This is a genomic window from Sphingobium sp. 3R8 (assembly GCF_020166615.1).
Lineage (GTDB): Bacteria > Pseudomonadota > Alphaproteobacteria > Sphingomonadales > Sphingomonadaceae > Sphingobium > Sphingobium bisphenolicum.
Genome location: NZ_JAIQXR010000002.1, coordinates 221,700 through 316,682, shown reverse-complemented (window position 1 = coordinate 316,682; position 94,983 = coordinate 221,700). Strand labels below are relative to the sequence as shown.

90 protein-coding genes (1 of these 90 cut by a window edge) are annotated in these 94,983 nt (G+C 65.8%); 50 read left to right on the top strand and 40 right to left on the bottom strand.

Annotation, left to right across the window (positions count from 1 at the left end; genetic code table 11):
• Positions 1-101: 101 nt before the first annotated feature.
• Positions 102-1,589, top strand: coding sequence for a lipopolysaccharide biosynthesis protein (locus K9B33_RS03520; protein ID WP_224546695.1), 1,488 nt, complete (start codon positions 102-104; stop codon positions 1,587-1,589).
• Positions 1,590-1,608: 19 nt separating this feature from the next.
• Here the strand turns inward: K9B33_RS03520 and K9B33_RS03515 are convergent, their stop codons facing one another.
• Complete coding sequence (locus K9B33_RS03515) at positions 1,609-2,034, bottom strand: CBS domain-containing protein (protein WP_224546694.1); 426 nt, start codon at positions 2,032-2,034, stop codon at positions 1,609-1,611.
• Between the two features lie 73 nt (positions 2,035-2,107).
• Between K9B33_RS03515 and K9B33_RS03510 the strand changes: the two genes are divergently transcribed.
• Both K9B33_RS03510 and K9B33_RS03505 read left to right on the top strand, forming a co-directional pair.
• Positions 2,108-2,407, top strand: a complete 300-nt coding sequence (locus K9B33_RS03510; RefSeq protein ID WP_224546693.1) for a hypothetical protein — start codon at positions 2,108-2,110, stop codon at positions 2,405-2,407.
• Complete coding sequence (locus K9B33_RS03505; RefSeq protein WP_224546691.1) at positions 2,397-2,792, top strand: acyl-CoA thioesterase; 396 nt, start codon at positions 2,397-2,399, stop codon at positions 2,790-2,792. The genes K9B33_RS03510 and K9B33_RS03505 overlap by 11 nt, the downstream gene beginning before the upstream one ends.
• Positions 2,793-2,809: 17 nt before the next feature.
• On the opposite strand, the gene K9B33_RS03500 is transcribed toward K9B33_RS03505, so the two are convergent.
• The 6 genes from K9B33_RS03500 to hisS form a co-directional block, all read right to left on the bottom strand.
• Entirely contained in the window at positions 2,810-4,372 is a 1,563-nt protein-coding gene (locus tag K9B33_RS03500; RefSeq protein WP_224546689.1) for a DUF4139 domain-containing protein, read from the bottom strand.
• 13 nt (positions 4,373-4,385) lie between these two features.
• A complete protein-coding gene (locus K9B33_RS03495; protein WP_224546737.1) occupies positions 4,386-5,789 on the bottom strand; it encodes a DUF4139 domain-containing protein in 1,404 nt (467 codons plus the stop codon).
• 286 nt (positions 5,790-6,075) lie between these two features.
• Positions 6,076-7,056 (bottom strand): DUF4167 domain-containing protein, encoded by a 981-nt coding sequence (locus K9B33_RS03490; protein WP_224546687.1) that lies wholly within the window; start codon positions 7,054-7,056, stop codon positions 6,076-6,078.
• Positions 7,057-7,366: 310 nt separating this feature from the next.
• Positions 7,367-8,197 carry a peptide chain release factor N(5)-glutamine methyltransferase gene (gene prmC / locus K9B33_RS03485; RefSeq protein ID WP_224546734.1) on the bottom strand — a complete coding sequence of 277 codons (831 nt, stop codon included), beginning with the start codon at positions 8,195-8,197 and terminating at the stop codon, positions 7,367-7,369.
• A gap of 13 nt (positions 8,198-8,210) precedes the next feature.
• The gene (gene prfA / locus K9B33_RS03480) at positions 8,211-9,305 is read right to left on the bottom strand and encodes a peptide chain release factor 1 (protein WP_390902368.1); all 1,095 of its coding nucleotides are present in this window, start codon (positions 9,303-9,305) and stop codon (positions 8,211-8,213) included.
• Positions 9,305-10,567, bottom strand: coding sequence for a histidine--tRNA ligase (gene hisS / locus K9B33_RS03475; protein WP_224546685.1), 1,263 nt, complete (start codon positions 10,565-10,567; stop codon positions 9,305-9,307). Before hisS ends, prfA begins: the two co-directional genes overlap by 1 nt.
• A 142-nt stretch (positions 10,568-10,709) precedes the next feature.
• Between hisS and K9B33_RS03470 the strand changes: the two genes are divergently transcribed.
• Positions 10,710-12,629: a M61 family metallopeptidase gene (locus K9B33_RS03470; RefSeq protein WP_224546684.1), complete on the top strand. Its 1,920-nt coding sequence runs from the start codon at positions 10,710-10,712 to the stop codon at positions 12,627-12,629.
• 37 nt (positions 12,630-12,666) lie between these two features.
• Positions 12,667-13,209, top strand: a complete 543-nt coding sequence (gene ppa, locus K9B33_RS03465; RefSeq protein WP_224546682.1) for an inorganic diphosphatase — start codon at positions 12,667-12,669, stop codon at positions 13,207-13,209.
• A 122-nt stretch (positions 13,210-13,331) separates the two neighbouring features.
• Here ppa and K9B33_RS03460 read toward each other — a convergent pair whose 3' ends face one another.
• On the bottom strand, positions 13,332-14,795 hold the full coding sequence (locus K9B33_RS03460) for a PLP-dependent aminotransferase family protein (protein ID WP_224546680.1): 1,464 nt from the start codon (positions 14,793-14,795) through the stop codon (positions 13,332-13,334).
• A gap of 90 nt (positions 14,796-14,885) precedes the next feature.
• Here K9B33_RS03460 and K9B33_RS03455 point away from each other — a divergent pair, with 90 nt between their 5' ends.
• Positions 14,886-15,497: a YczE/YyaS/YitT family protein gene (locus K9B33_RS03455; protein WP_224546678.1), complete on the top strand. Its 612-nt coding sequence runs from the start codon at positions 14,886-14,888 to the stop codon at positions 15,495-15,497.
• Between the two features lie 119 nt (positions 15,498-15,616).
• The gene (locus K9B33_RS03450; protein ID WP_224546677.1) at positions 15,617-16,123 is read left to right on the top strand and encodes a DUF1993 family protein; all 507 of its coding nucleotides are present in this window, start codon (positions 15,617-15,619) and stop codon (positions 16,121-16,123) included.
• On the opposite strand, the gene K9B33_RS03445 is transcribed toward K9B33_RS03450, so the two are convergent.
• Complete coding sequence (locus K9B33_RS03445) at positions 16,120-16,614, bottom strand: hypothetical protein (RefSeq protein WP_224546675.1); 495 nt, start codon at positions 16,612-16,614, stop codon at positions 16,120-16,122. The genes K9B33_RS03450 and K9B33_RS03445 overlap by 4 nt on opposite strands.
• 86 nt (positions 16,615-16,700) lie before the next feature.
• Here K9B33_RS03445 and gyrB point away from each other — a divergent pair, with 86 nt between their 5' ends.
• The 3 genes from gyrB to K9B33_RS03430 all read left to right on the top strand — a co-directional run bounded on the left by gyrB (position 16,701) and on the right by K9B33_RS03430 (position 20,400).
• Positions 16,701-19,217 carry a DNA topoisomerase (ATP-hydrolyzing) subunit B gene (gene gyrB, locus K9B33_RS03440; protein ID WP_224546673.1) on the top strand — a complete coding sequence of 839 codons (2,517 nt, stop codon included), beginning with the start codon at positions 16,701-16,703 and terminating at the stop codon, positions 19,215-19,217.
• A 95-nt stretch (positions 19,218-19,312) separates the two neighbouring features.
• Positions 19,313-19,873 (top strand): DNA-3-methyladenine glycosylase I, encoded by a 561-nt coding sequence (locus tag K9B33_RS03435; protein ID WP_224546671.1) that lies wholly within the window; start codon positions 19,313-19,315, stop codon positions 19,871-19,873.
• On the top strand, positions 19,870-20,400 hold the full coding sequence (locus tag K9B33_RS03430; protein WP_224546669.1) for a COG3650 family protein: 531 nt from the start codon (positions 19,870-19,872) through the stop codon (positions 20,398-20,400). The genes K9B33_RS03435 and K9B33_RS03430 overlap by 4 nt, the downstream gene beginning before the upstream one ends.
• On the opposite strand, the gene K9B33_RS03425 is transcribed toward K9B33_RS03430, so the two are convergent.
• A complete protein-coding gene (locus K9B33_RS03425; protein ID WP_224546730.1) occupies positions 20,397-22,820 on the bottom strand; it encodes a ligase-associated DNA damage response DEXH box helicase in 2,424 nt (807 codons plus the stop codon). The genes K9B33_RS03430 and K9B33_RS03425 overlap by 4 nt on opposite strands.
• A 157-nt stretch (positions 22,821-22,977) precedes the next feature.
• On the opposite strand from K9B33_RS03425, the gene K9B33_RS03420 reads away from it, so the two are divergent.
• The 3 genes from K9B33_RS03420 to K9B33_RS03410 all read left to right on the top strand — a co-directional run bounded on the left by K9B33_RS03420 (position 22,978) and on the right by K9B33_RS03410 (position 25,577).
• Positions 22,978-23,175, top strand: coding sequence for a hypothetical protein (locus tag K9B33_RS03420; RefSeq protein ID WP_224546668.1), 198 nt, complete (start codon positions 22,978-22,980; stop codon positions 23,173-23,175).
• A 137-nt stretch (positions 23,176-23,312) separates the two neighbouring features.
• Positions 23,313-24,638 (top strand): cystathionine gamma-synthase family protein, encoded by a 1,326-nt coding sequence (locus K9B33_RS03415; protein ID WP_224546666.1) that lies wholly within the window; start codon positions 23,313-23,315, stop codon positions 24,636-24,638.
• 3 nt (positions 24,639-24,641) lie between these two features.
• Positions 24,642-25,577: a 2-hydroxyacid dehydrogenase gene (locus K9B33_RS03410; protein WP_224546665.1), complete on the top strand. Its 936-nt coding sequence runs from the start codon at positions 24,642-24,644 to the stop codon at positions 25,575-25,577.
• A gap of 106 nt (positions 25,578-25,683) precedes the next feature.
• On the opposite strand, the gene K9B33_RS03405 is transcribed toward K9B33_RS03410, so the two are convergent.
• Entirely contained in the window at positions 25,684-26,412 is a 729-nt protein-coding gene (locus K9B33_RS03405; RefSeq protein ID WP_224546664.1) for a hypothetical protein, read from the bottom strand.
• A 256-nt stretch (positions 26,413-26,668) separates the two neighbouring features.
• On the opposite strand from K9B33_RS03405, the gene K9B33_RS03400 reads away from it, so the two are divergent.
• The 6 genes from K9B33_RS03400 to K9B33_RS03375 all read left to right on the top strand — a co-directional run bounded on the left by K9B33_RS03400 (position 26,669) and on the right by K9B33_RS03375 (position 34,125).
• Positions 26,669-27,115 (top strand): DUF3576 domain-containing protein, encoded by a 447-nt coding sequence (locus tag K9B33_RS03400; RefSeq protein WP_224546662.1) that lies wholly within the window; start codon positions 26,669-26,671, stop codon positions 27,113-27,115.
• Between the two features lie 100 nt (positions 27,116-27,215).
• Positions 27,216-29,744 carry a leucine--tRNA ligase gene (leuS, locus tag K9B33_RS03395; protein ID WP_224546660.1) on the top strand — a complete coding sequence of 843 codons (2,529 nt, stop codon included), beginning with the start codon at positions 27,216-27,218 and terminating at the stop codon, positions 29,742-29,744.
• A gap of 63 nt (positions 29,745-29,807) precedes the next feature.
• Positions 29,808-30,308 (top strand): LPS assembly lipoprotein LptE, encoded by a 501-nt coding sequence (gene lptE, locus K9B33_RS03390; protein WP_224546658.1) that lies wholly within the window; start codon positions 29,808-29,810, stop codon positions 30,306-30,308.
• A complete protein-coding gene (holA, locus tag K9B33_RS03385; RefSeq protein WP_224546656.1) occupies positions 30,305-31,333 on the top strand; it encodes a DNA polymerase III subunit delta in 1,029 nt (342 codons plus the stop codon). The genes lptE and holA overlap by 4 nt, the downstream gene beginning before the upstream one ends.
• Positions 31,334-31,378: 45 nt before the next feature.
• Entirely contained in the window at positions 31,379-31,783 is a 405-nt protein-coding gene (msrB, locus tag K9B33_RS03380; protein ID WP_224546654.1) for a peptide-methionine (R)-S-oxide reductase MsrB, read from the top strand.
• Between the two features lie 212 nt (positions 31,784-31,995).
• Positions 31,996-34,125, top strand: a complete 2,130-nt coding sequence (locus K9B33_RS03375) for a transglycosylase domain-containing protein (protein WP_224546652.1) — start codon at positions 31,996-31,998, stop codon at positions 34,123-34,125.
• A 3-nt stretch (positions 34,126-34,128) separates the two neighbouring features.
• Here K9B33_RS03375 and K9B33_RS03370 read toward each other — a convergent pair whose 3' ends face one another.
• The gene (locus tag K9B33_RS03370; protein ID WP_224546650.1) at positions 34,129-35,133 is read right to left on the bottom strand and encodes a retroviral-like aspartic protease family protein; all 1,005 of its coding nucleotides are present in this window, start codon (positions 35,131-35,133) and stop codon (positions 34,129-34,131) included.
• A 267-nt stretch (positions 35,134-35,400) separates the two neighbouring features.
• On the opposite strand from K9B33_RS03370, the gene rho reads away from it, so the two are divergent.
• Both rho and K9B33_RS03360 read left to right on the top strand, forming a co-directional pair.
• The gene (rho, locus tag K9B33_RS03365; protein ID WP_224546648.1) at positions 35,401-36,657 is read left to right on the top strand and encodes a transcription termination factor Rho; all 1,257 of its coding nucleotides are present in this window, start codon (positions 35,401-35,403) and stop codon (positions 36,655-36,657) included.
• A gap of 119 nt (positions 36,658-36,776) precedes the next feature.
• On the top strand, positions 36,777-37,499 hold the full coding sequence (locus tag K9B33_RS03360) for a YjbE family putative metal transport protein (protein ID WP_224546646.1): 723 nt from the start codon (positions 36,777-36,779) through the stop codon (positions 37,497-37,499).
• Positions 37,500-37,571: 72 nt separating this feature from the next.
• Here the strand turns inward: K9B33_RS03360 and K9B33_RS03355 are convergent, their stop codons facing one another.
• Positions 37,572-38,540: a quinone oxidoreductase family protein gene (locus K9B33_RS03355; protein ID WP_224546644.1), complete on the bottom strand. Its 969-nt coding sequence runs from the start codon at positions 38,538-38,540 to the stop codon at positions 37,572-37,574.
• On the bottom strand, positions 38,537-39,238 hold the full coding sequence (locus K9B33_RS03350) for a dienelactone hydrolase family protein (RefSeq protein WP_224546642.1): 702 nt from the start codon (positions 39,236-39,238) through the stop codon (positions 38,537-38,539). Before K9B33_RS03350 ends, K9B33_RS03355 begins: the two co-directional genes overlap by 4 nt.
• A 152-nt stretch (positions 39,239-39,390) precedes the next feature.
• Here K9B33_RS03350 and K9B33_RS03345 point away from each other — a divergent pair, with 152 nt between their 5' ends.
• The 7 genes from K9B33_RS03345 to pepN all read left to right on the top strand — a co-directional run bounded on the left by K9B33_RS03345 (position 39,391) and on the right by pepN (position 47,902).
• Complete coding sequence (locus tag K9B33_RS03345) at positions 39,391-39,639, top strand: DUF6489 family protein (RefSeq protein WP_066607277.1); 249 nt, start codon at positions 39,391-39,393, stop codon at positions 39,637-39,639.
• Between the two features lie 4 nt (positions 39,640-39,643).
• A complete protein-coding gene (gene mnmE / locus K9B33_RS03340) occupies positions 39,644-40,936 on the top strand; it encodes a tRNA uridine-5-carboxymethylaminomethyl(34) synthesis GTPase MnmE (protein WP_224546640.1) in 1,293 nt (430 codons plus the stop codon).
• A 60-nt stretch (positions 40,937-40,996) separates the two neighbouring features.
• On the top strand, positions 40,997-42,847 hold the full coding sequence (gene mnmG / locus K9B33_RS03335) for a tRNA uridine-5-carboxymethylaminomethyl(34) synthesis enzyme MnmG (RefSeq protein WP_224546639.1): 1,851 nt from the start codon (positions 40,997-40,999) through the stop codon (positions 42,845-42,847).
• The gene (gene rsmG / locus K9B33_RS03330; RefSeq protein ID WP_224546638.1) at positions 42,844-43,479 is read left to right on the top strand and encodes a 16S rRNA (guanine(527)-N(7))-methyltransferase RsmG; all 636 of its coding nucleotides are present in this window, start codon (positions 42,844-42,846) and stop codon (positions 43,477-43,479) included. Before mnmG ends, rsmG begins: the two co-directional genes overlap by 4 nt.
• Before the next feature lie 2 nt (positions 43,480-43,481).
• Positions 43,482-44,264 carry a ParA family protein gene (locus tag K9B33_RS03325; protein ID WP_224546637.1) on the top strand — a complete coding sequence of 261 codons (783 nt, stop codon included), beginning with the start codon at positions 43,482-43,484 and terminating at the stop codon, positions 44,262-44,264.
• Positions 44,261-45,187 carry a ParB/RepB/Spo0J family partition protein gene (locus K9B33_RS03320; protein ID WP_224546636.1) on the top strand — a complete coding sequence of 309 codons (927 nt, stop codon included), beginning with the start codon at positions 44,261-44,263 and terminating at the stop codon, positions 45,185-45,187. The genes K9B33_RS03325 and K9B33_RS03320 overlap by 4 nt, the downstream gene beginning before the upstream one ends.
• Before the next feature lie 114 nt (positions 45,188-45,301).
• Entirely contained in the window at positions 45,302-47,902 is a 2,601-nt protein-coding gene (gene pepN, locus K9B33_RS03315) for an aminopeptidase N (protein ID WP_224546635.1), read from the top strand.
• 54 nt (positions 47,903-47,956) lie between these two features.
• Here the strand turns inward: pepN and K9B33_RS03310 are convergent, their stop codons facing one another.
• Genes K9B33_RS03310 through K9B33_RS03295 form a run of 4 tightly spaced genes read right to left on the bottom strand, consistent with a single transcriptional unit; the run spans position 47,957 to position 51,575 of the window.
• A complete protein-coding gene (locus K9B33_RS03310) occupies positions 47,957-48,583 on the bottom strand; it encodes an ABC-type transport auxiliary lipoprotein family protein (protein WP_224546728.1) in 627 nt (208 codons plus the stop codon).
• Between the two features lie 32 nt (positions 48,584-48,615).
• A complete protein-coding gene (locus tag K9B33_RS03305; protein ID WP_224546634.1) occupies positions 48,616-49,578 on the bottom strand; it encodes an MlaD family protein in 963 nt (320 codons plus the stop codon).
• 3 nt (positions 49,579-49,581) lie between these two features.
• Complete coding sequence (locus K9B33_RS03300; RefSeq protein WP_224546633.1) at positions 49,582-50,466, bottom strand: ABC transporter ATP-binding protein; 885 nt, start codon at positions 50,464-50,466, stop codon at positions 49,582-49,584.
• Entirely contained in the window at positions 50,466-51,575 is a 1,110-nt protein-coding gene (locus K9B33_RS03295; RefSeq protein WP_224546632.1) for an MlaE family lipid ABC transporter permease subunit, read from the bottom strand. Before K9B33_RS03295 ends, K9B33_RS03300 begins: the two co-directional genes overlap by 1 nt.
• Positions 51,576-51,673: 98 nt before the next feature.
• On the opposite strand from K9B33_RS03295, the gene K9B33_RS03290 reads away from it, so the two are divergent.
• Positions 51,674-52,351 carry an HAD family hydrolase gene (locus K9B33_RS03290; protein ID WP_263499448.1) on the top strand — a complete coding sequence of 226 codons (678 nt, stop codon included), beginning with the start codon at positions 51,674-51,676 and terminating at the stop codon, positions 52,349-52,351.
• 9 nt (positions 52,352-52,360) lie between these two features.
• On the opposite strand, the gene K9B33_RS03285 is transcribed toward K9B33_RS03290, so the two are convergent.
• On the bottom strand, positions 52,361-52,915 hold the full coding sequence (locus K9B33_RS03285) for a thiamine phosphate synthase (protein ID WP_224546630.1): 555 nt from the start codon (positions 52,913-52,915) through the stop codon (positions 52,361-52,363).
• Between the two features lie 23 nt (positions 52,916-52,938).
• Here K9B33_RS03285 and K9B33_RS03280 point away from each other — a divergent pair, with 23 nt between their 5' ends.
• A complete protein-coding gene (locus K9B33_RS03280; RefSeq protein WP_224546628.1) occupies positions 52,939-53,673 on the top strand; it encodes a YggS family pyridoxal phosphate-dependent enzyme in 735 nt (244 codons plus the stop codon).
• On the opposite strand, the gene K9B33_RS03275 is transcribed toward K9B33_RS03280, so the two are convergent.
• Positions 53,670-56,480, bottom strand: a complete 2,811-nt coding sequence (locus K9B33_RS03275; RefSeq protein ID WP_224546626.1) for a TonB-dependent receptor — start codon at positions 56,478-56,480, stop codon at positions 53,670-53,672. The two genes, K9B33_RS03280 and K9B33_RS03275, sit on opposite strands and share 4 nt — an antisense overlap.
• A gap of 189 nt (positions 56,481-56,669) precedes the next feature.
• Entirely contained in the window at positions 56,670-57,329 is a 660-nt protein-coding gene (gene pdeM / locus K9B33_RS03270; RefSeq protein WP_224546625.1) for a ligase-associated DNA damage response endonuclease PdeM, read from the bottom strand.
• 66 nt (positions 57,330-57,395) lie between these two features.
• Between pdeM and K9B33_RS03265 the strand changes: the two genes are divergently transcribed.
• On the top strand, positions 57,396-58,235 hold the full coding sequence (locus K9B33_RS03265; RefSeq protein WP_224546624.1) for a rhodanese-related sulfurtransferase: 840 nt from the start codon (positions 57,396-57,398) through the stop codon (positions 58,233-58,235).
• Here the strand turns inward: K9B33_RS03265 and K9B33_RS03260 are convergent.
• From K9B33_RS03260 to K9B33_RS03245, 4 genes are read right to left on the bottom strand one after another with little or no spacing between them, the layout of a single operon-like run.
• The gene (locus K9B33_RS03260) at positions 58,232-58,492 is read right to left on the bottom strand and encodes a hypothetical protein (RefSeq protein ID WP_224546623.1); all 261 of its coding nucleotides are present in this window, start codon (positions 58,490-58,492) and stop codon (positions 58,232-58,234) included. The two genes, K9B33_RS03265 and K9B33_RS03260, sit on opposite strands and share 4 nt — an antisense overlap.
• Before the next feature lie 3 nt (positions 58,493-58,495).
• Entirely contained in the window at positions 58,496-59,236 is a 741-nt protein-coding gene (locus tag K9B33_RS03255; RefSeq protein ID WP_411973981.1) for a M48 family metallopeptidase, read from the bottom strand.
• Positions 59,193-59,630: a YcgN family cysteine cluster protein gene (locus tag K9B33_RS03250; RefSeq protein ID WP_224546621.1), complete on the bottom strand. Its 438-nt coding sequence runs from the start codon at positions 59,628-59,630 to the stop codon at positions 59,193-59,195. The genes K9B33_RS03255 and K9B33_RS03250 overlap by 44 nt, the downstream gene beginning before the upstream one ends.
• Entirely contained in the window at positions 59,618-60,298 is a 681-nt protein-coding gene (locus K9B33_RS03245; protein WP_224546620.1) for an SCO family protein, read from the bottom strand. The genes K9B33_RS03250 and K9B33_RS03245 overlap by 13 nt, the downstream gene beginning before the upstream one ends.
• Before the next feature lie 38 nt (positions 60,299-60,336).
• On the opposite strand from K9B33_RS03245, the gene K9B33_RS03240 reads away from it, so the two are divergent.
• Complete coding sequence (locus K9B33_RS03240; RefSeq protein ID WP_390902371.1) at positions 60,337-60,951, top strand: ankyrin repeat domain-containing protein; 615 nt, start codon at positions 60,337-60,339, stop codon at positions 60,949-60,951.
• Between the two features lie 123 nt (positions 60,952-61,074).
• Here the strand turns inward: K9B33_RS03240 and K9B33_RS03235 are convergent, their stop codons facing one another.
• From K9B33_RS03235 to K9B33_RS03185, 11 genes are all read right to left on the bottom strand, one after another.
• Complete coding sequence (locus K9B33_RS03235) at positions 61,075-61,575, bottom strand: MmcB family DNA repair protein (RefSeq protein WP_224546619.1); 501 nt, start codon at positions 61,573-61,575, stop codon at positions 61,075-61,077.
• 108 nt (positions 61,576-61,683) lie between these two features.
• Positions 61,684-62,349 carry a cell wall hydrolase gene (locus tag K9B33_RS03230; protein ID WP_224546618.1) on the bottom strand — a complete coding sequence of 222 codons (666 nt, stop codon included), beginning with the start codon at positions 62,347-62,349 and terminating at the stop codon, positions 61,684-61,686.
• 175 nt (positions 62,350-62,524) lie between these two features.
• Positions 62,525-62,836, bottom strand: coding sequence for a DUF1491 family protein (locus tag K9B33_RS03225; protein WP_411973980.1), 312 nt, complete (start codon positions 62,834-62,836; stop codon positions 62,525-62,527).
• Positions 62,837-62,855: 19 nt separating this feature from the next.
• Positions 62,856-63,359 (bottom strand): PaaI family thioesterase, encoded by a 504-nt coding sequence (locus K9B33_RS03220; protein ID WP_224546615.1) that lies wholly within the window; start codon positions 63,357-63,359, stop codon positions 62,856-62,858.
• Entirely contained in the window at positions 63,319-63,786 is a 468-nt protein-coding gene (locus K9B33_RS03215) for a PTS sugar transporter subunit IIA (RefSeq protein ID WP_224546613.1), read from the bottom strand. Before K9B33_RS03215 ends, K9B33_RS03220 begins: the two co-directional genes overlap by 41 nt.
• Positions 63,787-63,946: 160 nt before the next feature.
• On the bottom strand, positions 63,947-64,543 hold the full coding sequence (gene hpf, locus K9B33_RS03210) for a ribosome hibernation-promoting factor, HPF/YfiA family (RefSeq protein ID WP_224546612.1): 597 nt from the start codon (positions 64,541-64,543) through the stop codon (positions 63,947-63,949).
• An 86-nt stretch (positions 64,544-64,629) separates the two neighbouring features.
• The gene (gene dnaQ / locus K9B33_RS03205) at positions 64,630-65,322 is read right to left on the bottom strand and encodes a DNA polymerase III subunit epsilon (protein ID WP_224546611.1); all 693 of its coding nucleotides are present in this window, start codon (positions 65,320-65,322) and stop codon (positions 64,630-64,632) included.
• Positions 65,323-65,354: 32 nt separating this feature from the next.
• Positions 65,355-65,948 (bottom strand): dephospho-CoA kinase, encoded by a 594-nt coding sequence (gene coaE / locus K9B33_RS03200; protein WP_224546610.1) that lies wholly within the window; start codon positions 65,946-65,948, stop codon positions 65,355-65,357.
• Positions 65,948-66,772, bottom strand: a complete 825-nt coding sequence (gene aroE / locus K9B33_RS03195) for a shikimate dehydrogenase (protein ID WP_224546609.1) — start codon at positions 66,770-66,772, stop codon at positions 65,948-65,950. The genes coaE and aroE overlap by 1 nt, the downstream gene beginning before the upstream one ends.
• Positions 66,769-67,374 (bottom strand): Maf family protein, encoded by a 606-nt coding sequence (locus K9B33_RS03190; protein ID WP_224546608.1) that lies wholly within the window; start codon positions 67,372-67,374, stop codon positions 66,769-66,771. Before K9B33_RS03190 ends, aroE begins: the two co-directional genes overlap by 4 nt.
• Positions 67,371-68,198: a pyruvate, water dikinase regulatory protein gene (locus K9B33_RS03185; protein ID WP_224546607.1), complete on the bottom strand. Its 828-nt coding sequence runs from the start codon at positions 68,196-68,198 to the stop codon at positions 67,371-67,373. Before K9B33_RS03185 ends, K9B33_RS03190 begins: the two co-directional genes overlap by 4 nt.
• A gap of 292 nt (positions 68,199-68,490) precedes the next feature.
• Here K9B33_RS03185 and hemE point away from each other — a divergent pair, with 292 nt between their 5' ends.
• Together hemE and K9B33_RS03175 are read left to right on the top strand one after the other, a co-directional pair.
• Positions 68,491-69,537 carry a uroporphyrinogen decarboxylase gene (gene hemE / locus K9B33_RS03180; protein ID WP_224546606.1) on the top strand — a complete coding sequence of 349 codons (1,047 nt, stop codon included), beginning with the start codon at positions 68,491-68,493 and terminating at the stop codon, positions 69,535-69,537.
• Between the two features lie 54 nt (positions 69,538-69,591).
• Entirely contained in the window at positions 69,592-70,032 is a 441-nt protein-coding gene (locus tag K9B33_RS03175) for a CopD family protein (RefSeq protein WP_224546605.1), read from the top strand.
• Between the two features lie 66 nt (positions 70,033-70,098).
• Here K9B33_RS03175 and panC read toward each other — a convergent pair whose 3' ends face one another.
• Positions 70,099-70,944 (bottom strand): pantoate--beta-alanine ligase, encoded by an 846-nt coding sequence (panC, locus tag K9B33_RS03170; RefSeq protein WP_224546604.1) that lies wholly within the window; start codon positions 70,942-70,944, stop codon positions 70,099-70,101.
• Between the two features lie 108 nt (positions 70,945-71,052).
• Between panC and K9B33_RS03165 the strand changes: the two genes are divergently transcribed.
• The 12 genes from K9B33_RS03165 to K9B33_RS03110 all read left to right on the top strand — a co-directional run bounded on the left by K9B33_RS03165 (position 71,053) and on the right by K9B33_RS03110 (position 84,145).
• Positions 71,053-71,859, top strand: a complete 807-nt coding sequence (locus tag K9B33_RS03165) for a division plane positioning ATPase MipZ (RefSeq protein ID WP_224546602.1) — start codon at positions 71,053-71,055, stop codon at positions 71,857-71,859.
• Entirely contained in the window at positions 71,859-72,302 is a 444-nt protein-coding gene (locus tag K9B33_RS03160; RefSeq protein WP_224546601.1) for a J domain-containing protein, read from the top strand. The genes K9B33_RS03165 and K9B33_RS03160 overlap by 1 nt, the downstream gene beginning before the upstream one ends.
• Entirely contained in the window at positions 72,299-73,675 is a 1,377-nt protein-coding gene (gene pgmG / locus K9B33_RS03155; RefSeq protein WP_224546600.1) for a phosphoglucomutase/phosphomannomutase PgmG, read from the top strand. Before K9B33_RS03160 ends, pgmG begins: the two co-directional genes overlap by 4 nt.
• A 423-nt stretch (positions 73,676-74,098) precedes the next feature.
• Positions 74,099-75,403 carry an OmpP1/FadL family transporter gene (locus K9B33_RS03150; RefSeq protein WP_224546599.1) on the top strand — a complete coding sequence of 435 codons (1,305 nt, stop codon included), beginning with the start codon at positions 74,099-74,101 and terminating at the stop codon, positions 75,401-75,403.
• Between the two features lie 80 nt (positions 75,404-75,483).
• On the top strand, positions 75,484-76,644 hold the full coding sequence (gene ispG, locus K9B33_RS03145) for a flavodoxin-dependent (E)-4-hydroxy-3-methylbut-2-enyl-diphosphate synthase (RefSeq protein WP_224546598.1): 1,161 nt from the start codon (positions 75,484-75,486) through the stop codon (positions 76,642-76,644).
• Positions 76,645-76,696: 52 nt separating this feature from the next.
• On the top strand, positions 76,697-77,560 hold the full coding sequence (locus K9B33_RS03140) for a DMT family transporter (protein ID WP_224546724.1): 864 nt from the start codon (positions 76,697-76,699) through the stop codon (positions 77,558-77,560).
• On the top strand, positions 77,557-78,039 hold the full coding sequence (locus K9B33_RS03135) for a GNAT family N-acetyltransferase (protein WP_224546597.1): 483 nt from the start codon (positions 77,557-77,559) through the stop codon (positions 78,037-78,039). Before K9B33_RS03140 ends, K9B33_RS03135 begins: the two co-directional genes overlap by 4 nt.
• A gap of 98 nt (positions 78,040-78,137) precedes the next feature.
• Positions 78,138-80,462: an FtsK/SpoIIIE family DNA translocase gene (locus tag K9B33_RS03130; RefSeq protein ID WP_224546596.1), complete on the top strand. Its 2,325-nt coding sequence runs from the start codon at positions 78,138-78,140 to the stop codon at positions 80,460-80,462.
• Positions 80,463-80,869: 407 nt separating this feature from the next.
• A complete protein-coding gene (locus K9B33_RS03125; protein ID WP_224546595.1) occupies positions 80,870-81,520 on the top strand; it encodes a LolA family protein in 651 nt (216 codons plus the stop codon).
• A gap of 257 nt (positions 81,521-81,777) precedes the next feature.
• Positions 81,778-82,575 carry an exodeoxyribonuclease III gene (locus K9B33_RS03120; protein ID WP_066607182.1) on the top strand — a complete coding sequence of 266 codons (798 nt, stop codon included), beginning with the start codon at positions 81,778-81,780 and terminating at the stop codon, positions 82,573-82,575.
• Positions 82,575-83,648, top strand: coding sequence for a GTP cyclohydrolase II (gene ribA, locus K9B33_RS03115; RefSeq protein WP_224546594.1), 1,074 nt, complete (start codon positions 82,575-82,577; stop codon positions 83,646-83,648). Before K9B33_RS03120 ends, ribA begins: the two co-directional genes overlap by 1 nt.
• On the top strand, positions 83,645-84,145 hold the full coding sequence (locus tag K9B33_RS03110; RefSeq protein ID WP_224546593.1) for a L,D-transpeptidase: 501 nt from the start codon (positions 83,645-83,647) through the stop codon (positions 84,143-84,145). The genes ribA and K9B33_RS03110 overlap by 4 nt, the downstream gene beginning before the upstream one ends.
• A 38-nt stretch (positions 84,146-84,183) precedes the next feature.
• On the opposite strand, the gene K9B33_RS03105 is transcribed toward K9B33_RS03110, so the two are convergent.
• Positions 84,184-86,946: a [protein-PII] uridylyltransferase gene (locus K9B33_RS03105; protein WP_224546591.1), complete on the bottom strand. Its 2,763-nt coding sequence runs from the start codon at positions 86,944-86,946 to the stop codon at positions 84,184-84,186.
• 9 nt (positions 86,947-86,955) lie between these two features.
• Positions 86,956-89,601: a DNA mismatch repair protein MutS gene (gene mutS / locus K9B33_RS03100; RefSeq protein WP_224546590.1), complete on the bottom strand. Its 2,646-nt coding sequence runs from the start codon at positions 89,599-89,601 to the stop codon at positions 86,956-86,958.
• Positions 89,602-89,739: 138 nt separating this feature from the next.
• Here mutS and K9B33_RS03095 point away from each other — a divergent pair, with 138 nt between their 5' ends.
• The 4 genes from K9B33_RS03095 (at position 89,740) to K9B33_RS03080 (ending at position 94,912) form a co-directional block, all read left to right on the top strand.
• Entirely contained in the window at positions 89,740-92,001 is a 2,262-nt protein-coding gene (locus K9B33_RS03095) for an NADP-dependent malic enzyme (RefSeq protein WP_224546589.1), read from the top strand.
• A gap of 54 nt (positions 92,002-92,055) precedes the next feature.
• Entirely contained in the window at positions 92,056-92,550 is a 495-nt protein-coding gene (locus K9B33_RS03090) for a flavin reductase family protein (RefSeq protein WP_224546588.1), read from the top strand.
• Between the two features lie 170 nt (positions 92,551-92,720).
• The gene (locus K9B33_RS03085; RefSeq protein WP_224546587.1) at positions 92,721-93,701 is read left to right on the top strand and encodes a polysaccharide deacetylase family protein; all 981 of its coding nucleotides are present in this window, start codon (positions 92,721-92,723) and stop codon (positions 93,699-93,701) included.
• Entirely contained in the window at positions 93,698-94,912 is a 1,215-nt protein-coding gene (locus K9B33_RS03080; protein WP_224546586.1) for a carboxylate--amine ligase, read from the top strand. Before K9B33_RS03085 ends, K9B33_RS03080 begins: the two co-directional genes overlap by 4 nt.
• On the opposite strand, the gene K9B33_RS03075 is transcribed toward K9B33_RS03080, so the two are convergent.
• Positions 94,881-94,983 carry the 3' portion of a phosphotyrosine protein phosphatase gene (locus K9B33_RS03075; RefSeq protein ID WP_224546585.1) on the bottom strand. It continues 449 nt past the right edge of the window, so the window shows 103 of its 552 coding nt (coding positions 450-552); the start codon falls outside the window, past its right edge — the gene reads right to left on this strand; the stop codon is at positions 94,881-94,883. The two genes, K9B33_RS03080 and K9B33_RS03075, sit on opposite strands and share 32 nt — an antisense overlap.

Below are 94,983 nucleotides of genomic sequence, written 5' to 3'. Positions count from 1 at the left end.
CTGACCCGTCAAATGCTTTTTGCAATTTTATTTCAGAAATTTTTGGGGGTTGGCCGCTACAGCCGATGCATGATCGATCGGATTTCAGGAAAGACGGGCGCATGACATTGCAGGATGCCGACGCGAATGACGCGGGTTTCGGCGCACGGATACGCAGCGCCATATTCTGGCGATCGGGCAGCCAGATCCTCTCGCAGATGATGAGCTGGGTGGTGACGCTGGCGGTCATCCGCCTGCTCGATCCCGCCGATTACGGCCTGTTCGCCATGACCCAGGTGATCCTGAACTTCGCGACCTTCCTCAACGGCTATGGGCTGGTGAGCGCCCTGGTGCAGTCTGACACGGTGGAAACCCATCGGCTGCGCCAGGCCTTCACCATCATGCTGTTGCTGAACGGCGCGCTGGCGCTGCTGCAACTGGCGATCGCGCCGCTGGCGGCCGACTATTATGACCAGCCGATGGTCGCCGACCTGCTGCGGGTGCAGGCTTTGCTCTATCTTTCCACCCCCTTCCTCTCCGTGCCCGAAGCGATCATGGGACGCGCGCTCGATTTCAAGCGGCCCGCCCTCGTCAACCTGATCGCCGCGATCGCTTCGGCCGCGGTGGCGCTGATCGGCGCCCTGTCTGGATGGGGGGTGTGGACATTGGTGTTCGCGCCGATCGCCGGTTTCTGGGTCAAGGCGGCAGGCTATGTCATCGCCACCGGATTCAGGCCGATTCCCACTTTCGATTTTCGTGGCACCGGCGCGATGGTCGCCTATGGCGCATCGCTGCTGGGCGGCCAGATGTTCTGGATCATCCAGAGCCAGGCCGATATCTTCATCGGCGGCCGCATGCTGGAGCCGCATCAACTGGGCCTCTATGCCGAGGCGCTGTTCCTGACCCAGATTTTCGTCAGCAAATTCGTGCCGCCGCTCAACGACGTCGCCTTTCCCGCCTATGCGCGGATGCAGAAGGACGTGTCGCGGGTGGCCTGGTCCTTCTGCAAGGCGGTGAAGCTGCTGCTGCTGCTGACCTGTCCCATCTATCTGGGCATGGCGGTGACGGCCGAGCCGCTGGTCGAGACATTGTTCGGGCAGAAATGGCTGGAAATGGCGCCCTTCGTCGCGATCCTGGCGCTGGCGATGCCGTTCATGACGCTGCAGGTGATGTTCGCGCCGGTCAGCAATGCGCTGGGCCGCCCCGGCACGACCGCGCGAGTCGCCGCGGTCGGCGCGGTGCTGATGCCGGTCGCCTTTCTGATCGGCATCCAGTCCGGCGCGATCGGCCTGGCCTGGGCCTGGCTGATCGCCTTCCCGATTCTCACCGCTGTCACCGCCCGATTGGCGGGCGGCCCGATGGGATTGCGCTTCGTCGACCTGATCCGCGCCGCCGCACCGGGGCTGGGCTGTTCGATCCTGATGGCGGGGGTGGTGATGGCGATCGACCGGCTGCTGCCGCCGCTGGCAGCGCCGTTGCGGCTGTGCGTGCTGGTCCCGGCGGGAGGGCTGGCCTTCCTCGCCGCGCTGATGCTGTGCGCGCGCGGCACGTTGATGGAACTGGTCGCGCTGGTGGTGCGGCGCGCGCCGCCGGTCCAGGCCCCGGCCTGAACCGACGGCTGGGGCCGGATCAGGCGGTCTGGATATAGTCGCGCAGCGCCGCGGCTTCCGATTCGATGGTATCGATCCGGAATTTGACCAGATCGCCGATCGAGATCATGCCCACCAGCGCGCCGTCGACCACGACCGGCAGATGGCGGATGCGCCGCTTCGTCATCAGCGACAGGCCGTGAATTACCGGCGTTTGATGGTCGATGGTGATGGCGGGCGCGGTCATGACTTCGCCGACATCATGGTCGAGTGCGGCTGCGCCTTCGGTGGCGACCCGATAGACCACATCGCGTTCGGAAAAAATGCCGACGACCTGCCCATCCTCAACCACCGGCACGCAACCGATCCGCCGTTCCGCCAGCAATTGCACGACGGAGAGCACGCTGTCGGTGGGCCGTACGCTGACAACGTCGCCCTTGCCCTGCAAAATCGTTGCGATGCTCATGACCACTCTCCTTTTCCGAGACATTTCCCGATAGGCGCTTGATGATCCCACTTTCGCGGCCCAATGAAAAGAGATGACGCGCAAGCAAGCCCTGGATGATCCACAGATCGCCGCAACCGCCTGGGCGCGGTTTCGCCGCATCATGGCGTGGATGGCGCTGGGCGGCGCGGTCTGTGTCGGACTGGCGCTGTTGTTCCTCCATTGGTGGGCGGGCCAGTTGCCGATTCACATGGCGATCGCCACCATATTGGGCGTATGGCTGACCTTCATGCTGGGGACCGGCCTGATGGCGCTGACATTCCTGTCGAGCGGCACCGGGCATGACGAACAGGTGATGGACAGGCTGAAGGACGAGGTGCCGCTTGACGACTGACACGGCGAAAACCGGAAAGCGGGGTGAGGTGGTGCTGCGGCTGGTGCCGCATCTGACCGACATCAACGCCAACGGCCACATCTTCGGCGGCTGGGTGCTGAGCCAGATGGATATCGCCGGCGGCATCGTCGCGGCGCGAATCGCGCGCGGCGCGGTGGCCACGGTGGCGATCGAGAGCATGACCTTCATCACGCCGATCCTGCTGGGCGATGTCGTGTCGGTCTATGCGGTCGAGGAACGGCGCGGCCGCACGTCGGTCGCGATCCGGATCGACGTGGTGGCGATCCGCGGCGTCGGCATGGACGAAGTGCTGCTGACCAGCGGCGTCTATACGTTCGTGGCGCTGGACGCCAATCACCGGCCGCGGCCCCTCCCCGACTTTTGACGTCCGACGCCTGACGGTCAGCGCGCCAGCCGCTCCGCATAGGACCATGTCACCGTGTCGTTGGCCGGGATCGTGACCCGCCAGATCCATCCGTTGCCACGCCGCTCCATGGCGGTGGGACGGGGCGCGATGTCGTGCGGAATGGTGACTTCCGCCGTCACCGCGAAGGGCCGGGCGTTGCTCAGCGTGATCGCCCAGTTGCGGGACTTGCGAGACTGTCCCGTCGCCCGCGCGGCGATGCGGACGTCGGCGCTGGCCGCGATGTCATAATCGACCCGTTCGCCTTCCGCCTTGTCGCCGATATCGGCTTCGCCCGCGAGCAGGCGCAGGCCGCCGACATCCTCGAAGATCGCGACCCGGCCCGACGGCATGGGCAGGCCGAGGCCGTCATCCTTGCGATTCTGCAATCGCAGCCGCAGCGTCATCGGCCGCGAGTCGCTCGCGCCGTCGCCATAGCCGATGGTGGCCGCATAGAGCCGCTCCACTTTGACGCCCGGCTGGCGCAGCAGCGCGACCTGCTTCTGGGCATTGGCGGCGACATCGACGGTCACCGGCACGCGATAGAGTTTGAGGTCGCCGACATCTTCGGGCGGCGGCGGTGGCGATGGCGGTGGAGGGGGCGGCGCCGCGGGCGCTGCCATGGCGACGCGTTCGGTGCGGCGCATCGAGGTGACGACGATGTCCTGCGCGCCCTCCATCATCATCGCGGCTTCGGGCGCCTGCACCGGGAACAGATCCCAGCGCGGATGGGTGCTGGTGACGTCCATCGGCCAGCAGGTCAGGCGCAGCGGACCGCCGGTCGGGCGCGGTTGCACCCCGCGCGCCTGCTTGGTGGGCTGGCCCGCGATGACGCTCAACTGCGCATCGGGAAAGCCGGTGACCCCGCCATTGGCGACCGTCAGCCAGGCCATGAGGTCGAGCGTGCGGCCATCGTCGCCCATGTCCGCGACATAGTTGGCGGCCCAGTCGAACCCTTCGGCCAGATAGGTGAGTTGCAGCGTCGCGCGGGTCGGCCGGTCGCTTGTGGCGATCACCGACAGGGTCGGGCGGGGCGACAGATCGGCGGGTCTTTGCGGATAGAGCATCCGCTCTGGCAGGCCGCTGCACCCCAGCGCCTCATAGCCCTGCGCCGTCTTGAGAATCACGCCCCCGGTCGGCCCGGCGCTGATGATCGCGTCCTGCTCGGTTACCTTGCCGGTCTTGCGGTCGGTGCGGCGCAGGGTGACGCTGCGCTTGAGATAGGCGTCGACGAGGCCGGCGGGGGACAGCAGCCGGGCGTCCCGGTTCTTTTCCCGCACGCCGCGCGGCATGCCGGAGAGGATCGCGGTTTCGGGCATCAGTCCTTCGGCCACCCCTTCGAACCGCACGACCGAGTCGCCCTGGGGCAGATCGACGGTGCGGCTTTCGGTGACGAGCGCATAGCCGCCCGGCCAGTCGCGGTCGATCGGCCCCTTGGCCCGGAAGGGCGCGCGGTAGACGGTGACGGAGACGGAATCGGCGCGGGGCGAAACGATCGTTTCCGCCTGCGCCGGGACGGCCAGCGCCCAGAGCGCCAACAACAGGACAAGGATGCGCGGCACGGGCGCTCTCCCGTCAGTAGCGCGAATCGAAGGTGACGCTGAGGTCGATCGTGCCGTTGGCCGGCACCGGCACGCTCCATTCCATCCGGTCGGCAGAGACGCGCTTGCCTTCCAGACTTTGCGCCGTCACGCGCGTGTCGCCCCATAATCCCTGCTGCGCCAGATCGATCGTCACGGATTCGGGCCGGGCGTTGGTGAGCGTGTAGCGCATCCTGGTTTCCCAGCGCGCGCTGCCCTTGCGCGTGCGCTGTTCGACGGTGGGGCGCACCTTCACGTCGAACGCCTCGCCGGTGCGGAGCGCCATGGAAGACCCCATGGGCGTATGGTCGATGCTGTTTTCGCCGATGAATTGCGGGTTGCCGCGCGCGTCGCGCATATAGACGCGGATCGTGCCGGCAGGCAGTTGATCGCCCAGGCCGCCTTCCTTCGAGGTGGAGAATTTCAGCACGCTCGATGCGCTCATCGGTTCGGCCGAACTGCCAAGCCAGCCATTGACATATTCATAGGTGGCGCGGGCCGGCGCGCCCTTCACGTCGAGGAAACTGACCTGTTTCTGCTGCGCATTGGCGATCGTGGTGCGGGCGGCCAGCGGATAGAGATAATAGTCGCCCAGCCGTTCGCGTGGACCGCTTTCGGTCCCGGCCTGATCGATCGCGCCGCTGCCTGTTTGCCACCAATTATTGCGGCCGCCGCCATTGGCCGGGTTGCCCGCGACCAATATCGTCTTCGCGTCGGTGAAGGTCGTGCCGGTATTGTTGGTGAGCGTGACCCATCCCTGCATGTCCATGGCCCCTTTGGCCGCGTCGAACAGCGCGACATAGTCGGCCGTCCAGCCCAGATTGGGGGTGAGGTAGGAAAGGCGCGCGGGCACCGTGCCGCCACGATCCGCCTGCACCGTGACCGACAGGGTGGGACGGGCGCGCAGATTGGGGGGCACCCGGTCGAAGATGACGCGGACCGGCAGGCCATCGTCGCGCAGCACCTCGATCCGGCTGCCAATCTGGAGGACAATGCCGCCATTGGCGGCGAGAATCTTGGCGCGTTCGCGCGTTTCCGCGCCGGTGGCCGGGTTGGTGCGCAGCAGCGTCACTTCCTGCCCCACCGCCTTGTCCATCAACTTGTCGGGGGAAAGGAGGTCATAATCGAAATTCTGTTCGACGATGGCGAGGCCGGGGCCCGACAGGTTCACCGTTTCCGGGCGGATGCGGGCCGACACGTCGGGAAATTCAATGCGGTTGCGGCCTGCCGTCACCGGCAATTGCCGATCGTCCTGCACCAGCGACTGGCCATTATTGTAGATGGTGACGGCGACATCGCCCTGCGCGGTGGCGCCGGTGGGATCGGCCGCGCTTTGCGCCATCGCCGAAGGGGACAGGGCCGACAGGGAAAGGGCCGACAGGGGCAGGGCAGTGAACATCAGGGGCAGCAGGTGCGCGGCTCTCATCGGCCTCTCTCCAGATATGTGCCAGATATATAGAGCGATTTCTAATCAGATGAAATCATCTGATGACTCGGAAATCGCGTAAAACCAATAATCTAGAGCGGTTGATCCGATACAATCGGATCAACCGCTCTAGCGCCTTGTGCCGGATCGCGCCGGGGTTGCAAAGCCGGCTTGTCGGTAGCGGCAAGAAAAGACAGGGACATGAAAAAGGGGACGGCGCGTTGCGGCGCCGTCCCCTGATTTTTTCGCTATCGAGCGCTTATTCGGCGGCTTCGGTCGCCGGGCGGGCGCGACGGGTGCGCTTCTTGGGCGCTTCCTCGGCCACTTCGGCGTCATTGTCGGCGCGGGCGATCGAGGGCGGCAGCACCGCCAGGTCCAGCCCTTCGCTCGCTTCCGCTTCAGCCACGACCTTGCGCGGGCGACCGCGACGGGGGCGCGGGGCCTCGGCTTCGGGCGCGGCCGCTTCGGGTGCGGTCTGGACGACCGGCTGCTGGCGCGGGGCTTCCGTAGCGGGATTGCCCGCCGGGCCTTCTACGCCCATTTCCTGCTGCACCGGGGCATCGCCGTCGGCATTGAAGCGATCGCGGCGGGGACGGTCGCGACGGACATTGCCGGCGCGCGCCTCGCGGGGTTCGCGCGGCTCGCGATTGTCGCGGGGTTCCCGATAGTCGCGATTGTCGCGCGGCTCGCGGGCTTCGCGATCGTCCTGACGCTCAGACCGGCGATCCTGCTGGTCACGCGGGGCCTGCTGGTCGCGCTGACCCTGTTCACGCTGGCCCTGTTCACGCTGGCCCTGTTCACGCTGGCTCTGGTCCCGCCCATTTTGTTCACGGGGGGCCTGCTCCCGCGGGGTACGATCATAGGCGTGCTGCTGGTCGCTGCGGAAATCGTCGACGCCATCGTAGCCGCCGTCGAAATCGTCGCCATCCTGGTCGAAATTCTCGTCGCGGGTGCGCTGCCGGGGGTTCTGCTCCTCCTGGCGGGCGCGGTTGTCGGCGAGCACGCGGAAATAATGATCGGCGAACTGGAGATAATATTCGGCATTCACCCGGTCGCCCGCCATCTGGGCGTCGCGGGCCATATTCTTGTATTTCTCAAGAAGCTGGGTCGCATTGCCGCGGGCGCGGTTGTCGATGCGATTACCGTTGTCGCCACCGCCCCGATTATTGCCGTTGGGACGTCCGTTGTTATTATTGTTCCGGCCGCGATTGCGGCGGCCGGCCTGCCGGTTGTTGATCAAGACATGATCCTTGCGTTCGCTATGATATCATTCACTGAAAACACTGTTCAGTCGCCATCCCCAAGCACGGCCTGTCCTTCAGGCCGGATACGGCTCCGCCACGGCATGATCCTTCCCGGATCATTACCCCGACTGCCAGCGGCGCTGCGCAGCATGCGCCGTCATGACTTTAAGGAGCGGGAAAACGGCCTTTTCTATCAACGATCTAAGCGACCATGTCACAAGATAGAGCCGTCCCTGACGCTGATGTAGTGGCTTTCGCGCGATAAACCAAGCAATTTTCGCTTGCCCGATGGTAAATCGACCATTTCTAACCTGGGTTTGTCACGATCAGGCAGCGGTCGTGCCCGGCGAGGTCGCGCCGCAAGGCGACGGCCAGCCCCCTTTCCTTCAGCAGCGCGGTGACGCTGGCCGCCTGGTCATGGCCGATCTCGATCGCGGCCATGCCGCCCGGCGCGATCAGCCGCAGCAAATCGGGCGCGATGCGGCGATAATCGTCCAGGCCATCGGCGCCCGCGAACAGCGCGCTGGCCGGTTCGCGCAGCACGTCGCCGGAAAGCGGCAGGTCGGCGACGATATAGGGCGGGTTGATGAGCAGCAGGTCGAACGGGCTTTCCACATCCTGCGCCCAGTCGCCCAAGCGGAAAACGGCGCGGTCGGCCATGCCCAGTCGCATCGCATTGCCCTGCGCCACCGCGAGCGCGGGTGGGGAAGCGTCTATGCCGAGCCCCTGCGCGCCGGGCCATTGCGCCAGCGCCGCCAGCAGCAGCGCGCCGGAGCCGGTGCCCAGGTCGAGGATCGTGGCGGGCGATTGGGTTGCGAAATGATCGACCGCCGCCTCGATCAGCGTTTCGCTGTCGTGTCGGGGGATCAGCGTGTCGGGCGTGACGGACAGGCTGATCGTCCAGAAATCGCGGGTGCCGGTGATATGGGCGATCGGTTCGCCCGACAGGCGTCGGTCCAGCAGCGCGGGGAAGGTGTCGGGGATGCCGAGGTCGCGCTGGCGCAGCAGCATGTCACCCCGCGACAGGCCCAGCGCATGGGCCATCAGCAGTTCGGCGTCGAGCCGGGCCGTGTCGCTGGCGACGGCGAGTTGGACAGTGGCTGCACGGAGCGCGTCTGCCACGCCCTCGATCGTCATGCGGGCAAAGGGATCAAGACACCCCGTCCAGTTGCGCCAGCCTTGCCGCTTCATCTTCCGCGACCAGCGCGTCGATGACGTCGGCGAGGCCCGGGCCTTCGAGAATCTCGGGCAGGCGGTGCAGGGTCAGGTTGATGCGGTGGTCGGTGACGCGGCCCTGCGGGAAATTATAGGTGCGGATGCGTTCGGAGCGGTCGCCCGATCCCACCATCGCCTTGCGTGCGCCGGCCTGTTCGCTCTGGGTGCGCTCGCGCTCGGCTTCGTAGAGGCGGGCGCGCAGCACCTGCATCGCCTTCGCCTTATTTTTGTGCTGCGAGCGTTCGTCCTGCTGGATGACGACGGTGCCGGTCGGCAGATGGGTGATGCGCACGGCCGAATCGGTGGTGTTGACGTGCTGACCGCCCGCGCCCGATGCGCGGTAGATGTCGATCTTGAGGTCGCCATCGGCGATCTGCACATCGACTTCCTCGGGTTCCGGCAGGATGGCGACGGTCGCCGCGCTGGTGTGGATGCGCCCGCCGCTTTCGGTCGCAGGGACGCGCTGGACGCGGTGGACGCCGCTTTCGAACTTCAGCTTGGCGAAGACGCCGACGCCATTGATGCTGGCCACCACTTCCTTGAAGCCGCCGACTTCGGACGCATTGGCCGACATCAGCTCCATCTTCCAGCCCTGGGTGTCGGCATAGCGCTGATACATGCGGAACAGGTCGCCGGCGAACAGCGCCGCTTCGTCGCCGCCGGTGCCGGCGCGGATTTCCAGCATGGCGGGGCGGGCGTCGGCGGCGTCGCGGGGGAGCAATTGCAGCGCCAGCGCGCGTTCGGCTTGCGGAAGCTGGCTTTTGAGGATCTGCATTTCCTCCTGCGCCATTTCGCGCATGAGGGGGTCGGCGTCGGGATCGCCGCCGCCGCCCGCCATGACATCGAGCGCGGCCAGTTCCTGCCGCAGGCGGCGCACCTCATGCGCGGCGCGGGCGACCGGTTCGATCTCCGCATATTCCTTCGACAGTTTGACGAACGCTTCGGGCGCGAGGTCGGCGCGCGTCATCGACGCCTGCACCTCGTCCCGGCGCGCCTCGATCTGCGCGATGCGTTCGGGGGAGATGTGCATCAGAGCGCCGTCACCGTCCCGATCAGGGCGTCCAGCGCGACGGCCTGCTGCTGGCCCGTGCCTAGATTCCGCACCGACGCTTCGCCGCGGGCCAGTTCATCGTCGCCCAATATGATCGCCCATGACGCACCAGACGCATTAGCGCGCTGCATCCGCTTCTTCATATTGCCGCGATAGCCCATGTCGCAGGCGACGCCAGCGCGACGCAGATCGGCGACGATGCCGATCGCCTTCGTTTCGGCCGCTTCGCCCATAGGAATCAGCACCACGCTGGGCTTCTCGATGTCCGGCATATCCATCAGCATCGCCAGCCGCTCGATCCCTGCCGCCCAGCCGACCGCAGGGGTCGCGGGGCCGCCCAGATTTTCGATCAGGCCATCATAGCGCCCTCCGCCCAGCACGGTGCCCTGTGCGCCCAGACGGTCGGTGATGAATTCGAACGCGGTGTGGCGATAATAGTCGAGGCCGCGGACCAGCCGGGCATTGCGTTCCCACGCCACGCCTGCGGCATCCAGCCCCGCCGTCACCTTCTCGAAGAAGCTGCGCGCTTCGTCGGTCAGATAGGCGTCGATGTCGGGCGCGCTGTCGGCGACCGGGCGGTCGCGCGGGTCTTTGCTGTCGAGGATGCGCAGCGGGTTCTTCGCCAGCCGCTCGACGCTGTCTTCCGACAACTGGTCGCGATGCGCCTCGAAATGGGCGATCAGCGCGGCGCGCCAGGCATCACGGCTCGGCCCGTCGCCCAGCGTGTTGAGATTGAGCGTCACGCCGTCTGCGACGCCCAGTTCCTTGAGCAACTGGTCGGCCAGCACCAGCAGTTCCACGTCCGCGCCCGGTTCGCCCGCGCCGATGATTTCGGCGTCGAGCTGATGGAACTGGCGGAAGCGGCCCTTTTGCGGGCGTTCGTAGCGAAACAAAGGCCCGTGGGTCGCCACTTTGAGCGGCGCATATTGCTGCCAGCCTTCGGTGATATAGGCGCGGCTGATCCCGGCGGTAAATTCGGGGCGCAGGGTGATGCTGTCGCCGCCGCGATCCTCGAACGTGTACATCTCCTTCGAGACGACGTCGGTGCTTTCACCCAGCGACCGGGCGAAGACGGCGGTGGATTCGAACACCGGCACTTCGACCCGCTGGAAGCCATAAAGCTTGCGCACCCGGTCGAAGGTCGCGACCACATGCGCGAAGCGTTCCGCAAACGCCTCCGTGGTGCCGCCCAGCATGTCCTGCGTTCCGCGCACCGGGCGCGGCGTTTCTATCTTCGCCATGGGGCCGGGCCTTTAACGGCAAATCACCCCCAAGGAAACGCGCTTTTTACCGGCCGCCATCAGGGGGTGGACGACGCGCCGCGCCCTCGCCATGCTAGGGGCAATCGGGCCGTTCGGCCCATCTGCATTTTCGGAGACCTCCATGATCCGCAGCATTGCTGCCGCCCTTTGCCTTTCGACGGCCATCGCCAGCCCGCTCTTCGCCCAGGACGCGATCCGGTCCAAGCCGACCGCCCTGCCCGTCGACAGCGCCGCACCTGCACCAAAGGACATCCCCTATCCGGGCGGCACCATCAAGCTGGAGGTCGATGCGACCGACACGGTCCAGCGCATCTTCCGCGTCAAGGAGACGATCCCCGTCGCCGCCGCCGGGCCGATGACGCTGATGATGCCGGCCTGGCTGCCGGGCAATCACGCCCCGCGCGGGCAGATCGAGAAGCTGACGGGCCTGACCTTCACCGCCAATGGCCAGACGCTGGCATGGAAGCGCGATCCGCTGAACGTCTATGCCTTCAATCTCGACGTGCCGCAGGGTGTGACCGAAGTCGTGGCGCAGTTCCAGTTCCTGTCCGCCACCCAGCCCGCCCAGGGCCGCGTCGTCGTGACGCCCAAGATGCTGAACATCCAGTGGGAGAGCGTGTCGCTCTATCCGGCCGGCTATTATACGCGCCAGATTCCGATCCAGCCGACCGTGACCTATCCCGCCGGCTGGCAGGCCGCGACCGCGCTGCGCGGGACGAAGAGCGGCAATGTCGTCGCCTATGAGACGATCGACTATGAGGCGTTGCAGGATTCGCCGGTATTCGCCGGCACCCATTTCAAGGCGGTGGACTTGGGGCAAAACGTCACGCTGAACCTGGTCGCCGACGATGCCGACGAACTGGATTACAAGCCCGAACAGATCGCCAAGCACAAGAAGCTGGTAGCGGAGGCCGGCGCCTTGTTCGGCGCCTATCATTTCAACCATTATGACTTCCTGCTCGCCATCACCGACGAGATGGGCGGGATCGGCCTGGAGCATCATCGCTCGTCCGAGAACCAGGTCGAACCGGGCTATTTCAAGAGCTGGGACAAGGGCGAGGCGCTGCTGGACCGCAATCTGTTGCCGCATGAATTCACCCATAGCTGGGACGGCAAGTTCCGCCGCCCGGACCTGCTCTGGACGCCCGACTTCAACGTGCCGATGCAGGACAATCTTCTGTGGGTCTATGAAGGGCAGACGCAATTCTGGGGCTATGTGCTGGGCGCGCGGTCGGGGATGTTCAGCAAGCAGGAGACGCTGGACGCCTATGCCCAGATCGCGGCCAAGCTGGACACGGCGGTCGGCCGCCAGTGGCGCCCGATGGAGGACACTACCCATGATCCCATCATCTCCGCCCGCCGGCCCAAGGGCTGGGCAAGCTGGCAGCGGTCCGAGGACTATTATAATGAAGGGCTGATGATCTGGCTGGAGGCCGACGCGATCATCGCCAAGGCGACCCGCGGCAGGAAGGGGCTGGACGATTTCGCCAAGGCCTTCTTCGGCATCAATCCGGGCGACTGGGGTCAGGTCGTCTATAATCGCGGCGACGTCATCAAGACGCTGAACGCTATCGCGCCCTATGACTGGGCGGGCTTCTTCCAGAAATATGTGGATGCGCCCACCAGGGAAACGCCCAAGGGCGGCTTCATCCTGGGCGGCTACTCCCTCGTCTATGGCGACGAACCGGGCGCCATCACCAAGGCGGCCGAGGGTGCCAACAAGATGGTCGACCAGAGTTTCGGCATCGGCGCGATCGTCAAGAATGACGGCGAAGTCAGCGGCGTCATCTGGGACAGCGCGGCGTTCAAGGCGGGCCTTGTGACCGGCGCGAAGATCGTTGCGGTCAATGGCGACGAATATTCGGGCGACGCATGGAAAGCGGCGATCAAGGCCAAGACGCCGATCCAGATCATCCTAAAGCAGGATAAATACTATCGTGTTTTGACACTCGATTATTCGGGCGGGCTGCGCTATCCGCGCCTCGAAAAGACAGGAGAGGGTGAAGGCAGTCTCGATAAGCTGCTCAAAGCCAGAACGTGACTCACCCGCAACGCAACATGAAGCAGAAGGCGTTTCCATGAACATCGAACTGATCCCGGTCGGCGACGATCCGCCCAACAGCCTGAACGTCATCATCGAAGTGCCGGTCGGCGGCGAACCGGTGAAATATGAATTCGACAAGGCCAGCGGCGCGCTGTTCGTGGATCGCATCCTGCACACGCCGATGCGCTATCCGGCCAATTACGGATTCGTGCCGCACACGCTATCGCCCGACGGCGATCCGCTGGACGCGCTGGTCATCGCCCGCTCGCCCTTCGTTCCCGGCTCCGTCGTGCGCGCGCGCCCGATCGCGGTGCTGAACCTGGAAGACGAAGCCGGCGGCGACGAAAAGCTGGTCTGCGTCCCCGACAACAAGACCTTCCCCTATTATGCCGACATCAGCGAAAAGGACGACCTGCCCGGCATCGTGATGGAGCAGATCGAGCATTTCTTCACCCACTATAAGGATCTGGAAAAGACCAAGTGGGTGCGCATCGGCACCTGGGGCGGGGCGGAGGACGCCAAGCAGATCACCCTGGAAGCGATCGCGCGCTATCAGGCAGCGAAGAAGGCGGACTGAGGTCTGTTCTTCGAATGACATAAAAGGCCGCGCGGATCACTCCGCGCGGCCTTTCTGTTATACATATATATGCCGTGTTCCCGCCTTCGCGGGAACACGCAGCATTCAATGCAAGCGCCCGCTCAAATCAGCCGGTCCGCGTCCAGCGCCATGGCCAGCGAATCGCGGCCCTTGGGCAGGCGCGCATGGAGCCGGGCGTCGGCCTCGACCAGCCGCTCGACGCCGATGTCGAGTTGCTCTTCGGGCAGGGTGAAGGGCAGGCGCAGGAAGCGTTCGAACGCCCCGCTGACGCCGAAGCGCGGGCCGGCGGCGATGCGGACGCCCAGACTTTCGGCCAATGCCGCCAGCGCGGTCGCCTCCGCACGGGGCAGTTCGGCCCAGAGCGACAGGCCGCCCGCGGGCGATTCCACCCGCCAATGGGGCAGGCGCCGCGCGATGAGGCCCAGCAGATGGTCGCGCCGCCCGCGCAGCAGGCCGGCCCGTTCGCCCAAGCCCACATCGGCGTCGATCAGTTGCGCGACCGCGATCTGTTCGACCACCGGGCTGGCCATGTCCATCGTTGTGCGCAAACGGCCGAGCGCCGCGACCGTCTGAACATCGGCGCGAATCCAGCCCACCCTGAGCCCGCCCCAGAAAATCTTGCTCGCCGACCCCAGGGTGATGACCTGCCGCCCCGACGGATCGTGCATCGCGACCGGCGGCGGCGGCGCGAAGTCCAGCCCCATCGCCACCATCGTTTCGTCGACGATCAGCGGCGTGTGGGTACGCATCGCCGCCGCGACCAGCGCGCGGCGGGTGGCGGGATCCATGCTGCGCCCGGTGGGATTGTGGAAATCGGCGATGACATAGGCGAAGCGGGGGCTGGTCTGGCGGAAGGCGGCCTCCATCGCGTCGACGTCCCAGCCCTGCATGGGCAGGCCGACCGGCACCGGCACGACATGGGCGCGCTGCAACGCCTGGATGGCGTTATGATAGGTCGGATGGTCGATCACCACCCGGTCGCCCGGCCCGGCCAGCCATTTGAGCAGCAGCGAAAAGCCCTGTTGCGCACCGTTGGTGACCATGATCTGGTCCGGGGAGGTGGGGCAGCCGCGCCGCTCATAATGGGCGGCGATCGCGCGGCGCAGCACCATGATGCCCAGCGGATCATAGCCCAGGTCGCCCAGATAGGCCGGCAGCGCCTCCACCGCATGGGCATAGGCGCGCGCGACGCCGGGCGCGGCGGGCAGGGCGGCATGGGTCCAGTTGAGCAGGTTGCCGCCGGTCGTCGCGTCGATCTCCCCCGGCGTCGTTTCGGCCCGGCCCGGCGGGATACGGGTGACGCTGCCCGACCCCTGCCGGCTTTCCAGATAGCCTTCGTCGCGCAGCCGGTCGAAGGCCGCGGCGACGGTGGTGCGCGAGAGGCCCAGCGCCGCGGCCAGTTCGCGTTCGCCCGGCAGGCGGACATTAAGGCCGACCCGGCCGTCCAGCACCAGCATCCGCAGCGCCTGCGCCAACTGGCGATAGGCCGGTTCGGCGCTGTCCTGTGCGCGCCAGGCGCCGAGCAGGCGGAGCAGGGACGGGGGGCGGAGAAGCGAAGTGGACATGGGGCGCATTCCAATCTGGCCATGGATCAAGGCCATTTACCCGCAATTGGCTGTTTTGGAAAAGGCCAGTTGCGCGAAATAAGCCTCCCCATGACGTACAACCGCTACGCCCTCCGTTTTTGGCAACTCTTCTGGGGCCTTGGCCTCTACGGCTTTTCCATGGCGCTGATGCTGCGCGCCAATCTGGGGCTGGATCCGTGGGACGTGCTGCATCAGGGACTCGCGCCCCGGATGGGCCTGAGCTTCGGCATGACCGTCAACCTGATCGGCGCGCTCGTGCTGTTGCTATGGTGGCCGCTGAAGCAGCGACCGGGGGTCGGCACGATCGCTAACATCCTGGTGATCGGGACCGCGGTGGACCTGTCGCTGATGCTGCTGCCGACACCCGAAGGCCTGTGGGTGCGCACGGCGTGGCTGGGCGCGGGGATCATCCTCAACGGCATTGCCGGGGGCGCCTATATCGGCGCGGGGATGGGGCCGGGGCCGCGCGACGGATTGATGACGGGCCTGTGCCGCCGCACCGGCTGGCCGGTCAAATGGGTGCGCACCGCGATCGAGATCGGCGTGCTGGCGATCGGCTGGCTGCTGGGCGGCACGGTGGGCGTGGGCACCATCCTCTATGCCGCGACGATCGGCTGGATCGTCCACCATGCGTTGCCCTTTTTCCGCATCGCCGCGCCGGAGCGTCCGGCGCGCGCGTGACGGTGGCGGCGCTTCGGGTCGATGCCGTTTGAACTCCACGGCATTGATACCGGCAGCGGCCGCCATATCTATGCGATCAGGGCCGATACCGGCATCCAATGAGAAGAGGGACGCGCGCCATGGCGACCGCATTATATGACCTGACCGTGCCGCTGTTCGTCCGCGGGCTGACCGCGCTGTCGGGACTGCTCGACAAGGGCGCCGCCTTTGCCGCCGTAAGGGGCATCGACCCGGCGACTTTGACCGGCGCGCAACTGATCGCGGACATGAAGCCGCTGACCGCGCAGGTGCAGTTCGCCTGCGACACCGCCAAGGGCACGGTCACGCGGCTGGGCGAGCTGGAGCCGGTGGCGATGGCGGATACCGAGCAGACATTCGCGGAATTGCAGGCGCGCATCGCCAGAACGATCGCTCTGCTGGAAGCGGTGCCGCGCGAGAAGATCGACGGGCGGGAGGACGCCGCCGTGGTGCTCAAGGTGCCGGGTGGCGAGATTCCCTTCACCGGGCGCAGCCATGTGCTGACCTTTGCCCTGCCCAATTTCTATTTCCACCTGACGACGGCCTATGCGCTGCTGCGCCAGGCGGGCGTGCCGGTCGGCAAGATCGATTTTCTGGGCGGGATTTAACCCGCGATCAGCCGCACATAGGCGCTGGCGACCCAGCCGCTGGCGCAGGGGCCGGCATAGGGCTGCTTGCGTTCCACGGGAGACGCCACGCCGCAGTCGGCCGCCGGCGGCGCTTGGCCAGCCGCCGGTGCGGGCAGGACGACGACGCCCAGCCATTTCTGGTCGAGGCTGCGGGTGCAGACGTAGGCCCGCTGGCCCTCCGCCAGTCGGCCCAGTTTCTTCGCGTCGCCGAAGGGCGCGGCATGGAGGCCCAGGCCGTTGGGGCCGGCACGGCTGACCTGTCCCAGCGTGCCGCAGGCGTCGAGCCGCGGTCCGTCCTCGCCGATCGTCACCGGCCGCGCGACCGGCGCATCCATGCGGGTTTCGGGCACGTCCGCGCGCGGCGCGCCGGCGAGCGAGCTGTTGGGCAATTCCTCATAGACGTCGTTGCTTTTCGAGCAGGCGCCAATCGGCAGCAGCAAGGGCAAAAGGAGGAGAGGGGCGACGCGCATGAACGCCGTGATAGACCGCGCCCGACCCAAGCGGAAGCCGCCATGTTTCGCTTTAGTTTTGGGGCCGCTTTCCCTATATGCTCGGCATGAGCGAAGAACCCGTCAATACCCCCAACAGCAATGAATATGGCGCCGACAGCATCAAGGTGCTCAAAGGCCTGGACGCGGTGCGCAAGCGCCCCGGCATGTATATCGGCGACACCGACGATGGATCGGGCCTGCATCACATGGTGTTCGAGGTTTCGGACAATGCGATCGACGAAGCGCTGGCGGGGCATTGCGACCGCATCACCATCACGCTGAATCCCGACGGATCGGTGAGCGTCGAGGATAATGGGCGCGGCATTCCGACCGGCATCCACACGGAAGAGGGCGTGTCGGCGGCTGAGGTCATCATGACCCAGTTGCACGCGGGCGGGAAGTTCGAGAATACCAGCGACGACAATGCCTATAAGGTGTCGGGCGGCCTGCATGGCGTGGGCGTGTCGGTGGTCAACGCGCTGTCCGAATGGCTGGACCTCAATATCTGGCGGGACGGCAAGGAACATTATATGCGCTTCGCCTTTGGCGATGCGACCGCGCCGCTGGCGGTGATCGGCGATGCGCCCGCCAAAGAAGACGGGACGCTCAAGAAGGGCACGCGCGTCACCTTCCTGGCCAGTATGGAGAAGGCGCCGGGCGACGGCGCGACGTTCAAGAACCATACCGAATATGATTTCGAGAAGCTGGAGCATCGCTATCGCGAACTGGCTTTCCTCAACAGCGGCGTGCGCCTGTTCCTGGTCGATGCGCGTCATGAGGAGACGAAGGAGATCGAGCTATATTATGAGGGCGGCATCGCGGCCTTCGTCAAATATCTCGACCGCAACAAATCGGCGATGATGCCGGAGCCGATCGCGATTTCGGGCACCCGCGACGACGTGACGATCGACGTCGCGCTGGAGTGGAACGACTCTTATTATGAAAACGTCCTCTGCTTCACCAACAACATCCCGCAGCGCGACGGCGGCACCCATCTGGCGGCGTTCCGCGCGGCGCTGACCCGCACGCTCAACAATTATGCGGAAAAGTCGGGCGCGCTGAAGAAGGAGAAGGTGTCGCTGACCGGCGAGGATATGCGCGAGGGCCTGACCGCGATCGTATCGGTGAAGCTGCCCGATCCCAAATTCAGCTCGCAGACCAAGGACAAGCTGGTCAGTTCCGAAGTGCGCCAGCCGCTCGAAAGCCTGATGGCCGACAAGATGGCCGAATGGCTGGAGGAAAATCCCGCGCACGGCAAGATGATCGTGCAGAAGGTGATCGACGCCGCCGCCGCGCGCGAGGCCGCCAAGAAGGCGCGCGAGCTGACCCGGCGCAAGGGCGTGCTGGATATCGCAAGCCTGCCAGGCAAGCTGGCCGATTGCCAGGAGCGCGACCCCGCCAAGTCCGAACTCTTCCTGGTCGAAGGCGATTCGGCCGGCGGTTCGGCCAAGCAGGGCCGCAACCGGCATAATCAGGCGATCCTGCCGCTGAAGGGCAAGATCCTGAACGTCGAGCGCGCGCGGTTCGACAAGATGCTGTCGTCCAAGGAAGTCGGCACGCTGATCCAGGCGATGGGCACGGGCATTCGCGACGATTTCAACCTGGAAAAGCTGCGCTACCACAAGATCGTCATCATGACCGACGCGGACGTCGACGGCGCGCATATCCGCACGCTGCTGCTGACCTTCTTCTATCGGCAGATGCCGCAGATCATCGAGGGCGGGCATCTCTATATCGCCCAGCCGCCGCTCTACAAGGCGACGCGCGGCCGGTCCGAAGTCTATCTGAAGAATGAAGCCGCGCTGGAGCAATATCTGGTCGACAATGGCGTCGAGTCGATGGCGCTGGAAACCGGCAAGGGACCGCGCACCGGCGAGGATCTGCGCAGCCTGATCGAACATGCCCGCCGGATGCGCGCGGTGATGCGCTATGTGCCGCGCCGCTACAATCCCGCGATCATCGAGGCGCTGAGCCTCAATGGCGCGCTCGATCCCGAGCTGGATCAGGGCACCCAGGCCGAGCGTCTGGCCGCGACCGTCGCCTGGATGGGCGCGCAGGATGCCGAGGGCCGCTGGACCGGCAGCGTCGCGGAAGAGGGCGGCTTCCACTTCCAGCGCCTGTGGCGCGGCGTCACCGACCATCATGTGATCGAGGGCGGCTTCGTCGGATCGGCCGAAGCGCGCAAGCTGCACAGCATCGCCGCCGAAGATGCCGGCAGCTATCTGACACCCAGCCGCCTGATCACGGTCAAGGCGCTGGCCGCCGAGGCGAATGACGATGACCTGCCCGCCGCACCGACCAAGGGCGCGATGGTGACGCGACCGAGCGAGCTGCTCGACGCGATCCTGACCGCGGGCCGCAAGGGACTGGCGATCCAGCGCTACAAGGGGCTGGGCGAGATGAACGCGGAACAACTGTGGGAAACCACGCTGGACCCGGACAATCGCTCGATGTTGCGCGTGGAGGTCGAGCAGGCCGACGTCGCCGACGAAATCTTCACCCGGCTGATGGGCGACGTGGTCGAGCCGCGGCGCGAATTCATCCAGGACAATGCGCTGAACGTCGCCAATCTGGACGTTTGATTTGATCGCGGCGCCAGCCCACGCCTCCACCCGGCCTCCCTGCCTGGGTGGGCTGGTGCGGCGACATGCGCGTTGCAGCGCATGAAGAATCTGTGATGGAGCGGGTCCGCTGCGGCTGGGCCGGGACCGACCCGCTTTATTGCGCCTATCATGACGATGAATGGGGCGTGCCGGAACGCGATTCGCGGATGCTCTGGGAAATGCTGATGCTGGCGGGATTCCAGGCTGGCCTGTCCTGGATCACCATCCTGCGCAAGCGCGAGACATTCCGCGCCGCCTTTGCCGGCTTCGACCCGGACAAGGTCGCGGCCTTCACCGATGCGGATGTCGAACGGCTGATGGGCGACCCCGGCATCGTCCGGGCGCGGGCCAAGATCGTCGCGACGATCGCGGGCGCGCGCATCTTCTGCGCGATGCGGGACGCGGGCGAGGATTTTTCCGCCTATGCCTGGTCCTTCGTCGATGGGGTGCCGTTGCAGGGGGACGGGGTGACCGTCCTGGCGCAGACCTCGCTATCGGTTGCTATCTCGAAGGATTTGAAAGCGCGCGGTTTCAAATTCGTCGGCCCGACCATCGCTTATGCGTGGATGCAGGCGACCGGCCTGGTCAACGACCATGCCGTCTCCTGCTTCCGCCGCGACGCGCTGCGGCCATGAAGGCGGCGCGCCTGCTGCTGCCCGTCGCCCTGCTCGGCGGGTGCGGGGACGGGGAGCCGGTCGCGAATCAGACGCAGCCGGTGCCGGCCAAGGCGATCGCGGTGCCGATCGACAAGGGCGGCGTCGTGCATGAGGCGATGACGGCGGCCCCGCCTCCGCCGACCGCCGCACTGCCCAAGCCTTTGGTTTCACGTGGAACATCATCGCCACGCCCCGTCGCACCCGCTTATCGCGCGATCGGCACCGAGCCTTTCTGGGCGGTCACTGTCCGCGGATCGGCCGCTACGCTGGAACGGCCGGACCATGCGCCGCAGCGCTTTTCCGTGCGGGTGGAGACGGACGACAAGGCTATCCGCTATCAGGGCGACGGCTTTGCCATGACGCTGACGCAAGGACCGTGCAGCGACGGCATGAGCGATGCGGTCTGGTCCGACCGGGTGCAGGTGGCGTTCGGCGAGGGGACGCTGAAAGGCTGCGGCGGCGAACGGGATGGGGGCGAACGGGACGGGGGCGACGACGCGCCTTAATCCGCGCGCATCGCTTCGGCCACCAGCGCTTCCGCCTCCATCAGCAGCGCATCCTCGGCCGCCGATTGCGCCACATGTTCGCGTCCGATCAGGATCAGCACCGGCACGGCGAGCGGACTGACCCGTTCCAGCGTGACATGGAGCATCGTCGTCGCCGCCCGGTCGATCAGGTCGCCCAGCCGCCCGACATCGGTCATCCGCGCGCGCGCATCGGCCCAGGCGGCCTTCAGGAGCAGATGGTCGGGCTGATATTTGCGCAGCACGTCATAGATAAGGTCGGTCGAGAAGGTCACCTGCCGCCCGGTCTTGCGCTTGCCCGGATGCTGGCGCTCGATCAGGCCCGAAATCACCGCCACATCGCGAAAGGCGCGCTTCAGGAGGCTCGACTGCTCGACCCAGTCGATAAATTCATGGTCGAGGATATCGGCGGAAAACAGGCTCTTCGGATCCGTCACGGGCTTCAGTCCATAGACCGCCAGCGCATAGTCGTTGGAGACGAAACCCAGGGGCATCAGCCCCTGGCTCTCCATCCGCCGGGTCAGCAACATGCCGAGCGACTGGTGCGCATTCCAGCCCTCGAAACTGTAGCAGACGAGATAATGGCGCCCTTCATGCGGGAAGGTTTCGATCAGGAGCTGGCCGGGCTGGGGCAGGGCGGAGCGCAGCTTCTGCATCTCCAGCCATTCGCGTACATCGGATGGAAAGCGATGCCATTCCTGCGGCGCCGCCAGGAAATGCCGCACCCGGTCGGCGAGGCGGGTGGACATCGCCATGCGGGTGCCGCCCCAACTGGGAATGCGCGCCTGCTTCGATGTCGCCCGGACCGTGAGGTCGGACGTGTCCATCCGCACCACCTCCAGCGCCATGCCGGAGAAGAAGAAACTGTCGCCGGGGCGTAGCTGCGCCGCGAAGCCTTCCTCGACCGTGCCCAGCTTGCGCCCGTTGGCGAAGCGAACGGCGAGCGCCGGCTGGTCGACGATGATGCCGGCATTGAGCCGATGCTGCTGGATGAAGCGCGGGTGGGACACGCGCCAAAGCACATTGCCCTGGCCATCATCGTCCTGCGTCAGCCGCTTGAACCGGTCATAGGCGCGCAGCGCATAGCCGCCGCCCTCGATGAAATGCAGGACATGGTCGAAGGCTTCGGCGGTCAGCCCGCTATAGGGCGTGGCGGATCGCAGCTCGTCCAGCAGATCCTCCGCCCGGAACGGCCCGGCGCAGGCCAGGCCCATCACATGCTGGGCCAGCACATCCAGGCTGCCGGCGCGGAAATCGTCGGCGTCGCGCTCGCCCGCCTCGACGGCATCGAGGGCGGCGCGCGCCTCCAGATATTCGAAGCGGTTCCCCGGAATCAGGATCGCCTCGCTCGCCTGATCCAGCCGGTGATTGGCGCGGCCGATCCGCTGGAGCAGGCGTGACGATCCCTTGGGCGCGCCCATCTGGATCACGCAATCGACATTGCCCCAGTCGACGCCAAGATCGAGCGAGGCCGTCGCCACCAACGCGCGCAGCTTCCCCGCCGCCATCGCCGATTCGACCTTGCGCCGCGCCTCGATCGACAGGCTGCCATGGTGGATGGCGATCGGCAGGTTGGCGTCATTGGCGGACCAGAGTTCCTGGAAGATGAGTTCGGCGAGGCCGCGCGTATTGCAGAAGACCAGCGTCGTCTGCCGCGCCTCTATCTCCGCCATCACCTGTTTCGCGGCATATTTGCCCGAATGGCCCGACCAGGGGACGCGGCCTTCGGGGATCAGGATGGCGACGTTCGGCTCCGCGCCCGCTTCGCCCATCACCGGCGTCACCCTGTCGATATCGCCATCGGGTGCGAGCCAGGCGCGATAGGCGTCGACATCGGCGACCGTGGCGGACAGGGCGACGCGGCGCAGCGCCGGGTTGATCGCCTGCAACCGCGCCATCGACAGGCTGAGCAGGTCGCCTCGCTTCTGCGTGGCGAAGGCATGGACTTCATCGACGATCACGGTCCGCAGGTCGGAAAAGAGCAAGGCCGCGTCGGGATAGCTGAGCAGCAGCGACAGCGATTCGGGCGTGGTCAGCAATATCTGCGGCGGACGGACGCGCTGCCGCGCCTTGCGATCGGACGGCGTGTCGCCGGTGCGCGTCGCCACGCTGATGGGAAGCCCCATCTCCTCGATCGGGGTCAGGAGGTTGCGCCGCACATCGACCGCGAGCGCCTTCAGGGGCGAGACATAGAGAGTATGCAACCGGTCGGTCGGATGGGCGATCAGATCGGCGAGGCTGGGCAGGAATCCGGCCAGCGTCTTGCCCGCGCCGGTCGGCGCGACCAGCAAAGCATGGTCGCCCCGCTGCGCCGCCCCCAGCATGTCCATCTGGTGCCGCCGCGGTCGCCAGCCGCGCGACGCGAACCAGCGTCCAATGATGGCGGGGAGGGCGAGCGGCATCAGGGGGATGTAGGGAGCCATGGTCCCGCTGTCACGCTCCGCGCTTTGCCACGAGGTTTCGGCCATGGTAGATTGCGCCTCTTCCTTCAGGACCGCGCAACGCCCTACAGGATCAAGCGTATAGTCTGTTGCGCAGCATAGCGCATGGAGAGTGGCCATGACCAAGACTATCCACACAGAGCCGATGCCGGACGTCTTTTTCGACATCTGGTTCATGCCTGCCGCCTTCTGGACCCAATGGTGGGGCTTTTATGCCGAGACGTTGAATGTCGGTCGTCTCTGCACGCCGCATCATCCGGTCGTACAGGATGAGTCGCCGGTCGATATCGAGGTCGAAGAGGGGCTGGTCGCCTGAATCGCCGCGGGGCACACGGAATAATCATATAACGGCAAGAAATAATCTTACGCGCCCCTCTGGCCCTCCGCCGCCGCCCTGCGTTACACTCCCGCCACGACAGCGGCGCATCAGACGCCGCCAGCAGGAGATATGATATGACCGGCGAAACCGAAGCCGACCTGACCGGCGTGGAAGCCCCGCGCAACCGCCGCCGCCCCAAGGCCCCGATCATGGAGATCGACGGCCGCAAGCTGAAGCCTGCCACGCTGATGATGGGCCATGGCTATGATCCGACCCTGTCGGAGGGGTCGCTCAAGCCGCCCATCTTCCTGACCTCCACCTTCGCCTTCGAAAGCGCCGCGGCCGGCAAGCGCCATTTCGAGGGCGTGACCGGCATTCGTCCCGGCGGGTCGGAAGGGCTGGTCTATTCCCGCTTCAACGGCCCCAATCAGGAGATTTGCGAGGATCGCCTGTCGGTGTGGGAAGAGGCGGAAGATGCGCTGCTCTTTTCCAGCGGCATGTCGGCCATCGCCACCACATTGCTGGCGCTGGTGCAGCCCGGCGACGTGATCGTCCATTCGGCGCCGCTCTATGCCGCGACCGAATCGCTGATCGGCCGCATATTGGGCAAATTCGGGGTGCAGTGGCTCGATTTTCCGGCCGGCGCGACCGAAGAAGAAATCGGCGCGGTGATCGAGAAGGCCAGGGGTCTGGGCCGCGTCGCCCTGCTCTATCTGGAAAGCCCGGCCAACCCGACCAACGTGCTTGTCGACGTGGAAGCGGTGGTCGCGCGGCGCGACTCGCTGTTCGCCGGGGAAGCGCATGTCCCGCCGATCGCGATCGACAATACGTTCCTGGGGCCGCTGTGGCACAAGCCGCTCGCCCATGGCGCTGACCTCGTCATCTACAGCCTGACCAAATATGCCGGCGGGCATAGCGACCTCGTCGCGGGCGGGGTGCTGGGCTCCAACGCGCTGATCACCACCATCCGGTTGATGCGCAACACGATCGGCACGATCCTCGATCCCCATAGCGCCTGGATGCTGCTGCGATCGCTGGAGACGCTGGAATTGCGCATGAGCCGGGCGGGCGAGAATGCGGAGAAAGTCTGCGCCTGGCTCAAGGACCAGCCGCAGGTGGAGAAGGTGGTCTATCTGGGCTTTCCCGAAACCGAGCGGCAGGCGGACATCTATCGCCGCCATTGCACCGGCGCGGGATCGACCTTCTCGCTCTACCTCAAGGGCGGCGAGGCGGAGGCCTTCGCCTTTCTCGACGCGCTCAAGATCGCCAAGCTGGCGGTCAGCCTGGGCGGGACCGAGACGCTCGCCAGTCATCCCGCCGCCATGACCCATCTGTCCGTGCCGGCCGAGCGCAAGAAGGCGCTGGCGATCGGCGACAATATGGTCCGCATCTCGATCGGCTGCGAGGATGCCGACGACCTGATCGCCGATTTCGCCCAGGCGTTGCGGCAGGTCGGCTGAGCCATGACCCGCCCCTTGCTGTTGCTGGGCCAGCCGCATCTGGCGCCGCTGCTGCCGCTGCTGGAGGCGGATCATGACGTCATCGCCTTGTGGGATGCGCCCGCGCCGGATCGGCTGTCCGCAGTGGATGCGCTGGTCTGGGCGGGCGAATTTCCACTCGGCCGCGACTTGATCGACGCGATGCCGCGGCTGCGCCTCATCGCCTGCTTCACCGTGGGCTATGATGGTGTCGATCTGGGGCTGGCGCGGCAGCGGGGCATCGCCGTCGCCCATGCCGGCAATGTCAATGCGGAGGATGTCGCCGACCATGCGATCGCCCTGATGCTGGCGCATCGCCGGCGGATCGTGGACGGCGACCGCCAGGTGCGTGGCGGCGGCTGGACCGCCGCGGCCAAGATGATCACCCGGTCGATGCGCGGCGCACGGCTGGGGATCGTCGGCATGGGCGCGATCGGCCAGGCGGCGGCCGAACGGGCTGCGGCGATGAAGATGCGCATCGGCTGGTGGGGGCCACGGCCCAAGCCCGACCTGCCCTGGCCCCGCGCCGACACGCTGGAGACTCTGGCCCGAGACAGCGACATCCTGCTGGTCGCCGCACGCGCCGATGCGGATAATCGCGGCATGATCGATGCCCGGATCATGGACGCGCTGGGCCCGGACGGATTGCTGGTCAATGTCGGACGCGGACAATTGGTGGATGAGGCGGCGCTGGTCGTCGCGTTGCGGAAGGGGCGGCTGGGCGGCGCAGCGCTCGACGTGTTCGACCCTGAACCGACCGATCCGTCACGCTGGGCCAATATGCCCCATCTGGTGCTGACCCCGCATAGCGGCGGCGCGACGCATGAGGCAGTGGGCCGGATGGCGCAGGCGCTGATGGCCAATCTGGCCGCCCATTTCGCCGGCGAACCGCTGCCATCGCCCGTGACCGGGCACGGGTGACGCCGAATCGATCGAAACGACAAGGCGAAAGGCGCAGCACGGCCGAATCAACGAACTCGCAAAGCAATCAGATGAACGGGAAGACGATCGACGGACCGTCAGCGCATCAGAATTTGAAGATGGTGCCCAGGTAAACGGCCTGGCTGTCCTGCCGCTCATCGGTCATCGGGGTCAGGCGACCCGCCACGCTATTATTGTAGCGCACGCCGGCGGTGACGTTCAGGTTGCGCGTCAGCGAATAGGAGCTGGCGAGATCGAGCGAATAATCCTTGTCCGCCGACGGATTGCGTACGGTCGCGCCGGGTTCGCGGCGGCTTTCGAGCAGCACCTTGGTGCTGAACCGATCCTTCTTGCCGTCATCCAGCGAGAAATTCTTCGCATCGACCATGGTTTCGACCGGCACCGGGTCCAGCGCCTTGCGGCCCACCGCGTCGGGCAGGGCGAACTTGCGCCAGTTATGCGCGCCGTTCAGGCTGAACGCCACCGGCTTGATGTCGATCGCATCGATCGCGCGGTTCACCGCCACCCGGTCGTCACCGGCCGCGCGCACCATGACGGTGATCGAACGCTGGCCGCTCTGCGAGCCGCTGGTCGGGGTGAAACGAAAACCCTGCCGACCCGCCGACGCCGCGATCTTCGCATAGGCCGCGGCAAGACGCGGGTCCTTGATGGTGGGGGTGAAGGAGGAGATGCTGCCCAGATCGCCCAGCGACACGGGCGCTTCCGCACGCAGCCGCATCAGATCGGTCGCCGCGCCGAAAGCGGGAGACAGCATGAAGCCAGCGACGGCCAGTGCCGCGCCCGTTCCTGCCAAATATCCCCTGTTCACACGCATGACCCGATTCTTTTCCCCGCCGATATGTCTTGCGTAACGCTCTACACCCGCAAAGCCTCCACTGACTAGGGGCAGAACGCCTTTTTGTCCGAGCTGTTGCATGGAACACACAGGCGTCGGCCTCCGAACGGGAGCGTTACCAGCGCGCGCGATCACGCATCCCGTCGCGTGCGCGGTCGCGCCCCCTTGCCCCGCGCCGCACGACCACTATAGAAGCGGTCAGTTTTTGTCGTCTTTTCATGCTAGGACATGCCTGATGGTCCGCCGCCTTCCCGCTTCTGCAACCGCCGGCCTGCTGCTGGCCGCGCTCCTTCCGCTGGCCGCTTGCGGTGGCGGCGCCAAGGACCGGCCCAAGGCCGACCTCGCCGCATCGAAGGTCACGACGATCGGCGTCAACGCCTATCTATGGCGCGCCTCGCTCGACACCCTGTCCTTCATGCCGATGGTGCAGACCGATTCGAACGGCGGCGTGATCGTCACCGACTGGTACGCCAATCCCAACAGCCCCAATGAACGGATGAAGCTGACCGTGTCGATCCTGGACCAGGATCTGCGCGCCGACGCGCTGCGCGTCGCGGCCAGCCGCCAGGTCAACCAGGGCGGCCAGTGGGTCGACGCCCCGGTCGCCGCGGCCACCGTGCAGAAGCTGGAGGAAGTGATCCTGACCAAGGCGCGCGACCTGCGCCGCATGGCGATCGGCTGACCCACCGATTCGGGCGGCGCAGGCGCGGCGCCCCATTTTTCTGATCTGTCGGGGCTGGGCTTGGAAAGGTCCAGCCCGATCGCATTTGTAAGGACATGACATGCAAAGGCGCTTCAACCCGCTTGAGGCCGACGCCCGCTGGCAGGCGACCTGGGACGAGCAGCAGAGCTTCAAGGCCGACGATGCGTCGCCCAAGCCGCGCAGCTATGTGCTGGAGATGTTCCCCTATCCGTCGGGGCGCATCCATATCGGCCATGTCCGCAACTATTCGATGGGCGACGTGCTGGCGCGATTCCGCCGGATGACGGGGCATGAAGTGCTGCATCCGATGGGCTGGGACGCCTTTGGCATGCCGGCCGAAAATGCGGCGATGGAAAAGAAGGTCCATCCGGGCGAATGGACGCGGTCCAACATCGCCAAGATGCGCGCGCAGTTGAAGAAGCTGGGCTTCGCGATCGACTGGAGCCGCGAACTCGCCACCTGCGAGCCGGACTATTATGGCCATGAACAGGCGCTGTTCCTGGACATGCTGGAAGCGGGCCTGGTCTATCGCAAGGAATCGGCGGTCAATTGGGACCCGGTCGACATGACCGTGCTGGCCAACGAGCAGGTGATCGACGGGCGCGGCTGGCGATCGGGCGCGCTGGTCGAGAAGCGCAAGCTGAGCCAATGGTTCCTGAAGATCACCCAGTTCGCCGACGATCTGGTGGCGGGCCTCGCCACGCTGGACCAGTGGCCTGACAAGGTGAAGCTGATGCAGGAAAACTGGATCGGCAAATCGGTCGGTTTGCAATTCCATTTCGAACCGGTCGCGCCGTTCGACAGCCGGATCGAGGTCTATTCGACCCGGCCCGACACGATTTTCGGGGCCAGCTTCGTCGCGATCGCCGCCGACCACCCGATCGCGCAGGCCGTCGCCGCGAACAACCCGCAAGCGGTCGCCTTCATCGATCAATGCAAGGCGGGCGGCACCACCGCGGCCGAACTGGAAACGGCGGAGAAGCTGGGTTTCGACACCGGCCTGACCGTCGCGCATCCGTTCGATCCCGACTGGCACCTGCCGGTCTTCATCGCCAATTTCGTGCTGATGGACTATGGCACCGGCGCGGTCATGGGCGTGCCCGCGCACGACCAGCGCGACCTCGACTTTGCGCGCAAATATATGCTCCCCGTCGAGCGCGTGGTCGCGGCCGAGGGCGACGAGCAGGCCCCGATCCATAACGAAGCCTATAGTGCGCCGGGCCGCCTGGTGAACTCCCGCTTCCTCGACGGCATGACCGTGGACGAGGCGAAGGCCGAGGTCATTCGCCGCGCCGAATCGGAAGGCTGGGGCGCGGGCAAGACCGTGTTCCGCCTGCGCGACTGGGGCGTATCGCGCCAGCGTTACTGGGGCACGCCGATCCCGGTCATCCATTGCGAGGCCTGCGGCCCGGTGGGCGTGCCCAAGGACCAGTTGCCGGTCGTGCTGCCCGACGATGTCACGTTCGACATTCCCGGCAATCCGCTCGATCGCCATCCGACCTGGAAGCATGTCGATTGCCCGTCCTGCGGCCAACCGGCGGTGCGCGAAACCGATACGCTCGACACCTTCGCCGATTCAAGCTGGTATTTCATCCGCTTCGCCAGCCAGCCATCCGACAAGCCGTTCGATCGGGAGACGGTCGAGAAATGGCTGCCGGTCGGCCAATATATCGGCGGCGTGGAACATGCGATCCTGCACTTGCTCTACGCCCGCTTCTGGACCCGCGCGCTCCAGCATATGGGGCAATTGGGTTTCGCCGAGCCGTTCACCGGCCTGTTCACGCAGGGCATGGTGACGCACGAGACCTATAGCCGCGAGCAGGGCGAGGGGCTGCCCCCCGTCTATTTCGCACCCGGCGAGATCGACAGGACGTCCGAGGGCGCGACGCTGATCGCCGACGCTGCGCCGGTCGAGGTCGGCCGGGTCATCAAAATGTCCAAGTCCAAGAAGAATGTCGTCGATCCCGACAACATCATCGCCCAATATGGCGCGGACGCGGTGCGCTGGTTCATGCTGTCCGACAGCCCGCCCGAGCGCGACCTGCCCTGGACCGAGGCAGGAATCGAGGGATCGTGGCGCTTCGTCAACCGCGTGTGGCGGCTGTTCGGCGAATATGACGCGTCGGCGGAAGGCGCCGACAAGGCGCTGGATCGCAAGCTGCACCAGACCGTCGATGGCGTCGCCCGGGATATCGAGGCGCTGGGCTTCAACAAGGCCGTCGCCAAAATCTACGAACTGGTCAACGCGATCGAGAAGGCCAAGCCGTCCGCGTCGCGCACCGCCGCGATCCGTGGCCTTGCGCTGCTGGTCGCGCCGATGACCCCGCATCTGGCCGAAGAGGGCTGGGCAGAGATGCACGGAAACGGCCTGATCGCCGACGCCGCCTGGCCGCCGGTCGATCCGGCGCTGCTGGTGGACGACGAAGTCACCATCGCCTGCCAGGTGATGGGCAAGCTGCGCGACACCATCACCGTGCCCAAGGGGACGCCGAAGGACGAACTGGAACGGCTGGCGCTGGCCGCGCCCAACGTCATCCGCACGCTGGACGGGGCCACGCCCAAGAAGATCATCGTCGTGCCCGACCGGCTGGTGAATATCGTCTTCTAAAACGGCCTTGAAGGCAGGAAGGGGCTTCGACAAGCTCAGCCCGAACGGTTAAAGGTCTCACCCATGAAGCGCATCCTGCCCCTGCTCGCCATCCCGTTGTTCCTCTCCGCCTGCGGGCTGCGCCCCGTCTATGGCGGGGGCGGACAGGGTGCGGTGGCGCAGGCGCTGGGCAATGTCACGGTCGAACCGATCGAGGGCAAGGGCGGATGGCTGGTGCGCAATGCGCTCAACGACCGGCTGTCGGCGATGAACAGCGGCAGCGGCCCACGCTACAAGCTGGTGGTGAAGCTGGACGACGATATCAGCGGCTTCGGCCTGCGCGCCGACGCCGCCATCACCCGCGAGCGCCGCACGTTGCGCGCGCGCTATCAACTCGTTGATGAAGCCACCGGCGCGCAATTGCTGGACGATACCGCCGGGTCCGACGCGGGCATCGACGTCACGTCGAGCGAATATGCCACGATCGCGGCCGAAGACACGGCGCTGGAACGGCTGTCGCAGACGGTGGCGGACCAGATCGTCACCCGGCTGGCGCTCTATTCGCGCAAGGCGGCCAATCCTTGAAGGCCAATCGCGGCCAGATCGAACGGGCGCTCGACGCGCCGCCACAGGATATCCGCTTCTTCCTGCTCTACGGACCTGACGAAGCAGGCAGCCAATCGCTGGCCAAGCGGCTGGAGCGCGCCATGGGGCCGCAGGCGGAACGGATCGACCTGGACGGCGCGACGCTGAAGGACGATCCCGCCCGGCTGTCCGACGAAGCCGCATCCTTTTCCATGTTCGGCGACAAACGCTGGATTCGCATCAACGGCATGGGCGAGGAATCGGTACCGGCGCTGACGGCGCTGCTGGAGGGGGAAGCCGCCGGCAACCCGGTGATCGCGGTCGCCGGCGCGCTGAAAGCCACGTCGAAGCTGGTCAAGCTGGCGCTGGATCACAAGGCGGTGATGGCCTGCATCTCCTACCAGCCCGACGCGCGCGAATCGGAACAGATCGCGGTCGGCATCGCCCGCGACGGCGGGCTGCGCCTGCCATCCGACCTCGCCCGCCGCATCGTCGATCTCGCCAATGGCGACCGCGCGCTGATGACCGGCGAGATCGAAAAGCTGATCCTCTATCTCGACGCCGCGCCCGACCGTCCGCGCGAAGCGACGGCGGAGGCGCTCGACGCCTTGTCCGCCGACAATCCCGATACGGAGGTCGGCCCGCTGGTCAACGCCGTGCTGGGCGGCGACCTCAAGGCCATGCACCGCGAACTCACCAGCCTCAGCGAAACCGGCACGGCGATGGCCTCGGTCATCCGCCCGCTGCTGAACCGCGCGATGCTGATCGCCCATATCCGCACCGATTTCGACGCCGGCGGCCGGCTGGAAGGCGCGGTCGAGGCGGCGGGCAAGGCGGTATTCTGGAAGGAAAAGGGGCTGGTGTCGCGGCAGGTGCGGCAATGGGATGCGCCCGGCATCGCCCGCGTGCTGCAACGGCTGCTGGATGCGGAGCGCGCCACGCGGTCGGGCCGAGGGCTGGGCGACCTGATGGTACGCCACGAATTGCTGACGATCGCGCGGCAGGCAGCGCGCGAGCGGGTCTGAATCCGAAGGCTTGAACAGCCTGTCCGGCAGGGCCATATTGCGGCCATGGACAAGCTGAACCTGAGCGAAGCCGAATGGCGCGCGCGCCTTTCCCCCGAACAATATCATGTGCTGCGCGAAGCCGGCACGGAACGGGCCTTCACCGGCCCCTATAATGGCAACAAGGCCGACGGCGTCTATTATTGCGCCGGATGCGGCGCGGAACTGTTCGACGCGGAAGAAAAATATGACAGCGGATCGGGCTGGCCCAGCTTCACCGCGCCGGTGGATATCGACGCGGTCGAGGAGATTCGCGACGCCAGCCACGGCATGGTCCGCACCGAAGTGCGCTGCGCCACCTGCGAGGGCCATCTGGGCCATGTCTTCCCTGACGGGCCGGGTGTCAGCGGCCTGCGCTATTGCATGAACAGCGCCAGCCTGGACTTCAAGCCGCGCGACGAAGAGGCGTAACCCCCACTATCCGCTCGTTTCGAGCATGTGGAGAAACGCGTGCGCCATGCTGGCCGCTTCTCGACTAAGCTCGAAGCGAACGGATTTGTTGGCGTCGGTTCATCCCCGGTAAAGCGCCACTCTCCATGGAAGGCGCGACGGTCTTTTTCCGCGCCGGACGCATGATTTGCGCTGGCAGGGGCCGGGATTAGCGCGTATCCGGGGCGGCACAAATGGCAGGATCAGGCAAGAGCAAGGGCGCGCCGCGTGGCCGCGCGAAGACATGGATGCTGCGCGGGCTGAAGATCGGCCTCGCGGCGGCGGTGGCCGGGCTGCTGGCCGTGGTTATCGCGGTGGTGATCGCGATGCAGTCGCTGCCCGACTATGACAGCCTGAAATCCTCCCCCAATGGCCAGATGATCCGCGTCCATGCCGCCGACGGCAGCGTGATCGTGTCCCTGGGGCCGAGCTTTGGCCGCTGGATGGATTATGACCAGATCCCCCAGGTCATGGTCGACGCGATGGTGTCGACCGAGGACAAGCGTTTCTACCTCCATCCCGGCGTCGATCCGATCGGCATGGCGCGCGCCGCCTGGGTCGCGGTGGAACGGCGCGGGTCGGGCCGCCGCTGGCAGGGTGCATCGACCATCACCCAGCAGGTGACGCGCAACATCTTTCTCAACAACAGCTATAGTTTCGGCCGCAAGCTCCGCGAAATGGTGCTGGCGCTGGCGCTGGAGCGCAAATTCTCCAAGCGGCAGATCCTCGAACTCTATCTGAACAAGGTCTATTTCGGCGGCGGCGCCTATGGCATCGACGCCGCGAGCCGCAAATTTTTCGGCCATCCCGCCAACAGCCTCAGCCTGCCCGAAGCCGCGATCGTCGCCGGGCTGGTCAAGGCGCCGTCCAGCTATTCCCCCACCGCCGACGCGGAAGCCGCGATCGGCCGCGCCGGCGTGGTGCTGGACCTGATGCAGGAAAATGGCGCGATCTCCGCGTCGCAGCGGGCCGCGGCCGACATCCAGGACGTCAAGCTGGCGCCCGAAGCGCCGCAGAACAGCGTGCGCTATTTCACCGACTGGGCGCTGCCCCAACTCGACCTGCTGATCGACGAGCCGAACGAGCCGCTGGAGGTCTATACCACCATCGACCTGGGGATGCAGAAGGCCGCGACCGCAGCGATCCAGGCCAATGTCCCGTCCGGCACCCAGGGTGCGCTGGTCAGCCTGGACCGCGACGGCGCTGTGCGGGCAATGGTCGGCGGCCTAGATTATGTGACGTCCAACTATAATCGCGCCACCACCGCGACGCGCCAGCCGGGCTCGGCCTGGAAGATTTTCGTCTATATGGCGGCGCTGGAGGCGGGCTACACCCCCGATACCGGCGTGACCGACGAGCCGGTGACGATCAATGGCTGGTCGCCGCGCAACAGTTCGGGCCGCTTTTCCGGCGACATCGATATCCGCACCGCCTTCGCCTATTCGATCAACACGGTCGCCGCGAAGCTGGGCGTCGAGGTCGGCTTCCCGACCGTCGCCGACATGGCCCGCCGCTTCGGCGTCACGACCCCGGTCAATACCCATCCCTCGATGGTGCTGGGCACGTCCGACGTCCGCCTGATCGACATGACCCGCGCCGCCGCCTCGATCGCGCGCAAGGGCATCGCGGTGACGCCCTATGGCATCACCAAGGTGACCACCGCCGACGGCCGGCTGCTCTACAGCCACCAGGACGACACCAGCCGCGTGCTGGTCGCCCCCTGGGTCGCCGCCGGCATGACCGACCTGATGCAGACGGCGGTCAGCACCGGCACCGGCAAGGCCGCGCAGATCGGCCGGCCGGTCGCGGGCAAGACCGGCACCACGACCAGCAACAAGGACGGCTATTTCCTGGGCTTTTCCAGCGGCATCACGACCGGCGTCTGGATGGGGCGCGACGACGCCAAGTCCGTGGGCGGACTACAGGGCGGCCGCGCGCCCGCCCGCGCCTTCGCCGATTATATGAAGGCGGCCGTCGCCAAACGCCCCGTGGAACAGTTCGAAACTCAGGTGACCTTGCCCGAATGGCAGCTGGAGCCGGACGAGGAGGCCTATTATGGCAGTCCGGACAACGGGATGGACGGCGGCGCGGACGGGCCCGGCGGCATGATGGTCGACGAGAATGGCCTGCCGATCCAGCGCCCCCGCGCACGGTCTCCGGACGGGGATAGCGACGATCCGCAGATGGAGATCGACCCCGAAGACCGGCCCCAGCAGGACCGGCCGCAGCCGCCGCGTATCGACCAGCAATGGATCGACAATGTGCTGGGCCGCGACCGCCAGCGGCAGCAGCAGCCACCGCCGCGGCCGACACCCAATCCCTAGGCCCTAACCCTTCACCCCGTCATTGGCGGCGAAGCGCGTCTTGCTCAGCGCGCTCGCGTCGGGCAGCAGGAAATCCACCTTCCCCCGGCCGAAATCGATCGCCACCCGGTCGAAAATCTTGAGCGCGCTGATGCCCAGCAGCAGCGCCGGCTTGTCCTGCATTCCCAGTTCGGCAAAGGGGCTGGCGTCGGCGAACAGCACCGGCACCTCGGTCAGGTTGACGCGCCCCATGCGCACCGACTTGATCCGCCCGACCTGCCCCGTCAACAGGCCGCCGGTCACGCTGGTCAGCGTCGCTTCCAGCATGGCGGGTGCGCGCTTCTTCGCCAGCAGCCGGTCGCGCAGCGCCAGATTGCCGATACTGAAATTGGTGCCGGTATCGAGCATGATGTTGACCCGCATCCCGTTGACGTCGGAATCCAGCAGGATCAACTGGCCGCGCTTGCGCCGCGCCTCCACCACGATCGTATCGGGATCGGTCGACCGGGCGCGCGTGGCGCCGCTGTTGGCGATCTCCATGCGCCCGGTGCGGAAATTGAGGGTCACCCGTTTCGCGTGCAGGCTGTCCAGCCCCAGCAGGCCCGGCGCGCCCAGATCCACGCCCTCCAGCACCGGCGCTTCGATGTCGTCGATCGTGCCGCCGCCAAAGCCCAGCCGCGGCACTGCGACCGTCCCGGCCTCCGACCGGCCGGTCATGCTGATGATCGTAACATTGGCGCGAGGCGACAGCGCCAGCTTTTGCGCCAGGTCGCGTGCGATCACCGTCCTTTGCGATCCGGTGTCGATGACGAAGTTCCATGGTCCCTTGCCGTCTATCGAAATCGGGATGGTCACCCGATCATCCAGCGCCGGTCCGGTGTGGACGACCGCCGGCGGCACGTCGGGATCGAGGATCGCGGGGGCGGGCAGGGGAGCGTCCTGGGCGGCAAGCGCCGGACCGCCGATCGCCAGCGCGAAACCCAGCAGAGGCCGCAGCGAGATCCTTGGCGAGACAGGGCGCCGTCCCATATCCTCATCCTTCCATTTTATCGCCCATTCATACCATGGAAGGCCGTCGTCGCGCCAGCGGCACCGTCCGGCCCGGATGGGGCGCAAAAAGGCGATTTCCGGCGGCTTTCCCTGTTCGACACATCTTGACTTGACCATGGTCGGATCGTTAAACGGCGAACGATCCATCCCGTCCGTCCGGAACGGGACTCGACCGGCATCCTGCCCGGTTCTAAATCCTTCCTTATTTCCGGCGCATTCCTCCTCTCGCCATCGGACCGATTCGCAATGCATCTCAAGGACCTCAAGAAAACAGCGCCCGCAGACCTCGTCACCATGGCCGAAGAGCTGGGTGTCGAAAGCGCATCGACGCTGCGCAAGCAGGATCTGATGTTCGCGATCCTCAAGGCGGAGGCGGAAAATGGCGAGCAGATCATGGGCGAGGGCACGATCGAGGTGTTGCCCGACGGCTTCGGCTTCCTGCGCAGCCCCGAAGCGAACTTCCTGGCCGGCCCCGACGACATCTATGTCTCGCCCAACCAGGTGCGCCGTTTCGGTCTGCGCACCGGCGACACGGTAGACGGCGAGATCCGCGCGCCCAAGGACGGCGAGCGGTATTTCGCCCTGACCAAGCTGGTGTCGGTCAATTTCGACGACCCCGATGTGGTCCGCCATCGCGTCAATTTCGACAATCTGACGCCGCTCTATCCCGAACAGAAGCTGACGCTCGATCCGGGCGACCCGACCCAGAAGGACAAGTCGGCCCGCGTCATCGACATCGTCTCGCCCCAGGGCAAGGGCCAGCGTACGCTGATCGTCGCGCCGCCCCGCGTCGGCAAGACGGTGATGCTCCAGAATATCGCCAAGGCGATCACCGACAATCATCCCGAAGTGTTCCTGATCGTCCTGCTGATCGACGAGCGGCCGGAAGAAGTGACCGACATGCAGCGCAGCGTGAAGGGTGAGGTCGTCTCCTCCACCTTCGACGAGCCCGCCACCCGCCACGTCCAGGTCGCCGAAATGGTGATCGAAAAGGCCAAGCGCCTGGTCGAGCATAAGAAGGATGTCGTCATCCTGCTCGATTCGATCACCCGCCTCGGCCGCGCCTACAACACCGTCGTGCCCTCGTCGGGCAAGGTGCTGACCGGCGGTGTCGACGCCAATGCGCTCCAGCGCCCCAAGCGCTTCTTCGGCGCCGCGCGTAATATCGAGGAAGGCGGCTCGCTCTCCATCATCGCCACCGCGCTGATCGACACCGGCAGCCGCATGGACGAAGTCATTTTCGAAGAGTTCAAGGGCACCGGCAATTCGGAAATCGTGCTGGACCGCAAGGTCGCGGACAAGCGCATCTTCCCGGCGCTGGACGTCGGCAAGTCCGGCACCCGCAAGGAAGAGCTGCTGGTCGACAAGCCCAAACTCAGCAAGATGTGGGTGCTGCGCCGCATCCTGATGCAGATGGGCACGATCGACGCGATGGAATTCCTGCTCGACAAGATGAAGGACAGCAAGACCAACGAAGATTTCTTCGATTCGATGAATCAGTAAGCGGCGCCCGCGATCCTTGCGGTCGCGCGCCGGTCCATCATAAATTTTGCCGCGACAGCCGGGCCATGTATATGGTCCGGCTTTCTTCTTCCTACAGACAGGGACGTTAGCAGGCCGCCATGATCGACCTCATCGCCACCGCCGCGTCGGCGGCCCAGGGCCTCGGCTCTCCCGCCGATATCTGGCAGCATATCGTCAATGATTTCAGCAATATAACCTCACCCAGCGCACTGGCCGCCTTCGGGCAGGTGCTGATGATCGACATTCTCCTGGCCGGCGACAATGCGATCGTCGTCGGCGCGCTGGCGGCGGGGCTTCCGGCCGCCCAGCGCAAGAAGGTGATCCTGATCGGCATCATCGCCGCGCTGGTGCTGCGCATCGCCTTCGCGCTGGTGGTCAGCCAGTTGATGCAGATCGTCGGGCTGATCCTGGCCGGTGGGCTGCTGTTGCTGTGGGTCAGCTTCAAGATGTGGCGCGAACTCCATCCCAAGCGGGGCGGGGACACGCCGGGCGACAGCAGCGATGACGATGTGTCGGGCCTGCGCCCGGCCAAGAGCTTCGCTGCGGCTGCCTGGGCCGTGGCGGTCGCCGACGTCAGCATGAGCCTGGACAATGTGCTTGCGGTTGCCGGCGCCGCGAAGGACCATCCCGGCATCCTCATCATCGGGCTGATCCTGTCCGTGGCATTGATGGGCATCGCCGCCAACATCATCGCCAAATATATCGAACGCTTCCGCTGGATCGCCTATCTCGGCCTCGCCGTCATCATCTATGTCGCGGTCAAGATGATCTATGAAGGCTTTGTCGACCATCAGGTCGGGATATTGACGCTGTTCGGCTGAATGGCCGGACGCGCAAAAATGGGGGCGGAACCATATCGGTTCCGCCCCCATTTTTTGTGCTTCAGCAGAGCTTCAGGGAATAAGGATCGTCGCCCCCGTCGTCTGCCGCGCCTCCAGCGCGCGGTGCGCCTCGGCCGCATCCGCCAGGGCGAAACGCTGGCCGATCACCGCCTTCACCACGCCGCGTCGCATCCGGTCGAACAACCGGTCTGCGCTATGCGCCAGTTCCTCGGCCGTCGCGATATAGTCGAACAGGGTCGGCCGGGTGACATAGAGCGATCCGCCGCGGCTCAGGTCCAGCAGGCTGACCGGCGGCACTGCCCCCGACGCATTGCCATAGCTGACCATCAGCCCACGCCGCCTGAGGCTGGCGAGCGAGGCGGCCCAGCTATCCTTGCCCACGCCGTCATAGACCACGTCCACGCCCTGGCCCCCGGTCAGGTCGCGCACACGCGCAGCCAGATCATCGAAACGTCCGTGCAGGCTATGGTCGGCATCGACGCTGGCCGCCTTTTCTGCCGATCCGCAATGGGCAATGACGATCACGCCCTTGTCGCGCAGCCAGGGGACGAGGACGGAGCCGACGCCGCCGGCCGCCGCATGAACCAGCGCGACCTGCCCGGCCCGGAGCGCGATCGTGTCTTCGGCCAGATAGCAGGCGGTCATGCCCTTGAGCATCATCGCCGCCGCATCCTGCGTCGATACGCCATCGGGAATGCGCACCACCCGATCCGCCGCGACGATCCGATGGGTAGCGTAGGCGCCCAGCCCGGTGGTGCAGCCAACGACATCGCCGACCGCAAAACCGGTCACGCCCGGTCCGATCGCGGCGATCCGTCCCGTCCCCTCCGACCCCAGGGGGGTGGGCAAGGGGGCCGGGTAGAGGCCGGTGCGATAATAGGTATCGATGAAGTTGAGGCCGACCGCATCCTGCGCGATCAATATCTCGCCTTCACCCGGCGCGCCGGGATCGAAATCCTCGCGCGCGATCACCTCCGGCCCGCCATGAGCGCGGGCGACCATGCGCCATGCGCCGCTCATCCGGCGAGATGCTCGGCGAAGAAATCAGCGGTGCGGCCATCCGCCAGTTCGGCGCCCTCTTCGTCGCGACGCTGGCCCATCTCCGCTGCGAAGCCATGATCCAGCCCTGCATAGTCATGCAGCGTGACATGGCGATTGTCGGCCAGCCCCTCATGCATCGCCTTTTGCGCGTCGGGCAGGACGAAATGGTCGGCGGTCGGCACATGCAGCAGCACCGGCTTGCCGATCGCATGTTGTTCGCCCAGCAAGCCGTCGATGCCGACGCCATAATAGGCGACGAACGCATCGCCATCGGTGCGACAGGCGCTCATGAAGGCCAGCCGCCCGCCCAGGCAATAGCCGACCAGTCCTACCTTGCCGCCGCCAGCGGCGGGGCGCGCCGCCTTGATCGTCGCCTCGATATCGCGAATGGCCTGGTCCTGGTTGAGCTTCTGCATCAGGCCGAGTGCAGTCTGAAACTCTTCGGGCACATCGGCATCCAGTTCGACATGCGGCTGCTGCCGCCAGAACAGGTCGGGCGCATAGGCGACATAGCCGGCCTTTGCCCAGCTATCGCATTTGCGGCGAATGCCTTCATTCACCCCGAAAATTTCCTGGATGACGATGATCGCCGCGCTCGCCTCGCCTTCGGGCTTCGCCACATAGGCGTCGAATTGTGCGTCACCGTCCAGGGTCGTGATAGAAGTGAACTCGCCCATGCCGATATCCTTTCCGCTATGAGAATGGAGCGCATATTGGCCGATCCGGGCGGAGGCGCAACCGCCTGTCGCGTTTAAAAATTTGCCTTGATGCCGGCAATTGCGGCATGACAGCGCGCAGTGGATGCAAAGGCCAAGGGAAGGGCAGCGACATGAAGGTTACCGTCGACGTGGACTGCACTCCGGCCGAAGCCCGCTCTTTCCTGGGCCTGCCCGATGTCACCCCCATCCACGATAAATATATCAAGACGATGCTCGACGGCTTCGACGGCGTCGCCAATGTCGAGCAGATGGAAACATTGTTCAAAAGCTTCTCGCCCATGGGTGATGCGGGGATGCGCCTGTTCCAGCAGATGATGAATATGGGCCTGGCGGGCATGTCCGGCGGCGACAAGAAATAGGCCTGTGTCCGGTTCCGACGGCGACACGATCTTCGCCCTGTCGAGCGGTGCCCCGCCGGCGGGGATTGCGGTCATAAGGATCAGCGGCGTCCGGGCCGGGGCAGCGCTTGCTGCTTTGGCCCGCCGCTTGCCATCCCCCCGCACCGCCAGCCTGGCGCTGCTGAAAGACCCGCGCGACGATGCGCCGCTCGACCGGGCGCTGCTGCTCTGGCTGCCCGGTCCCGCCACCGTCACCGGTGAGGATATGGCCGAACTCCATTGTCATGGCGGCCGCGCCGTGGTGGCCGCGGTCGAAGCGGCGCTGGCCGCCATGCCGGGATTGCGCCGCGCCGAAGCCGGAGAGTTCACCCGGCGCGCCTTCACCCATGGCCGTATGGACCTCAACGCGGTGGAGGGCCTGTCCGACCTGCTCGCCGCCGAAACCCAGGGCCAGCGCCGCGCCGCCCTGTTGATGGCGGAGGGGCATTTTTCCCGCCGCATCGACGGTTGGCGTCGCACCTTGCTCGACCTGTCCGCCATGGCCGAAGCCGCGCTCGATTTTTCCGACGAGGATGACGTGCCCGACGCCGCGATCGAAACGCGGATCGGGGAGGGGATCGCCGCGCTGGCGCAGGACGTCGCCGTCATCCTCGCCGCCCCATCCGCCGAGCGTCTGCGCGACGGCATCCGCGTGGTGCTGGCCGGGCCACCCAATGCCGGCAAGTCCACCCTGCTCAACGCGTTGGTCGGGCGCGAGGCGGCGATCGTGTCGGACATTGCCGGCACCACCCGCGACCGGATCGAAGTCCCCGCCGCGATCGGCGGCACCGCCTTCCTGTTCACCGACACCGCCGGCCTGCGCGGGGAGACGGACGATGCGATCGAGGCGATCGGCATCGACCGCGCCCGCGCGGCGTTGGACGCGGCCGACATCATCCTGTGGCTGGGCGATGCGGCTGAATTGCCGCGCACCGACGCCCTGCTGGTCGCCGCCCAGTCCGACCGCAGCGAGGCGGATCGACCCGGCCTGCGCCTTTCCGCCCGTACCGGTGAAGGCATGGACAGGCTGATCGCCACACTTAAGAGCCGTGCCGCTGCGCTGCTGCCCGGGGAGGGCGACTATGCCCTGCATGCGCGACAGAGACAGCAAGTTGGACAGTTGCACGCACATCTCGACGCGGCGGGCGCGACCGCCGATCTGCTCGTCATCGCCGAAGATTTGCGCCAGGCACGCCGCACCATCGACGCGCTGACGGGGCAGGCGGGGACAGAAGATATGCTCGACCGTCTCTTTTCGGGCTTCTGCATCGGCAAATGATGCATGTTCCACGTGGAACGCTTTTGACCCCACCCCCCTCATTCTGATAAGGGGCGGCTCATGCAAATACGCTATGATGTGATCGTGGTCGGCGGCGGCCATGCCGGCTGCGAGGCCGCCGCTGCAGCTGCGCGCAAGGGCGCGTCGGTCGCACTGCTCACCTTCGCCCGCGACACCGTCGGCGCCATGTCCTGCAACCCGGCGATCGGCGGGCTGGGCAAGGGCCATCTGGTGCGCGAAGTCGATGCGCTCGACGGGCTGATCGCCCGCGCGGCAGACGCTGCCGCCATCCATTATCGGATGCTCAACAGCAGCAAGGGCGCCGCCGTCCAGGGACCGCGCGTGCAGGCCGATCGCAAACGCTATCGCGCAGCCATTCACCAGATGCTCGACGCGCAGGCGGGGCTGGAGATCGTCGAAGGGGGGGCCGACGCGCTGCTGATCGCGGGCGACGCGATCGCCGGCGTGGCGCTGGCCGATGGCCGGACCATCGCAGCGCCAACCGTGGTGCTGGCGACCGGCACCTTCCTGGGCGGCAAGCTCTTTCGCGGCGATGAGCGCGAAACCGGCGGCCGGATCGGCGAACGCGCCGCCAGCGCGCTGGGCGTCCAGTTGCGCGACCTCGGCCTGCCGATCGCCCGGCTCAAGACCGGAACACCGCCGCGCCTCGACGGTCGCACCATCGACTGGGGGCGGCTGGAAACCCAGCCGTCGGACGGGGAGGGGTGGACCATGTCGCCGCTCTCGCCGGGCCGCGTCCTGCCGCAACTCGCCTGTGCCATCACCCGCACCAATGACGCGACCCATGCGATCATCCGGGACGGCATGGACCGGTCGCCCTTGTTCAGCGGCGCGATCGAAGGGCGGGGGCCGCGTTACTGCCCGTCGATCGAGGACAAGGTGCTGCGCTTCGGCGACCGCGACGGACACCAGATTTTCCTGGAGCCGGAGGGGCTGGACGATCCGCTCGTCTATCCCAACGGCATCAGCACCTCGCTGCCGACCGATGTGCAGATCGCGATGGTGCGATCGATGCCGGGGCTGGAGCAGGTCGAGATTGCTGTGCCGGGCTATGCGGTCGAATATGACCATGTCGATCCGCGTGCACTCGATTCCACGCTGGAGGTGCGGCAATTGCCCGGCCTGTTCTGCGCCGGCCAGATCAATGGCACGACCGGCTATGAGGAGGCGGCGGCACAAGGCCTGGTCGCCGGCGTCAATGCCGCTGCCCGCGCGCGCGGCGACGCGCCGATGATCCTCGACCGCGCCAGTTCCTATATCGGCGTGATGATTGACGACCTGGTTTTGCAGGGCGTGACCGAACCCTATCGCATGTTGACCGCCCGCGCCGAATATCGGCTGCGGCTGCGCGCCGACAATGCGGAAACACGGCTAGGCCCGATCGGCCTGATCCATGGCGTCATCGGCGCCGATCGCGCGGCACGACTGGCTGACCGCCAGATCCGGCGCGCCGCGATCGAAGCCGAACTGGCCCAGCCGAGGACCGCCAGCGAAATGGCGCGCGCCGGCGCAGCGGTCCGGCAGGATGGCGCGCGACGCAGCCTGTTCGACTGGGCGCGCTTCCCTGAAGTCGATCGGGCTTTGCTCTGTGCGCTCGCGCCTGCCCTGCGCGATGCCCCCGCCGACATGCGCGACGAAATATGGGAGGACGCCCATTACGCCCCCTATCTGCAACGACAGGATAGCGAGATTGCCGAACTGCGCCGGAACGAGCGTGTCATCATCCCCACCGATTTCGACTTCCGCACTATCGGTGGCCTGTCCACCGAGATGATCGAACGTCTTGACGCCGCCCGCCCCGATACGCTGGCCGCCGCCGGTCGCATCCGCGGTATCACCCCCGCGGCGCTGGCTGCCATCCTCGTCCATGTCCGCCGGGTGGCGGCGTGACCGAAGAGGAAGCCCGCGCCTGGCTAGCGGCGCAGTGCGATGTTTCACGTGAAACATGGGACAGGCTGGAACGCTATGTCGCAATCCTGCTGTCCGCGATGGATGAGCAGAATCTGATCGCGCAATCGACTAGGCCCCATGTCTGGGCGCGGCATATCGTCGATTCCGCGCAGCTGCTCCTGCACACCAGGGATGCGAGCGATGGCGACTGGATCGATCTCGGATCGGGCGCCGGCCTGCCCGGTATCGTGCTGGCCTGCCTGTCCGGCCGGCCGCTGATGATGGTCGAATCCCGGCGCAAGCGGATCGATTTTCTGGAAGGCGTGATCGCCGAACTGGGTCTCGCCCATGCCCGCGTTTTTGGCGGCCGGGTCGAAATGGTGCCGCCCCTTCATGCCGCCGTCATCAGCGCTCGCGCCTATGCGCCGCTGCCCAAATTGTTCGAATCGGCGCTTCATCTTTCGGATAAAAAAAGCCTCTGGGTGCTGCCCAAGGGACGAAATGCGCAAAATGAACTGGAGGCGGCGCGTCCGGCATGGCAAGGTGTGTTTCACGTGGAACCCAGCGTAACGGACGCCGATAGCGCCATCATCGTTGCCCACGCCGTGAAGCCCGCCAAAAGGAAAGGCTAAGGATGATCCGCATCGCCATCGCCAATCAGAAGGGCGGCGTGGGTAAGACCACCACCGCGATCAATCTCGCCACCGGCCTGGCCGCGACCGGGCTACGCGTACTGCTGGTCGATCTCGATCCGCAAGGCAACGCGTCCACCGGCCTGGGCGTCGGCCATGCCGATCGCGCCCAGTCCAGCTACGACCTGCTGGTCGGCAATTGCGCGCTGGACGATACCGTCATCGCCACCCGCGTTCCCAAGCTGGACCTGGTCCCGGCGACGCAGGATCTGTCGGGCTGCGAGATCGAACTGATCGATTATGAGGAACGCACCCACCGGCTGGAGCGCGTGCTGGCTGAAGCCCAACCGGGCCGCTGGGACATCTGCCTGATCGACTGCCCGCCTTCGCTGGGCCTGCTGACCATCAATGCGATGGTCGGCGCGCAATATCTGCTGGTCCCGTTGCAGTGCGAATTTTTCGCGCTGGAAGGCCTGTCGCAACTGCTCCAGACGGTCGAGCGTATCCGCGGCCGCTTCAATCCTGGCCTGTCGATCATGGGCGTGGCGCTGACCATGTATGATCGCCGCAATCGCCTGACCGACCAGGTCGCCGACGATGTGCGCGCCTGCCTCGGCGATCTCGTCTTCTCCACCGTCATCCCGCGCAACGTTCGCTTGTCGGAAGCGCCCAGCCACGGCGTGCCCGCCCTCATCTACGACTTCCGCTGTTCGGGGTCCGAAGCCTATATGCGTCTGGCGCGCGAACTGATCGCCCGACTGCCCCGACAGGAGGTTGCCGCTTGAGCGACGAAACGACCGACAAGCCCAAGATCGCCAAGCGCCCCCATGGTCTGGGCCGCGGCCTGTCCGCTTTGCTCGGCGATGTCGCGCGCGAGGAACCGGTGTCGCCCAGCGCCATCCCCGCCAATGGCAAGGCGGTGCAGAGCATCGAAGTGTCGTTGATCCAGCCGCACCCCGAACAGCCACGTCGCCATTTCGACGAAGGCGCGTTGCAGGAACTGGCCGAAAGCATCGCCAAGCGCGGCGTGATCCAGCCGATCATCGTGCGCCCCCATGGCGGCGGGTTCCAGATCATCGCCGGCGAACGCCGCTGGCGCGCGGCGCAGCGGGCGCAGATGCACCGCATCCCCGCGATCGTCCGCGATTTCGACGAGCAGGAAACGCTCGAAATCGCGCTGATCGAAAATATCCAGCGCGAGGATCTCAATCCGATCGAAGAGGCGGAAGCCTATCGCAAGCTGATCGCCGAATTTCATCACAGCCAGGATGCGCTGGGCCGCATCGTCGGAAAATCGCGCAGCCATGTCGCCAACCTGATGCGCCTGCTCGAACTGCCCCAGACGGTGCAGCAGCAGGTGATGGAGAACAAGATCAGCATGGGCCATGCCCGCGCGCTGATCGGCGTGCCTGATTGCGAGGCGCTGGCGCGGCAGGTCGAGGATAAGGGCCTGTCGGTCCGCGACACCGAGAAGCTGGTGCGCCGGGTCAAGACCGGCGCCGACGCGCCCGCTGCCCGGCGCAATGCCGGAAACGGCGACAAAGACCCGGACATCGCGGCGCTGGAACAGCATCTGGCCGACATATTGGGCCTGAAGGTCGAGATCGCGCATGAGGGCGCATCGACCGGCGGCATCCTGGCGCTGCGCTATTCCAATCTCGACCAGCTCGACATGCTGTGCCAGCGCCTGTCGGGCGAACGCATCTAGCGGCCGTCGCCCGCGCCACTCGTCACAGCGCATAAGCGCGACGTTCGCAAAGTTCGGGCAGCGCGTCCGCAAAGCCCACTGGTCTTTTCGCCCCCCGCTCCCTAGGTTGCGGGGATGGCCGACATGATCTCCACCCACGCCGCTGCGCCCGTCATCATCCGCCGGCTGGACTATCGTCCGCCAGACTGGCTCGTCCCCGACGTCACGCTCGATTTCGATCTCGATCCTGCCTTGACCAAGGTGCGCGCGACATTGTCGGTCACGCGCAACGGCGATCACGACCGCCCCCTGCGCCTCGACGGCGAAGGCATCGTGCCGCTGGCGGTCTGCGTCGATGGCCGCCCGTTGGCGCAGGACGAATGGCATCTGGAAGCCGGCGCGCTCATCATCGCGCTACCCGACAGCGCGCACAGCGTCGAAACGCTGGTGGAGCTGTCGCCAGAGGGCAATAGCAAGCTGATGGGCCTTTATGCCAGCGGCGGCCTGCTCTGTACCCAGTGCGAGGCGGAAGGCTTCCGCCGCATCACCTTCTTCCCCGACCGTCCCGATATATTGTCGCGCTACAGCGTGCGGATGGAAGCGGACAAGGCGCGTTTCCCGATCCTGCTCGCCAATGGCGACCCCATCGAACAGGGCGACCTGACCGGCGGCCGTCACTGGGCGCGCTGGAACGATCCCTTTCCCAAGCCCTGCTATCTCTTCGCGTTGGTCGCGGGCGATCTTGCCTGCAACGCCGACCGCTTCGTGACGATGAGCGGGCGGGAAGTCGCCCTCGGTATCTGGGTGCGCGAAGCCGATATCGCCCGGACCGATCACGCCATGCAGGCGCTCAAGAACAGCATGGCTTGGGACGAGCGGGTCTATGGCCGCGAATATGATCTGGACGTGTTCAACATCGTCGCGGTCGCCGACTTCAATTTCGGCGCGATGGAGAATAAGGGCCTCAACATCTTCAATTCGCGCTACATATTGGCCGATCCCGAAACCGCGACCGACATCGATTATGACGGGGTCGAGGGCGTGGTGGCGCATGAATATTTCCACAACTGGTCGGGCAACCGCGTCACCTGCCGCGACTGGTTCCAGCTTTCCTTGAAGGAAGGCTTCACCGTCTTCCGCGACCAGAATTTTTCCGCCGACATGGGCAGCCATGCGGTCAAGCGGATCGAGGATGTCCGCATCCTGCGCGCCGGCCAATTCCAGGAGGATTCAGGCCCGCTCGCCCATCCGGTGCGTCCCGAATCCTATATGGAAATCAGTAACTTCTACACGGCTACCATCTATAATAAGGGCGCCGAGCTGATCCGGATGATGGCCTTGATGCTGGGGGCGGAGCGCTTCCGGGCGGGTACTGACCTTTATTTCGACCGGCATGACGGGGAGGCCGCCACATGCGAGGATTTCGTGCTGGCGATGGAAGAGGGCGGGGGCATCGACCTGACCCAGTTCCGCCTCTGGTATGAGCAGGCCGGTACACCCCATGTCCGCGCGCTCGTCACCCATGATCCGGTGAGCCAAAGCGTCGAACTGACGCTGGACCAGACGATGCCGCCGACGCCGGGCCAGGTGGACAAGCAGCCCATGGCGATCCCGCTGCGCACCGCCCTGTTCGATCCCGCGAGCGGGGAGCATCGCGGCGACGAGCTGCTGATGCTGACGGAGGCCCGGCAGAGCTTCACCTTCACCAGCTTCCCTGCTGCGCCGATCCTGTCGATCAATCGCGGCTTTTCCGCGCCGGTGATCGTGGAGACGAATCGCAGCCAGGCCGATCTCGCCTTTTTGTCGGCGCATGATGACGATCCCTTCGCCCGCTATGAAGCGATGCAGCAGCTGATGGTCAATGTGCTGGTCGGCCGCATCGCCGGTCATGCCACGGACGACGCGGCCGTTGTCGATGCCGTGCGCAACATCATCACCGATCCGCTGCTCGACCCGGCCTTCGTCGCGGAAGCGATCCGCCTGCCCAGCGAAGCCTATCTGGGCGATCAGATGCGCCTGGTCGATCCCGACGCCATCCATGCCGCGCGCGATGCCCTGCAGCAGCAGATCGGGGCGGCGCTGGAGCCATTCTGGCGCGATATCCATGCCCGGACGAAGGCCAACGCCTTCTCCCTCTCGCCGGCCGCCAAGGGCGCCCGCAAGCTGCGCAACGCGGCGCTCCATTATCTGGTGGCGTCGGGCGCGCAGGACGGCCCCACCATCGCCTTCGCTCAGTTCAGCGAAGCCGACAATATGACCGAGCGGCAGGCGGCGCTGGCCACACTGGCCAATGGCGCCAGCCCGGAGCGCGAGGCGGCGCTCGACATTTTCTACAATCGCTATGCCGCGGACGCGCTGACGCTGGACAAATGGTTCCAGACCCAGGCGTTCGCGCTGCATCCCGACACAGTGGAACTGGTGGCGCAACTGAGCGAGCATAAGGATTTCACGCTCGCCAACCCCAATCGGGTGCGGTCGCTGTTCGGCGCCTTCGCGGGCAACCAATGGGGGTTCCACCACAAGTCGGGCAAGGGCTACCGCCTGCTGGCCGACTGCATCATCGCGCTGGACCGGCTCAACCCGCAGACCGCCGCGAAGCTGGTGCCGCCGCTGGGTCGCTGGAAACGGTTCGAGGAAGGGCGCGCGGCGCTGATGCGCGCCGAACTGCAGCGCATCCTGGCGCAATCGGGCTTATCCAAGGACGTGACCGAACAGGCAGGTAAGAGCCTGGAATAAGCGGGCATCGCCGGTTCGGTCCGCGTCCAGGCGCGACGCGAACCGGCAGGATGCTCAGTCCTTCACCGCCGCGGCCCAGGCCGCCACGTCGGCTGCCACCTTGTTCGCCGCGACATTGATCGGCGCGCCGATCGTCCCGGCTTCGATCTTGCCGCCCACCGGCTGGCTGGCGGTGAACCGCTGCCGCGCCAGCGCGACGCCATTGGGGGTGGTCAGCACGGCATCATAGGTGACGACGGCATTGTTGCTCGCCGCATCCAGTCCGAAAGCGACCAGTTCGCCGCTCAGCCGCTGCCCGCCGTCGCCCGAAAACTGCCCCGAATCCAGCACCACCCGATCCGTGGTGGCGGAGATGGTTTCGGCCAGCAGGCGCCGGAACAGATGGCGGGGCGTGTCGGCCCATTGCACCTTGGTCACATAGGCGACCGATGTCGGCCCCAGTTGCACCGGCACGCGCACCGTATCCAGCATCTTGGGCGCATCGGGATCGGCGACGATCAGCGTTCGCCCTCCGCCCGCTACCCGCGACGCTCCAGAAGGCACCTTCTGCGCCGCATCCAGCGTCAGCAATTGCGACGGCGGCTTGGCGCCGAAGGATACGCAACCCGACAGCAGGAAAGCGGCGGTCAACGCGGTCAGCGCGCCCTTCCGGTTCGCGCCGGGGTGTTTCACATGGAACATGGTCCGCATCTCTCTCATCATCCTGTCCGCGATCATGGCTTATAGTCCGGCAGCTTGGGCGATCCGACCAGCGATCCGGCGCCCTGCTGGTCGAGCTTTTCCGCAACGCCGCGGAAGGAACGCGACATTTCGCGCAGGTCGCGGACCAGCTGGTTGACCTCCGGCATGGTCTGCGTGCTGAACTGCTTCACGCCCGGCTGCGCCTCGCCGATAGTCTTGTCCAGCGTCTCGATGCTGCGGGTCGCAGCCTGCACGCTCTTGCGCAAGTCGCCCATCAGCGGCCGGCCTTCCTCGTTCAGCATCGTATCGGTGGTGGCGGCGAGCTTGCCGATCTGTTCGACCGCGACGCCCGTGCGCTGCACCGCGATGCGGGCTTCGGCCAGGGTAGCGGCGATTTCGGGGCTGCGATCGGCCAGCGCGCCGGATACCCGCTCGACATTGGCCAATATGCCCGCGATCGACTGCTGATTCTTGTCATTCAGCAATTCGGTCAGGCGCTCGGTCAGCGTCGACAGCCGCTCCAGCAGTTGCGGCGCATTGTTGAGAAGCTCGCCCAGCGCGCCCGGCTTGGTAGGTATCACCGGCACGCCATCAGGGCAGGCGGCCAGCACATTGTCGGCGGGGCAGGCGATCGGCGGCGCGCCCTTGACCGCGCCGTCCAGCACCACTTCGCTGACGCCGGTGAAGCCGACGCCGGCGATGGTCGCGGTCGTACCCTGCAGGACGGGGGTGCCGTCCTTCACCGAAATGCGGACCTTTACGAAGCTCGGATCGCGCTTCCACAGCTCGATCTTCTCCACCTTGCCCGATGGAACGCCCGAATAATTGACGCTCGATCCCTTGGCGAGGCCATTGACCGACTGTTTGAAGAAGATGTCATACTCCTTATTCTCGCCATCGGAGATGCGCGAGAACCAGAAGGCGGCGGCCATGATCGCGGCCAGCAGCAACAGCGTGACTGCGCCCACCAGCACATGATTGGAGCGGGTTTCCATATCCTATCGCCTTCCGTCCGGCGGACTGAGCGCCGCCTGTGTCTGTTCCCGGTCCTTTTCGCGCGAGACCGCCGCGGTCGCGGCCCGGCCGCGCGGACCGTTGAAATATTCCTGAATCCAGGGATGATCGGTCGCCAGCAATTCCTCGATCGTACCCACCGCCGTCACCTTTTTGTCGGCCAGCACCGCCACCCGGTCGCAAATCGAATAGAGCGTATCGAGATCATGGGTGATGAGGAAGACGGTCAGGCCCAGCGTCTGCTGCAATTTGCGCGTCATCTCATCGAACGCCGCCGCGCCGATCGGGTCCAGGCCCGCCGTGGGCTCGTCCAGAAACAACAGGTCGGGGTCCAGCGCCAGCGCACGGGCGAGGCCGGCGCGCTTCTTCATGCCCCCCGACAATTCAGCCGGATATTTGGGGCCTGCTTCGGTCGGCAGGCCGGTCATGCGGATCTTGTAGGCAGCGATCTCGTCGCGCAATTCCGCCCCGATATTGGGATAATATTCGCGGATCGGCACCTCGACATTCTCGGCCACCGTAAGGGTCGAAAAGAGCGCGCCGCCCTGGAACAGCACGCCCCAGCGTTTGCGGATCGCCAGCGCCTCGTCATCCAGCCGCCCGATCATCGATTCGCCAAAGACGTGGATTTCGCCCTCGTCCGGGGTCTGCAAGCCGATGATCGCGCGCATCAGCACCGACTTGCCGGTGCCGGAACCGCCGACCACGCCCAATATCTCGCCCTTGCGCACGTCCAGGTCCAGCCCGTCATGCACCACCTGGTCGCCGAAACTGTTGCGCAGCCCGCGCACCGAGATAGCGATATCCGACGTCTCGACCGCCTGTTCGATCCGCTCTTCCTCGGCGCGCTGAATCTCTTCTTCGCTCATCAGTTCCAGCCTACCCAGGTGAAGAAGACCGCGAAAAAGGCGTCGATCACGATCACCAGGAAGATCGCCTGCACCACGGCCGCGGTGGTGCGCAGGCCGACTTCCTCGGCATTGGCCTTCACCTGCATACCCTGGTAGCAGCCCGACAGCGCGATGATGATGCCGAAGACGGGCGCCTTGATGAGGCCGACCCACAGGTCGGTAATCGGCACGACCTCCCGCAGTCGCTGGATGAAGGTGATGGGCGGAATCTCCAGCGCGATCGCGCAGAGGAAACCGCCGCCGACGACCGCCATCACCGATGCGTAGAAGCCCAGCAGCGGCATCATGATGACGACCGCGAGCGTGCGTGGCAGCACCAGCGCCTCCATCGGCGACACGCCGATGGTGCGCATCGCATCGACCTCTTCGGTCAGCTTCATCGTGCCCAACTGCGCGGCGAAGGCGGAACCGGAACGCCCCGCAACCATGATCGCGGTCATCAGCACGCCCAGTTCCCGGAAGGTCAGCCGGCCGACCAGGTTGATCGTCAGCATCTCCATGCCGAACTGGCGCAACTGCACCGACCCCTGCTGGGCGATGACGATACCTATGAGGAAACTCATCAGGCCGATAATGCCGAGCGCCGACACGCCGACCACCTCGAACCGCTGCACCACCGCATTGATGCGGAAGCGATGTGGATGGCGGATGACGCTCCATGTCGCGATCAGCGTGGCGCCGAAAAAGCCGAGCAGCCCCATCAGGGTCGCGCCGGACGCGATCACCGCTTCGCCAATCTGGCCAACGACGCGACGCAGCGGATGGACATAGGCCGGCCGGATCGGCACCGGCTCGTCCAGTTCGCCGACCGCATGGATCAGGCGGCGCGCATCGTCGCTGGCGCCGGTGACCTCGCAACCCAGCCGCTTGGTCGCGCGATGCACGGTCCAGGCGCCGATCGTATCCATGTGGTCGACAGCGGACAGGTCGATCGCGCCGACCGGTTCCTGCACGGCGTCCAGCCGGTCGGGCAGGTCACCCAGACAGGCGATCGCGAGCGATCCGGAAAGCCGGACCACATTGCTGCCGTCGCGCTGTTCCTCGGCAAGTTCGGCGGCTTTATTCATGCGATGGGATTACTGGTCCATTATCGGTTGCACGGCAAGCCGAAACGGCCCATCCGCAAGCCAGAACGAAGGGCGGACAGAAAAGTTTCGGAAACGGCATGACGACGCACAGGCTGGCCATTTACGACATGGACCGCACGGTGACCTTCAGCGGCACCTATACAGGCTTCCTGATCCATGTGGCGGGGCATATGGCGCCATGGCGACTGGTGCTTTTTCCCTGCGTCATCCTGCTGATGCTCGCCTATGTGGTGAAGCTGATCAGTCGCCAGCGGCTGAAGGAACTGAACCAGGCGCTGATGATCGGCTTCAACGTCGAACGCGCGAAACTGATGCCCCATGTCGAAAGCTATGCCGACCGGGTGATCGCCCGCAACCTGCGCGCCGGCGCGGTGGCGCAGATCGCGCAGGATCGCGCCGACGGCTATACGCTGGTGCTCGCCACCGCCTCCTACCGCCTCTATGTCGAACCGATCGCGCGGCGGCTAGGCTTCGACGCGGTGATCGCCACCGATCATCTGAGCCAGGATCTGCGCTATGTCCGCGCCAAGATCGCGGGCGAAAATTGCTACGACACCGGCAAGCTGCGGATGATCAAGGCATGGATGGCGTCGCAGGCGATCGACCGCGCGCAGGCGCATATCCGCGCCTATTCCGACCATGTCTCCGACGCGCCGATGCTGGAGTTCGCCGATATCCCCTTCGCCTCCAACCCGCACAAGCCGCTGGCCAGGCTGGCGGAGGACCGCGGCTGGACGCGGGTGGACTGGACCTGATCTGGCGGATTAGCCCGTCAACCCGTCGATCGCGGCCCAGCCGTCCGCGCCGATCCCCCGCAACATAGGCCGATGCCCCCGGCGCACGCCGCCCAACGCCATGACCGGCACATCGACCTGCCGCGCCAGGGCGGCGAAGCGCACCCGCCCCAATGCGCGCCCTCCGACATGCGACCGGGTCGGGAAGAGAGGGGAGACGAAGCAAAGATCGGCGCCGGCCCGGCGCGCCGCCACAGCCTCCCGCCCATCATGGACGGCGCGGCTGCGCAACAGGGGGCGGGCCGCCCGACGCGCGTCCCGCCCATGCGCGCCATCGGCCCGCCACGCCACTGCATCGCGCACCGGCCCGGCCAGCATCAGCACCAGCCGCCGCCGCCGCGCGATCGCCTGCAGCGCCGCGAACAGCGCGCGCCGCGCCGCCGGATCGGTCCGGTAATGGCGAAAGACGATGCCGCCGCCACCCTTGGGCAGGCGCGCGGCCGCCGCCAGCAACGCCGCCGGCGCGACCCGCTCGTCGGTCATCAGCCAGAGGGCAGGGCGTTTTTTGCGGTGGCGACCATCCATGGGCTTCGCCTATAGCAGCGCGCATGACCACAGACAGCCTTATCGACGCGGCGCAGCGCCTCGCCACCCTGCGCGACAGCATCGACCGCGCCGCGCGCCTGACGCAGCGCACCGCCGACGACATCCGCCTGATCGCGGTGTCCAAGACCCACGACGCCGACACGATCCGCCCGCTGCTCCATGCCGGGCAACGCCGCTTCGGCGAAAACCGGGTGCAGGAAGCGCAGGAGAAATGGCCCGCGCTGGACGAGGAATTTTCCGCCGTCGAACTGCATCTGGTCGGCCAGCTCCAGTCGAACAAGGCCGCCGACGCCGTCGCGCTGTTCGACGTCATCCACAGCCTCGATCGTCCCTCGCTGCTCACCGCGCTGGCGAAAGCGATGGACGCAGCGGACAAGCGCGTTTCTTGTTTCATCCAGGTCAATATCGGCGCGGAGGCGCAGAAGGGCGGCTGTGCCATAGCGGATCTGCCTGCATTGATCGCAGCGGCGCGCGCCGCCGATATCCCTGTTTTGGGCCTCATGTGCGTCCCGCCGGCCGATATCGAGGCGGCACCCTTCTTCGCGCTCTTGGCGAAGATCGCGCGGGAAGAGGGGCTGGAGCGCCTTTCCATGGGCATGTCGGGCGATTATGAAACCGCCATCATGCTGGGCGCGACCGACATTCGCGTCGGCACGGCGCTGTTTGGGGAAAGGCCATCCCCCGTTCGCCCCGTACCGGCGAGCGGGAGAGGGATGCTCAGAAACTCCCGCGCCTAGAAACTCCCGCGCAGCGTGATGCCATAGGTCCGCGGTTCGGCCAGATAGGCGGAGATGAGCTGGTTCGCCATCGGTGCGCCCAGCGCGAACTGGCCGGTGGTCGATGTGCCCGGACTGCTCGACTGGAGCGGGCTGGAGAAGGCGACCTGGGTATAATTCTGGTTGAAGATATTCTGGCCCCAGAACTCCACCGCCCAGCGCTGGTCCGCACCGCGGATGCCGACGCGGGCATTGACGATGGCATAGCCGTCCTGCCGTTTTTCGGGGAACAGGTCGGACCCGGTATTATAGTCGCTGGTCATGCGGCCATCGACGTAGAAGAGGGCCGACAGGCCCGATGAGCCGATGTCCGGGGTCCACGCGACGCTGGCGGTCGTGACCAGCTTGGGCGCATTGCTGTTGATCGATCCGGGCAGAAGGAACAGCGCGGTGTCCAGCGGCACGCTGCCGTCGCCGCTGCCCACCAGACGGTTGGCGAATTTGGCGCGGGCATAGGTCGCGCCGCCCGACACGCGGAAGTTGCGCGCGGGGGTGACCGACGCTTCCAGTTCCACGCCCTGGCTGATCAGGCCCGGCCCGACATCGCCGCTGTCGCAGGTGCGGGCCGCCGACAGCGCCCCGTCACAGCCATTGATATTCTGCACGACGAAGCTGGTGCCGTTGAAGGTGTTGAGCTGGAAGTTCTTGAACTCCTGCCGGAAGGCGGCGATGTTCACGCTCCATTTGGGCTGGACATATTTCAGGCCCACTTCGAACGAATCCACCTTTTCCGCAGCGAAGCGCAGGCTGGTGACGTCGGCATTGGTGCGCGGCGAGAAGACGGCGGGAATGGCGTTCAGGCCGGTCGATCCGAGCTGGAAACGATCGAGATTATAGCCGCCTGCCTTATAGCCCTTCGAATAGCTGCCATAGAGCAGCAATTCGTCGATCGGCTTCCACGACAGCACCGCCGTGCCGGAAAATTCGCCGTCGCTGATCTTGTCGTTCAGGTCGAGCGCGTTGAGGCCGGTGGACCCGTTGCCCAGGCATCCCAGCGTCAGGATGCCGCCCGCCAGCGTCGCCGCGCTGCCCAGTGCCGGGTTGGTGGCGATGCCGGGCAGGCCCGACGCCTGCAAGGCCGCGCAGGTCGCATTATTATTGTTGAAATCGGCCGAGAAGCGCTTGCTTTCATGGGTGTAGCGCAGGCCCAGCGTCAGATCGAGCCGGTTGGTGATGTGGACGATATTATGGGTGAAGAGCGCCCAATTCTCGCTCTTCTGGCGATAGAGCGACGCGACGTCGCCCGTACCCTCCGGAATTGCGGCCAAAGCGCGCAGGCCATTGCCCAGGCCCGTGGAAATCGCCCCGGCCTGCGCTGCCGCGATCGGCGCGGGCACGCCGCGCGCGATCAGCGCCGCGGTCAGCCCTGCATTGAGCTGTGCCTGCGTGCCGTTGATCAGCGGCTGGGTGGCAAGGCCGCTGCCGCAGGCTGCGAGCTGCGGCGCGGTGAAATTGCTGTTCACGCTGGCCCCCGCCATCAGGCGGCAGGCCGCGAACCGGCCATAATCCGCGCCGAAGCGGATATTGTCCTGCAGCGTCAGCTTCTCATTGGCGTAATAGCCGCCGACCAGCCAGTCGAGCTTGTCGGCGAAGGCCGAACCCTGCAACCGCAATTCCTGCGTGAAGGTCTTGAACTGGCGATAGGTGTTGGGATCGCGGTACAGAAGATCGGCGCGATTATAGTCGTAATCGCCATAGTCGCGGGACTTATAATCGCGATAGGCGGTGATGCTGGTCAGCTTGGCGCCGCCGAAATCATAGTTGATCTCGCCCGACACGCCCCAATCCTTGAGCTTGCTGACATAGTCGCGGCCCGGCGTGACATGGAGTTCGCGATCATAGGGATCGGCCGGGATAACGCTGCCCTGGCCGGCCAGGATCGCGGCGATGCGGTTGAACGGCGCATCGCTGTAACCGCCGCCCGCCACCGGCCGCCTCTCGCGCGCTTCGATATAGGCTGCGCCGCAGCAGCTTTCATCGCGATTGGTGTAATCGCCGATCAGTCGGATGGAGAGCGCGTCGTTCGGTTCGATCAGCGCCTGGCCGCGCAGGAAATAGCGGTCGCGGTCATTGGTGTCGCCGACCGTCTTCCCCGCGCCGTCGACCAGCTTGTAGAAGCCGTCGCGCTTGCTCCACACGCCGTCGAGGCTCAGCGCGATACCCTCGGCCACCGGCCCGGTGACGCGGCCCGACAGGCGCCAATAGTCATAATTGCCATAGGTGATCTCACCCTTGGCATGGAAGCTGTTTTCCGGCGCCTTGCTGATGATGTTGATCAGGCCCGCCGACGCATTGCGGCCAAACAGCGTGCCCTGCGGCCCGCGCAGCACCTCGACCCGTTCGATCTCGCCCAGTTCGTTGAGGCCCGCACCGGTGCGCGAGCGATAGACGCCGTCGATGAACACCGCGACCGAGCTTTCCAGGCCGGGATTGTCGCCAACCGTGCCGATGCCGCGGATGCGGGCGGAGGCATTGGCTTCGGACCCGGTGGAGGAGACGAGCAGCGATGGAGCCAGCTGGTTCAGCGTGCGGATGTCGCTCGCGCCGCTATTCTGCATCGCCTGCGCGCCCACCGCAGACACCGCGATGGGCACGTCGGACAGGGGGCTGGCGCGGCGGGTGGCGGTGACGATGATGTTCGCGCCCATATCGTCCACGACCGGCTGCGGCGCCGTCCCGTCCTGCATTCCGTCCTGCGCCTGCGCGGCGGATGCGCCCATGACCAATGCGGCGATGGCGGCAGATGTCCAGAGACTCTTGTCTGTCATGATGGGTCTATCCTCTCCTGGTCCGCACGACTTTTCGCCGCGTCGGAACTGTGGGTGATTATGCGGACACAGCAGGGCGAAGGCAATAGAGCCCAGCTTTTCTGCGCCTTTTGGCGCAGCCGACGGCCGAATGATCCGGCTCTGTTGCCTATCGGCAACGGCTTAATATCTGCTTTCCGTAACGTCGCCTTACGATAAGGGAAAGCGCAGCAACCGGTCGGCGACCGGCACCAGAGCGGCGGCTCCCGGTCCCACGGCGCGGCGAATCTCTCCATGTCCGGCATCCAGACCCCCTGTCAGCGCGCCGAGCGCAGGCAGGATCAGCTTGGTCGCCGATCCTACGAAGCACCGCCGCGACACATGCCGACCGCGCAGCGACAGGCGCAGCTTGGGATGGAAATGGCCGGATATTTCGGGGCGCGGATCGTCCGCCTCCGCCTCATGCCGCAGCCATATCCCCTCGACCTGCGCTTCCGCTACCCGCCGTCCCCCCGGCATGTCCGCGACACCGACGTCATGATTGCCGGTAATCCAGGTCCAGTCCAGCCTTTCCGTAAGGGAAAATAGTCTTTTTCGGGGCGAGGGATCGAGCCGGGCGGCGCCGTCGGCGTCGTGGAAGCTGTCGCCCAGGGACCAGACCGCCTGCGCGCCCGTGCGTTCCACAAGCGCCTCGATCACGTCCAGCGTCGCTTCACTGTCATGCGGCGGCAGGAACTGGCCGAAGCGCGCATACCAGCTCGCCTTCTCGAAATGCAGGTCGGCGACCAGCAGCGCCCGCTGCGCCGGCCAGTAGAGCGCGGCTTCGGGCAGCGCCATGAAAGCGTGGCCTGCGAACGAAAGGGGAACCATCGCCCGGCTATGCGCCTCTATGCTGCGGCTTTCAAGAGGCGCTGCAAAGGCCTATAGGCGCTGGCCATGTCCTCGAGCCCATCTATTTACACCGTCGCTGCCCTCTATTGTTTCGCCCGCTTTCCCGATCCGCAGGCGCTGGCCGCAGATCTGCGCGCGCGCTGCGCCGATCTGGGCACGTGCGGCACGCTGATCCTGGCCGGGGAGGGGATCAACGGCACGGTCGCGGGCGATGCGGGCGCTATCATGGCTTTAATCGGGCATATCCGCACCCTGCCTGGCTGCACCGACGCCGACGTCAAATATTCCTGGGCCGATGCCGCGCCCTTCGCCCGGATGAAGGTGAAGGTGAAGGCGGAGATCGTGACGCTGGGCGTGGGCGATCTCGACCCGGCGACGCAGGCCGGCACCCATCTCGACCCGGCCGACTGGAACGCGCTGATCGCCGATCCCGATACCGTCGTCATCGACACCCGCAACGCCTATGAAGTGGCGGTTGGCACCTTCCAAGGCGCGATCGACCCGGAAACCCGGTCCTTCCGCGAATTTCCCGACTGGTTCGACGCCTTCGCCGCGGACCTGAAGGCGCAGGGCCGCAGCCCGAAGATCGCGATGTTCTGCACCGGCGGCATACGCTGCGAAAAATCCACCGCGCTGGTCAAGGCGCGCGGCTTTGCCGACGTCTATCACCTCAAGGGCGGCATCTTGCGCTATCTGGAGGAGATGCCCGAAGCCGACAGCCGCTGGCAGGGCGATTGCTATGTCTTCGACGAGCGGGTCGCGGTCGGCCATGGCCTCCAACCCGGCGACTATGTCACCTGCCGCGATTGCGGCCTGCCCCATCTGCGCGATGCGGCGCATGACTGTCCGGGCGACGAGTCCGGTGTTTGGCCGCACCGGGGTTAAGCGGACGTCTCCACCAGTTCCGCTATCTCGAAATCATAGCGTTTCCATCCCCGCATCTTCGCCCCTTCCGCTGCGGCGGCGCGCTTCTTCTTCGCCTCCGCCAGCGAGCGGACATGGCCCCAGAAGACCTCGGTCTTGCCATTGTCCAGCACCGCGACGATCCGCCAATAATGGGTGAAGGGATCGGCGGTAGGCCCGATCGTCTTGACATAGCCGTCCGCCATGGTGGCGGTCAGGTAACGCTTCCTGCGGGCCATGCGTCAGCCCCGATAGCGATGCAGGCCCGCGCCATGCGCACGCAGCCATGCCCGCGCCGGGCGCGGGTCCGCGCCATAGATCCGCTTATGCGCCGCATGAAAGGCGGGGCTGTGATCCATGTGCAGCAGATGCGCCAGTTCATGCGCCACGGTCGCCCTGCGCACCTCGGGCGGGGCCAGGATCAGCCGCCAGCTATAGCGGATGGCCCCGGACGAGGCGCAACTGCCCCAGCGGCTGCGGGTATCGCCCACGCCGACCGATGCAACGATCAGCCCATGCTCGCGCGCGATTTCGTGGCTTTCGGTCTCCAGCACCGCCCTGGCGCGGCTGACGAGCCAGCGCTGCACTCGCGCGCCCACTGATTCCGCCGCGCCGCCCAGCAGCAGCCGGTCGCCCTCCAGTCGGATCGTTCGGGTCGCGCCCGCGACCCAGTGGATCGTCACCTCGCGCCCCTCCAGCGGGAAGACCGCACCATGGTCGAGCCGTGTGACAGCGGGCTGCCTGGCCATCTGGGCGCGCACCCAGCCTTCATGATCCTGCGCCCAGCCGAGCGCCTTTTTCAGGTTTGCCCGCGCCGGCAGCGACAGGCGCAACGCCCCGCGCGTGCTGTCGATCGTCAGCCGGTAGGCCCGCGCCCGCGCCGATCGGCGCACCAGCACCGGCATGGCCACGCCATCGATCAGGATCGCCGCATCGGGATCAGAGTTCGCGGTCGACAAGATGGTTTTCCCAATCGCCCGCATCGGCCTCCGCGATCGTCCAGCCGCGCACCGATTCCTGCGCCCGATGCACCGCTTCCCGGTCGCCGCAGATCACATAATGCCAGTCAGGCAGCGGCAGTCCCTCTTCACGCAGCCGGTAGGCGCATGTTCTGGGCAGCCAGCCGATCTGCCTGACCTTGGCCGGGGTCAGCCGCACGCAATCCGGGACGAACGTTCGCCGGTCCTTGTAATTGCTGCATTGCCCGCTCTGCCGGTCGAGCAGGCGACAGGCGACATTGGTCGGATAGATCCGCCCCGTCTCCTCATCCTCGGCCTTGTGCAGACAGCATTTGCCGCAGCCATCGCACAGGGCTTCCCACTCGGCCTTGTCGAGCTTGTTAAGCGGTTTTTCCCAGAAGTGCGTCACTTGACCCATTTTTCCAGGAAGGCGACCACTTTGTCCGGCGCGCCTTCGTCCACGTCCGCCGTGGCGGGATCGTCCACCGGCACCAGCGCCACCGGCTTGCCCTCGCCGTCGAACAGATAGGGGGTGCGGCTGTGGCTGACCATATAGTCGCTCGCGCCCCCGGCCTTTCCAGACCCTTCCTCGGGATTATAGATCACCACGAAATCCTTGGCGACCTTGGCGATCTGATCCTTTGTGCCGGTGAGGCCGATCAGGCGCGGATGGAAGGCCGCGACATAGGTTTTGAGCACGGCGGGCGTATCGCGTTGCGGATCGACGCTGATGAGCATCGGCTGGACCCTGGCGGCCAGGGCCGGCCTGTCCTTCTCGAATTGCGCGAACCCTTGCATGATCCGTTGCAGATCGACCGGGCAGACGTCCGGGCAATAGGTATAGCCGAAATAGACCAGCCGATACTGGCCCTTATAATCGTCCCAATGGGTCGGCTTGCCGTCCTGGTTGGTCAGGGTGAAGGGCGCGCCGATCCGCGCGCCGATCAATTCGCCCTGTTCGCTGTCGCCGCTTGATGCATTCCCGCCAGCACCCATATTGCAGGCAGCCAGCAAGGCGAGGAAGGGCAGGGCGATGGAAGGCAGGATGGATGGGGCGACGTCTTTGTTCATGGCATGGCCAGCCATGCCCTGCTAGGACGCGATTTGCAAATGCAACGGGGCGCATGATGAAGACGAAGCTTTTTTCCGCATTGCTGGGTTCGCTGGCGCTGGCGCTGCTGGTTCCCGGTCCCGCCCAGGCGCAATTTTCGGACAATTACAATTTTCTGAAGGCGGTGAAGGACAAGGATGGGGAGAAGGTCACCAACCTGCTCCAGAAACCCGGCTCCACCGTCATCAACAGCCGCGACGTATCGACCGGCGAAAATGCGCTGCACATCCTCGTCGCCCGGCGCGATGGAACCTGGCTGACCTTCCTGTTGTCGAAGGGCGCCAATCCCAACCTGACCGACAATGACGGCAACAGCCCGCTGATGGATGCGGTGCAGGGCCGGTTCGAGGAAGGCGTGCGCACGCTGCTCGCCTACAAGGCGCAGGTCGACAAGGTGAATGACAGCGGCGAAACCCCGCTGATCCGCGCGGTGCAGCTGCGCGACGTCGGTCTGGTCCGCCTGCTGGTGGCGCAGGGCGCCAATCCGGAGAAGCGCGACACCATCGCCGGCATGTCCGCCCGCGACTATGCCAAGCGCGACGGCCGCACCCCCGGCCTCACCGAAGCGCTCGACGCCGCCAAACCCGCAGCCGCGCCCAAGGGGCCGGTACAAGGCCCGGTGTTTTAGGGGACGCGGAAGGTCGGCTTTACCCAACGTCATGCCAGCGAAGGTCGTTAAGAGGCGCGTGACTCTCAACGACCTTCGCAGGAGTTACGACAGTCGGTGACCAAGAATGGTCGTCTATGGCCTTCAACCTCCCCAGCCCAGCTCGGCCGCATGGTCCGGATCGCTGAGCGCCGTCAACCGCCGGGCGGCGCGCCGGGCGAAGCGCAGCGTCTCCGCCTTGCGCCGAGCCGCCGCCAGCGGCTCCACCGGGGCCGGGCGCACCAGTTCAGCGTCATATTGGTCCGCGACGATCAGACCAGTGCGCGTCGGCCACAGCGCCTCGCTCTCGAACGGGCCAAGGTCGAACCCCGCCGGCACCGCCCAGAAGAAGCGGTCGCAATAGTCGAAATAGTCGGGCCATTTCATGTCGCCCAGCAGATCGGCGCGGCTGCACTTGATCTCGACGATGGTCAGCCGTCCCGCGCCGTCGATCGCCATGATGTCGGCGCGGCGCCCGTTGGGCAGCGGCACTTCCAATATACCGCTCATGTCGTGGCGGAAGAAGAGCCGCAACGTGCCGCGCGCCACCGCCATTGCGGTGCCGTCGGTCAGCGGCGAACAGGTGTCGACAGGGGCGCTATTCATCGGCCCATCTTAGAACAGGACAGGAACAAATGAAAAGGCCGATTCGGACGAACCGAACCGGCCTGACGCTTTCGCTATCGCGAACCGGCGCGTTCCCGCGCCCGCTCCTCACCGATAGAAGATATGATTGTCGATCATCGCCAGCTTGGCCTTGCCCCAGCCCGGCGAAACCCGGCGGGCGTGGAAGAAGAGCGCGCCTTCCGCGCGGCTGTCCCAGCTGTCGTTCATCGCGATCTGGGCGATGGCGACGGCTTCGCGCCAGCTACGGCTGTCGGCGCGTACGGCCGGCATCGAATGGCCCCGCACGAAGCTGAACTGGCTGGGCTGATAGACGACGCCGCACAGGCTGTCGGCGAAGCGGCCGGACTTGGCCCGGTTGATGATGACGCGGGCGACGGCCAGCTGGCCTTCCAGGCTTTCGCCCTTGGATTCGAAATAGACCGCGCCGGCCAGGCAATGCATGTCGCCTTCCAGCTCCTCGGGTGCGCCCTGGGCGTCGACCAGAGCAGCGAGGCTGGTTGCCTGCGTGTCGGAATCGGTGGAAAATTCGGTTGTGGCCTTGTTGGCCGATGCCAGCGGCTGCGTGACTTCACGCGGCGCGGCGAAAATGACGGCGGACTGCGCGCCAGTCGGAGACGTTTGCGGGAACGTCCGGGGGAGAGAGGTGGCCGTGGCGATCGATTCGCCAGCGATCGACATGTCGGACGTCGTGACCGCCGCGGCGGCGGACAGGGCAAAGGCTGCGGCGATGGCAGCTTTCAGACGAAAACTCATTACTACTCAAAAACATGCGGTTATTGGCCAGCAACGTCGTTTTCAATACATATTCTATGACGTTCGGCCGCCCCCCGTCTGCGTGTTTACCGGCCCCGCCCCCCAATGGGCGAATTCGGCAACCTGCGCGTTGGCGTGGGCGGCCTGTGCCCAAACCATTGCGATGAGTCAACGATCAGCAGAGTGTTTCAGCGGCAAACCGTTCCGCTTCCGGGATGTCGAGTTCTATTATCCACAGGTCGGGGTCCGACCTGCGCCGGCGCGCCACATAAAGGGCGAGCGCCTCAGACCCCTCTTCGACCGAAGGACCACAGCGCATCAACGCATGACCCCCAGCAAAGTTCGACACCCGCTCGAAAAGACCCGATTCCTGGCCTTTCTCCATGGTCTGGACCAGAATCACACCGCTGATCGCGTCGCCTCTTACCAGGATCGTGGCAAAGCCGCCCGCGGCCGCGACCCGCCGCCGCAATGCACCCACCAGCATTGCGCTGGTAAGCCGGGCTTCAGGCGCCATAGCCCGGCAGCGAGGAGAGCGGAAATTGCGATCGCATGAAGGTGCCGGTGCCGCGCCCGACCTCTTCGCCATCGGAATCGATCAGGCTCGCTTCGGCGACATAGACCCGGCGCTTGCCGCTGATCCAGCGGCCCTCGGCGCGAATCCGGCCCGGCGCGATCGGACGGGTGAACAGCAGGTTGAAGGCGGTGGTCAGCAGGAAACGGTCGCTGACCAGGCTGTTGGCGGCATAAAAGGCCGCATCGTCCAGCATCTTGAAATAGACGGTGCCATGTACCGCGCCCGCGGCGTGGAACTGGCTTTCGTCGACGTCGAAATCGATCACAGAGCGGCCCGGTTCACGGATGGTGAGGTCCGACCGGAACAGCCGGTTTATCGGCGCCGAACGATAGAGATTCTCCAGTGCGCGAAAATGCGCCGCTTCGCCGCTCGCGCCGCTGCCGGGGTGCAGCTCAGGCTGCGTCACGCGCCCCGCCGCCCGCCAGCAGCGCATGGAGCGCGCCGGTCGACTGAGCGCCGCGCAGCCGGGCCACCTGGCCTTCATCGCGCAGATAGCGCGACACGCGCGCCAGCGTCTTCAAATGCTCCGCGCCACTGTCCACCGGCGACAACAGGGCGAAGACGACGTCGACCGGCGCCTCGTCCACCGCGTCGAACGGCACCGCCGGATCGAGCAGCACGACTACGCCGCACATCTTGGACAGGCCAGCGATCTTCGCATGGGGAATGGCGACGCCGCCGCCAAAGCCGGTCGACCCCAGCCGCTCACGCTCGAACAGGGCGTCACCGACTTCGTCGGCATCCAGATCATAGGCGCAGGCGGCCAGCCCGGCGATCTTCTGGAACAATTGTTTCTTGCCGTTCGCCGACAGGCCCGTGGCGAGCGCTTCGGGCGAAACGATGTCGTTGAAATGAACCATGGTCAATCCGAAACGGCCGAGCCGCGCGGGCGAAGTCTTCGCGCTTTCCTCGGACAATGAAAGCCCGGCCCCATAAGCCGCCCGCACCATCAGGTCAACAGGCGGCCGGGGCCGGGCGTGGGGTCAGCCGCGCGGACCGACCCAGTCACCACCCATGGCGTCAGCCACGGGGCTCGACCCATCCAATGGTCCCGTCATGGCGACGATAGACCATGTTATAGGCCGATGTGCCGGCATTAAGGAACAACAGCGCATTGGTGTTGCGCAGGTCCAGCATCATCACTGCGTCCGAAACGCTGGCTTCGGGAATGTCGACGCGGGTTTCCGCCACGATCAGCGGCGCATCGGCGGCTTCTTCCTCGTCCTCCGCATGACCGGCGAAGATGGTGTAGCCGGCGCCGTCGATATCATCGACGCTATAACCGTTGGTCCGCTGTGCTTCGGCTGCGGCCGCCTGACTGCTGCGATCCTTGAGGCGGCGCATATAGCGACGCAATTGCTTTTCGATACGGTCGGACGCCTGGTCGAAGGATGGATGCGCCTCCTGCGCTTCGCCGGCTCCTTTCAGGATCAGGCCGGTCATGACATGGCACACGATATCGCAGTGGAAGGCGCCATGGGGCGCCTTGCGAAAGGTCACATGAGCGGAAATCGTGCGGGAGAAATATTTCTCGGCCATCGCCTCCAAACGGTCGGTGACATGGCTCTTGAGCGCCTCACCCGTTTCGACCTGATGCCCGGAAATGCGAATGTCCATATGCCTTCTCCTTATTCTTGCCGGGTCGCCAGGAAGGCGACCCGGTTGGTGTGGAGACATGAGGACCAGTCAGGGACCGGCTTGTCTCAGGCCTCCTCCAGCCAGAGCGGCTTGGTGAGCGTCGCGATGAACGCCGCATGCCGTTCCAGCTCCTGCGCGCTGGCTGTAAAGACGCGTGCAGGACGAACAGGGCGAACCACGGCGCCAGCCGACAGTTCCACCCCGACGATCTCTTTCTCTTCCTCCTGTGCCAGACCCAGGCCGATCTGACGGCCGCCGGTCAGTTCGATATAAAGTTGCGCCAGCAATTCGGCGTCGAGCAGAGCGCCATGCTTGACGCGATGGCTGCGGTCGATGCCGTAGCGGGTGCAGAGCGCGTCCAGGCTGTGCTTGGCGCCGGGATGCAGCGTCCGGGCGATCGCCACCGTATCGATCATGCGATCCATCGACACGTCGGCATGGCCGCAGCGCCGCAATTCATGATTGAGGAAGCCGAAGTCGAACCGCGCATTATGCGCGACCAGCGGACTATCCTCCAGAAAGGCGAGCAGGTCGGCGGCGCCGGTGTGGAACAGCGGCTTGTCCGACAGGAAATGGCTCGACAGGCCATGCACTGCTTCGGCGGCGGCGGGCATATCGCGTTGCGGATTATAATAAGCGTGGAAGGTGCGACCGGACGGCACCCGGTTGATCAGTTCGATGCAGCCGATCTCGACCAGCCTGTCGCCGGACGCCGGATCGAATCCTGTCGTTTCGGTGTCGAAAATGATCTCGCGCATCGCCCTCTTCAATCGACTCTGTGGGCCAACCCTTATCGACCTGTCTGCGCGTCAAGGCAAGCGGCGAGACGCCGCACCTGCGCGCGGGTGTCGGTGAAGGTTGCGCCGGTGTGGATGATATGGTCCGCCCGCCGCCGCTTTTCCGCATCGGGCGTCTGCAACGTCAGAATCTGGCGGAATTTCGTTGCGGTCATGCCTGGCCGGGCCAGGACGCGCTTGCGCTGTTTCCATGCCGGCGCGGTGACGACGATGACGCCGTCCAGCCGTTTCTGCCCCTGGGTTTCGAACAATAGCGGAATGTCTAGAACCACGAATGCGCGCGACCGGTGCCGGCGCAGGAACAGCCGCCGCGCCGCCTGCACCGCGGGATGGACGATCGCCTCCAGCGCCCGCCGCTCCTGCGGATGGCCGAACACCGCCGCGCCCAGCTTCGCGCGATCGACGCCGTTCGGCCCGGTGGTGCCGGGAAAGCGCGCCTCGATCGCGGGGAGCAGCGCGCCGCCCCGCCCCTGCAGCCGATGCACCTGCGCATCGGCATCGAACACGGGCACGCCTTCGCGCCGCAGCATCGCCGCCACGGCCGACTTGCCCATGCCGATCGATCCGGTCAGGCCATAGACTTTCATCAGTCCGCCGCGAGCAGCAGCGCGCGCAATTCCTCGTCCAGATCGCGGGGCGCCTGCGCGTCGAAGAAGATATCGAAGGCGAGCGCTGCCTGCCCAATCAACATTTCCAGGCCGTCGAGCGTTTTCAGACCGCGCGCTTTTGCCGCCTTGAGCAACCCGGTTTCCAGCGGCGCATAGACGATGTCATAGACCGTCGCGTCCTCCGCCAAAAAGCTAAGGTCCAGCTCCAGCACCGGCTGGCCGACCATACCGAGCGAGGTCGAATTGACCAGCAGGTCGGCGGTGGGCACCCGGTCATCCATGGCGATCGCCCGACCCGGCGTGCCGCTGCGGTCGAACAGCGCCTGCGCCTTGCCGACGTCGCGCGCCATGATGCTGATGTCCGGCACGCCCAGACTGGACAGCGCGAACAGGATCGCCCGCGCTGCGCCGCCCGATCCGACGATCACGGCGCTCTGCCCCTTCCACTTGTCGCGCAGCAGCGGCTGGAGGAAGCCACCCGCGTCGGTATTGGTGCCGATCAGCGGCCCGCCGGTTTCGCTGGCGATGGTGTTGACCGCGCCGATCCGTTCCCGCACTCCACCCGGATCGTCGACATAGTCCATCACCGCGATCTTGTGGGGCAAGGTGACGTTGCAGCCCAGCCAGTCGGGATCGCTGCGCCGCATCAGGAAATAGGCGGCCAGCCCCTGCGGCGTCACATGGGTCTTCCTATATTCCGCCTCGATATGCAGCGCATTCAGCCAGAAATTATGGATCAGGGGGGATTTGCTATGGTCGATCGGATCACCGATGACCTCAGCATAGGGGAGGGTATCGCTCATGCCGCCAAAACGCCGCGCACGCGCAGAAAGTCAAGCAGCGGCAGCAACGGCAAGCCCTGAATCGCAAACTGGCTGCCCTCGACCTTGCTGAACAACTGCGCGCCCGGTCCCTCGATCCGGTAGCAGCCCACGCACCAGCGCAGTTCCTCCCAGTCACTATCGAGATAGGCGGCGATGAACGCGTCGGACAAAGGCCGCACCGTCATCCGTACCCGCTCGATATGGCGCCAGATCGGTTCGCCGTTCAGCACCATCACCGCCGCACTGTGCAGATGATGGACCCGGCCCGACAATAGCTGCAATATCCGTGTCGCATCGGCGCGATCCACTGCCTTGTCGATCATGGCGCCGCGATCCGCGCCATCGCCGATACTCAGCGTCTGGTCGCAGCCCAGCACCAGCGCGCCCGGCACCCGACGCGACACCTTCAGCGCCTTCAACTCCGCCAGCGCATCGGCCAGCGCGCGCGCGTCCAGCCCGTCGGCGCGGAGCGCGTCCTTGGCGGCCTCCTCGTCGACGCCGGGCGAGAGGGTTTCGAACGGCACCTGGGCGGCGGTCAACATCGCCCTGCGGCTCGCGCTCTGGGACGCCAGCACGATCATGCCTCCACGCCTTCCGCCAGTTCGCGATCGTTGAACAGGTTGATGATGGCCGCGGCGGCCTCCTCGATCGATCGCCGGGTCATGTCGATCACCGGCCAGCCATTGTCGGCGAACATGCGCCGGGCGAAAGCCAGTTCCTCCTGCACCTTCTCATTATCGACATAGGCTGTTTCGGGCGCCTGGTTGAGCGAGAGCAGCCGGTTGCGGCGTATCTGGATCAGCCGTTCGGGGCTGACGGTCAGCCCGACGACCATGGGATGCTTGAGGCTATAGAGATTGCGCGGCGGCGGCGATTCCGGGACCAGCGGGATATTGGCGGTCTTGTAGCCGCGATTGGCGAGGTAGATCGACGTCGGCGTCTTGGACGCGCGCGACACCCCGGCCAGCACGATATCGGCCTCTTCCCAATTTTCATGCCCCACGCCATCGTCATGGGCGATGGTGAACTGAATCGCCTCGATCCGGGCGAAATAGGCTTCGTCCAATATATGCTTGCGCCCCGGCCGGGTCCGCGTCTCCTGCCCCAATATGTTGGACAGGGCGTCGGCCACGCTGTCGAGCGCCGCTACATGGGGCAGGCCGAGCGCGCGGCAGCGCGTCTCCAGCCGCTTGCGCAGGGGATGGTTGGTCAGGGTGAAGAGGACGAGGCCGGGATTGGCGCTGATTTCCTCCATGATCCGGTCGAGATGGACATCGGACCGCACCATCGGCCAGAAATGCCGGATCGCCTCGACATTTTCGAACAGGCCGATCGCCGCCTTGGCGATATTCTCCAGCGTTTCGCCGGTGGAGTCAGACAGGAGATGCAGGTGGATGCGCGCCATGGGCCTATCTCTGTGGGCAGGCTGTGGATAAAGCAAGGGATGAAATAGGGGATAAAAACACGCCTTTCCGCCATCCCCGGAGCCGGGAATCTTATCCACATGCCCCCAACAGACCCGTATTTTCATCCACAGCCTGTGGATAGCGTGGATGACCATGGTGACTCGGACGGCAAAGCGCGGCGTCCCTGAGTCAAGCTGTTGGCAAATCGGGGCGCAACGCATAAACCCCGCTGCCAACCGCCCTACTATCTCCATCATCCTTTTTGAATCTTAATAATAAGAGAGACTATAGATGAGCCCTGACGCGCCGAGCGACCGTCCCGCCAAACCGCTCATGGCCGTCCTACTGGGGGATCGTCCCACCGTTCCGCCCATGTGGCTGATGCGCCAGGCCGGACGCTATCTGCCGGAATATCGGGCACTGCGGGCGGAGAAGGGCGGGTTCCTGGAACTGGTCTATGACAGCCCGGCCGCGGCCGAAGTGACGCTCCAGCCCTTGCGCCGCTTCGGCTTCGATGGTGCGATCCTCTTTTCCGACATTTTGATCGTCCCCTACGCCATGGGACAGGATCTCTGGTTCGAGGCTGGAGAAGGCCCGCGTCTCGCCCCGATCCTTGCCGAAACCGACCTGTCCGCGCTGACGCCCGATTATAGCCGCTTCGAGGCGGTCTACGAGACGGTGCGGCAGGTGAAGGCGGCGCTGGACCCTGCGGTCACTTTCCTGGGCTTTGCGGGCAGTCCCTGGACCGTCGCAACCTACATGGTGGCGGGGCAGGGCAGCAAGGATCATGGCCTCGCCCGCCGCATGGCTTATAAGGAACCCGATCGCTTCGCCGCGCTGATCGACGCGATCATTGACGCAACCGTCGTCTATCTCTCCGGCCAGATCGACGCGGGCGTGGAAGCGGTGCAACTGTTCGACAGCTGGGCCGGCAGCCTGTCGCCCGCGCAATTCCAGCGCTGGGTGATCGAGCCGAACAAGCGCATCGTTGCGCAGCTCAAGGCGCTGCACCCCGATATTCCTATCATCGGTTTCCCCAAGGGCGCCGGCGCGAAACTGGCCGATTATGCCGCCCAGACCGGGGTCGATGCGGTCGGCGTCGACGAAACCATCGATCCGCACTGGGCCAACGCGGCGCTGCCGCAAGGCATGCCGGTGCAGGGCAATCTCGATCCGCTGGCGCTGATCGCGGGCGGCCGCGCGGTGGAGGAAGCGGTCGACAGGATCCGCGCCGCCTTCGCCGACCGGCCGCATATCATGAACCTGGGTCATGGCATTTTGCCCGACACGCCCATTGCGCATGTCGAAGCGCTCATTAGCTATGTGCGACGATCATGATGTTGCGATTGGCGAGCCGTCTGACGTGACATCGCTTAAGGGAGTTTACGCCTGATGGCCTATCTCGGCGCCGCCTATCTCTGGGTGAAGGCCGCCCATGTCATCTTCGTCATCTTCCTGATGGCGGGGCTGTTCATGATGCCGCGTTTCTTCGTCTATCATCAGGAAACCGTGCCAGGCTCGCCTGAGGACAAAAGATGGATCGAGCGCGAGGGACGGTTGCTCAAGATCATCCTCAACCCGTCGCTGGTGCTGGTCTGGCTGTTCGGGCTGATGCTGATGGTGGAAATCGGCGCCTGGCATTTCGGCTGGTTCCACCTGAAACTGCTCTTCGTCCTCGGCCTGTCGGGCTATCATGGCTGGATTGCGGGCTATGCCAAGAAGCTGGCGCGGGGCCAGCGTCCGCTCAGCGACAAGCAGTTGCGCATGATGAACGAAATCCCCGGCATCGCCGCCGCGGTGATCGTCATCGCGGTGATCGTGAAGCCCTTCTAAATCCTCCCCAAAGCTGTCTGGGGAGGGGGACCGCCGCTGAAGGCGGTATAAGCGGGAAGTGCGAAGTTAAGCCGGATCGACCGCGATATTGTCGATCAGCCGGGTCTTGCCCAGCTTCGCTGCGCCCAGCAGCCGCGCCGTGCGGTCCAGCACGGCCATCGGTTCCAGCGTCGCCGCGTCGCACAGCGTCACATAGTCGATCGGATCGAAGCCATGCGCCGCCAGCGTCGCGATCGCCCTGGCCAGCGCGCCATCGACCGGTTCGCCCCTCTCGATCTGTCGCTTCGCCTCGCCCAGCGCGCGGGGCAGGGCCAGCGCCGCCTTGCGCTCATCTTCGCTGAGATAGGCATTGCGGGAGGAGAGGGCGAGGCCATCCTCGGCCCGCTGGGTCGGCATCCCGACAATCTCGATTCCCAGATCGAGGTCGATCACCATCCGCCGGATCACCGCCAGTTGCTGATAATCTTTCTCGCCGAAAATCGCGACATCGGGCCGCACCTGGTTGAACAGCTTGGCGACGACCGTGGACACGCCATCGAAATGGCCCGGCCGCGCCGCGCCGTCCAGCCCTTCGCTGACCCCCGACACGCCGATATTGGTGGCATAGCCGGCCGGGTACATGACATCGACGGTGGGCATCCACAAGATGTCGATGCCGGCTGCCGCCAGCAACTGCGCATCTTTCGCCTCGCGCCGGGGATAGGCGTCGAGATCCTCGTTCGGCCCGAACTGTCGGGGATTGACGAAGATCGATACGACGACATGCCGTCCGTGCCGCCGCGCTTCCTCCACCAACGCCATATGCCCGTCATGCAGCGCGCCCATGGTAGGCACCAGGACCAGCGGTTTTCCATCGCTTTTCAGCGCATCGACGGCGGCACGAAGGGCGGGCAGGTCACGCAGCGTTTGCACGGAAGGAACGGCTCCGATAAGGGCGACAGGATAGGGGTGTCCTGCTAGGCTCGTGCCGGCGCGACCGTCAACAAACATTGCGACAATCAACGGGGTTATCTGGGGTCAATGGGCAATCCGCAGCCGCATCTCATCGTCTTCGCCAATGAAAAGGGCGGCACCGGCAAGTCGACCACGGCGGTCCACACCGCCATCGCCTTGAGCGCGCTCGGTCATCGCGTCGGCATGATCGACCTCGATCCGCGCCAGCGCACCGTCACCCGCTATATGGAAAATCGCCTCGATACCGCGCGCCGCCGCAGCATCGACCTGCCCACGCCCGATTTCGCCGTCTTCACCGGCGACAGCATCGCCGCGCTGGACGATCAGGTCGTCACGCTGGCGGCGGACAAGGATTTCCTGGTCGTGGACACGCCCGGCCGCGACGATATCTATGCCCGGCATCTCGCGCCCCACGCCAACACGCTGGTCACGCCGATGAACGACAGTTTCGTCGATTTCGACCTGATCGGCCAGGTCGACCCGGAAACCTTCAAGGTCCGTCGCCTGTCCTTCTATTCCGAACTCATCTTCGAAGCGCGCAAGACGCGGGCAAAGGTCGACGGCGTCGCGATCGACTGGGTGGTGCTGCGCAACCGTGTCCAGCATCATGACGCGCGCAACAAGAAGCGCGTGGGCGACGCGCTGATGGAATTGTCCCGCCGCGTCGGCTTCCGCGTCATTCCCGGCCTGTCGGAACGCGTCATCTTCCGCGAACTCTTTCCCTCGGGCCTGACCTTGCTCGACAAGGGGCATCTGGGCGAACTGGGGGTCAGCCATATCGCCGCGCGCCAGGAATTGCGCGAGATGGTGGCGGGGCTCGCCCTGCCGACGCGCGATGGCATGACGTCTGTGGATCTGCTCGGCGCGGCCTGATGGGCATGTTCGCTCTTGCGCTGGCCGCCGTGGCGATCTGGCTCATCTGGACGGGAAAGCTGCAACGCATGACGGCAAAGGATGGCATGGCATTGGGGGCGGCGCTGGTGGGCGCGGTGCTCGCGGCCAAGGGCAAGCCGGTGATCGGCGCGCCCCTGTTGATCGGCGCGGCGCTCTTCTTCGCGAAGCAGGGCAATGCCAAGGCGAAGGTGAAGGTGCGCAAACGCCCCGCAGCGCCCGCCTCACCCCCGCAGGCGGATGCTGACGTCGCGAAAGCGCGCGCCCTGCTGGGCGTTGGTCCCGATGCCGACGCGCCCACGATCCGCGCCGCCCATCGCCGCCTGATCGCCTCGGTCCACCCCGACAAAGGGGGCACCGAAGCGCTTGCCGCCCAGATCAATGCCGCGCGCGACCTGCTGCTCGATGACCAGACCCCGCTTTGACCCATCGTTTCGACCCGACGCTGCTGCGCGACTATGATCTGCGCGGCAGGGTGGGTGACACGCTGCATGTCGCCGACGCCTGGGCACTGGGCCGCAGCTTCGGCACGATCGTCGCCCGCGCCGGCGGACGGCATATCGCGGTCGGTTATGACGGGCGACTCAGTTCGCCGATGCTGGAAAAGGCACTGGTCGCGGGATTGGCCGCGACCGGCATCGGCGTGCGGCGCATCGGCCTTGGCCCGACGCCGATGCTATATCATGCCGAAATGGCGAGCGATGTGGATGGCGGCATCCAGATAACCGGCAGCCATAATCCCGGCGACCAGAATGGCTTCAAGCTGGTCCACCGTCACGCGCCCTTTTTCGGCGACGATATTCAGCGGCTGGGCGCCCTGGCGGCGGCGGGCGACTGGGAAAGCGGCGCGGGGCATGTCGAAACGGTCGATGTCATGGATGCCTATGTTGCGCGCATGATGCAGGGTTTTGACGGCCCGGCGCTTCGCATCGGCTGGGACGCGGGCAATGGCGCCGCCGGGCCGGTGGTGGAGAAGCTGGCGCAGCTCCTGCCCGGTGAGCATCATCTGCTCTTCACCGATATAGACGGCCATTTTCCCCATCATCATCCCGATCCTTCCCAGGAGCGGAATCTGGCCGATCTGCGCGCGCTCGTCCTTGCCAAACAGCTCGATTTCGGCGTGGCTTTCGATGGTGATGGCGACCGGATCGGCGTGATCGACGGGCTGGGCCGGACAATCGCGGGCGACCAGTTGCTCGGACTCTTCGCGCAGATCATATTGGAAAAACGGCCGGGCGCGCCGGTCGTGGCGGATGTGAAGGCCAGCCAGACCCTGTTCGACCGCATCACCGCGCTGGGCGGACGGCCCGACATGTGGAAGACCGGTCACAGCCATATCAAGTCCAGAATGAAGCAGATTGGCAGCCCGTTGGGTGGCGAAACCACCGGCCATCTGTTTTTCGCCGACGAGTATCCCGGCTATGACGACGGCCTCTATGCCGCCGTCCGCCTGATCCGCGCCGTGGGATCGCTGGGGCGGAGCCTGAGCGCGTTGCACGATGGGATGCCGACCAGCGTGATCACGCCGGAATGGCGCTTCCCTGTGGCGGAATCGCGCAAGTTCGCGGTGGTGGCCGATATCCTTGCGCGCCTTCAGGCCGCAGGCGCCGATATCTGCGCCATCGACGGCGTGCGGGTCCGCACCGACGATGGCTGGTGGCTACTGCGGGCATCCAATACCGAGGCTGCGCTGGTGGCGCGCGCCGAATCAGCCGACGAGGCAGGACTGGCGCGACTGATCGCGCAAATGGATGCGCAACTGGCCGATTCGGGTGTCATCCGGGTGGTGTCAGCCTGAAAAGCGCCTATCGACATCCTATAATTTGGTATCGCTATCAGTTTTTTTCTGCCACTTTCCCTTACGGAAAGCGTGTCAACGGATAACGATTGCAGAAAACGCAATCGTCCTACCATGTTTCGCATTTGCGACAATATGCGCTGCACCGCAAAAGGAACCCGCCTTTCAGGCATCCTCTCCTAAAACTTCAAGGCCGTCCTTCGGGGCGGCTTTTTTTTCGTCTCGCATCGTCCGCTCTCCGGCCCTGTTGCCGTAGCGTCCTGTCGTCCCGACGGATCCGCGGGCGCGGAAATGCGACGAATCGGGCGATCCGCTCACTGGAATTTAACCACAATCCTGATAATCGGGCTGGGTCCAAACAGCCGGTCGAGCGTTCGAACGCCCACGATCAAGGCCAATATCAAGTCCAGTAGAGGATCTGCCATGTTGCTTCGCGGTCGCTTTTTTCCTGCTCTTCTCCTGACCGGCGCCATGCTGGCGTCGACGGCTCCGGCTTTTGCCGGCGGCTTCTATCTGCAGGAACAGTCGCCCAAGGAAACCGGGCGCGCGCTTTCCGGCGGCGCGGCGGCTGGCGACGATCCGTCCACCATCTATTTCAATCCGGCAGCGATGACGCAGCTGTCGGGCATCCAGACGTCGATCGGCGGCGTCGCGCTGATGGCGTCGGCGCACCAGACCAACCGCGGCACCCGTCGCAGCATCCCCGGCTCGCCCCTGTCGGTCCCGGTCGGCGGCAATGATGGCGGCAATCCGTTCGAAAGCGTCATCCCCATTCCCAGCTTCTATGCCAGTGCGCAGGTCAGTGACCGGCTCTGGGTCGGCCTTGGCGTCAACGCCCCCTTCGGCCTTAAGCTGGAATATGATGACGGCTTCTTCGGCCGCTATGACTCGCTCTACACCGACCTCAAAACCTATAATATCCAGCCCTCGGCTGCCTACAAGCTGACCGACAATCTCTCGATCGGCGGCGGCGTCGACGTGCAATATGTGAAGGCGACGCTGACCAACGCGCTGCCGCAGCTCTCGCCCCTCGTCACCACCGACGGCTTTGCCCAGCTCAAGGGCGACGACTGGTCGGTGGGCTGGAACGCCGGCCTCTTCTACACCACCGGCGACACCAATTGGGGCGTCCATTATCGCTCGGGCGTCAGCCACAAGCTGGCCGGCACCCAGACCGTATCCGGTCTGGTCGGGCCGATCGCGGCAGGCAACGGCGCATTCGCCGCCACCGCCCCGCTGGAACTGCCCGACATCGTCACCGTCTCCATGATGCACAAGCTGACGCCGCAACTGCGCGCGATGGTCACCGGCAAATGGTATAACTGGTCGCGCTTCAAGGGCATCGCCGTCACCTCGGCCGCCGGCACCACCAACAAGGAACTGGATTATAAGGACAGCTATTCGGTCAGCGTCGGCGGCGAATATGATGTCAGCCCGGCCTTCACCGTCCGCGCCGGCACGATGTTCGACCGTTCGCCCACCAATCCGCAGCATCTGACCACCCGCGTCCCCGATGGCGACCGCGTCTGGCTGACCGGTGGCGCAACCTGGAACATGTCGGACGCCTTCGCGCTGAATCTGAGCTACGCGCACACCTTCGTGGAAAAGGCGAACATCATCCGGCCCGACAGCTATTTCCCGTCGCCCGCGACCGTCACCGCCACCACGCTGGCGCAGACCAGCGGCAATGCGGACCAGGTTGCGGCCTCCGCGACGCTGCGCTTCTGACGGCCTGATTTTCAGGGGGCGCTTCTAACCGTCACCGAAAATCCCTATAGGGGCTTCGTAGCTTACGGAGCCCCTTTTTCATGTCCGATCATAATCCCGGCCTGCGCCCCTGGCGCGACATAGCGCGGCGGGAGTCGCGCCAGATCATGGTCGGCAATGTCCCGGTCGGCGGCGGCGCGCCTGTCACGGTCCAGACCATGACGAACACGCTGACCCATGACGTCAAGGCGACGATCGACCAGATCCGCCGTTGCGAGGAGGCGGGCGTCGACATCATCCGCGTCTCCTGCCCCGATGAGGAATCGACGGCCGCGCTCAAGCAGATCGTCCGCGCCGCGCGCGTGCCGATTGTTGCCGACATCCATTTTCACTATAAGCGGGCGCTGGAAGCGGCCGATGCGGGTGCCGCCTGCCTGCGCATCAATCCGGGCAATATCGGGTCGGAAAAGCGGGTGAAGGAGGTGGTCGACGCAGCCAAGGCCAATGGCTGCTCCATCCGCATCGGCGTCAACGCCGGGTCGCTGGAGAAGGATCTGCTCGAAAAATATGGCGAGCCATGCCCAGAAGCACTGGTCGAATCCGCGCTCGACCATATCAAGCTGCTGCAGGACCAGGATTTCCACGCATATAAGGTCGCGGTGAAGGCCAGCGACGTGTTCCTCGCCGTAGCCGCCTATATGCAGCTCGCCGACGCGGTCGATTGCCCGCTGCATCTGGGCATCACCGAGGCCGGCGGCCTGATCGGCGGCACGGTGAAAAGCGCGATCGGCATCGGCAACCTGCTCTGGGCCGGCGTCGGCGACACGATCCGCGTTTCGCTCTCCGCCGAACCGGAGGAGGAAGTACGCGTCGGCTATGAGATTCTCAAATCGCTCGGCATCCGCACCCGCGGGGTGAAGGTCATCTCCTGCCCCAGTTGCGCGCGCCAGGGTTTCGACGTCATCCGCACCGTCCAGGCGCTGGAGGAACGGCTCCAGCATATCCACACGCCGCTCTCGCTCTCGGTGCTTGGCTGCGTCGTCAACGGTCCGGGCGAAGCGCGCGAGACCGACATCGGGCTGACCGGCGGCGGCGCGGGCAAGCATATGGTCTATCTGTCGGGGATCACCGATCACACCGTGCAGGACGAGGGCATGGTCGACCATATCGTCCGTCTGGTCGAAGCCAAGGCGGCGGAAATCGAGGCGGCCAAGGCCGAATCCGACATGACCGATGCGGGCAAGGCGGAGGCGGCGGAATAAGCGGAGCGACGCGGTGCGCCCCACGCCCGGCGGGTTCGCCATTCCCTTCGCCATGTGCTGCATCGGCGTCGCGCTATTCTCCGTGATGGACGCGGCGATGAAGGGGCTCAGCCTTTCCATCGGCCTCTATAATGCGCTGCTCTGGCGCGCCGCGGCGGGCAGCTTGTTAGGCCTTGCGCTGATGCTGCTCACCCGGCAGCGCTGGCCGGACCGCGCTGTGCTGCGCCTGCACCTGCTGCGCGGCTCGGTCGTGGCGCTGATGGCGGCGCTCTTCTTCTGGGCGCTCATGCGGATGCCGCTCGCCGAAGCGATCGCGCTCTCCTTCATCGCGCCGCTGATCGCCCTCTATCTCGCCGCGTTGCTGCTGGGTGAGACGGTTGGGCGGCGGGCGATCGGGGCGTCGCTGCTCGGACTGGTCGGCGTGGGCGTGATCCTGTCGGGCAAATTGCAGGGGCGCTATGATGCCGATGCGCTGCTGGGCGCGGGCGCGGTCCTGCTCTCCGCTTTGCTCTTCGCCTGGAATCTCATCCTCCAGCGGCAGCAGGCGCAGCGCGCCTCGCCGATCGAGGTCGCCTTCTTCCAGCATGTCGTCATGCTGGGCGTGTTCGTGCTGGGCGCTCCGGCATGGGCCGTGCTGCCCGATCGCACAGCCGTTCCGCTGGTAATGCTCGCGGCCAGCCTCGCCTTCACCTCGCTGGCTGCGCTCGCCTGGGCCTATGCGCGGGCGGAGGCGCAGCGGCTCATCCCGGTCGAATATAGCGCTTTTCTCTGGGCGGCGCTGATGGGCTGGCTGGCGTTCGGCGAGAAATTGACCCTGACCACGGTGGCGGGCGCATTGCTCATCGTCGTCGGCTGCCTTATCGCCGCCCGTAGCAAAGGGGCTGATGGCGCCCATGTGGAAGCGGGAACGGCATGACCGACATCATCATTCGCGACGCGCAGGCCGACGATATCGGCACCATTCATGACTTCATCCTGGCGCTGGCCGATTATGAACGGCTCGCCCATGCGGTGAAGGCGGACCGCGCCACGCTCGCCCGCTATTTGTTCGGCCCGCGGCCGATGGCGGAGGTGCTGATCGCCGAACATGAAGGCCGGGCGGTCGGCTTCGCCCTGTTCTTCCACAATTTCTCGACCTTCGAGGCGCGGCCGGGCGTCTATCTGGAGGATCTGTTCGTCCTGCCGGACGCCCGCGGCCTGGGCGCGGGCAAGGCGTTGCTCGCCCGTCTGGCGCAACTGGCGATCGAGCGCGACTGCGCCCGGCTCGAATGGTCGGTGCTTGACTGGAACGAACCCTCCATCGCCTTCTACCGCTCGCTCGGCGCGACGCCGATGGACGAATGGACGGTGCAGCGGGTCGACGGCGATACGCTGACGGCCCTCGCCGCGCTTTGATCGGTCGCACGGGACGAGCCGATCCGCCGCGCCCTTGACGCGGACTCGCCCTCGGGTTCATTGTGCCGAAACGGAACATTTGGGGGACAAGCAGGATTATGGCCGTCGGCCGCACCGTGAAACGCACGCCGGAATGGCGCGAAATGTTGAAGCGCAGCCTCATTCGCAGCGGCGCGCTGATCGGCGCGATCACGCTCATGCTGGCAACGCTGTTCCTGGCGCTGGCGCTGCTCAGCTATGCGCCGAGCGACCCGTCGATGAACACCGTCGCGGGTGATCATGTCGCCAACATCATGCAGGCACCCGGCGCCTGGGCCGCCGATTTCCTGCTCTGGCTGCTGGGCGTGCCCGTCGCCCTCATCCTGCCGCTGATGGCGGTCACCGCCCGCCGCATGTGGGGCGACCAGGATATGAGCGGGTGGAAGGGGCAGTTCGGCAAATGCCTGTTCGGCATCGTCCTGATCGGCATTGCACTCGCTTTGTTTCAGAGCGCGCCGCTGGTCGGCCTGCCCGCGGGCTGGGGCGGTGTGATCGGCCTGGTCGTCGCCAAGGGTATCGCCAGCCTGACCGCGCAGGCGCCCGCCGCCGCGCCCTGGATCACCGGCATCCTCATCGTCGTTGCACTGATCGCGGGCCTTTTCGCCAGCTATCGCAGCCTGGCGCTGGAAAAGCCGATCATCGCGCTGCGCCGCCCTTCGCTGCCCAAACTCAACTTGCCGCGCCCCACGCTGGGCTTCGCCGGTCCCTCGGCCGTCGATGTCGATGAGGATGCGGAGGACGAATTGACCGAGCGGGTCATCACCCCGCGCAAGCAGGTATCGAACGAACCCAAGCCGCCGATCACCATCCAGTCGCCCAAGCCCGCGCCGGTCCAGCGCGCGATGGCGCCGGTCAGCCAGGACGATCTGTTCGGCCATAGTTCGCTGCCGTCGCCCGATCTGCTCAACCCCATCCCCGCCAATCAGGGCGGCAAGATCGACAAGGCCGCACTGGAACGCAACGCCCGCCTGCTCGAATCGGTGCTCGACGACTTCCATGTGAAGGGCAACATCACCGAAGTGCGCCCCGGTCCGGTCGTCACCATGTATGAACTGGAACCCGCGCCCGGCATCAAGGCGAGCCGCGTGATCGCGCTGGCGGACGATATCGCCCGCAACATGTCGGCGCTCTCGGCCCGCGTCGCGACCATTCCCGGCCGCACCGTGATCGGCATCGAATTGCCCAACGCCCATCGCGAGGGCGTATCCTTCCGCGAACTCATCACCAGCGAACAGTTCATGCAGGAAGCGACCCTGCCGATCATCCTGGGCAAGAATATCTCGGGTGAGCCGATTATCGCCGACCTGGCGCCCATGCCGCATCTGCTGATCGCGGGCACCACCGGTTCGGGTAAATCCGTCGGCCTGAACGCCATGATCCTGTCGCTGCTCTACCGCATGACGCCGGACCAGTTGCGCCTGATCATGATCGATCCCAAGATGCTGGAACTGTCGACCTATGACGACATCCCGCATCTCCTCTCGCCGGTCGTCACCGAACCGGCCAAGGCGATCCGCGCGCTCAAATGGGCGGTGGAGCAGATGGAGGATCGCTATCGCATGATGGCGTCCATCTCGGTGCGCAACTTGGCCAACTATAACGAAAAGGTTCGCGCTGCCAAGGCGAAGGGCAAGCCACTGGGCAGGCGGGTACAGACCGGCTACGACCCCGAAACCGGCAAGCCCATTTACGAGGAAGAACAGCTCGATTTCCAGCCGCTGCCCCAGATCGTGGTGGTGGTGGACGAGCTGGCCGACCTCATGATGACGGCGGGCAAGGAAGTCGAATTCCTGATCCAGCGTCTGGCGCAGAAGGCGCGCGCCGCGGGCATCCACCTGATCCTCGCGACCCAGCGTCCCTCGGTCGACGTCATCACCGGCGTCATCAAGGCGAACCTGCCGACCCGCATCAGCTTCTTCGTCACCAGCAAGATCGACAGCCGCACCATATTGGGCGAACAGGGCGCCGAACAGCTGCTGGGCAAGGGCGACATGCTCTACATGCATGGCGGCAAGGGTCTGACCCGCGTCCATGGTCCCTTCGTCTCGGACGATGAAGTGCGCGTCGTCGCCGATCATTGGCGCGCGCAAGGCCAGCCCGACTATATCCAGGCCGTGACCGAGGAGCCGGAGGAGGGCAGCTTCGCCCTCGACGGTGTGGATCTGGGCGACGACAGCCCCGACGCGCAACTGTTCCGCAAGGCGTGCCAGCTCGTCTTCGAAAATCAGAAGGCCTCGACCAGCTGGCTGCAACGCCAATTGCGCGTCGGTTATAATTCGGCAGCGCGCCTGATCGAACGGATGGAGGAGGAAGGGCTGGTCGGCCCGCCCAACCATGTCGGCCGCCGTGAAGTGCTGCGCGACGAAAATGGCAATCCTCTGTGACACTGGCCGCTCTGATCCGACCAAAAATGGTTATGATTGCATATCGTGCAATCGCTCCTGCGGCCTTCGCATTTGCAGCATCAAGCGGGACCGGGCAATAGGATCAGGCCTTTCAGGCATCCTCTCCTAAAACTTTTCGGGCTGGTCTTCGGATCGGCCCTTTTTTTTGTTCGCGAATCGGTCTAGGCGGGTCCCGCTGCTGCCGCGCCGATAACATAATTGGAGCGGTGCCGCCGGTCAGACCGGCAGGGCGAGGCGGGAGCATGGGGGATCGAGCTGTCGCGACCGTCTGCGGATGCTCTCCCCCATCAAGCCCAAAGCTTGCTATTTCGGAACAGCCGGGTTCACAACGGGTTCAAGCCCGACCTTCTACCCCGTAAATTCCTGAACAACCGGAGTTGAACGCCATGCAGCGCAGCCTTGCGCCCCTGATCCTGGCCCTTGCCGCCGCGCCGGCCGCCCTGTCGGTCGTCGTGCCGACCGCGCCCGTCGCCGCGCAGCAGGCCTCGTCCGACCTGACCCAGGTCAATGCCTATATCCGCGGCGTCACCACCCTGACCGCCGATTTCACCCAGACCGACCGCAGCGGCCAGACCCTGACCGGCAAGCTGACCCTGAAGCAGCCGGGCAAGATCCGCTTCCAATATCAAAAGGGCGTGCCGCTGCTGATCGTGGGCGACGGCAAGGCGCTGACCATGATCGACTATGAAGTGCGGCAGGTGCAGCGCTGGCCGATCGGCAATTCGCCGCTGGGCGCCCTGCTCGACCCGAACAAGGATCTGTCGAAATATGGCAAGGTCGTTCCTACCGGCGACCCGTCGATCCTGAGCATAGAGGCGCGCGATCCCAAGCGGCCCGAATATGGCACCATCACCATGATCTTCAAACGCAACGCATCGGGTCCAGCGGGCCTGCAGCTTTACGGTTGGGTGGCGCTCGATTCGCAGAACAACCGCACCGCGGTGCGGCTGAGCAACCATGTCTATGGTGCGCCGGTGGCCGATTCCGCCTTCCGCTGGACCGATCCGCGGCCCAAGGGACGGTCGGCGGGCGGCTGACCCGAGCGCCTTGCAGGACGGATGGAAAAACATCCGACTTCGTTCATCTGACGCTCATATGGCGGCGGCTAATCAAGACCCAAGGCGAGAGACAAACCGGGATTTCCCCCCTGTTACCCGGTCCCCCCTCTCGCCGCGAAGCGCTTCAAGGGCGCGATCGAGACCCCCGTTCCACGCCCCCGGAGCGGGGGTCTTACTTTGTGCGGCCTTCTTTCAGCCGCTTGCGTGTCCGCCTGCGGCCTCCTAGGTGGAATCCCATGGCCGACACCCTCTCTATCTGCTCCTGGAACATCAACTCCGTCCGCGCGCGCATCGACATAGTCGAACAGCTGCTGCGGCTCGAAGCGCCGGACATATTGTGCCTGCAGGAAACCAAGGTGGTGAACGAGACCTTCCCCACCGAAATGTTCCGCCGCATGGGCTATGTTCATCAGGTGCTGAATGGCCAGCGTATGCACCATGGCGTCGCGATCATGAGCAAGGTGCCGGTGCATGAGGATGACCGGTTCGACTGGCAGGCCAATGGCGAAGCGCGCCATGTCGGCGTGCGGCTCGACAATGGCGTGCGGATCGAGAATGTCTATGTGCCCGCCGGTGGCGACATTCCCGACCGTGATCTCAATCCCAAATTCGGCCAGAAGATGGATTTCCTCGAACGGATGATCCAATGGTCGTCCGCGCTAGGCAGCCAACCCGCCATCCTGACCGGCGACTTCAACATCGCCCCGCTGGAATGCGACGTCTGGAGCCACAAACAGTTGCTCAACGTCGTCAGTCACACGCCGGGGGAATGTGAAATCCTCGCCCGGTTGCAGGCGTCGAACGACTGGGTCGATATCGGCCGCCATTTCCATCCCGCGCCGGCGCGCCTCTATACCTGGTGGAGCTACCGCGCGAAGGACTGGGCGGAATCGGATCGCGGCCGCCGCCTCGATCATATGTGGATGACGAAGGACGTGGCGAACAAGGCGACCAGCCATCGCGTGGTCGAACCCGCGCGTAGCTGGATCAAGCCGTCCGACCATATCCCCATCATCACCGAATTCGCTTTCTGATGCCTAGTGTCGCCAACGGGCGCGATGCCGCGCGCGCCATAGACGCGCTGCGTCGCGGCTGGGCCGTGCGCCTGTCCGCGCCCGATGGCGCGATTAGGCTGATGGCGATCGAGGGCGCGGATGCGGTCACGCTGGCGGACTTCGACCCGCGCGGCCAGGCCGACATCCTCATATCCGCCGCCCGCGCCGAAACCTTGAAGCTGGCCAACCAGTTGGCGGCGGCCGACCCCGACCTGCCGGTGCTGGTCGAACGCGCGCCCTGGATCGACGCCGATGTCGCCACCGCCATTTCCGACCCGGTGCTCGATCTCGCCTCGCCGCTGAAAGGGCCGTTTCGTGCCCGCCCGCTGCTTAGCCCCCAGGCCGCCAAGGCGGCGCTGCGCCTTGCCCGGCTGGCCGGCATCCTGCCCGCATTTTTCCTGATGCCTGCCGACGGCCCGGTCGAAGCGACGTTGAGCGCCGACGCTATCGCCGCCTATGACGACGCCACCCACCTCGCCATCGCCACCCGCGCCCGCCTGCCGGTGTCGGCCAGCGAGACCGGCGAAATCATCGCCTTCCGCAGCCCCGACGAACCGCGCGAGCATGTCGCGCTGGTGGTGGGCAAGCGCGATAGCTCGCCGCCGGTCATCCGCCTGCACAGCGAATGCCTGACCGGCGACGTGCTGGGCAGCCTGAAATGCGATTGCGGCCCGCAACTGCATGAGGCGCTGCACCGGATCGCCGATGCGCCCTGGGGCATCCTCCTCTATCTTCGTCAGGAAGGGCGCGGCATCGGCCTGGTCAACAAATTGCGCGCCTATGCGATGCAGGATCAGGGGTTCGACACGGTGGACGCCAATGTGCGGCTGGGCTTCGCCATCGACGCGCGCGATTTCTCGGTCGCGGCGCGGATGCTCGATCTGCTCGGCGTGGGCGCGGTGCGGCTGCTCACCAACAATCCCAACAAGGTTGCGGGACTGGAGGCGGCGGGTATTCGCGTGACGGAACGCCTGCCGATCATCCTGCCGACCAACCCGCATAATGAACGCTATCTTGCCACCAAGCGCGACCGAACCGGCCACCAGCTGTGACCGTCCTTCGCGTCGATTGCGGCGCGGGCCGCCTGACCTTCGGCGAACTGGCGATGGATTGCACTATCGGCCGGGGCGGGGCCTGCCCGGCCGCCGACAAGCGCGAAGGCGACGGCTGCACCCCGCTGGGTGTCTGGCCGATCCGCGGCGTGCTGCTCCGTCCCAACAAGATCGAACCGACCGGCCTGCGCCTGCCCTGGCGCTGGGTCCGCGCGAACGACGGCTGGTCGGACGACATCGCCGACCCGGCCTATAACCGCCCGGTTCGGTTGCCCCGCTCTTTCTCCGCCGAAAGCCTGATCCGCAGCGACGGTGCCTATGACGTCATCGTCGTCCTCGGCCATAACGACGCGCCGCCGGTGCCGGGGCAGGGCAGCGCCATCTTCTTCCACCTGTCCGAAGGCCGTCCCACCGCAGGCTGCGTCGCGGTGGACCGCGACGACATGCTGCGCCTGCTCCCGTTGCTCGCGCCGGGCGATGTGGTGGAGATCCTGTAGCTGCCGTGTTCCCGCCTGCGCGGGAACATAAGATATGGTCAAGCCCGCTCCAGCGCCTCGCCCACTTCGCCGCCCGCCGCTTCCAGCAAGCGTCGTTCCAGAGTCTGCAACCGCGCCTTGCTCTCGATCTTCCCGCCCAGCAGGTCGGTGACATAGAAGGTGTCGACCGCGCGCTCGCCATAGGTGGCGACATGGGCGCTGTGGACCGTGACCTTGGACTGGAACAGCGCATTGGCCAGGCTGAACAGCAGCGCCGGCCGGTCGCGGGCGTTCACCTCGACCACGGTGAAGCGGTTCGACGCCTTGTTGTCGATCAGCACGTTCGGCTCGATGCGGAACGCCTCGGCGCGCGTGCGGGGCAGGGGGCGCGCCGACAGCTTGGTGATCATCCGGTGCCGGTTGGACAGCGAATCCTCGATCGCGTTGCGGATGCGCTTCAGCTGGTCGGGGCTGTGGAAGGCGCCGCCCAGCGGATCCTGCACCAGGAAATTGTCGATCGCCACGCCATCGCGCGTCGTATGGATTCGCGCATCGATGATATTGCCACCGGCCAGATGGATGGCGCCCGCGATCCGATAGAACAGCCCCGGATGGTCGGCGGCATAGACCGTCACCAACGTCGCGCCGCGTTGCGGATAATATTGCGCCGCGATCGACAGCGGCGATTCGCCTGCCGCCAGGATATGCTGCGCATTGTGGAAGAGAATGTCCTCGGGCTCGGCGATCCAGTAGGATTCGGGCAGCCGCTTGCTGAACGCCGCGAACGCCGCCTCGTCCAGGCCCAGCGCCTGCCGCAGTCCGTCCTGCTTGGCCGTGACCCGCTCGCTGCGGCCCTTCTGCTTGTGACCCAGCCGCAATACTTCTTCGGCGCTGTCATACAGGTCGCCGAGCAACTGGCGCTTCCAGCTGTTCCACACCCCTGGTCCCACGGCGCGGATATCCACCACCGTCAGGCAGAGCAACAGTCGCAGCCGCTCCGGGCTTTGCACCACATCGACGAAATCGAGGATCGTCTTGTAATCGGCCAGGTCGCGCTTGAAGGCGGTGGCCGACATCAGCAGATGATAGCGCACCAGCCAGGCCACCGTCTCCGTCTCGGCCGGGGTCAGCCCCAGCCGTGGACAAAGCTGCTCGGCCACTTCGGCGCCGAGCAGACTATGGTCGCCGCCGCGCCCCTTGGCGATGTCATGCAGCAGAACCGCCACATAGAGCGCCCGCCGCGACAGCAATTTGCCCATCAGGTCGGTCGCCAGCGGATGATCCTGCGGCAACGCGCCCTTCTCGATCTGCGACAGCAGGCCGACGGCGCGGATGGTATGCTCGTCAACCGTATAGTGATGATACATGTCGAACTGCATCTGCGCGACGACGCGGCGGAAATCGGGAACGAAGCGGCCGAATACGGTCGATTCATTCATCCAGCGCAGCACCGTCTCCGGGTCGCGCGGGGACGTCAGCACCTCCATGAAGGCGGCATTGGCGCGCGGGTCTTTCCGCACCCTGGCGTTGATCAGCCCCGCGTCACGGCTCGCCGCGCGGATCGCGCTGGGGTGGATCTGCAGCCCGTGCTTGTCCGCCACGGCGAAGATTTCCAGCAGCCGCACCGGGTCCGCCTGGAAGAAATCGTCGCTCGGCAGGCTGAGGCGCCCGCGTTCCAGCACGAACCCGTCCAGCTTCTTGGGCCGGCGGAAGATGGACGGGATGTAGCGCCGGCCCTTTTCCGCCATCTGGTCGTCCAGATGCGCCAGGAAGACGGCGGTCAGGTCGCCCACGATCTTCGCGTTCAGGAAATAATAGCGCATGAAGCGCTCGACCCCGGACCGGCCGGCGCGCCCGGTGAAGCGCATCCGCGTCGCGGTCTCCAGTTGCAGGTCGAAGGTCAGCCGATCCTCGGCGCGGCCCGTTATGGTGTGCAGATGGCATCGCACCGCCCACAGGAAATCCTCGGCCTTCTGGAACTGGCGCAGCTCGACATCGGTCAGCAGGCCGACATCGACCAGTTCGGCGACCGACTTCACCCGGTTCACATATTTGCCGATCCAGAACAAAGTGTGCAGGTCGCGCAGGCCGCCCTTGCCTTCCTTCACATTGGGCTCGACCACATAGCGGCTGTCGCCCATCCGCTTGTGCCGCTCGTCGCGCTCCACCAGCTTTTCGGTCACGAAGGCGCGGGCATTGCCCTGCATCACTTCGGCGTCGAACCGCACCGACGTTTCCTCGTACAGCGCCCGGTCGCCCCAGACGTATCGCGCCTCCAGCAGGGCGGTGCGCACCGTCAGGTCGGCCTTGGCCATCCGCATCGTCTCGTCGATCGACCGGCTGCTATGGCCGACCTTCAGCCCCAGATCCCACAGCGAATAGAGCATGGATTCGATCACCTGCTCGGTCCAGCCGGTGGGCTTCCACGGGGTGATGAACCCGATATCGACATCGCTGTGCGGCGCCATTTCGCCCCGGCCATAGCCGCCGACCGCGATCAGGGCGATCCGCTCGCCCGTACTGCGATTGCCCGCCGGATAGAGATGATGCGTGGTCGCATCGTAGAGCAGGCGTAAAATCTGGTCGATCAGGAAGGCGAAGGCGGTCACGGATTCGCGCCCGCGCGTCGGTTTCGCCTCCAGCCGTTTGGCGACTTCGGCCCGGCCATGCTCCAGCGCCGTCTTCAATTCCTTGACGATTTCGGCGCGCAGCCGCGTGCTATCGCCCCGATGCTCCGTCGCCAGGGCGTTGATCGTGTCGGAAATCGCGCGCCGGTCGATGATCGTGCGGCGCGATCCCAGCGCGGGGAACTGCATGACCATCTGGTGTCTCTAGTCGGGCCGCCGCTCGGCAGCCAGTTGTTTCAACCGATATATGTGATCGAGCGCCTCACGCGGTGACAGGGCGTCGGCGTCGATCGCGTCGATCGCCGCCAGAAGCGGGTCGGGCGCGGCCTCCGCCTGCACCGCCACCGCCGCGAACAGCGGCAGGTCGTCCAGCCCCGCCGCGATCCCGCCGGTCTTCGCCTTGCCCGCCTCCAGCCGCGCCAGCACGTCCTTGGCGCGCTTCAACACCGCTTGCGGCAACCCCGCCAGTCGCGCCACCGCCAGGCCATAGCTGCGATCGGCCGGGCCGTCGCTCAGTTCGTGCAGCAGGACGAGGTCGCCCTTCCACTCGCGCGCCCGCACATGATGCAGCGACAGCGACGACAACGTCTCGGCCAACCGGGTCAACTCGTGATAGTGCGTCGCGAAGAGGCAGCGACAGCGATTGACCTCATGCACCGCCTCCACCACCGCCCAGGCGAGCGCCAGCCCGTCATAGGTGGACGTGCCGCGCCCGACCTCGTCCAGGATGACGAAACTCCGTTCGGTCGCCTGGCTCAGGATTGCGGCCGTCTCGACCATCTCGACCATGAAGGTCGACCGCCCCTTGGCCAGATTGTCCGACGCGCCGACCCGGCTGAACAACCGGTCGACCAAAGTCAGCGTCGCCGCCTGCGCCGGGACATAGCCCCCCGCCTGCGCCAATATGACGATCAGCGCATTCTGCCGCAGGAACGTGGACTTGCCGCCCATGTTCGGGCCGGTGACGAGCCATAGCCGGTCGCTGTCGGACAGGCGGCAGTCGTTCGCGACAAAAGGCTGGCCTTCCTTGCGCAGTGCATCTTCCACCACCGGATGCCGCCCGCCGACGATATCCAGGCACGGACCGGCGCCATCGTCGCCCACGAAATGCGGCCGCTGCCAGCCGCCCTCGGCCGCCCGTTCGGCGAACGATGCGGCGACGTCCAGCCGCGCCAACGCATCGGCCGCGCGCGCAATGTCGCTCTTGCGGTCCAGCACCGCGCCGATCAGCTCCTCCAGATGCGCCGCTTCGGCCACCAGCGCATGGGCGCCCGCCTGCGCCACGCGCCCGGCTTCTTCGTGCAGGTCGATCGAATTGAACCGCACCACCCCGGCCAGCGTCTGGCGATGGGTGAAGCCGCTGTCGGGCTGCATCAGCGTGTCAGCGGCGCGGGCGGGCACCTCGACATGATAGCCCAGCACGCCGTTATGCCGGATCTTCAGCGCGGATATACCGGTCTGCGCGCGATATTTCGCCTCCAGCGCGGCGATCGCGCGGCGGCCGTCTCCCGCCATGCGGCGCAGTTCGTCCAGGGCGGGATCATAGCCGTCGGCGATATAGCCGCCACTCGCCGTCTCGGTGGGCGGTGCGGGCACCAGCGCGCGCGCCAGCGCATCGACCAGCGCGCCATGGCCGTCCAGCGCCGGCAATATCCGCGCCAGCAACAGCGGCGGCTCGGCCAGCCGCCCCAGCCGCTCGCGCAGCAAGCGCGCTTCGCCGAGCCCATCGCGCAACTGGCCCAGATCGCGCGGGCTGCCACGTCCCACCGCCACGCGCCCCAGCGCCCGGCCGATATCCGGCAACGCCCGTAACGCGCCGCGCAACTGGTCGCGCAAGGTCGCATCGTCGTGGAATAGCTGCACCAGCCCCAGCCGCGCCTCGATCGTCGCCAGGTCCATCAGCGGCGCGGACAGATCCTGCCCCAGCAGCCGCGCACCCGCGCCCGTCACGGTGCGGTCGATCGCGCCCAACAGGCTGCCCGTTCGCGCGCCCGCCATGGTCGCCACGATCTCCAGGCTTTCGCGCGTCGCCGCGTCGATCGCCACATGGCCGCCGCTCGCCTTGCGCAAGGGCGGCGCGAGGAAGGGCAGGGTGCCCTTGCCCGCATGATCGAGATAGGCGATCAGCCCGCCCATCGCCGCCAGCTCGGCACGGCCGAACTGGCCGAACCCGTCCAGGGTCGTGACCCCGAACAGGCGCTTCAACGCCTCGTCCGCTCGCGCGCTCGAAAAGGCGGCGCGATCGAAAGGATGGCAATCGGCCACGCCCAGCGTCGATCCCTCCGCCACCACCGTCTCGCTCGGCCGCAGCCGCGCCAGTTCAGCGGGCAGGTCGCCCAGCGGGCAGGTCATCGTCTCGAACCGGCCTGTGGAAATGTCGGCGGCGGCGATGCCGATCTCGCCCGCCTCCTCCCCGCCGACCTGCGCCAGCGCGACCAGCATATTGTCGCGCCGGCTGTCGAGCAAAGTCTCCTCGGTCAGCGTTCCGGCGGTGACGTAGCGCACGATCGCCCGCGCCACCAATGTCTTGCCGCCGCGCGCCTTGGCCTGCGCCGGCGTCTCGGTCTGCTCGGCGATGGCGACGCGATGCCCGCCCTTAATGAGGCGCGCCAGATACCCCTCGGCGCTATGCACCGGCACGCCGCACATCGGGATCGGCGCGCCGCCATGTTCGCCCCGGCTGGTCAGCGCGATGTCCAGCGTCGCCGCGGCTTGTCTGGCGTCGTCGAAGAAAAGTTCGAAGAAATCGCCCATGCGGTAGAAGAGCAGGCAATCCTGCGCTTGGCGCTTGAGCGTCAGATATTGCGCCATCATCGGCGTGGGGGCGGCTGTATCGGTCGAAAGGGCCATGGCACAAGCCGATAGCCTGAACCCCGCACCGAAACCAGAGCTTCGCCCAGACGCCCAGAAAATTGCGCGTCTCGCACTTGCCCACAGGATAATGTTACCGCTAGGGCCGGCCTGTTGTTCCAATATATGGGTGCCGCGATGTCCGACAGATCGAATGTGGAATTTTCCGAGCGCGAGGCGCTGTTCTTCCATTCGACCGGCCGCCCCGGCAAGATCGAGATCATCGCGTCGAAGCCGATGGCGACCCAGCGCGACCTGAGCCTCGCTTATTCCCCCGGCGTCGCGGTGCCGGTGCTGGCGATCGCGAAAGACCCCGCCACCGCCTATGACTATACCGCCAAGGGCAATCTGGTCGCGGTCATCACCAACGGCACGGCGATCCTGGGCCTGGGCAATCTCGGCGCGCTGGCGTCCAAGCCGGTGATGGAGGGCAAGGCGGTTCTCTTCAAGCGCTTCGCCGACGTGGACAGCATCGACATCGAACTCAAGACGGAGGATGTTGATCGCTTCATCGACGCGGTCGAGCTGATGGAGCCGACCTTCGGCGGCATCAACCTTGAAGATATCAAGGCGCCCGAATGCTTCATCATCGAACAGACGCTGAAAGAGCGGATGAACATTCCGGTCTTCCATGACGACCAGCATGGCACCGCGATCATCGCGGCCGCCGGCGTCATCAACGCCGCGCTGCTGACCGGGCGCGAGATGAAGGACATGAAGGTGGTGGTGAACGGCGCGGGCGCCGCCTCCATCAGTTGCACCGAATTGATCAAGGCGCTGGGCGTGCCGCACGAAAATGTCATCATGTGCGACAGCAAGGGCGTGATCTACCAGGGCCGTACCGAGGGCATGAACCAGTGGAAGTCGGCCCATGCGGTCCTCACCGACGCCCGGACGCTGGCGGAAGCGGTCAAGGGCGCCGACGTGTTCCTCGGCCTGTCGGTCGCGGGCGCGATGACGCAGGACATGGTGAAGTCCATGGGGCCAAAGCCGATCATCTTCGCCATGGCCAATCCAGACCCCGAAATCCTGCCGCCCGACGCCCATGCCGTGCGTCCCGACGTGATCGTCGCGACCGGCCGGTCGGACTTTCCCAACCAGGTCAACAACGTCCTGGGCTTCCCGTTCATCTTCCGCGGCGCGCTCGACGTGCGGGCGACCGGCATCAACGAAGCGATGAAGCTGGCCGCCGCCCACGCCATTGCCAATCTGGCGCGCGAACAGGTGCCGGAGGAAGTGGCCAAGGCCTATGGCCGATCGCACAGTTTCGGCCCGGACTATATCATCCCCGCGCCCTTCGACCCGCGCCTGATGGAGGTCGTGCCCGCCGCCGTCGCCCAGGCGGCGATGGAAACCGGCGTCGCGCAAAAGCCGATCGCGGACATGGCAGCCTACCGCCAGTCGCTGAAGGCCCGGCTCAACCCGACCACCACCGTCCTCACCACCGCCTATGAAGTGGCGAAGGCCAATCCCAAGCGCGTCGTCTTCGCCGAGGCGGAAGAGGAAGTGGTGCTGCGCGCGGCGATCCAGTTCCGCGAGCTGGGCTATGGCATCCCGGTGCTGGTCGGCCGTGGCGAGGTAGTCGAAAAGCTGAAGGAGCTGGGCGTCCGCGACCCCGAAAGTTTCGAACTGCACAACAGCGTCAATTCGCCGCTGGTGCCCGACATGGTCGACCTGCTCTACGCCCGGCTCCAGCGCCGCGGCTATCTGCGCCGCGATTGCGAGCGGATGGTCAATCGCGATCGCAACATCTTCGGCACCTTGCTGGTCAAGATGGGCGTGGCCGACGCGATGATCACCGGCATGACCCGCCCCTATGCGCAGACGCTGCGCGAAGTGAAGCGGGTGATGGACCCCGCGGCCGGCCGCACCCCGTTCGGCATCCATGTGCTGGTGGCCAAGGACAAGACCGTGTTCCTGGCCGACACCACGGTCAACGAACGTCCCACCGCCGGCGAACTGGCCGACATCGCGGAAGGCACGGTGGCGGTCGCCCGCCGCATGGGGGTCGACCCGCGCGTCGCCTTCCTCTCCTATTCCAATTTCGGCAATCCGCCCGGCGCCTTCCTGGAAAATGTGCGCGGCGCGGTGAAGCTGCTCGATGACCGCGCTATCGATTTCGAATATGAAGGCGAAATGACCGCCGATGTGGCGCTCAACCCCGCCGTCATGAAAAATTATCCGTTCAGCCGCCTGTCCGGCCCGGCCAATGTGCTGGTCATGCCGGGGCTGCAATCGGCCAATATCTCGGCCAAGCTGCTGCGCGAACTGGGGGGCACGTCGATGATCGGGCCGGTTCTGGTCGGCATGGAAAAATCGGTGCAGATCGCCACCATGTCGTCCAACGCGTCCGAACTGCTGACCCTCGCGGTGCTGGCGGCGGGCGGCGTCGCGCTTTGATAGCGCCCCATTCTGCGCGAGAGGGGAAGGCATGAAATATCTCGGGAGCAACGCATGAGCATGGCCAGTTTCGACAGTGCGACTTTCCGGCGGGTGCTGGGCCATTATCCCACCGGCGTCTGCGTCGTGACCGCGGTGGAGGCGGACGGCGCGCCCGTCGCCATGGTGGTCGGCTCCTTCACATCGGTGTCGCTTGATCCGCCGCTGGTGGCCTTCTTTCCCGCCAAAAGCTCGACCAGCTGGCCGCGCATCCAGGCAGTCGGCAAATTTTGCGTCAACGTCCTCGCCAGCGACCAGAAGCCGCTCTGCCGCCAGATCGCCGGCCCCGGTCCGGACAAGTTCGCCGGCATCGCCCATCGCGTATCGGCCAACGGTTCGCCGATCCTCGACGATGTCGTCGCCTGGATCGACTGCACCTTGGATGCGGTGCACGAGGCGGGCGACCATGACATCGCGCTCGGCCGGGTCGTGGCGCTGGAAGTGGACCGTCCGGGCAGTCCGCTGCTCTTCTTTCAGGGCAATTACGGGGAATTTTCCCTGCTCGAATGAAGGATATCGGTGCGGTGCGGCGTCTTCAGGGGATAGCAAGGTTCGGGCGCGCATTATTCGGCAGAAATATCTATCGGACATGCGGGGGAAATATTACCCCTCCTTAACGCAGATTATCTAATGCCCATCATCTAATGTCTTGCCCGTCGCCCCCTGACCGGACCGCCCCCATGACCGCGCTGCTCATTACCGTCGACACCGAACTCTCCTCCTCGCTGCACCAGCGGGGCGTCGGGTTGGCGGATAATGTGGATCGCTCGATCTGGGCGCAGGCGCAGGGCAAACCCTACGGCATCGGCTGGCAGATGGATCTGCTCGATCGCCATGGCCTCAAGGGTGCCTTCTTCCTCGATCCCATGCCGGCATTGGTCCATGGCGCCGATTTCCTGACGCCGATCGTGGGTGCTATCGTGGATCGCGGGCATGAGGTGCAGATGCACATCCACAGCGAATGGCTCGCCTGGGCGAACGACTCGCCGGTCGGTGGCCGACAGGGCCGCAATATCGGCGATTTCTCGTTTTCCGATCAGCTCGTCCTGCTGGGCCTTGCCAAAAGATTGCTGGAACAGGCGGGCGCCCCCGCCATCACCGCTTTCCGCGCCGGCAATTTCGGCGCCAATGACGACACGCTGCGCGCGCTCGCGACCCTGGGCGTCGCCTGGGACAGCAGCGTCAACCCCGCCTATCTCGGCCGCGAATGTCGCATCAGCGCCGACCCCGCGCAGATCGGCGCGACCCGATTGCTCGGCGTCGGCGCATTGCCTGTGTCCGGCATCGCCGACCGTCCTGGCGGCTTCCGCCCGGCCCAGATTTGCGCCATGTCGGCCGCCGAAATGCGCGCCGGGCTGCGCCATGCCGTGCGCGAAGGGCATGACGCGTTCGTCGTCGTCACCCATAGTTTCGAAATGCTCTCGCGCGACCGCCAGCGCCCCAACCGCGCCGTGATGGCCCGGTTCGAGGCGTTGTGCCGCGAAGCCGCCCGCTTGCCCGGCGTGCAGGGCGCGGGGTTCAACGACCTGCCCGCCGACCTGGCCGACCGCCCGGCGCGCCACCTCAGCCGCGCCGCGCCCAGCCAGTGGCGCACCGGCCTGCGCATCGCGCAGCAGGCCTGGGCGACCTGGCGCTACGAACATCGGCTGGTCCCTGCGTGACCGCGTTTCCGGGCGTACTGCTTCTGGGTCTGGAAAATGCGATCGGGCTGACGGTCGCGCGCGAACTGGGCGGTCATGGCGTGCCGGTCCATGGCATCGCCCGCAGCGCCGCCTCGATCGGCACGGCGTCGCGCCATTGCACCGACTGGACGCTGCGCCCCTCTGGTCCCATCGCCGACTGGCTGCCCGACCTGATCGACCGCACCGGGGCGCAAGCGGTGCTGGCGGTGTCGGAATCCGACCTCATCGAACTGGCCGCCCTGCCGCCGATGATCGGCGATTGCCATATTCTCGTCCCACGGCCGGAACCGCTGGAACGGGTGCTCGACAAGCTGCAGACGCTCCATGCGGCCGCTGCCGCCGGATTGCGCGTGCCGCAGACCTGGCAGCCGCGCGCGGGCGAGGATTTCGCGGCCCGCGCCGCGCAGATGCGATACCCGCTTGTCGCCAAATGGGCCAATCCGCCTGAAATCATGGCGGTGCTGGAGCAGGCGGGGCTGGAATGGATCAAGACCGACTATGTCCGCACGCCGGACCAACTGGTCGCGCTGCTGGACCGCTACACCCCCGTCGGACGCTGGCCGCTGATCCAGCAATATTGCCGTGGCGTCGGCCTCGGCCAGATGCTCTACATGCAGGACGGCCAGGCCACGCTGCGCTTCCAGCATCGTCGACTGCACGAATGGCCGCCCGAAGGCGGCGTCTCCACCCTGTGCCGCGCCGAACCGACCGGATCGCATCACGCACAGATGGCGCTCTCGGAAAAGCTGTTGCGCGCGCTCGACTGGGAAGGGCAGGCGATGGTCGAATATCGCTACGAGCCCGACAGCGATCGTTATTGGTTGATGGAGGTCAACGGCCGCTTCTGGGGCAGCCTGCCGCTGGCGCGCCATTGTGGCGCCGATTTCGCCTGGGAAGCCTATCGGCGCAAGGTGTTGGGCCAGACCGATGCCGCGCCGCCGCCGCGCGACGATCTGCGCGCGCGCTACATGGTGCCTGAAACGAAGCGGCTGGCGCGCATCCTGTTCGCGCCCGGTCGCATCGGCGATCCGTTCTTCCGCCGTCGCCCGCTGTTCGACCTGGCCAGCTACCTGCTCGCCTTTATCGATCCGCGCGCGCGCTATTATGTCTTCAGCCGCTCGGACATGCGCCCCTGGCTGCGCGACATGGCGCAGATGGTCAGGAAAGCCGTGCGCCGGGAAAGGCGCTGACCAGCCCGTCGATCGCTCGCTCGATGCGGCGCAGACAGGTCGCCATATAGCGGTCGTCCAGTCCATAGGGA

Excerpts from the sequence above, each read along its gene's own strand:
- K9B33_RS03520 (WP_224546695.1), top strand. The coding sequence starts at position 102 with ATGACATTGCAGGATGCCGACGCGAATGACGCGGGTTTCGGCGCACGG.
- K9B33_RS03515 (WP_224546694.1), bottom strand. The coding sequence starts at position 2,034 with ATGAGCATCGCAACGATTTTGCAGGGCAAGGGCGACGTTGTCAGCGTA.
- K9B33_RS03510 (WP_224546693.1), top strand. The coding sequence starts at position 2,108 with ATGACGCGCAAGCAAGCCCTGGATGATCCACAGATCGCCGCAACCGCC.
- K9B33_RS03495 (WP_224546737.1), bottom strand. The coding sequence starts at position 5,789 with ATGTTCACTGCCCTGCCCCTGTCGGCCCTTTCCCTGTCGGCCCTGTCC.
- prmC (WP_224546734.1), bottom strand. The coding sequence starts at position 8,197 with ATGACGATCGAGGGCGTGGCAGACGCGCTCCGTGCAGCCACTGTCCAA.
- prfA (WP_390902368.1), bottom strand. The coding sequence starts at position 9,305 with ATGCACATCTCCCCCGAACGCATCGCGCAGATCGAGGCGCGCCGGGAC.
- hisS (WP_224546685.1), bottom strand. The coding sequence starts at position 10,567 with ATGGCGAAGATAGAAACGCCGCGCCCGGTGCGCGGAACGCAGGACATG.
- K9B33_RS03470 (WP_224546684.1), top strand. The coding sequence starts at position 10,710 with ATGATCCGCAGCATTGCTGCCGCCCTTTGCCTTTCGACGGCCATCGCC.
- ppa (WP_224546682.1), top strand. The coding sequence starts at position 12,667 with ATGAACATCGAACTGATCCCGGTCGGCGACGATCCGCCCAACAGCCTG.
- K9B33_RS03460 (WP_224546680.1), bottom strand. The coding sequence starts at position 14,795 with ATGTCCACTTCGCTTCTCCGCCCCCCGTCCCTGCTCCGCCTGCTCGGC.
- K9B33_RS03455 (WP_224546678.1), top strand. The coding sequence starts at position 14,886 with ATGACGTACAACCGCTACGCCCTCCGTTTTTGGCAACTCTTCTGGGGC.
- K9B33_RS03450 (WP_224546677.1), top strand. The coding sequence starts at position 15,617 with ATGGCGACCGCATTATATGACCTGACCGTGCCGCTGTTCGTCCGCGGG.
- K9B33_RS03445 (WP_224546675.1), bottom strand. The coding sequence starts at position 16,614 with ATGCGCGTCGCCCCTCTCCTCCTTTTGCCCTTGCTGCTGCCGATTGGC.
- gyrB (WP_224546673.1), top strand. The coding sequence starts at position 16,701 with ATGAGCGAAGAACCCGTCAATACCCCCAACAGCAATGAATATGGCGCC.
- K9B33_RS03435 (WP_224546671.1), top strand. The coding sequence starts at position 19,313 with ATGGAGCGGGTCCGCTGCGGCTGGGCCGGGACCGACCCGCTTTATTGC.
- K9B33_RS03430 (WP_224546669.1), top strand. The coding sequence starts at position 19,870 with ATGAAGGCGGCGCGCCTGCTGCTGCCCGTCGCCCTGCTCGGCGGGTGC.
- K9B33_RS03425 (WP_224546730.1), bottom strand. The coding sequence starts at position 22,820 with ATGCCGCTCGCCCTCCCCGCCATCATTGGACGCTGGTTCGCGTCGCGC.
- K9B33_RS03420 (WP_224546668.1), top strand. The coding sequence starts at position 22,978 with ATGACCAAGACTATCCACACAGAGCCGATGCCGGACGTCTTTTTCGAC.
- K9B33_RS03415 (WP_224546666.1), top strand. The coding sequence starts at position 23,313 with ATGACCGGCGAAACCGAAGCCGACCTGACCGGCGTGGAAGCCCCGCGC.
- K9B33_RS03410 (WP_224546665.1), top strand. The coding sequence starts at position 24,642 with ATGACCCGCCCCTTGCTGTTGCTGGGCCAGCCGCATCTGGCGCCGCTG.
- K9B33_RS03405 (WP_224546664.1), bottom strand. The coding sequence starts at position 26,412 with ATGCGTGTGAACAGGGGATATTTGGCAGGAACGGGCGCGGCACTGGCC.
- K9B33_RS03400 (WP_224546662.1), top strand. The coding sequence starts at position 26,669 with ATGGTCCGCCGCCTTCCCGCTTCTGCAACCGCCGGCCTGCTGCTGGCC.
- leuS (WP_224546660.1), top strand. The coding sequence starts at position 27,216 with ATGCAAAGGCGCTTCAACCCGCTTGAGGCCGACGCCCGCTGGCAGGCG.
- lptE (WP_224546658.1), top strand. The coding sequence starts at position 29,808 with ATGAAGCGCATCCTGCCCCTGCTCGCCATCCCGTTGTTCCTCTCCGCC.
- msrB (WP_224546654.1), top strand. The coding sequence starts at position 31,379 with ATGGACAAGCTGAACCTGAGCGAAGCCGAATGGCGCGCGCGCCTTTCC.
- K9B33_RS03375 (WP_224546652.1), top strand. The coding sequence starts at position 31,996 with ATGGCAGGATCAGGCAAGAGCAAGGGCGCGCCGCGTGGCCGCGCGAAG.
- K9B33_RS03370 (WP_224546650.1), bottom strand. The coding sequence starts at position 35,133 with ATGGGACGGCGCCCTGTCTCGCCAAGGATCTCGCTGCGGCCTCTGCTG.
- rho (WP_224546648.1), top strand. The coding sequence starts at position 35,401 with ATGCATCTCAAGGACCTCAAGAAAACAGCGCCCGCAGACCTCGTCACC.
- K9B33_RS03360 (WP_224546646.1), top strand. The coding sequence starts at position 36,777 with ATGATCGACCTCATCGCCACCGCCGCGTCGGCGGCCCAGGGCCTCGGC.
- K9B33_RS03355 (WP_224546644.1), bottom strand. The coding sequence starts at position 38,540 with ATGAGCGGCGCATGGCGCATGGTCGCCCGCGCTCATGGCGGGCCGGAG.
- K9B33_RS03350 (WP_224546642.1), bottom strand. The coding sequence starts at position 39,238 with ATGGGCGAGTTCACTTCTATCACGACCCTGGACGGTGACGCACAATTC.
- K9B33_RS03345 (WP_066607277.1), top strand. The coding sequence starts at position 39,391 with ATGAAGGTTACCGTCGACGTGGACTGCACTCCGGCCGAAGCCCGCTCT.
- mnmG (WP_224546639.1), top strand. The coding sequence starts at position 40,997 with ATGCAAATACGCTATGATGTGATCGTGGTCGGCGGCGGCCATGCCGGC.
- K9B33_RS03325 (WP_224546637.1), top strand. The coding sequence starts at position 43,482 with ATGATCCGCATCGCCATCGCCAATCAGAAGGGCGGCGTGGGTAAGACC.
- pepN (WP_224546635.1), top strand. The coding sequence starts at position 45,302 with ATGGCCGACATGATCTCCACCCACGCCGCTGCGCCCGTCATCATCCGC.
- K9B33_RS03310 (WP_224546728.1), bottom strand. The coding sequence starts at position 48,583 with ATGTTCCATGTGAAACACCCCGGCGCGAACCGGAAGGGCGCGCTGACC.
- K9B33_RS03305 (WP_224546634.1), bottom strand. The coding sequence starts at position 49,578 with ATGGAAACCCGCTCCAATCATGTGCTGGTGGGCGCAGTCACGCTGTTG.
- K9B33_RS03300 (WP_224546633.1), bottom strand. The coding sequence starts at position 50,466 with ATGAGCGAAGAAGAGATTCAGCGCGCCGAGGAAGAGCGGATCGAACAG.
- K9B33_RS03295 (WP_224546632.1), bottom strand. The coding sequence starts at position 51,575 with ATGAATAAAGCCGCCGAACTTGCCGAGGAACAGCGCGACGGCAGCAAT.
- K9B33_RS03290 (WP_263499448.1), top strand. The coding sequence starts at position 51,674 with ATGACGACGCACAGGCTGGCCATTTACGACATGGACCGCACGGTGACC.
- K9B33_RS03285 (WP_224546630.1), bottom strand. The coding sequence starts at position 52,915 with ATGGATGGTCGCCACCGCAAAAAACGCCCTGCCCTCTGGCTGATGACC.
- K9B33_RS03280 (WP_224546628.1), top strand. The coding sequence starts at position 52,939 with ATGACCACAGACAGCCTTATCGACGCGGCGCAGCGCCTCGCCACCCTG.
- K9B33_RS03275 (WP_224546626.1), bottom strand. The coding sequence starts at position 56,480 with ATGACAGACAAGAGTCTCTGGACATCTGCCGCCATCGCCGCATTGGTC.
- pdeM (WP_224546625.1), bottom strand. The coding sequence starts at position 57,329 with ATGGTTCCCCTTTCGTTCGCAGGCCACGCTTTCATGGCGCTGCCCGAA.
- K9B33_RS03265 (WP_224546624.1), top strand. The coding sequence starts at position 57,396 with ATGTCCTCGAGCCCATCTATTTACACCGTCGCTGCCCTCTATTGTTTC.
- K9B33_RS03260 (WP_224546623.1), bottom strand. The coding sequence starts at position 58,492 with ATGGCCCGCAGGAAGCGTTACCTGACCGCCACCATGGCGGACGGCTAT.
- K9B33_RS03255 (WP_411973981.1), bottom strand. The coding sequence starts at position 59,236 with ATGCGGGCGATTGGGAAAACCATCTTGTCGACCGCGAACTCTGATCCC.
- K9B33_RS03250 (WP_224546621.1), bottom strand. The coding sequence starts at position 59,630 with ATGGGTCAAGTGACGCACTTCTGGGAAAAACCGCTTAACAAGCTCGAC.
- K9B33_RS03245 (WP_224546620.1), bottom strand. The coding sequence starts at position 60,298 with ATGGCTGGCCATGCCATGAACAAAGACGTCGCCCCATCCATCCTGCCT.
- K9B33_RS03240 (WP_390902371.1), top strand. The coding sequence starts at position 60,337 with ATGATGAAGACGAAGCTTTTTTCCGCATTGCTGGGTTCGCTGGCGCTG.
- K9B33_RS03235 (WP_224546619.1), bottom strand. The coding sequence starts at position 61,575 with ATGAATAGCGCCCCTGTCGACACCTGTTCGCCGCTGACCGACGGCACC.
- K9B33_RS03230 (WP_224546618.1), bottom strand. The coding sequence starts at position 62,349 with ATGAGTTTTCGTCTGAAAGCTGCCATCGCCGCAGCCTTTGCCCTGTCC.
- K9B33_RS03225 (WP_411973980.1), bottom strand. The coding sequence starts at position 62,836 with ATGCTGGTGGGTGCATTGCGGCGGCGGGTCGCGGCCGCGGGCGGCTTT.
- K9B33_RS03220 (WP_224546615.1), bottom strand. The coding sequence starts at position 63,359 with ATGCGCTGCTGGCGGGCGGCGGGGCGCGTGACGCAGCCTGAGCTGCAC.
- K9B33_RS03215 (WP_224546613.1), bottom strand. The coding sequence starts at position 63,786 with ATGGTTCATTTCAACGACATCGTTTCGCCCGAAGCGCTCGCCACGGGC.
- hpf (WP_224546612.1), bottom strand. The coding sequence starts at position 64,543 with ATGGACATTCGCATTTCCGGGCATCAGGTCGAAACGGGTGAGGCGCTC.
- dnaQ (WP_224546611.1), bottom strand. The coding sequence starts at position 65,322 with ATGCGCGAGATCATTTTCGACACCGAAACGACAGGATTCGATCCGGCG.
- coaE (WP_224546610.1), bottom strand. The coding sequence starts at position 65,948 with ATGAAAGTCTATGGCCTGACCGGATCGATCGGCATGGGCAAGTCGGCC.
- aroE (WP_224546609.1), bottom strand. The coding sequence starts at position 66,772 with ATGAGCGATACCCTCCCCTATGCTGAGGTCATCGGTGATCCGATCGAC.
- K9B33_RS03190 (WP_224546608.1), bottom strand. The coding sequence starts at position 67,374 with ATGATCGTGCTGGCGTCCCAGAGCGCGAGCCGCAGGGCGATGTTGACC.
- K9B33_RS03185 (WP_224546607.1), bottom strand. The coding sequence starts at position 68,198 with ATGGCGCGCATCCACCTGCATCTCCTGTCTGACTCCACCGGCGAAACG.
- hemE (WP_224546606.1), top strand. The coding sequence starts at position 68,491 with ATGAGCCCTGACGCGCCGAGCGACCGTCCCGCCAAACCGCTCATGGCC.
- K9B33_RS03175 (WP_224546605.1), top strand. The coding sequence starts at position 69,592 with ATGGCCTATCTCGGCGCCGCCTATCTCTGGGTGAAGGCCGCCCATGTC.
- K9B33_RS03165 (WP_224546602.1), top strand. The coding sequence starts at position 71,053 with ATGGGCAATCCGCAGCCGCATCTCATCGTCTTCGCCAATGAAAAGGGC.
- K9B33_RS03160 (WP_224546601.1), top strand. The coding sequence starts at position 71,859 with ATGGGCATGTTCGCTCTTGCGCTGGCCGCCGTGGCGATCTGGCTCATC.
- K9B33_RS03150 (WP_224546599.1), top strand. The coding sequence starts at position 74,099 with ATGTTGCTTCGCGGTCGCTTTTTTCCTGCTCTTCTCCTGACCGGCGCC.
- ispG (WP_224546598.1), top strand. The coding sequence starts at position 75,484 with ATGTCCGATCATAATCCCGGCCTGCGCCCCTGGCGCGACATAGCGCGG.
- K9B33_RS03140 (WP_224546724.1), top strand. The coding sequence starts at position 76,697 with ATGTGCTGCATCGGCGTCGCGCTATTCTCCGTGATGGACGCGGCGATG.
- K9B33_RS03135 (WP_224546597.1), top strand. The coding sequence starts at position 77,557 with ATGACCGACATCATCATTCGCGACGCGCAGGCCGACGATATCGGCACC.
- K9B33_RS03130 (WP_224546596.1), top strand. The coding sequence starts at position 78,138 with ATGGCCGTCGGCCGCACCGTGAAACGCACGCCGGAATGGCGCGAAATG.
- K9B33_RS03125 (WP_224546595.1), top strand. The coding sequence starts at position 80,870 with ATGCAGCGCAGCCTTGCGCCCCTGATCCTGGCCCTTGCCGCCGCGCCG.
- K9B33_RS03120 (WP_066607182.1), top strand. The coding sequence starts at position 81,778 with ATGGCCGACACCCTCTCTATCTGCTCCTGGAACATCAACTCCGTCCGC.
- ribA (WP_224546594.1), top strand. The coding sequence starts at position 82,575 with ATGCCTAGTGTCGCCAACGGGCGCGATGCCGCGCGCGCCATAGACGCG.
- K9B33_RS03105 (WP_224546591.1), bottom strand. The coding sequence starts at position 86,946 with ATGGTCATGCAGTTCCCCGCGCTGGGATCGCGCCGCACGATCATCGAC.
- mutS (WP_224546590.1), bottom strand. The coding sequence starts at position 89,601 with ATGGCCCTTTCGACCGATACAGCCGCCCCCACGCCGATGATGGCGCAA.
- K9B33_RS03095 (WP_224546589.1), top strand. The coding sequence starts at position 89,740 with ATGTCCGACAGATCGAATGTGGAATTTTCCGAGCGCGAGGCGCTGTTC.
- K9B33_RS03090 (WP_224546588.1), top strand. The coding sequence starts at position 92,056 with ATGAGCATGGCCAGTTTCGACAGTGCGACTTTCCGGCGGGTGCTGGGC.
- K9B33_RS03085 (WP_224546587.1), top strand. The coding sequence starts at position 92,721 with ATGACCGCGCTGCTCATTACCGTCGACACCGAACTCTCCTCCTCGCTG.